The sequence below is a fragment of the Hafnia sp. genome (genome assembly GCF_036648275.1).
GTDB classification, from domain to species: Bacteria; Pseudomonadota; Gammaproteobacteria; order Enterobacterales; family Enterobacteriaceae; genus Hafnia; species Hafnia alvei.
This window is the reverse complement of record NZ_JAVXIQ010000008.1, coordinates 1-115,343: the sequence shown is the minus strand read 5'-3', so window position 1 is coordinate 115,343 and position 115,343 is coordinate 1. Positions and strand designations below refer to the sequence as shown.

The window sequence follows — 115,343 nt, the reverse complement described above, 5'->3', positions numbered from 1 at the left end:
ATATTCATCACTTAGATCAATTAACGGATGAATATCTAAAGTTTTATTTTATATTGTAATTTAACCTTAAATTACTTTTAACTACCGCTTATTATTGCTAGATTACGCTTCCACAACGCAACAAAAAAACAACATCCATAGGAAGGATAAAAAGCGAAAGATCGCTTATATTTTTAGTTGTGTTATTTAGTTAATGAATAAATTAACGAACCGCGCAATGGAAGGCTAAAAACTCAATAAACTCTATTTGAGGTAATTATGAGCCTATATCGTTCATTTCTTTTTTTAACAACCGCTATTACGTTAATGTTCTCAGCCTATATCAATGCATCTGATGGGGTCATCCATTTTATTGGCAGCGTGGTTGATAGTGATTGTAATATCAGCCAAATACAGTCATCGCTTCAGGCAAGCTGTTACCGAAATGGAAAAGTGTACAGGCAGACTACGACAATTAATGAATCTAATGGAAAGGTACTTTTGCCTGAGAATCTTGGCTGGACTCAAATTGAGCCAGTGGGTGAAGAGAAAAATTTAAAACTTCTCACCATTAACTATTATTAAATAACCTCAACAAAAACGCCGTCGAAAATGACGGCGTTTTTTAGTATCAACAAACTGATTTATTCGTCTAACATGACAACCTTGCCGATATAAGGCAGGTGACGATAACGCTGAGCGTAGTCAATGCCAAATCCAACTACGAATTCGTCAGGAATAGCGAAACCAACATATTCAACTGGAACATCAACTTCGCGGCGGCTTGGTTTGTCTAATAAGGTACAAATAGCCAAAGATTTAGGGCCACGCAGGGCAAATAATTCACGCACTTTGCTCAGGGTATTACCTGAATCAATAATGTCTTCAACGATCAATACGTCTTTTCCGCGAATATCTTCATCCAAATCTTTCAGGATTTTTACGTCGCGGGTGCTATTCATGCCGTTGCCATAGCTAGACGCGGTCATGAAATCAACTTCATGCGGAACATCAATCTGGCGGCAAAGATCAGCCATAAACATAAAGGAACCACGTAGCAAACCAACCAGAACCATCTCGCTGCCGCTATCACGGTAATCTGCTGAAATCTGACGGCCTAGTTCAGCAATACGCTGACGCACTTCCTGTTCAGAGATCATTACTTCAACTGTATGTTTCATCGCTATATACCTTTAGACCGAGTCCTGTAAATCGTTCTTTCACCTCTACCAACCCTTCATCATAACGCCAAAATGCGCCGAGTTGCCGCATGCATGCAGACAATATTTAATGATGAGAGGAGGAGTGGAGCGTTTAAGGGCGCAGAGTATAGCAAGGTAATAGAGCGCCGTCATGGGCAGCGCTCTACTCATCACCTACATAAATAATTTTGTTGAGAAATTAAAAACGATCGGTTTTAACAATCTGCTCAAACGGTAACTTACCGATGCGAGGATACGGTTGGCTTACACCTTTACCGATCGCGATCATCAGGCAAATTTCATAGTGTTCTGGCTTATTGATGATTTTCCCAACGGCATCAAAATCGAAACCATCCATAGGGCAGGAGTCGTATCCATGCGCCTTAGCAGCCAGCATCAGGGTTTGGGCAAAGATACCCGCGCTGCGCATAATCTCGTCGCGTTGGGTCTGTGCTTTGCCGCGATAGTAGCTATCCACAGCAGGCACCATATATTGCTGTACAGGCTCGGCGGCTTCTGCCCAAATGTTTTTTACCTGAGATTCCCAGCTAGAGAGATCGCCGCACAGCACGACCAGCATCGACGCATCGGTAACCTGAGCTTGGCCCCATGCCGCTTCACGAATTTTCTCACGCTGGGCGCGGTCTTCAATCAGCAATGGACGCCAATGTTGCAGGTTAAACGCGCTTGGCGCATTTTGCAGTGCAATATTCAGCAGCTCTTTTTTTTCTTCTAAGCTCATGACATAACCAGCATCAAACTGCTTGGTCGCACGGCGTTGTTGGATCACTTCGATAGCATTCATTTCTAATTCCGTCCTCATTATTATTTTCACCAAACTATTGTCATTAAATTAGACCAGTTGTCTAGTGATGCTTTGAGGCTGTTAGATTTTTACGCTTAATAAGCTCAGCTCACCGTAAACGACATCATCATGCCGGTGTCTTCATGCTCTAGCAGATGACAATGTGCCATGTACGCACGTTCTTTCGGTGCTTCGTGATCGAATTTCACCAAGACTTCGCTTCGCCACCCTTCAACACGTACTGTATCTTTCCAACCACTACGATGAGCCGCTGGCGGCTTACCGTTTTCAGAAAGTATACGGAACTGTGTGCCATGGATATGGAATGGATGCAGCATCATGTCGCCCTCACCAGAAATGATCCATTTCTCGTAGGTGCCACGTTTCACATCAAACATCGGTTTGGCCATATCAAACGCAATGCCGTTGATTTTGTTGCCGTGCATGAAATCATAACCCGGAGCCATTTGGTTGCCCTGCTCCATTCCGCCATGATTCATTTTTCCATGCCCCATCTGACCATGAGCCATTTTCCCTTGCATCTGACCGTGGTCCATACCGGCCATATTACCGTGACCTTTCATATCCATGCCTGCCATCGACGCCATGCCATAGCGCTGCATCATCATTTGCATGCCCATCATGTCGAGTTGAGGGTCCATCATCAGCTGTAACCAGCGCGTTTTCACATTATCCGCTGCTGGAACAGCAGGCATATTGACTAAAGCATCAGGCAGTTTTGCCTCATTGCTCTTCAGCGTGGGCTGAATATGCAAAACAGGCAGAGCGCGATCGAAGGGCGGCAGCGTCATCCCCATTTGTTTGACCGGCAAAGTGATAATGTCGAACGCCTTGCCGTCGCGAGTATCCACTAAAACCTCGAAACGCTCGCCCATCAGAATCGGCAGTTCCGTCAATTTAACCGGCTCACCCAGCAATCCACCATCGCTGCCCACCACATACAGTGGGCGCCCATCGCTGGTCGCCAGATTTAATGAACGCGCATTACATCCGTTGAGGAACCGCAGTCGCAGCCATCCACGTGGCGCGAGGTGCTGAGGATAAACCGCACCGTTGGTCAGCATCATATCGCCAAACCATCCTACCGCCGCCGTCATGATATCGAGCTGGTAATCAATATGGCCTTTGGCATTAAGGCGCTTGTCTTGCAGGATCACCGGCACATCGTCAACGCCCCACTCTTTTGGCAACGGCAGCTTGGTGCTTTCTTCATCATCAATAATAATCAGGCCACCTAACCCCATCGCCACCTGACGTCCGGTTAAACCATGCGTATGCGGGTGGAACCATGCGGTTGTTGCGGGTTGATCCACTTTAAATTCAGCCGTCCACATTTTGCCAGCCTCAATCACCGCCTGCGGCCCGCCGTCAGACGTGCCCGGAATTTCCATGCCGTGCCAGTGCATGGTGGTTGCCTCTGGTAGCGCGTTGGTTACATTGATCGCGACGTCCTTACCTCGCTGCAAACGCATAGCAGGCCCTAACAGCGGGCCATTAATGCCCCATGTTGGCGTTTGCATCCCCGCCTTCCATTTCATGCTACCGGTTTGCACATTCAGCGCTATTTTTCCTGCGGCATCTGGCGTGAGTAGCGCAGGGATCGGTAATGCAGGATGATCGGCCGCAAAAGCGGCGCGGCTCCATAAAGGTAAGGCGCTAGATGCACCCAGCATGGCAGTCAGTTTGATAAAGTCGCGGCGAAGCATGTCAGATTCCCTTGTGCGTCAGTGAGTAGACTCGGTTAAACTTAGACGTGTTTAGCTTCATACGTGAAGCTACGAAATGTTTAGCTGCAGTTAACTATTGCCATTTTAGGGTAGACCTTCCAGTAAGGGGAAAGTCAAGCTAGCACTTGATTTAATGGAAAGTAGGTTCCAAAAATTGATTGATGAAATGAGCAAGAAACACTGTAGAAACAGGGCTGAAATATGATACCGTCAAGCTACAACTACATAATGTGCATCTGTTTATGAAAAAAACCTCGCTGGTGCTTTTGCTTTTAGGTTTGCTGAGTTTTACCTCTGCCAGCCAGGCTCTTGATGATATGCAATCCGAAGATTTAGCCGATCTCACCGCTATCTTCGTATTTCTAAAAAATGACTGTGGTTATAACGATTTACCTAATGCGCAAATCAAAAAAGCGATCGTCTTTTTTGCCAATCGTAACGGATGGGATTTATCTAACTACAACACTAAGAAAATGAAAGCGTTGGGTGAAGACAGCTATCACGATCTCAGCCGAATTTCGATGCCCACCGCAACGAAGTGCAAGTATCTCGCCCGAGATTCTCTGAGCCTGCTCGCTTACGCAAACTAATCTATCGCCAAAGCAGCCACTCAAACGGCAGAGCTTATCTGCCGTTTGATATATCAGTAAAAAATAAAATCAGCGTCTCAACTGAACTAGCGGGTCGAAACAATAAAAGCGCGATATTTTTCTAGCGCCAATAAAAAATCTTCTAACCCACAGAATGAGAGGCTTTCTTCATCGTAGTAACTCATCCCCTCTTCCATTTCATCACCTTCCACCGCCATCTGATTAGCGCGAACCATCACTTCTTCACCGTCTAACCACAGGGTGTATTCGTGCCCGGTTAACTGCCACTGGCGTTCGCTGCCTTTCACTTCAGCCGCGGCCTGCTCAACCTGAGTCAGCAAAGCCAAATCGCCTTTAACTTCCTCGTTTAGCCAGTGCCCAACGACCTCGTGCCCCATCGAAAATACGGCGACAACCTGCCCCGTTACATCATGGCGAAATTCATAATCCATCGTTCAGCCCTCCGCGACTTTCCCCGATTTTTTCTGGGGATGACTTACTTATAGTGTAAACATCCATCGCGTAGCTGCACTGTCGAGGCTCGCAAACTGGAAAAATAAAACGGAGGCCATGGCCTCCGTTACGTTATCTGCCCGATTTTCACTGGAAAACCGGCGCGGTATATCAGCAAAAATAGCGTCAAGGGTCAAGCAAGCTCGCGTTTCTTCTCGCTAATATCGTGCTCAATTCCTTGCTTCACATCAGCAGGGATTTTCAGAGACTGCGCTAAAGCATCCAGATAGCTACGCTCCATAAAGTGATCGATATCGATAACTACACAGCTGAGGTAATAAACCTCAAGCGCCTCGTCTTCATTCTTAATATCTTGCGCTAGCAACGCTGGATTTAACGGCTGTGCCAATGCCTCTTGCACCCAATGCTCTGCTTCGGTGCCAAGACCGAGTTCACGCAGGCTATTATCAATGGCCTGACGCTCAGCATCATCCACATGCCCATCGCTTTTTGCCGCAAACACGATAGCCTCAATCAGGCGCTTAGTTCGCGCATCAATCGGCGACGTACGCATGCCAAACTGGGGTTCGTCCTGATGCGTCTCTTTAACTCGTTGTTTATATTTATTCCACAACACCGCACCTACCGCGGCGGAACCGCCAATAATCAGCGCGTTTTTGCCGAACTTACCTGCAATTTTGCGTGTAGATTTGTTGCCTAACAGCACACCGACCAAGCCGCCTAACGCGGCCGGAGCTAATAATTTACTAAACCCTTCAGATCCGCCGATCGACTTGGTTTTATCACCGAGCATAGATTGAATCTGCTGCATCCAACTGTTTTTCATGACACACCCCATAGGCGCAATTTATTGATGTTATTGCATGCAGATTACGGATTTATCTGTCAGTTTACGTATGGGAAGTGAAAACTTGCTTATGGCGTGAGTTGGGGGATAGTCGATAAAAAAGGAGGCCTAAGCCTCCTCGATATTCAATCACATCTGAAAACTAAACCGCGGTCTGGAAAATCACGCCGTCAGCTTTCTCAGTGTACTGTTCCAGCTTGTCAAAGTTCAGGTAACGGTAGGTGTCGACCGCCGTTTTATCCACCTGTTCCATGTATTGCTGATACTCTTCTGGGTTTGGTAAGCGACCTAACAGTGAAGCCACCGCAGCCAACTCGGCCGAGGCCAGATACACATTTGCTCCCGTGCCCAAACGGTTCGGGAAGTTACGCGTTGAAGTCGATACCACCGTTGCGCCGTCGGCCACGCGCGCTTGGTTACCCATGCACAGTGAACAACCAGGGATCTCAACGCGTGCACCACTCTTACCAAAGATGCTGTAGTAGCCTTCTTCGGTCAGTTGAGCCGCATCCATCTTAGTCGGCGGTGCAACCCACAGACGCGTTGGCAGTTGGCCTTTATGCCCATCCAACAGCTTACCCGCGGCACGGAAGTGACCAATGTTGGTCATACACGAACCGATAAAGACCTCGTCGATCTTCTCACCGGCAACGTCAGACAGCAAACGCGCATCGTCGGGATCGTTTGGCGCACACAGAATTGGCTGTTTGATATCAGCCAGATCGATGTCGATCACTGCCGCATATTCTGCATCCGCATCGCCTTCCAGCAGTTGTGGGTCGGCCAGCCATTTCTCCATGCCCTGAATACGGCGCTCAATGGTGCGACGATCGCCGTAGCCTTCTGCGATCATCCATTTCAACAGAACGATGTTGGAGCTCAGGTATTCAGTAATCGGTGCTTTATCGAGTTTGATCGTACAACCCGCGGCAGAACGCTCAGCTGAAGCATCAGCCAGCTCAAACGCCTGCTCAACTTTCAGCTCTGGCAAACCTTCGATTTCCAGAATGCGACCAGAGAAGATATTTTTCTTACCTTTCTTCTCAACCGTCAGTAGGCCCTGCTGAATTGCGTAGTAAGGAATGGCGTGAACCAAATCGCGCAGGGTAATACCCGGCTGCATTTTACCTTTAAAGCGCACCAGCACAGATTCAGGCATATCCAACGGCATTACGCCGGTTGCAGCGGCAAATGCCACCAAACCAGAACCCGCCGGGAAAGAGATCCCGATAGGGAAACGCGTATGGGAGTCACCGCCGGTACCAACGGTATCAGGCAGCAGCATGCGGTTCAGCCATGAGTGAATAATGCCATCGCCCGGACGCAAAGAGACACCGCCGCGGTTCATGATGAAATCAGGCAGAGTATGGTGCGTGGTCACATCTACCGGCTTAGGATAAGCCGCGGTATGACAGAACGACTGCATCACTAAGTCAGCCGAGAAGCCCAGACAAGCCAAATCTTTCAGCTCATCGCGCGTCATTGGCCCCGTGGTATCCTGCGAACCCACGGACGTCATCTTAGGCTCACAATACTGCCCCGGACGAATGCCTTTGGTGCCACAAGCACGCCCAACCATTTTCTGCGCCAGAGAGAAACCTTTGTTACTCGCAGCAACGGGTTTAGCAATACGGAAAACTTCGCTGTGTGGCAGATTCAATGCTTCACGGGCCTTGGTGGTTAAACCACGGCCAATAATCAGTGGAATACGGCCACCGGCACGCACTTCATCCAGAAGCACTTCGGTTTTCAGCTCGAATTTTTCCAGCAGTTCATTCGTTTCGTGATTGCGCACTTCGCCTTTGTACGGGTAGATATCAATCACATCGCCCATATTCAGCTTAGAAACGTCAACTTCGATCGGTAATGCACCCGCATCTTCCATTGTGTTGAAGAAGATCGGTGCGATTTTACCGCCGAGAACCACACCGCCACCGCGCTTGTTTGGCACATGAGGAATGTCGTCCCCCATAAACCACAGCACAGAGTTAGTTGCTGACTTACGCGAAGAACCGGTTCCGACCACGTCGCCAACGTAGGCCAGCGGGAAACCTTTTTTATTCAGTAATTCAATTTGTTTGATCGGACCCACGCTACCTGGCTGATCGGGAACAATGCCGTCGCGTTCGTTTTTCAGCATCGCTAATGCGTGCAGAGGAATATCGGGACGAGACCACGCATCAGGCGCAGGAGACAGATCGTCGGTGTTGGTTTCACCGGTCACTTTAAACACGGTGACCGTGATTTTCTCGGCCAGTTCTGGGCGAGATAAATACCAGTCGGCATCTGCCCACGATTGTAAAACCTGCTGCGCATGCTTGTTGCCTGCTTTGGCTTTCTCTTCCACATCATAGAAGTTATCAAACATCAGCAGCGTATGAGACAGCGCTTTAGCGGCGATAGGCGCCAGTTTGGCATCATCAAGGGCATCAATCAGGGGATGGATATTGTAACCGCCCTGCATGGTACCGAGCAGTTCAACGGCTTTTTCTTGAGAAACCAGAGGAGAGGTCGTTTCGCCTTTAGCAACAGCGGCTAAAAAACCCGCTTTAACATAAGCGGCTTCATCAACACCCGGTGGCACACGATTGATCAGCAAATCTAACAGAAATTCTTCTTCACCAGCGGGCGGCGATTTCAGTAACTCAACCAACCCAGCCATTTGCGTCGCATCCAGTGGTTTAGGAACCACGCCTTCTGCCGCACGTTCAGCGACGTGCTCGCGATATTCTTTTAGCACGACTTTATCCTCGCTCTCATTGTTGGAGTCATTATGTGTGCAGAGGGTGTGTTTCGTAGTACGTTCTCGATTCGGTGTAAAAGCCTACTACGGAACACACCCACCACCGGGTTACGGGTAAGTAAGATGCCTTTAGAACGTTGTCCCACGCTCTGAAAGTACCCCCAAAATAATTCAAGCTGATTGAAGGCGGCAAACCTGTGAGTCCCTAGGAACTTACTCAAGTAAGTGACTAGGGTGAGCGGGTGCAGCCAACGCATAAGCAGCTTGAAGTATGACGGGGATAAAACCTTTCAAGTTACAAGGTCTTCATAAGTAGAGTACCCGGTTATGCCCGTCCAGCATATCAGGATTTAACTCGGTTGTTAAACTGTTCACATAAAAGCAACATAAATAGCGCATAATGCAAATTGGTATCGTTCTGTAACAGTATTAAATGTCGAAAACTGATAAATCTTGATCTGTTCTAGGATCTAAGCGCGGTTTTTTTCGCTATGATCCACTATCACCACGAGTAGATGCAGGATGCGGAATGATACTTAAAAGGAAGTCGAAAAGTTTTTATCTTACAGTGCTACAGATTGCCTCTGTTTTATTGGCCGTCGCAGCGCTGTTCTTCCTGATCGACAATACCCAGTCACAGTATCTGGTACTCAACGGAAACGATCTCGCCCGCACAGACCTCGACAATGGTCCCATGATTTGGGGAATGAATTTCTTCCTGTTTGCGCTTTTGATTGGGGTATTGCTGTTCACCATCGCCTTTTTTATTGGATTTAAAGACGATTAACAGCGTGAGTAGCCGGTGAAAATGACATAAAAAAACGGCTCCCTAGGGAGCCGTTTTGCATCTCTGCTTACTCTGCGAAAAAATTACTTCTTCTTCGCTTTCGGGTTCGGCAGGTCAGTGATGCTACCTTCGTAGATCTCTGCGGCCAAACCAACGGATTCATGCAGCGTTGGGTGAGCATGGATAGTCAGCGCGATATCTTCAGCGTCACAACCCATCTCGATTGCCAGACCGATTTCTCCTAACAGCTCGCCGCCGTTAGTACCGACAATGGCACCACCGATGATGCGGTGAGTTTCTTTGTCGAAGATCAGTTTGGTCATACCGTCTGCACAGTCAGAAGCTATAGCACGGCCTGAAGCAGCCCACGGGAAAGTGGAAGTTTCATAGCTGATGCCTTTTTCTTTCGCTTCTTTCTCGGTCAGACCTACCCAGGCAACTTCTGGCTCAGTATAAGCAATAGAAGGAATAACCTTAGGATCGAAGTAGTGCTTCATGCCCGCGATAACTTCAGCGGCAACGTGACCTTCGTGAACACCTTTGTGTGCCAGCATTGGCTGACCAACGATGTCGCCGATAGCAAAGATGTGCGGTACGTTGGTACGCAGCTGTTTGTCGACGTGGATAAAGCCACGTTCGTCAACTTCCACACCAGCTTTGCCCGCTTCCAGCAGTTTACCGTTTGGTACACGACCGATAGCAACCAGAACCGCGTCGTAACGCTGTGGTTCTGCTGGTGCTTTTTTGCCTTCCATCGTGACGTAGATACCATCTTCTTTGGCTTCTACCGCGGTCACTTTGGTTTCCAACATCAGGTTAAATTGCTTGCTGATACGCTTGGTGAAAACTTTCACCACGTCTTTGTCAGCGGCAGGGATAACCTGATCAAACATTTCAACAACGTCAATCTGAGAACCCAGCGCGTGGTAAACGGTACCCATTTCCAGACCGATAATACCACCGCCCATGACCAGCAGACGTTCTGGAACTGATTTCAGCGCCAGCGCATCGGTTGAATCCCAAACGCGTGGATCTTCATGTGGAATGAACGGCAGCTGAATTGGACGAGAGCCCGCAGCGATAATCGCGTTGTCGAAGTTAATCACGGTCGTGCCGTTTTCGCCTTCAACTTCCAGTGTGTTAGCACCGGTGAATTTGCCCAGACCGTTAACCACTTTCACTTTACGGCCTTTTGCCATCCCAGCCAGACCGCCGGTCAGCTGAGTGATAACTTTTTCTTTCCAGACACGAACTTTATCGATGTCAGTTTTCGGCTCACCGAAAACGATGCCGTGCTCTGCTAAGGCTTTGGCTTCTTCAATCACTTTAGCGACGTGCAGCAAAGCCTTAGAAGGGATACAACCGACGTTTAAACATACGCCACCCAAGGTGGAGTAACGTTCAACGATGATGGTTTCTAGACCTAAATCCGCGCAACGGAAAGCCGCAGAGTAACCTGCAGGGCCCGCCCCAAGTACCACGACCTGAGTTTTAATTTCAGTACTCATCATGACCTCTTTATTGTTTGTCCGGCGGGTGCGACATCATCCACATTGATAACATCACTGCCAACGTCATTGTTTGGCTCACAACCTTTATTTCCAAAGGAAAGAGGAGAGTCATTCATAACGCCCATCTACCACCGGGACGCTCGTACTGCCCATAGTTTACAAAAATGTTAACAATTCTGTAAAGCTTTGATCGGGTGACGAAAGTCTCACTATCCAATGCTGAACCGTATTAGCACCAGCATTGGCGCACTTGAAGAAAAAAGCCGGCCGTTTGGCCGGCTTTTGGGGTTACATCACTAGGCGACGAATGTCTGACAGCATGTTATTGATGATGGTGATAAAGCGAGCACCATCAGCACCGTCAATCACGCGGTGGTCGAAGGAAAGAGAAATCGGCATCATCAGACGCGGCATAAACTCTTTACCATTCCATACCGGCTCAATCGCTGATTTAGAAACACCCAAGATAGCGACTTCAGGCGCGTTAACAATCGGCGCGAAGTGGGTTGTACCCAAGCCACCGATGCTAGAGATGGTGAAGCAACCGCCCTGCATTTCGCCAGCCGTTAGCTTGCCATCACGCGCTTTCTTAGAGATCACCGTCAGTTCACGAGACAGCTCAGTAATGCTCTTCTTGTTAACGTCTTTGAAGACAGGAACAACCAGACCATTTGGCGTATCAACCGCAACACCGATGTTGATGTATTTCTTCAGCGTCAGGCGCTGCGCATCTTCAGACAGAGAGCTGTTGAAACGTGGCATCTGCTCAAGCGCTGCCGCAACGGCTTTCATGATGAAGACCACTGGGGTGAATTTCACGTCCAGTTTACGTTTCTCAGCTTCGGCGTTCTGCTGTTTACGGAACGCTTCCAGATCGGTGATATCGGTCTTGTCGAAGTGAGTAACGTGCGGGATCATCACCCAGTTACGGCTCAGGTTAGCACCAGAGATTTTCTGGATACGACCCAATTCAACTTCTTCGATTTCACCGAACTTGCTGAAGTCAACTTTCGGCCAAGGCAGCATGCCCGGAATACCGCCACCCGCAGCCGCTGCCGGAGCAGATTCAGCGCGTTTAACAGCATCTTTCACATAAGCCTGAACGTCTTCGCGCAGGATACGACCTTTACGGCCAGAACCTTTGACTTTCGCCAGGTTCACACCGAATTCACGCGCTAAGCGACGGATAACCGGCGTTGCGTGAACATAAGCGTCGTTTTCAGCAAACTCGCCCTTCGATTCAGCTTTAGCCGCTGGCGCAGGGGCAGCTTTCTGCTCCTGTTTAGCCGGAGCAGCGTCCTGTTTAGCAGCTGGTGCAGCTGCAGGAGCCGCGCCTTCTACTTCAAAGGTCATGATCAGTGAACCGGTTTTTACTTTGTCGCCGGTCGCGATCTTGATTTCTTTAACCACACCCGCGAACGGAGCTGGGACTTCCATAGAGGCTTTATCGCCTTCTACGGTAATCAGTGATTGTTCAGCGGCAACTTTATCGCCCACTTTTACCATCACTTCAGTCACTTCAACTTCGTCACCGCCGATGTCTGGAACTTCAACATCTTTAACCGCTGCCGCAGCAGCTGGAGCCGCTGACTGTGCTGGTGCAGAAGCGGCAGGCGCAGCGCCAGCCACTTCGAAGACCATGATCAGTGAGCCAGTTTTCACTTTGTCACCGGTCGCAATCTTGATCTCTTTAACCACGCCCGCAAACGGTGCAGGAACTTCCATAGAGGCTTTGTCGCCTTCTACGGTGATCAGAGACTGTTCAGCTTCAACGGTATCGCCCACTTTCACCATCACTTCGGTGACTTCAACTTCGTCGGCGCCGATGTCTGGAACTTCAACATCTTTTGCGGCAGCGGCGGCTGCCGGAGCAGGTGCGGCCGCTGGTTTCTCTTCTGCTTTAGCAGGTGCAGCTGCTGCACCTTCGGCTTCAAAGATCATGATCAGTTTGCCGGTTTCGACTTTGTCGCCCACGGAAACTTTGATTTCTTTAACCACACCGGCCTGCGGCGATGGGACTTCCATGGAAGCCTTGTCACCTTCAACGGTGATCAAAGACTGTTCTGCTTCCACTTTATCGCCCACTTTCACCATCACTTCGGTGACTTCAACTTCATCAGCACCGATGTCCGGTACATTAATTTCGATAGACATTCTTCTGTACCTCTTATGCCAGACGCGGGTTAACTTTTTCTGGGTTGATGTCGAATTTCTTAATTGCATCAGCAACCACAGAAGCTTCGATTTCACCGCGTTTAGCCAGTTCACCCAGTGCAGCAACCACAACGTAAGAAGCATCAACTTCAAAGTGGTGACGCAGGTTTTCGCGGCTGTCTGAACGACCAAAGCCGTCAGTACCCAGTACGCGATAATCGCTGGCTGGAACGTAAGTACGAACCTGTTCTGCGAACAGCTTCATGTAGTCGGTAGACGCAACCGCTGGCGCATCGTTCATCACCTGAGCGATGTACGGTACACGTGGAGTTTCGGTTGGGTGCAGCATGTTCCAACGCTCACAGTCCTGACCATCACGAGCCAACTCGGTGAAGGAAGTTACGCTGTAGGTATCAGAACCCACGCCGTATTCTTCAGCCAGGATCTTAGCCGCTTCACGAACGTGACGCAGGATAGAACCTGAACCCAGCAGCTGAACCTTACCTTTGCTACCTTCCAGAGTTTCCAGTTTGTAGATACCTTTACGGATACCTTCTTCTGCACCCTGCGGCATTGCCGGCATGTGGTAGTTTTCGTTCAGCGTAGTGATGTAGTAGTAAACGTTTTCTTGTGCTTCACCGTACATGCGCTCCAAGCCGTCATGCATGATGACTGCTACTTCGTAAGCGTATGCTGGATCGTAAGAGATACAGTTCGGGATAGTCAGAGACTGAATGTGGCTATGGCCATCTTCGTGCTGCAGACCTTCACCGTTCAAGGTTGTACGACCTGAAGTACCACCGATCAGGAAGCCACGAGCCTGTTGGTCACCCGCTGCCCAGCACAGGTCGCCGATACGCTGGAAACCGAACATGGAGTAGTAGATGTAGAACGGAATCATTGGCAGATCGTTGGTGCTGTAAGACGTTGCCGCCGCCAGCCAAGATGATGCTGCACCCAGTTCGTTGATACCTTCCTGCAGGATCTGACCTTTTTCGTCTTCTTTGTAGTAAGCAACCTGCTCACGGTCCTGCGGGGTGTACTGCTGGCCGTTCGGGCTGTAAATACCGATCTGACGGAACAGACCTTCCATACCGAAAGTACGCGCTTCGTCGGCGATGATCGGCACCAGACGATCTTTGATCGACTTGTTCTTCAGCATCACGTTCAGGGCACGAACGAAAGCGATGGTGGTAGAAATTTCTTTGTTCTGCTCTTCCAACAGAGAACCGAAGTCTGACAGCGCAGGCATTTCCAGTTTCTCGGTGAAGTGAGTCAGACGAGTTGGCAGGTAGCCTTGCAGCGCCTGACGGCGTTCGTGCAGGTACTTGGACTCTTCAGAATCTTTATCAAACGTCACGTATGGCAGTTTTTCGATTTCAGAATCAGCCACAGGTACGTTGAAACGATCACGGAACTGGCGCACGCCGTCCATGTTCATTTTCTTAACCTGGTGAGCGATGTTCTTACCTTCGGCGGTGTCACCCATGCCATAACCTTTAACGGTGTGGGCAAGAATAACGGTCGCTTGGCCTTTGGTATCTTTCGCTTTTTTCAGTGCAGCGTAGACTTTCTTAGGATCGTGGCCGCCACGGTTCAATGCCCAGATTTCGTCATCGCTCATGTCTTTAACCAGAGCGGCGGTTTCAGGGTAACGACCGAAGAAGTGCTCACGAACATAAGCGCCGTCTTTGGATTTGAAGGTCTGGTAGTCGCCGTCCAGCGTTTCGTTCATCAGCTGAATCAGTTTACCGCTGGTATCTTTACGCAGCAGCTCATCCCAACGGCTACCCCAGATAACCTTAATCACGTTCCAGCCAGCGCCTGCGAAGATGCCTTCCAGTTCGTTAACGATTTTGCCGTTACCGGTGACTGGGCCATCCAGACGTTGCAGGTTACAGTTGATGATGAAGCACAGGTTGTCCAGTTTTTCACGCGTTGCGATAGTGATCGCACCTTTAGATTCTGGCTCATCCATCTCACCGTCGCCCAAGAAAGCGTAAACGGTTTGTTCAGAGGTATCTTTCAGGCCACGGTGTTCCAGATATTTCAGGAATTTAGCCTGATAGATTGCACCGATTGGGCCCAGACCCATTGATACAGTTGGGAACTGCCAGAATTCAGGCATCAGTTTAGGATGCGGGTAAGAGGACAGGCCTTTACCGTGAACTTCCTGACGGAAGTTGTTCATCTGTTCTTCGGTCAAACGGCCTTCAAGGAAGGCACGAGCGTAAACGCCCGGAGAAATGTGGCCCTGGAAGTACACCAAGTCGCCGCCGTCTTTCTGGTTACGAGCGCGGAAGAAGTGGTTAAAGCAGACTTCGTATACCGTTGCGGAAGACTGGAAAGAAGCCATGTGGCCACCCAGCTCCAGATCCTTTTTCGATGCACGCAGAACAGTCATGACCGCGTTCCAACGAATCGCTGAACGGATGCGGCGTTCCAGCTCCAGATTACCTGGGTACGCAGGTTCGTCTTCTACCGCGATGGTATTGACGTAGTTGCGGCTGGTCGCTCCGGTAGGCAGATTGACTCCACCTTTACGGGCTTCACCCAATACTTGATCAATCAGGTACTGAGCGCGCTCTACACCTTCTTCACGGATGACCGATTCGATCGCCTGCAGCCAGTCGCGGGTTTCGATCGGGTCCACGTCATTGTTTAAACGTTCTGACATGGTGGTATTCCTTATCTGTCTAATGGTTTGTCAGGAGCCTGTCTTCGTGTGTTTTCTTCATGTCGGGAAAAAACACGAAGACAGGCCCAATCAGGGTTTAGTTGCCTAGTGGTGTTGCAATAAAACGGATTATCAAAGGGCTAAGCTTTCACAATCCGTTTTTAATCCTTGCGTTGCTGGAGTCTGCGCAGCGACCGCTCACGGCGGCTATGCTCACGATTGAGTTCCAACAAGATATCCTCAATAAATGCCAGATGGCGGTGCGATGCTTCACGAGCTTTCTCTGGCTCGCGTGCCACAATCGCCTCAAAAATGCTGGCACGATGGTCGTTTACCTTGGCCAACATTTCACGGCGCGAGTAAAGCAACTCAAAGTTCTGTTTCACGTTTTGCTCCAGCATCGGCGCCATGCAGCGCAACAAATGCAGAAGAACCACGTTATGTGCAGCTTCGGTCACCGCGACCTGATACTGCATAACCGCATCCGCTTCAGCGTCTAAATCGCCGCTTTCCTGCGCCTCTTGGATAACCAGATGGCAGGTGCGAATACGGGTTAAATCTTCGTCTGTGCCACGCAGTGCTGCGTAATAAGCAGCAATACCTTCAAGCGCATGACGGGTTTCAAGCAAATCGAATTGTGATTCTGGATGGTCTGCCAGCAGTTCAGCCAAGGGATCGCTAAAACTTTGCCAGAGGTTGGTTTGAACGAAAGTACCGCCTCCCTGACGACGCAACAGCAATCCTTTTGCTTCTAGCCGCTGTATCGCTTCTCTTAAAGAAGGTCGAGACACATCAAACTGTTTCGCCAGCTCACGCTCGGGAAGAAGTTTTTCTCCTGGGCGCAGCGTGCCTTCCAGAATCAGATATTCCAGTTGCTGTTCGATGACATCTGATAGTTTCGGTTGACGAATTTTGCTGTAGGCCATGTCGCTCTTTTCTTCTCTGCGAGTGCTTCTTCTTATTAACGTTATTTTGTTCGCGAGCCGCTTAAAATCTCTGCGAGTGGCGCAAAGTCAATTGGTAATACCAATTTCAAAAACGTGACGCTAAAGTAACAAAGTATTCACCTGCTGTCCATACAGGCTTTGATTGAAATCATGAAAGCGAGCATTTTTTAACAAAGTCACTCAAACAACACAGCAATACTATAACTGTAACGTGGTAATACCATTTACGAGGCGAGAAAGTATTTTAACTTTATTGAAACTAAAAGGCACTCAAGCTGAAGCGTGAAAGCAGTGCGAAATTCGCATAATAATGCAAATTAGTGAATAATTATTTAATCGCTAGATGTATTAACAATGCTAATTGCTTGAAGATAAATATGTTACGTGCGGTAGGTAAAATTAGGTAAAGAAGTAACGGCTATACGGTGTTTATCAAACCCGCTCGCTCAGCCAGAATGAAATTTGTCCAATCGACAATTCTCCTCGTCCTCCAAAAGAAGTACCTCCACCGACGGCGCTTCATTTTGTAAAATTTTGCTTTTTTTTCGTCTCTTTCGCCAATTTCGCTCAAAGCGTCTATTTTATAAACAATGCTCATTTTCTCTGAATGAATGAGCAAAAAATCATTGAGCTCTCTCTGTGATCTATATCGGTATTTAACATTATAAATGTGGTGCAATTTCTTTCACTTATCATTATTCTCAAGTCATTGGTAGCCAATAAAACAAATCAAATTGGCATTCCATGTAAACAATAAATTACGCATTTCGTATTTTTATAATTACAAATGACAGTAACTGTGAGCCAGAGGCCGTTTTCGGCCGGCGTATTTAGAGGATGAAAGACATGAGTGATCAGCAGCATCGCGCTCAGCCTCACGGTGACCAATTGAAAAGGGGATTGAAAAATCGCCATATTCAGCTGATTGCTCTGGGTGGTGCCATCGGCACCGGACTGTTTTTAGGTATTGCACAAACCATCAAAATGGCGGGCCCTTCCGTTATTTTGGGCTACGCAATTGGTGGTTTTATAGCGTTCCTGATAATGCGTCAATTGGGTGAAATGGTGGTTGAAGAGCCTGTAGCAGGGTCTTTTAGCCACTTTGCCTTTAAATACTGGGGGAACTTTGCAGGTTTTGCTTCGGGCTGGAACTATTGGGTTCTTTACGTGCTCGTGGCGATGGCAGAGCTCACCGCCGTCGGCATTTATGTTCAGTACTGGTTCCCTGATATCCCTACATGGGTTTCTGCGGCCGTCTTCTTCCTTGCGATTAACGCCATAAACCTAGCGAACGTCAAAGTCTACGGTGAAATGGAATTTTGGTTTGCCATTATCAAAGTCGTCGCCATTATCGGCATGATTGTGTTCGGCGCATGGCTCTTACTGAGCGGACACGCAGGGCCAGAAGCCAGCGTGACGAATCTGTGGGAGCAAGGTGGATTCTTCCCTAACGGCACGATGGGTCTGGTGATGGCAATGGCCGTTATCATGTTCTCATTCGGTGGGTTAGAACTGGTTGGCATTACCGCAGCCGAAGCCGATAACCCAGAGAAAAGCATTCCTAAAGCCACAAATCAGGTTATTTACCGTATCCTGCTTTTCTATATTGGCTCTCTGTCCATCCTGCTGTCACTTTATCCGTGGGGCAAAGTAGTGGAAGGCGGCAGTCCATTCGTGATGATTTTCCACGAATTAGACAGCAACGTTGTCGCCACCATCCTGAATATCGTGGTGTTGACCGCTGCGCTATCGGTTTATAACAGCTGCGTGTATTGCAACAGCCGTATGTTGTTTGGTTTAGCTAAGCAGGGCAACGGGCCGAAAGCGTTACTGAAAGTTGATGGGCGCGGTGTTCCCGTCGTAGCGATTGGGCTATCGGCAGCCGCCACTCTGCTGTGCGTGCTGATTAACTACGTCATGCCTGGCAAAGCCTTTGAGCTGCTGATGGCGCTGGTCGTTTCTGCCTTGGTGATCAACTGGGCGATGATTAGCTTAGCGCATCTGCGTTTCCGTGCGGCTAAAAATCGAGAAGGCGTGGTACCTAAGTTTCAGGCGTTTTGGTATCCGTTCGGCAACTATCTGTGCTTAGCATTCCTGTGCGGGATCTTAGTCATCATGTACTTTACGCCGGGTATTCAGATTTCAGTGCTGCTGATACCGGTATGGCTGATTATTCTCGGTATTGGCTACGCCATAAAACAGCGGAACCAACGCAATACGAATAGCGTATCCAGCCACTCGTAAGCGATTTTCGTTAATATTCTTAAAGCCTCCGCATATCGGAGGCTTTATTTTTATGATGCGCTTTCTTTACGAAAGCGAAAATTGTTACCCCGTTCACAGTTCCAAGTCAGTAGCACATTTATCCATCTCGCCAGCTAAACCTTTACCCATAGAATCAAGGTATTCGAGCACATAATCCTCATCAAGATAGCTAAATAATTTCTATGTGAGGATGTTAGCCATGAATGAAAACAAGCTCTCGGTAAAAGAAAAGATCGGGTATGGAATGGGAGATGCTGGTTGCAACATGATCGGCGGTGCCATCATGATGTTCCTGAGCTATTTCTACACCGATATCTTTGGTTTAGCTCCCGCATTAGTTGGCGTGTTGCTCCTCTCGGTGCGTGTTTTGGATGCCGTTACCGACCCGATTATGGGCGCCATTGCCGACCGCACTCAAACCCGCTGGGGGCGTTTTCGGCCTTATCTGCTCTGGGTATCATTCCCTTACGTCATTTTCAGCGTATTGATGTTTACCACGCCAGAATGGACCTATAACAGCAAAGTTATCTATGCGTTCGTGACCTACTTCCTGATGTCACTGACCTACACCGCCATCAATATTCCTTATTGCTCGCTAGGCGGCGTTATCACCGCCGATCCTAAAGAGCGCGTTTCCTGCCAGTCTTACCGTTTCATCATGGTTGGGATCGCCACCTTGATTTTGTCTTCTACCCTTCTGCCGATGGCGGATTGGTTTGGCGGCGAAGATAAAGCGAAAGGCTATCAGATGGCGATGGGCGTACTGGCGCTGATCGGCCTCTTCATGTTTCTGTTCTGCTTTGCCACCGTTCGCGAGCGTATAAAACCTGCTGTTCCGAGTAATGATGCGCTGAAGCAGGATTTACGCGACGTATGGAAAAACGATCAATGGGTACGCATTCTGCTACTCACGTTCTGCAACGTCTGCCCTGGCTTTATTCGCATGGCCGCAACCATGTATTACGTGGTGTGGGTAATGGAAAAAAGCACGCATTTCGCCACCCTGTTTATCAGCTTAGGCGTGATTGGCATGATGTTCGGCAGTGCGTTGGCGAAGCCGTTAACCGATCGCTACTGCAAACTTAAGGTCTTCTTCTGGACCAATATCGTGCTCGCACTCTTCTCCTGTGGCTTCTATTGGGTAAATCCACATGCGACCACTCTGGTTCTAGTGCTCTATTTCTTGCTCAATATTCTGCACCAGCTCCCTTCCCCGCTACATTGGTCGCTGATGGCCGACGTTGACGACTACGGCGAATGGAAAACCGGTAAGCGCAGCACTGGGATCAGCTTCTCAGGCAACCTGTTCTTCCTCAAAGTTGGCTTAGCCGTGGCAGGTGCGATGGTGGGATTCTTACTTTCAGCTTACGGCTACGACGCTGGTGCTGCACGCCAGAGCGACAGCGCAGTGGGCGGCATTATTCTGCTTTTCACCATTATTCCAGGGATTGGCTATTTGATTACCGCAGGCGTTGTGCGCCTATTGAAAGTTGATCGCAATATGATGATTCAAATTCAGAGCGATCTGGCTAAACGCCGTGAAAACTATCAAGAGCTCAATGCGCTTATCGATGCCAAACAGGCGAAGCCACATACCGTTTAATCCATGAGATATCAGGGAGCTATAAATGATCGTTTTTCCTAACCCGCTGATTGAACAGCGCGCCGATCCCTATATTCATTTGCATCAGGATGGTTGGTATTACTTCATCGCTTCGGTGCCCGAATACGATCGCTTAGAGCTACGTCGTGCCCAAACGCTAGAGCAGTTGACCGACGCGAAACCCGTGACTGTTTGGCGCAAGCCCGAAAATGGCCCAATGAGCCACCTGATTTGGGCACCAGAGCTGCATTTCTTCAATGGGCAATGGGTGATTTATTTTGCCGCCGCGCATGCTCCGGAGATTAAAGAAGGCTTATTCCAACACCGTATGTTCGCCCTAACCTGCGATTCCGCCGATCCGCTAAGCGGAAACTGGGTTGAGCGCGGCAGAGTCATCACGCCGCTGGATACGTTCTCACTCGACGCCACCAGCTTCGAATATCAAGGTAAGCGCTATTACCTTTGGGCGCAAAAAGATCCTGAGGTTTACGGCAACTCTAATCTTTACCTCGCTGAACTTGAAAACGCATGGACGATAAAAGGCCAACCAGTGATGCTGAGCAAACCTGAACTGGAATGGGAAACGCGCGGTTTTTGGGTCAACGAAGGGCCTGCGGTCATTCGTCGTGGGGGAAGAATTTTTATCACTTACTCCGCCAGCGCCACCGATGAAAACTATTGTATGGGGCTGCTATGGGCGAAAGACGGCGCCGATATTCTAGACGCCTCTCAATGGCATAAAATGCAAAATCCCGTATTTGGTACGGCACGCCATAACCGCCAATTTGGTCCGGGGCATAACAGTTTTACGCAAACCAAAGAGGGGGACGACGTACTGGTTTACCACGCCCGTAATTACACTGAAATCGAAGGCGATCCGCTGTATGACCCCAACCGCCACACGCGTATCAAAATCTTTGAGTGGGATGAGCAAGGGATGCCGGTGTTTGGGGAGCCGTTAGGGGATAATAGGTAGGAGGGTATCTGGGGGGGGCGATTCAAGTGAAATTACAGTGAAAGGTTTCGTCTGCCAGTACTGTATGTGTATATATTAGAACTGTGAAAGGTTTCGTACGCCAAATACACCGAGTTTTACATAGACATTGTGCAGGCGTCCGAGCAAGGCGGCTCAATCGCCGCCGCCTTGCATCCGGGCTTGGCACCGTTCTCCAGCCCGCTACGCGGGTTCCTTCATTGCGTCATTCCGGCTTTAACGGAACGAACGACAATCGGCATCCATGCCTCCGTCGTTCTTTTGCCGACGTCCAGTCGGCAAATCCTAGCCTACATTCCTCCATTCAGCTGAAGAACAACGTGCCGGAAAACACCAAAAGACAAAAGACAAAAGACAAAAGACAAAAGACAAAACTCTATCTGATTTCTTGTTTAAGTTTAGGCAGTGAGAGCAGTGGAAACAGGATGTTTCCACTAGGGGAGGAGGCGCCAAGGATGGCGCATGCCGACCCGGCGCGGAGATGGCGTCTCGGATAAAAGCGCGCGAGTTGAGAGCCCCCGCGCAATGGGGCTCTCATCGGACGCCTACGCCATTAGTTTCATGGAAATGCTCATGTTCACTGGCGGACGAAACCTTTCACAGACCTAACATAGAATGGCGCACGAAGTCCCACTCCACCTACATTAACGCCCCATAAATCGTCAGCAGCGCCACAACCACCAGCAACACCATAGTGATCTTTCGCGCTAACGTTACCGCCGCACGCGGCGTTTTAATCGGATCGAGATGTGGATCGCGCGCTAATGAGAACTGTGCCAAATTGGTCAGCACTTTATATTGCGACGTGTGAACATCACCCAGCGAAGCAAGCCATGCTGGCAGCGCCCTTTCACCATGGCCTAGCAGCGCATAGGTCACACCGGCTAAACGCACGGGGATCCAATCAAGCCAGTTCAGTATCAAATCCACGCCCGATTGTGCGCGCAATAGCGGCGAACACTGACGTGTTAGCCATGTTTGGTATGCACGCAGCATCGCATAACCCGCTAATGCAACGGGGCCATACGGGCCTGCCACCACAAACCAAAATAGCGGCGCGAGATAGAAACGAAAGTTAATCCAAACCAACGCATTTTGCAGTTCACGCAGACGAACGTCAGCCGTGCAATCCGTCGGTAAACCATGAATTAAGGCCAGCTCAGTCGCCATCTGATCGGTGGCATGTTCATCACCTTTGCGCGCAGCAGCCAGATAGGCTCGATAGTGCTTGCGGATCTCACCGGCACCAATACAAAACAGCGCAATGATAATCCACAGCGCCAATGACAGCACACCGAAGAACATGCCGTGTGCAGCCCACAAAGCGGCAAACACCACCGCCATCCAAACAATCGCCATCAGCAATGTTTTGGGCAACGATGCCCCCGAACCCATGCGAAATACCGGCTCAAAACGGTGATCGATTTGCCAATGGTGGCCCAGCTTAAACAAACGCTCCCACGCTAATACCAGTAACAACGAAAACAGAGTCATGCTTCTTAACTCCCTACTTTTTATTTATTTTTTATGTAACGACTTAAAATCTGGCGATATTCATCCCAGAAAAACATCGGGCCTGGATCGGTTTTTCGACCTGGCGCAATATCGCTATGTCCAGTCACTCGCTGAGGCGTTATCGGGTATTCATCCATCAGCAATGCGTTAATCTCTGCCAGCTTGCGATACTGTGCGGGCTCAAACGCTTGGGTATCCGTGCCCTCTAACTCAATTCCAATCGAAAAATCATTGCAGCGTTCGCGCCCTTCAAAACAGGAGGCTCCCGCGTGCCACGCTCGGCGATTAAAAGGCACATACTGAATCACAGTTCCATCACGGCGTATCAGGCAGTGTGCAGAAACGCGTAAATGCTGGATTTCAGCAAAAAAAGGATGTTCATCGGCACGTAATGTACCGGTAAAAAGCTGGCTAATATACGGCCCGCCAAACTCACCCGGCGGTAAGCTAATATTATGAACCACCAGCAATGATGGCTCTTCACCATCTGGGCGATCGTCAAAATGAGGCGAAGGCACGCGCTCAACGCCAACAATCCAGCCGTCTTCTAATTGCATTTCTTACTGCTACTCCTGACCGAATGAGTGTTGTCTATAGCCAACATAATTGCAGTTGCAGCCAACGCCGAGGCAACCTCAAGTATGACGGCTATATATGGTACTTATAGCGGCAACAGAGTAGCATGATTATTCTTAATACTTGGACCTATATCAACAGTCTAGGTTTATGACCTAAAGGTCATCACCTGCTACTTTCGGAGTTTTTATTATGCCGACACGCCGCTACAGCGCCGATACGCGCCGAGCCGAGCTGTTAGAACGTATTGAAAACGACATCCCTTACGCGGTGTCTCTGGCTCTACGAGAAGATTTGGGCGGCGAAGTAGACGCTGACCGTGACATCTCTGCGCAACTATTGCCAAACGATAGGGAAGCCACCGCCACCATCATCACCCGTGAAGCAGGCGTTTTTTGCGGCGTTCGCTGGTTAGAAGAAGTTTTTCTGCAACTAGGGCGGAAAGTCACTATCGAGTGGCAAGTGAAAGATGGTGACACGCTGGTTCCAAATCAATGCCTGTGTAAGCTGACCGGCCCTGCCCGCATCCTGCTGACCGGCGAAAGAACCGCGCTGAACTTTTTACAAACGCTCAGTGGTGTATCGACTACGGTCAGTCACTATGTGAAGATTTTAGCCGGAACAAAAACGCAGCTGCTCGACACGCGGAAAACTATTCCCGGTATGCGTACCGCGCTGAAGTATGCGGTATTGTGCGGCGGCGGGAGCAACCACCGCCTTGGGCTTTCTGACGCTTTCCTGATTAAAGAAAACCACATCATCGCCGCCGGTTCGATAAAAAAAGCCGTCGAACAAGCATTTTGGATGCATACCGATGTGCCTGTTGAAGTGGAAGTCGAGTCCATCGACGAGCTTAGAGAAGCGCTGGATGCCGGAGCCGATATTATCATGCTGGATAATTTCACCACCGATATGATGCGTGAAGCGGTGGCGCTGACTGGCGATCTTGCCCAGCTAGAGGTATCTGGCAATGTGACCGATGAAACGCTGCGCGAGTTTGCGGAGACCGGCGTTGATTTCATTTCGGTCGGTGCACTCACCAAACATATTAAAGCGCTCGATCTCTCCATGCGCTTTCAGTAGAACCTGATTAAAGCGATAAGCATTCCCCTACGCCATATTGCGGCACTGTTCGCAATATGGCGTGGAAACCTGCAACAGGTTTGAATTTCTCGTCAATCTCCTTTCCAGTCTTATCCTTCGGCACTTGGCTGCCACGATCGCTCATTGCATGCTGCGCTGCACAACACAGCGGAGACTCATCATGCAGCAAACAATAGTTCCTCACCTGATAGCCCATCGTCAAAGTGGCTTTACCCTCATTGAACTGATGGTCGTGATCGCCATCATCGCCATTCTTAGCGCCGCAGGCATTCCGGCGTACCAAAGCTATATCCAAAAAGCGGCGATGACCGACATGTTGCAAACCATGATGCCCTATAAAACGGCGATTGAACTGTGCGCACTGGAACAAGGCAGCCTCTCTGAATGCAATATCGGGGCGAGTGGTATCCCTCAAAACAAAAGTACAACGTATGTCAGCAGCCTCAACGTGTCTCAAGGCGTTATCACTGCGGTAGGGCAACAGGCGTTAAAAGGATTAACCGCATCGCTCACACCACAATTAGACAGCAACAGCGGCGATCTCAGTTGGCAAAAAAACTGTCAGGCACCTGGTGAAAACAGCGCGCTTATCACCGCCTGCGAGCAGGTTCTGCGCTTCCCATCCGCAGGAGGCTCTCAGTGAACCAACTGCGTATTGAACAGCTATGCCACCAGTTTGGCTGCCATATGATTGAAGAGGATAGCCACGCCATTCAGGTCGCAGGATCTCACGCTGTGGCTCCGAACAAACTCGTCGACGCAATAAAATTCGCCAGCGGAAAATCCGTCGTTTGGCATATGTGGGGCGCAGCCCAGCTAGAGTCAGCCCAACAACATCATGCAACAGCGTTAACCCCGCCAGACGGCACCGGCGATGATGTAAAAACCAAGCAGTTGCTTGAATATATTATTCAGCAAGCGCTCAAGCGAAGAGCTTCAGATATCCACCTTGAACCGAAACTAAACAGCTTAAGCGTTCGCCTGCGCATCGATGGTGTATTACAGCCACTGCCAATCCCGAACGGCAGCGAAACTCTACGCATTGTTCCTCGGCTAAAAGTGATGGCCGAACTTGATATCGCTGAACGCCGTATTCCACAGGATGGGCAACTTAACATCGCGCTAAGCTCCCAAAGCGCCACCTTCCGCATTTCAACCCTGCCCACTCGGCTCGGTGAAAAAGTGGTATTGCGTCAGGTACAAGATGGGACCCAGCCTTTTGAGCTCGACGACTTAGGGTTCGAACCCCAAATGCTTAGCACGTTTAAATCAGCATTAAACAAACCTCAGGGGCTGATTTTAGTTACAGGGCCAACGGGGAGTGGAAAAACAGCCACGCTTTATAGCAGTCTTAATTATTTGCACTCGCCAGAGAGAAACATTTGTAGCGTAGAAGATCCGGTTGAGTCGCCGCTAGAAGGCATCAATCAAACCGCAATCAATACCAAAGCCGCGCTCGGGTTTACCACCGTCTTACGCGCGCTGCTACGCCAAGATCCTGATATCATTATGATTGGTGAAATCCGCGATGCTGAAACGGCGGAGATTGCTGTTAATGCAGCCCAAACTGGGCACCTAGTGCTATCCACGCTGCATACAAATTCCGCTAGCGAAACGCTGGTGCGTTTATCTCAGCTAAATGTTAAGCCTTACCTTATCGCCGCCAGTCTGAGCCTCGTTATAGCACAGCGGCTGGTGCGCAAGCTTTGTCAGCATTGTCGCAAACGCGAGCATACCGCTCAAAAACTCACACCCAGCCAATGGCAAGGCGATGAGTTTCATCACTGGATAGCCGCTGGCTGCGAACACTGCTTCAACGGTTACTATGGCCGAAAAGCGGTTTACGAAATCTTGCCGATTTCCCGTGAAATCCAACTCGCTCTGCTCGCTCATGCATCCGCTCTAGACATTCACACGCTTTCACAGCAACAAGGCGTTGTGTCGCTATGGCAGGCGGGCCTTCAGCTCGCCCATCGAGGAGAAACCTCGCTGGCAGAAGTCGTGCGTGTCTTGGGTAGTCATTATGCTGACAACGCACGGTGAAAATAGATGACTTATGTGCTCTTCACGTGGTTAGCGATAGACTCCGCGCAGCAATTGCAAACGGGCGTCTGTCTCGCAAAACAAAAAGAACAGGCGTTTTCCCAGCTACAGATACAGGGATTCACGCCACTGAAAATGCAGCGACAATATAGCCTGCGTCCTTTAGCGTGGAAGAATGCAGATTGCATTCACACTATCGAACAGCTCGCCGCGCTGCTGCATGCGGGATTGCCTTTGGCTAAATGCCTATTGATGCTGTCAGAAGATCACCCGCATAGCCATTGGCGGTGCTTGCTTCAACGGCTTGCACAGCAGGTGAGTATGGGCGTTCCTCTTTCTGAGGCGATGGTCGCTTTCCCAGACATATTTCCTCCGGTGTATAGCAAAACCATTGCCACGGCAGAATTGACAGGAAGGCTGGATCAAAGCTGTGTTGCGCTAGCGGAACAACAGAAGCGCCAAGCCGAACTCAGAACTAAGATCGGCAAAGCGTTGCGCTACCCCGCTCTCTTACTCAGCGTCACGCTGATCGTGATTGTCATTATGCTGGTTTGGGTATTGCCGCAATTTTCCGATCTCTACCGAAGTTTTAATGCGCCCTTGCCAGCGTTCACGCGTGCATTGATGGCTTGCTCTCAGGTACTGATTCAGCATGCGCCATTGATTATTGGGATTAATATTTCGGCAGTGCTTCTGATGTTATGGCGCTATCAGCGCTCTCCATCATTCAGAAAACAAACCCAGCGAATGTTATTACGGCTGCCCATCATCGGTCGTTTGATATTAACGGCAAATCTTAGCCAGCTTTTTTTCAGCCTCGCCATGACCCAACAGGCAGGACTGCCACTGTTAAAAGGTTTAGATAACGCGGCTCAGGCGCAGCAAAATCCTATTTTTCGGCTGGCGGTCGAAAATGTGAGCCATAATTTACGGCAGGGAGATACCCTAAGCTTCGCCATAAAACAGCAGCTTGTATTTCCAACGCTATGTTTTCAACTGATACGAGTTGGTGAGGAATCTGGCGGGCTTGACCACATGATGTCGCGCTTGGCACAGCATTATCAACATCAGGCTAATAGCCTGAGCGATGCGCTGGCGCAGATGGTAGAACCCATCATGATGGTGATTATGGGTATTGTTGTTGGCGGCTTAGTGCTTGCAATGTATCTCCCTATTTTTCAGTTAGGCAGCATATTGCAATAAGAAATGATGACGGGCAAAGAAGGCATAAAACAAAACAGCCACCCTGTATCAACAGAATGGCTGCATTGAGAGTGCTAACTTAGTTAGAACCGTAAACGCGGTTTTCCTGCTCCGCAACGCGGATAAAGGTCGTGCGTTTGGTCAGCTCTTTTAAACGCTCTGCGCCCACGTAGGTACAAGCTGAACGTAGGCCACCCAAGATATCACGAACGGTGTTATCTACCGGTCCACGCAGCGGGAGGCGCACGGTTTTGCCTTCAGCGGCACGATAGCCAGCAACACCGCCAACGTGGCGATTCATGGCAGATTCAGAGCTCATACCATAGAACAGCATGAATTTATCACCGCTTTCGTCTTCAACGATACGGCCTTCACATTCATCATGCCCAGCCAGCATACCACCCAGCATCACGAAATCAGCGCCGCCGCCGAATGCTTTAGCCACATCACCCGGAACGGTGCAACCACCGTCGGATACAATTTGCCCACCCAGACCATGCGCAGCATCGGCACATTCAATCACGGCGGACAGCTGCGGATAGCCAACGCCGGTTTTCACACGAGTGGTACAAACGGAACCTGGGCCAATACCGACTTTTACGATATCTGCGCCAGACAAAATCAGCTCTTCGACCATTTCACCGGTAACAACGTTACCCGCACAGATCACTTTATCTGGGCATGCTTCGCGCGCTTTACGCAGGAATGCCACAAAGTGCTCTGAATAACCATTAGCAACGTCGATACAGATAAATTTCAGCGATGGGGATAAAGCCAGAATCTGCTTCATCTTCACGAAGTCAGCTTCAGAGGTACCGGTAGAAACCATAACATGACGCAGTACGCTTTCAGACGAACGCTGAACGAACTGCTGCCACTGTTCTACGGTGTAATGTTTGTGAACGGCGGTCAGAACATCGAAAGAAGCGAGCGCTTCTGCCATGCGGAAAGTGCCTACCGTGTCCATATTGGCTGCGATAACCGGAACGCCGGACCACTTCCATCCTGAATGCTTAAAGGTGTACTCACGCTCCAGCTCAACTTCAGAACGGCTTTTTAAGGTTGAACGCTTAGGGCGGATCAGGACATCTTTAAAGCCTAACTTCAGATCTTCTTCAATACGCATGTGTTTGGTTTCCTGGTTAACGGCGACGATTCGCAGGGAATGCAATCATACAAACGATTGGCTGTTGCATGACGCCAGTTCCAGTGACGTTATCATACGCAAGAATTCCACCTCGACAAGACTGCTTTTTCATCAAAATTTAGGTTACACTCCCATAAATTTACTTCAGCCAGCCAACCCCTTCCATATCACATTTTTCTGCATCAAAAAGCGCAAACCTTACAATTGTGCCTGTTTTTTTCTCAAAATAGTCGAGCCAATAAGATCCTTGCTTGCACTTGGCGCTAGGACCATTATGATTCGCATGGCATTTATTTCTCGCACCCATTGTGGGTTGATTAAGGTGTTAGCCAGCAAACAGTGATGCGCTAATTTGCTATGAAAAGGTGGCTTGATGACCTACATCGTTGCATTAACCGGTGGGATCGGCAGTGGTAAAAGCACTGTCGCGGATGCGTTCAGCCAGTTGGGCGTTCCCGTTGTTGATGCCGACGTCATTGCCAGACAGGTCGTAGCCGTTGGCGCTCCCGCGCTGCAAAAAATTGCCGCACATTTCGGTCAGAAGATATTGCTGGGTGATGGCTCATTAAATCGGGCATTACTGCGAGAAATTATTTTTAATCAGCCGCAGGAAAAAAAGTGGCTCAACAGCCTGCTGCATCCCATGATTCATCAAGAGACGCAGCGTCAACTCGCCACTATTGATGCCCCTTACGCGTTATGGGTGGTTCCTCTGCTGATTGAAAACGGATTAACTCAGCGAGCACAGCGCGTGTTGGTGGTTGACGTTGATCCTGAAGTACAGCTTCAGCGGACAATGGCTCGCGACGGTGTTTCTCGCGAACAAGCCGCAAACATTTTGGCAGCTCAGGCCACACGTTCACAACGTTTAGCCTATGCTGATGATATTATTGAGAACAGCGGTAGCCCTGAAACCATCGCGCCGCGCGTTGCCTCACTGCATCGTCACTATCTAGATCTGGCGGCAGCGACCCAACAGGATCCACACCATGAGTGATACATCTACGACTGTTTTGTTTGAACATCCGCTAAATGAAAAGATGCGTACGTGGCTACGAATTGATTTTCTACTTCAGCAATTACAGCAACATAGACATCTACAAGATATCACTGGCGCCCTTGCCTTTTTTCGTACCACGGCCGATCTGCTTGATGTTCTAGAGCGCGGCGAAGTGCGCACCGAGCTGTTAAAAGAGCTTGAGCGCCAGCAGCGAAAACTTCTGCAATGGACTGAAGTTCCCGGCGTCGATCAGGAGATGATCCGCCAATTACGTAGCCAGCTGAAAAATCAGGCCGCCACATTGATGGCTGCACCGCGTATTGGCCAACAGCTGCGTGAAGATCGTCTTATCGCCTTGGTTCGTCAGCGTTTGGGTATCCCCGGTGGTTGCTGTAGTTTTGACCTGCCGACGCTGCACATTTGGCTGCATCAGCCGCAAGAGATTCGTGACGAACTCGTCGACTCTTGGCTCATCTCCCTTGAACCATTATCCGCAACGCTAACGTTAATTCTAAACTTAATCCGTAACTCTGGCGTGTTCAAACCGATGATCAGCCTCAACGGTTTTTATCAGGATAATGCGGAAGATGCCGATCTGCTGCGAATGAATATTGCGTTGAATTTGCAGGTATATCCTCAGGTTTCTGGACACAAAACCCGTTTTGCGATCCGCTTCTTACCGCTTGATAGCGAGCAGGGTATTGTTCCAGAACGTTTGCAGTTTGAACTGGCCTGCTGCTAAAAATGCACTAAAGGCTCACGATGCTGAGGCGTTCTCAAAACGTGAGCACGAAAGGAAATAGAAAATGACAGATGAAACTATGACGGTAAATTGCCCTATCTGCGGCAAATCCGTAATTTGGGGCGAGCAAAGCCCTTATCGCCCTTTCTGCTGCAAACGCTGCCAGCTGATTGACCTTGGTGAATGGGCCGATGAAGAGAAACGCATTCCGAGCAATTCAGATCTTTCAGAAAGCGATGACTGGAGTGAAGAGCAGTAATGCACTCACAGGCGTAGGTTTTGCCTACGCCATTTGAGCTATGTTTTGAACAGCACTATGCCTTGTTAAGCTGTTCGATAACGGGCTTGTTAGGTTCAGGAAACTCTTCGGCTTTCAGTTGATGCTGATGCACCCAACGTATTGGCTGACCTTCTCGCCCGTATGGCGTTTTATTCCAACGCTTAACCAAATAAAAATAGAGCGTAACGATACGGTCGCTAAAACGATGATCCAACTGGTACAGCAATTCACTGTCTAAGACTTCGATCCCCGTTTCTTCTAATAATTCGCGCTGCAATCCCTGAACCGGACTCTCATTAACCTCAATTTTCCCGCCAGGAAACTCCCACAGGCCGGATAAATGCGAGTCGCCACCACGCTGAGTAATGAAAATCTCCCCTTCGTCATTGCGAATAATACCTACTGCAATGTGCAAATGTTTCAGGCTCATAGCTTATTCCTTCTGATGATATTCCTACCCTAGAAGGTAAGAAAAAGGGATACGCCAAAGCGTATCCCTTGATAACGATGATGTTCACAGCGTTAAGTGGTTAGCCTTGCAGGCGACCATGACACTGTTTGTATTTCTTACCAGAACCGCAAGGGCATGGATCGTTACGGCCAACTTTGCGCTCACCGGTCTGAGAAGCCAGATCCTGTGCAACCAAAGTCGCGTCATCGACGTGGCTAAGCTGCTGTTGGCGCGCCAAACGCTCAGCTTCTTCACGGCGCTGTTGTTCCATTGCCTCAACTTCTTCTGGCATACGCACCTGCACTTTGCTCAGCACGCTGATCACTTCGTATTTCAGCGATTCTAGCATGGCGGCGAACATCGCGAAGGATTCACGCTTATATTCTTGCTTAGGATCTTTCTGCGCATAGCCACGTAGATGGATGCCCTGACGCAGGTAGTCCATGGCAGCCAAGTGCTCTTTCCACAGGGAGTCCAGCGTTTGCAGCATTACGCCTTTCTCAAAGTTGCGCATCATTTCAACGCCCACAACTTCTTCTTTACGCTGATAAACTTCAACGGCCTGCTGGAAAATACGTTCGCGCAGGGTTTCTTCATGCAATTCTGGCTCTTTATCCAGCCACTCTTTGATTGGCATTTCCAAATCAAAGTCATTCTTCAGACGCTCTTGCAGACCTTCGATATCCCACATTTCTTCCAGCGACTGCGGTGGAATATAGGTATCAAGCACGGTTTTAAAGACGTCTTCACGGATGCTGGTAATAGTTTCGCTAACGTCGCTTACGTCCAGCAGTTCGTTACGCTGGGTGTAGATCGCACGGCGTTGGTCATTGGCCACATCATCATATTCCAGCAGCTGCTTACGAATATCAAAGTTACGGCTTTCAACTTTACGCTGCGCATTGGCAATGGCTTTAGTGACCCAAGGATGCTCGATGGCTTCGCCTGGTTTCATCCCCAGTTTACGCATCATGCCGGTAACGCGGTCAGAAGCGAAGATACGCATCAGGGCATCTTCCATAGACAGGTAGAAGCGAGAAGAACCAGCATCACCCTGACGGCCCGCACGGCCACGCAGCTGGTTATCGATACGGCGTGATTCATGACGCTCGGTACCAATGATGTGTAAACCGCCCGCTGCCAGAACTGCGTCATGGCGAATTTTCCATGCAGCTTTGATTTCTTCAATCTGTTCGTCGGTAGGCTCAACCAGCTCAGCGACTTCAGTCTGCCAGCTGCCGCCCAACACGATGTCAGTACCACGGCCTGCCATGTTGGTTGCGATAGTTACCGCACCTGGCTGACCGGCGTTGGCAACGATATCCGCTTCTTTCGCATGGAACTTGGCGTTCAATACGTTGTGTTTGATACCCGCTTTAGTCAGTTCCTGAGAAACCACTTCTGATTTTTCAATCGAGATAGTACCTACCAGCACCGGCTGTCCGCGTTTAGTACATTCACGGATATCTTCAATAATCGCACCGATTTTTTCCATTTCAGTCATGTAGACCAAATCAGGCATATCGTTACGGATCATTGGGCGGTTGGTTGGAACAACGATGGTATCCAGTTTGTAGATAGAACTGAATTCGAATGCTTCGGTATCAGCAGTACCGGTCATACCGGCTAATTTTTCATACAGACGGAAGTAGTTCTGGAAGGTGATAGAAGCCAGCGTTTGGTTTTCGTTTTGAATCTCAACGCCTTCTTTCGCTTCAACCGCCTGATGCAGACCATCAGACCAGCGACGACCTTGCATGGTACGGCCGGTGTGTTCATCGACGATGATAACTTCGCCATCTTTAACGATGTAGTCAACGTCACGCGTAAACAGCACATGTGCGCGCAATGCCGCGGTAACGTGATGCATCAGCATAATGTTAGCCGGAGAGTACAGAGACTCACCTTCTTCCATGATGCCCGCTTCAACCAGCATCTCTTCAATCAGGATCAGACCACGTTCGGTCAGGTTAACCTGACGGCTTTTCTCATCAACGGAGAAGTGACCTTCACCTTGGAAGGTATCCGAGTCTTCTTTTTCCTGGCGGATCAGTTTAGGAATAAGCTTGTTCACGCGGATGTACATCTCGGAGCTGTCTTCAGCAGGACCAGAGATGATCAGCGGCGTACGCGCTTCATCGATCAGAATGGAGTCAACCTCATCCACCAGCGCATAGTGCAGTTTGCGCTGAACACGTTCTTCAGGGCTAAACGCCATGTTGTCGCGCAGGTAGTCAAAACCGTATTCGTTGTTAGTACCGTAGGTGATATCGGCGGCGTAAGCGGCGCGTTTCGCTGGTGCGGTCATACCAGGCAGGTTGATACCCACAGACAGGCCGAGGAATTCGAACAGTGGACGGTTGTTTTCGGCGTCACGCTGGGCCAAGTAGTCGTTCACGGTAACAACGTGCACGCCTTTGCCGCTCAGCGCATTCAGATAAGCCGGCAGGGTTGCGGTCAGGGTCTTACCTTCACCAGTACGCATTTCTGCGATACAGCGGTCATTCAGAACCATACCGCCTAACAGCTGAACGTCGAAGTGACGCATACCAAACACGCGCTTACTCGCTTCACGAACGGTCGCAAAGGCTTCTGGCAACAGGCTTTCTACCGTTACGCCTTTGGCCAAACGCTCACGGAATTCATTGGTTTTTGCTTTCAGCTCGTCGTCGGAGAGTTTTTCCATCTCCGGTTCCATCTGATTAATCAGCGCTACAGCTTTGCGCATACGGCGCAGAGTACGATCGTTACGGCTACCAAAAACCTTGGTCAATAATTTGATTAACATAATTCTTAATATCTCTTAAGGAGCGATGCTTGACGATCGCCCAAATTTTATAGTGATGAGATGGTATAAAAACGATTAGATATGGCGCAGTTGGGGTCCGGCACGAATGCCCTGAACCTGAGCAACCCAGAGTGCTGGCGTATGCGCGATAGGCGCAGTATCCGACTCAGGCATCAATAAAACGGGGGTAGAAGGCGTGATAGCTGGCTGTAGCGTTAACAGCGAGCTTAAAGAACTGAGTAACACCAATTGCTGAGCATGTAGCTCATCAACCTTGATATCATTGACGGGTTCACTCGCCGCTGCCTGTGGCGTCATGCGATAGCTTAAATGCCTAATCGCCGTGCGCAGCGCGTGCTGATGCCAATAATCCACAGATTGGAAACTACCGCGGCGTTTGCTGGCCTGAAGCCACGCGAATTCATTTGTGTTGTGGGCGTTGATTAAACGCTGCAAGCTGGCGGAAGGATCGGCAACTTTAGTTTGTTCGGTATTCGCTAATGCAGTAGGCACACCAAGCGTAGCCGCGACCATCCCCCATAGGAGATGCGGCCAAAAATAGCGTCTGCCAAATTGTCGCCAACGATTGAGAATACCAATCACATCAGATTTCCGTGTTTCCACTTACACATAGGCTGCAGATTTTACCATTATTATCATCAATCCACATCAGGATTCATCAATACCAACCGATAGAAATAATAATAATGATGCGTTTACATCACAGTAGTTTGATTATGAAGAATTAAAGCAGGGAATAAAGCACTAACAGAAGATTTAAGCAGGGGTAAAAATTAGAACGACTGGCTTCATTAGCCGGAGAGAGTACTAACTCCGCCAGTCGTGATCAGAAACAGTAGGCGTTAAGCCAAAACTGTTGTTGGTGCGCGGAATGCGATTGGCATTTCGGCATCATCTTCAAACGTTACGTATTCCCAAGCTTCCTGCTTAGCCAATACTGCTTGTAACAGTTTGTTGTTCAATGCATGACCTGATTTGAATGCGGTGAATGCACCAATGATGTTATGTCCACACATGAACAAGTCACCAATCGCATCCAGCATTTTGTGACGAACGAATTCGTCTTCAAAACGCAGGCCATCTTCGTTAAGAACGCGGTAATCGTCCACAACGATGGCACAATCGAAGCTACCGCCCAGGCACAAACCACGGGACTGTAAATATTCGATATCGCGCATAAAACCAAAAGTACGCGCACGGCTAATTTGGCGCACAAACGATTCGGCGGAGAAATCCATCCGGTAACGCTGTGAGCTGGAATCAATCGCTGGATGATTGAAGTCGATAGTAAAGTCTAAGCTGAAACCGTTATACGGAGACAGTTCGGCCCACTTATCGCCATCTTCAACACGCACAGTCTGCTTCAGGCGAAGGAATTTCTTCGCACAGTTCAGCTCTTCGATACCCGCTTCTAACAGCAGATAAACGAAAGGACTGGCGCTGCCATCCATGATAGGAATTTCTGCCGCATCAACTTCAATAATTAAGTTGTCGATACCTAAACCTGCCAGAGCAGCGTTTAAATGTTCTACGGTAGAAATACGTACGTCATGCTCATTAACCAGGCAAGTACAGAGCATGGTATCACGCACGGATTTTGCATCAGCCGGAAAATCAACCGGTGGATTCAAGTCAGTGCGACGATAGATGACCCCGGTGTTAGCCGCGGCTGGGCGCATAGTCAGTGTGACCTTTTTGCCGGTATGAAGACCGACACCAGTCGCCTGAATAATACGTTTTAATGTCCGTTGTTTGATCATCGTTTTATCTCGCAGTGTTTATCCATCCAACCACCTTTAGCAAAGTTAACTTTATACTAAGGGCGGCGGGACAGTTTAGCACAAAGAGCGGAGATGCCAAATATCTGAGTAAATTAGTCAGCTTGCTTACGCAAGAAGGCTGGAATATCCAGATAATCTGGTTCTTTATTGCTCCCCTGAGCAGTTTGGTCGTTAACGACTTTAGCCGCTGCAGGTTTGTTTTCTTGTGGTAACGGAGACAAGCCGTGCTGCTGATAGCGCTGGTCAATAACCGGCTGTGGAGCCTGTTTGCTCGTTACCAGTGTAATTTCAGGACGCTTATCCATGCCGATGCCGGTCGCAACAACGGTAACGCGCAGTTCATCGTTCATCTCTGGATCCAGAGAAGTACCGATAACCACGGTTGCATTGTCAGAAGCAAATGCACGAATAGTGTTACCAACGGTTTCGAACTCATCTAAACGCAGGTCGAAGCCCGCAGTGATGTTAACCAGCACGCCGCGCGCACCAGACAGATCGATGTCTTCCAACAGTGGAGAAGAGATAGCCATTTCAGCCGCTTCTTCTGCACGGTCTTCACCGCAGGCAATGCCTGAACCCATCATGGCATAACCCATTTCAGACATAACGGTACGCACGTCCGCGAAGTCGACGTTCATCAGACCTGGGCGTGTAATCAGTTCCGCAATACCCTGTACCGCACCTTTCAGTACGTCGTTAGCTGCGCCGAAAGCATCTAACAGTGAAATACCACGACCCAGAACTTTCAACAGCTTATCGTTCGGGATAGTGATCAGGGAGTCCACGTGCTTGGACAGTTCAGCGATACCCTGCTCTGCAAACGCCATGCGCTTTTTGCCTTCAAAGTTGAAAGGCTTAGTCACCACGGCAACAGTCAGAATACCTAAATCTTTGGCTACTTCAGCCACAACTGGCGCAGCACCCGTACCAGTACCACCGCCCATACCGGCCGCGATGAATACCATGTCAGCGCCTTCCAATGCAGCGCGCAGACCTTCACGGTCTTCTTCTGCAGAGTTACGGCCGACTTCTGGGTTTGCACCCGCCCCCAAACCTTTAGTGATACCACTACCGATCTGAATGGTTTGGCCGACAGCTGTTTTACGCAACGCCTGAGCATCCGTGTTAACGGCGAAGAACTCTACGCCCTCGATACGCTCACGCACCATGTGCTCTACGGCATTGCCACCGCCGCCGCCGACGCCGATGACTTTAATCACCGCGTCATTGGTTAATTCCATTGGTTCAAACATAGTTTCTCTCCGTTTTGTGCCTGTCGCTTCGAGATCATTAACGCGTAAGGATGATCTCTTTTTTTAAACATTAAAACTCTTTTCTCAGCCAGCCGTTGATTTTCTTGAACCAATTGCCCACCGAAGCTCTTTTTTCTACTTCAGCCTCACCGCTAAGGTGCGACTCTTTTCCGTAATGCAGCAACCCAATCGCCGTTGAGTAGTAAGGTTCCTGCGCATAATCTGTCAGGCCAGTGATATTCAGAGGCTGTCCAATACGCACCTGCGTATGGAAAACCTGTTGCGCACACGCTGCCAATCCATCGATCTGCGCGGCACCACCGGTCAACACGATCCCTGCTGCCAGATGATGTTTGACACCCTGCTGGCGAAGCTGTTCCTGCAACTGCAGAATTTCATCATTCACCAGATTTAACAGTTCGGTATAACGAGGTTCGATAACCTCAGCCAGCGTCTGACGCTGCAAGCTACGTGGCGGACGTCCACCTACGCTAGGTACTTCAACGCTTTCGTCTTTGCTGACCAACGTCCCCATCGCACATCCGTAACGAACTTTGATCGCTTCGGCGTCAGTAGGAGGTGTGCCAAATGCATAGGCGATATCGCTCGTTACCACGTTACCTGCATACGGGATAACCTTGGTATGACGCAGTGCTCCACCGGTATAGACTGCCATATCCATGGTGCCACCGCCGATATCTACCACACAAACGCCCAGTTCGCGCTCATCTTCGGTCAATACAGCATAACTCGCTGCAAGTCCGGCAAAAATCAGTTGATCAACCTTAAGCCCACAGCGCTCAACTGCTTTGACAATATTCTTTGCCATATCATTATGGCAGGTAATCAGATGAACCTTAGCTTGCATACGCACGCCAGATAGGCCAACCGGATTCTTGATGCCTTCTTGATAGTCGATGGCATATTCCTGCGGGATAACATGCAGAACACGGTGTTCATCACGCACACGAACAGACTTCGCGGTATGAACCACATTCTCTACATCTTCCAGTGTCACTTCTTCTTCGGAAATAGGAACCATCCCTATTTCGTTCTGGCAGCTGATATGTTTGCCAGAAAGCGCCAAATAGACTGAAGAAATTTGGCAATCTGCCATCAGCTCGGCTTGATCAATAGCGCGTTGGACGCATTTAACGACGGATTCCAGATCGTTAACACCGCCCTTATCCATGCCACGGGATGGGCAACTACCCACACCGATGATATTGACCATGCCATCGGGCAGAACTTCCCCTACCAGAGCGGCTACTTTCGCCGTTCCGATCTCCAGTCCAACTACCAGTTTTCTGTCCGTCGACTTGATCATTGTTGTTTAACCTGTGCCTGATTCTGTTGCTGATTAGCGTGTTGCTGTGTCTGCGTGTCAATCGGCGCTGGAGCCCATCCCACGGCTGCGCCGGTGTCATAGCGCAGATCAACGTAGCTAATACGTTGATTGGTTGCCTGCGCTTGCTGCTGTAACGCGGGATAAAGTTCCTCAAACCGCGCTAGTCGTCCAGAAGGATCATCACGTCCCAGCTCAAGACGAATGTCGTTATCCAGACCTAGCTGCCATGAGTGACGTGCACTCATTGACACCATTTTCAGCTTAAAATTGTTCTTCGCCAGTTCCTGACTCATCGAGTGGTAGCCTTCCAACACATCATTTTCGCTACCTTCAGGACCATACAGCAGCGGCATTTTCTGCTGCACTGTACGCTCTGCTGGCACGCTGAACGATTTGCCTTCGGCATCGACCAAACGTAAGTCATTCCAACGCGCGACCGGAACGTACTCAACTAAATGAATCTTGAGTTCGTTAGGCCACTGCTTACGCACGCTGGCCTGCTTAATCCACGGTAAACGCTCAATCTGTTGCTGGATAACATCAACGTTTTGCGTCATGAACGTGCCCGGAGCACCCAGCGATAAAATCGCCTGGCGAATATCGTCATTCTTCGTGAAATGACGCTCACCGGTCACTACCAGCTTGGAAAGTGGCATGCGGCTGGCATCTTTCATCCAGCTCACCACCATCCAACCACTAACCACTATTGAACCCAGTATGATCAGTAAAAAAATCATACCAAACAAACGAATACCATTACTGCGACGCAGACCTGCACCACTACGGCGTTGGCCAGAACCAGTCGGTTCACGGTCGCGAGTGTTCAGGGCTGCCTGCGACATATCAGTTAGCCAGCTCCAAGATGCGGGCAACTAGCTGAGAGAAGCTCAACCCATACTGGCGCGCCGCCATTGGAACCAGACTATGGCTGGTCATCCCCGGTGCCGTATTCACTTCCAGCAAATAGAACTCTCCGTCGGCATCCATCATAACGTCTACGCGTCCCCAGCCACTGCAATCCAGCGATTTATAGGCTTTACGCGCCAGCTCAGCCAGCTCACGTTCGCGCTCTTCGCTCAAACCGCTAGGGCAGAAGTATTCAGTCTTATCCGACAAGTACTTAGCTTCATAATCATAGAAGACTCCCGGCGCTTGTATACGAATTGACGGTAAAATCTCTTCGCCTAAGAAAGCCACGGTGTATTCAGGACCGCTTAACCACTTCTCAACCAACACGTCATCGTCATGGCGGAAAGCTTCAACTAGCGCATCATCGAACTCGCTAGCATCGCTGACTTTACTCATTCCGACGCTTGAACCTTCACGGCTCGGCTTAACGATCAGCGGTAAACCTAACGCATTCAGCTCAACCAACATTTCTTGGGTTAAGCCTTCATCGAACTGGTCACGGCTGATTGCGACAAAAGGCGATACCGGTAAGCCAGATGCCTGCCAAACCAGCTTGGTACGCAGTTTATCCATCGTCAGCGCCGAAGCCATTACGCCGCTGCCGGTATAAGGCAGTTGCAGAAACTCCAGAACTCCTTGCAGAGTTCCATCTTCACCACCACGGCCATGCAGAGCGATAAAGACCTTATCAAAGCCCGCGTCTTTTAATTGTGTCGCGGGGAAGTCTTTTATATCCACCGGATGCGCGTCAATACCCGCCTCTTTCAGACCATTCAGAACCGCTTGGCCTGACTGTAAAGAGACTTCACGCTCTGCGGAGGTACCACCCAGTAATACAGCAACTTTCTCAGCCATGATGTTTTTCATCCGTACTTGTTCTGTCAACGTTAATCGGCTGCAATTTCTGCTCAGCCAAAGTCCGCGCCACTTTGCCAATATTTCCGGCGCCCTGAGTCAAAATCAGATCGTCATTTTCTAAAAACTGAGCCAGCGTCGCTGGCAATGTTGCAGCGTCAGACACCAGTACCGGATCTAACTTGCCACGGCCACGAATGGTGCGGCACAGAGAGCGGCTATCGGCTCCCGGAATTGGCGTTTCACCGGCGGAGTACACATCCAGCATCAATAAAACGTCAACCTGACACAACACATTCGCAAAATCATCATACAGGTCACGCGTACGCGTGAAACGATGCGGCTGGAATACCATCACAAGACGACGATCTGGCCATCCCGCGCGAGCAGCTTTAATCGTGGCGTCCACTTCCGTTGGGTGATGACCATAGTCATCCACCAGCATAGCTTTACCTTCTTTGCCGTTCACATTCTCCAGCGAGTACTCGCCAAGGAAATCAAAGCGACGTCCGGTGCCTTGGAAGCCTTCTAGAGCGCGTAGAATGTCTTCATCCGCAATCCCCTCTTCGGTAGCAACCGAAACGGCTGCTGCCGCGTTCAGGGCGTTGTGGCGACCTGGTGCATTTAGCGTTACCGCTAAACGAGGCTTATCCTGACGACAGATGAAGAAAGTGCCTTGCGCCCCATTTTGCTGATAGGACTCGATACGCACATCCGCATCTTCGCTAAAACCGTAAGTAGTGATATGACGTCCTACGCGCGGTAATAACTCACGCACCACAGGATCATCAATGCACATCACCGCACGGCCATAGAACGGCAGGTTGTGCAGAAAATTAATAAACGTCTGCTTCAGGTTCTCGAAGTCGCCATGGTAGGTATCCATATGATCGGCTTCGATATTAGTGACCACGGCAACCATCGGCTGTAGATGCAGGAAAGAAGCATCACTTTCGTCTGCTTCAGCAATCAGATAGCGGCTTGAGCCTAAACGCGCATGCGTGCCTGCCGCTTTCACCAAACCACCGTTTACAAACGTTGGATCCAAACCAGCTTCCGCATAAATGCTAGAAACCATCGCCGTTGTGGTTGTTTTGCCATGGGTGCCTGCAATCGCAATACCATGACGAAAACGCATCAGTTCAGCCAGCATTTCAGCACGGCGAATAACGGGAATACGAGCTTCACGCGCCGCAACGATCTCTGGGTTATCCGCAGAAATCGCCGTCGAAACCACAACCACGCTCGCGTCTTTAACATTTTCAGGGCGATGGTTGAAATAAATCTGTGCGCCCAGTTCGGTTAACTGCTGCGTGACGGGGTTTGGCGCTAAATCAGAACCGCTAATTTGATAGCCTTCATTAGCCAACACTTCGGCAATACCGCCCATGCCAGCACCGCCGATGCCGACAAAGTGAATGTGCCGGACGCGACGCATCTCAGGCACCATGGTACGCAGTTTCGCGAGTTGTTGAGTATTTACGTTCTTATTCACTGTTTCTCAGTTCTGTCATTTTGGCCGGTGCTAACAACTAGCGACCCGCTCAGCGGTAAATTATTTCGCAACTTCACAAATCACGGCGGCTACACGTTCAGTCGCATCGGGAATTGCAGCAGCGCGAGCTTTCTCTGCCATTTCTAACAGGGTTTGGCGATCCCATCCTGCTAACGTCGCCGTCACTGACTCCACGGTCAACTGTGGTTGTTCAATGATTTTTGCAGCGCCTGCTTTTTCTAGCGGCAACGCATTCCAATACTGTTGGCGATCTTTGTGCATGAACGGTACGAACAATGCGGGCAGTCCAGCAGCCGCAATTTCGCTCACCGTCAGAGCGCCTGAGCGACATACCACGACGTCTGCCCAGTCATAGGCCGCCGCCATGTCATCGATAAACTCGGTCACTTTGTGCTGTGTTTGACCGACTTTTTCATAGTCGGCTAATACCGTTGGCAAAGCGCCCTTCCCTACCTGATGCCACAGCGTAATTCTGCTGCCCAGTTGCTCAGCAACTTTCGGCATGGTTTGGTTCAGGATACGAGCCCCTTGGCTTCCGCCAACCACCAGCACCCGAATCGGTCCCATGCGTCCAGCTAAACGCTGCTGTGGAGCCGGCAGCGCCAACACGTCTTCACGCACGGGGTTACCCACCACTGGCGCATTCGGAAATGCCCCCGGAAAAGCCTGCAATACGCGCTTAGCAATCTTAGACAGCCAGCGGTTGGTTAAACCTGCAATCCCATTTTGTTCATGTAGCACAACCGGAACACCGCACAGCCACGCAGCCAAACCACCGGGGCCGGAAACATATCCGCCCATGCCTAAAACAGCGTCTGGCTTATAGGCCTTCATAATGGCTTTAGCTTGGCGAACCGCGCGAAAAATGCGGATTGGCGCGCCTAGCTGTGCCTTCAATCCTTTACCACGCAGGCCAGAAATCTGAATAAAATCAATTTCTATACCGTGCTGTGGGACCAACTGGGCTTCCATTCGATCGGCGGTGCCTAACCAACGCACCTGCCATCCTTGGGCCTGCAAATAATGCGCGACGGCTAAACCAGGGAACACATGCCCACCGGTGCCACCCGCCATTACCATCAGGCGTTTATTCTGTTGATGATCAGCGTTGCTACTCATCGGGAACCCCTTACTACCGCCTGTGCTTTTTCCAGACGAGTTTCATAATCAATGCGCAACAGTAATACCAATGCGGTCGACATAATCAGCAAGCTGGAACCACCGTAACTAATGAGCGGCAGCGTCAGACCTTTCGTCGGCAACATCCCTGCGGCAGCCCCAACGTTAACCAGTGCCTGAAAACTAAACCAAATACCGATGGCGCAGGCTAAAAAACCAGAAAAACGCTGATCTGCCTCTAACGCACGACGTCCAATGGACATAGCACGAAAAGCGACGAAGAATACCATTAACAAAGCAAGAACCACACCGAAATACCCAAGTTCCTCGCCTAAAATTGAGAAAATAAAGTCGGTATGCGCTTCAGGTAAATACTCCAGTTTTTGCACCGAGTTACCCAAGCCCTGCCCCCAGAATTCACCGCGGCCAAAAGCCATCAGCGATTGCGTTAGCTGGTAACCACTGCCGAAAGGATCGGCCCATGGATTCCAGAACGACGTCACGCGGCGCATACGATACGGTTCTGCAATAATCAGTAACACAACGGCAAAAATACCGGAGCCGATAATGGCTAGGAATTGCCACATTTTGGCACCGGCCAAAAACAGCAAACCTAGCGTGGTAACAAACAGCACCACCACCGTACCCAAGTCAGGCTGAGCCAGCAGCAGAACCGCTAATACCACCATCACGCCCATAGGTTTACAGAAGCCCCAGAAGTTCGAGCGAACCTCTTCAACTTTGCGCACCAGATAGCTGGAGAGATAGCAAAACAGCGCCAGCTTAGAGATCTCTGCGGGCTGAATACGTAGCGGACCAAACGCAATCCAACGCGAAGCACCGTTCACCGAGCTCCCGACTACGAGAACAATCAGCAGCATCGCAACGGCCATCAGTAATAACGCGTTGCTATAGCGCTGCCAGATTTCCATCGGCACACGCAGCGTTACCATCGCCAATCCAAACGCCAATGCCAGATACAGCGCATCACGTTTCGCAAACAGGAAAGGATCGTCAGCCAAACGTTGACCAATTGGCATGGATGCCGATGTCACCATCACAAAGCCAATCGCCGCCAAACCAAAGGTCAGCCAGAGCAAAGTGCGATCGTACAACACCACCATCGCCGCATCGCTCTCGCCCGCCCCCATCACCCACTCACGCAAACGCGTGATTAAGCCAAAATGTGGCAACGAGAATTTAGGGCGCGGTAACCGCGGGAGTCGCAGACGCATCAGCCAAGCTCCTTGGCTAAACGGCTGAATTCGTCGCCGCGTTGTTCAAAGTTTTTAAACTGGTCAAGGCTAGCGCAGGCCGGAGATAACAGAACCATATCGCCGGTTTTCACTTTGGCAGCAATCATTCGCATCGCTTGTTCCATGGTCTCTGTCTGCTCGGCTATCTCAGGGCGCAAAGCAGCGAGCTGCGCGCCATCCCGACCAAAGCAGTACAGACGCACGTTATCGCCCTGCAGGTATTGCGCCAAGGCGCTGAAGTCTGCTGATTTACCATCGCCGCCGAGCAACAGATGCAAAGTGCCGTCAACGTGTAAGCCATTAAGCGCAGCTTCAGTGCTGCCAACGTTGGTGGCTTTGGAATCATTAATCCAACGCACGCCGTTATGTTCCAATGACAGCTGGAAGCGATGTGCCAAACCAGTGAAGGTCGTTAGTGCTTTTAAGCTTGAAGCACGTGGAATACCAACGACATCCGCCAGCGCTAACGCAGCCAATGCGTTAGTGAAGTTATGTTTGCCGGTGACTTTCATTTCACGCGTATTGAGAACTTTTTCACCACGCACGCGCAGCCAAATCTCACCCTGCTGGCGATTCAAATGGTAATCGCCCACGTCGGCACCAAAACTCACACAGCGGGAATCCGCACCGCGAATCGGCATCGTGAGTGCGTCGTCGGAGTTAACCACGCAAACTTTGGCATTCTCATACACGCGCAGCTTGGCAGCGCGATATTGCTGCAACCCAAGCGGGTAGCGATCCATGTGATCTTCGGTGACATTCAGGATCGTGGCCGCAGCCGCCCGCAGGCTATTGGTGGTTTCTAACTGGAAGCTAGAGAGTTCAAGCACGTAAAGGTCGCACTCTTGCTTAAGCAGCATCAGCGCAGGCAAACCGATATTGCCCCCCACGCCAACGCTCCAACCCGCAGACTTGGCCATTTCGCCGACTAACGTTGTCACGGTGCTTTTACCGTTAGACCCCGTGATAGCCACAATGGGAGCCTGCGCTTCGCGACAAAACAGCTCGATATCACCCACGATTTCAACACCGGCCTCTGCCGCCACGCTGAGCGCAGGGGAAGCAAGGGCAATTCCGGGACTTGCAACGATGAGGTCGGCATCCAGCAGCCACTCTTGGTTCATATCGCCCAAGTGACGCTCGACGTTTTCCGGCAGCTTATCCAGCCCCGGTGGAGAAATACGGGTATCGATAACACGCGGCGTTACGCCACGTGCCAAGAAGAAATCAACGCATGACAGGCCCGTAAGCCCGAGGCCAATGATGACGACTTTCTTACCCTGATAGTCCACCATATTAACGCACCTTCAAGGTTGCTAGGCCAATCAGCACCAGCATCAGAGAGATAATCCAGAAGCGCACGATAACGCGAGGTTCTGGCCAGCCTTTCAGTTCATAGTGGTGATGGATTGGCGCCATACGGAAAATTCGCTGACCGCGCAGTTTGAAGCTGCCCACCTGCAAAATAACCGAGAGGGTTTCCATCACAAATACGCCGCCCATAATCACCAGCAGGAATTCCTGACGCAGCAGCACCGCAATCGTACCCAGCGCACCACCCAAAGCCAAAGAGCCGACATCGCCCATAAAGACCTGAGCTGGATAGGTGTTAAACCATAAGAATCCAAGCCCCGCACCGACAATGGCCGTGCAGACAATCACCAGTTCACCGGCGTGACGCAGATAAGGAATATGCAGGTAAGCAGCAAAGTTCATGTTACCGGTCGCCCAAGCCACCAGCCCCATCCCCGCAGCAACGAAAACGGTAGGCATAATAGCCAATCCGTCTAAACCATCGGTGAGGTTAACGGCGTTACTGGTACCCACAATTACAAAGTAGCTCAGCAGGATATACAGAAGACCCAGCTGCGGCATAACATCCTTGAAGAAGGGAACCACCAGCTCGGTTGCCGGAGTTCCTTTACCGATGGCGTACATGGCAAAAGAAACTACCAGCGCAATCACCGACTGCCAGAAGTACTTCCAGCGTGCAATCAAGCCCTTGGTATTTTTACGTACCACTTTGCGATAATCATCAACAAAGCCGACAACGCCATAGCCGAGCAATACAAACAGCACGCACCAGACGTAAGGGTTAGACGGGTATGCCCACATCAACACGGAAATGGTGATGGAGGTCAGGATCATCAGTCCGCCCATCGTTGGCGTACCGCGCTTGCTGAAATGCGATTCAGGGCCGTCGTTACGAACAACCTGACCGAAAGACATTTTTTGCAGGCGAGCAATCATTCGCGGCCCAATCCACAGCGACAGGAACAGCGCCGTCAACAAGCTGACAATGGCGCGGAACGTCAGGTAGGAAAAGACGTTGAAGCCGGAATAGTATTTGACCAAGTGTTCGGCCAGCCAGACTAACATGATTGATTCTCCTGCATTTCCTGCACAGATAAGCCTCGTACTACCTGCTCCATAGCGGCACTACGTGAACCTTTAACTAAAATGGTGATCGCCGCATGTTCGCATAACAGGTTTTTAAGGCGCTCAATCAGAGCCGTTTTGTCCGTGAAATGTTCACCACAACCACTGGTCTCGCTGATGAGATGGCTTAAACGGCCAACGCTCAGCACTTTATCAATCCCCGCCTCGCGAGCCGCAATGCCCACCTGACGATGACAATCTTCTTCTTCAGCGCCCAACTCGCCCATATCGCCCACCACCATAACGCGATAGCCAGGCATTGAGCCCAACACCTGCGCAGCCGCGGTCATAGAGCCTACGTTGGCGTTATAGGTATCATCGAGAATCAGCTGTTCTGCGTTCAAACGGATCGGGAATAAGCGTCCGGGAACCGCTTTGAGTTCGCTTAATCCATTGCGCACATTCTCAAGCGTTGCACCCACCGACATCGTCAGCGCAGCCGCCGCGAGCGCATTCGCAATATTATGGCGGCCCGGCAACGGTAGAACCACCGGCGCAGTACCAAACGGCGTGTGCAGCTCAAATTCGGTGCCTTGATGTGTCACGCGGACATCGCTGGCAAAGAAATCCACGGACTCAGCGGCCTGCGGAGAGAAGCGCCATACACGCTGGTTGGCGATCTTTTCTTGCCAATGCGGCCAGTCGTTATTATCGGCATTGATAATGGCAGTGCCGTTGGCGGCCAAACCATCAAAAATCTCACCTTTGGCTTTGGCGACCCCGGCTAAGGAGCCAAAACCTTCCAAATGTGCAGCAGCCAGATTATTAACTAAGGCACTTTCTGGCTTAACCAGATCTACCGTATAGGCAATTTCGCCCACGTGGTTGGCGCCCAGCTCAATCACCGCATATTCATGCTGTGGTTCAAGGCGTAATAACGTCAGCGGCACGCCGATGTCATTATTAAAATTACCCGAGGTATACAGCACGTTGCCGCACTGGCGCAGAATCTCCGCGCTCATCTCCTTCACCGACGTTTTGCCCGATGAACCGGTAAGCGCGATAACGCGAGCTGGCATTTGCTGACGAACCCATGCGCCTAGCAATCCCAGCGCAATACGCGTATCAGCAACCACAATCTGCGGAGCATCAATCGGTAAGTGTTTACTTACTAGCAAAGCGCCAGCGCCCTGACTAACGGCATCGGCCGCAAAATCATGAGCATCAAACTTTTCGCCTTTTAACGCGATAAATAAGCAGCCGTCGGTTAACTTGCGCGTATCGGTTACAACATCAGTAATTTGTCTATCAGCACCGATCAACTGACCGTTAACCGCCTCGGCGATAGCCTGCAAAGAAACTGGGATCATGCTATCACCCCCAGCAGACGTGCTACGGTCACGCGATCTGAATAATCTAAACGACGATTGCCGACCAGTTGATAATCTTCATGGCCTTTGCCTGCCACGAGAATCACATCATCAGGCTTAGCCTGCATGATGGCACCGGTGACAGCTTCAGCACGGCCAGAAACGGCCTGTGCGCGGCCTGCATCAAGCATACCGTTCAGAATATCAGCCATGATGGCACGAGGCTCTTCACTACGCGGGTTATCGTCAGTCACAACAACGCGATCAGCATATTGCTCGGCAATCGCTCCCATAAGTGGGCGCTTACCTTTATCGCGATCGCCACCGCAGCCAAATACGCACCACAGCTGGCCTTTGCAGTGCAAACGTGCTGCTTCAAGCGCTTTCTCTAAGGCATCCGGCGTATGCGCGTAGTCGACAACGACGGTTGGCTTGCTTGGCGCAGCAAACACTTCCATACGGCCACACACGGGCTGCAACTGAGCCGAACTTTTGCACAGTGCTTCTAATGGATAACCAAGAGCCAACATGGTAGCGGCAGCAACCAGCAAATTGCTGACGTTAAACGCTCCCATCAAGCGGCTTTCCAGCAAGCCTCTACCCCATGAAGAGTCAAAGCTGATGCTTGCGCCACCATCGTGGTAATCAACGTCGGTCGCTGAAACCCAGCGCCCAGACCAATTTTCTGGCAAGCGCTGTTCCATGGTTACCGCAACGGCATCTGGAGACTTAGCCAACCAGCGCTGACCGACTTCATCGTCAGCGTTAATAATTTTTTCACCGCTGTGGTGAGTGGAGAACAGCAGCCATTTGGCCTGTTCGTAATGCGCCATGTCACCATGGTAATCCAGATGATCGCGGCTCAGGTTGGTGAATACCGATGCGGCAAACGGCAGAGCGGCAACGCGATCTTGCACCAAACCATGGGAAGAAACTTCCATCGCCGCCAGCGTGGCGCCTTGAGACACCAAGCTGCGCAGCAAATGCTGCACATCAACCGCAGAACCGGTCGTGTTTTCACTTGGATGAACTTGCCCCAACAGGCCATTGCCCACCGTTCCCATAACCGCACTGGTTTCGCCTAAAAGCTGGCCCCACTGTGCCAACAATTGGGTAATGGTCGTTTTGCCGTTGGTTCCTGTTACGCCGATTAAGCGCAAATCAGCACCCGGCTGATGGTAAAAGCGTCCTGCCAACGCAGATAAGCGCTGGTTTAACTGACTCAGGTAGATAACGGGAACGCCGTGGCTCTCGCGAACAGTGCCATCTTCTGCTTCCCCATCTGCCTCAGCGATGACTGCAGCAACGCCTTGCGCTATCGCTTGCGGAATATAACGGCGACCATCTGCCGCGTGGCCAACGATCGCCACAAACAGATCACCCGCAGCCGCAACGCGGCTGTCTAATGTCATCTCTCGCAAAACGCGCTCCGGAGCATCTGCTACCCAAGGAGCCAAAAGCGCGCGCAAATTACGATCTGCCACCTGAACCCTCTTTTTTATTGTTCACTAATTCGTTTTTATCACCCGTGGGCAACGCATCCGGCTCAACGTTCATGGTGCGCAGAACGCCGCCCATGATAGCGCCAAAGATCGGAGCGGATACCGCACCACCGTAATACTTCCCTGCCTGCGGATCGTTAATCACCACAACCAGAGCAAATCGAGGATTACTTGCTGGCGCAACGCCGGCGGTATAAGCAATGTATTTGTCTACATAACGGCCATCTGGACCGACTTTTTTCGCGGTCCCTGTTTTAATCGCGATGCGATAGCCTTTGATTGCTGCTTTCGTCCCGCCACCGCCCGGCAGCGCAACGCTTTCCATCATGTGCACAACCGTACGAACGATGGGCTCAGGGAATACGCGTTCGCCGGGAACCGGTGGATCGACTTTGGTAATCGACAGCGGACGATAAATCCCGAGGCTGCCAATCGTTGCATAGACACGTGCTAGCTGTAACGGCGTTACCATTAGCCCATATCCGAAAGAAAAGGTGGCCCTCTCTATGTCAGACCACCGTTGTTTTTTTGGGTACATGCCACTGCTTTCTCCGACCAGCCCCAAATTGGTCGCCTTACCCAATCCAAAGTGCGAGTAAGTTTCTACCAGCGCAGAGGACGGCATCGCTAACGCCAGCTTTGACACACCGACGTTACTCGACTTCTGTAGAATCCCCGTAATGGAGAGTTCAGAGTAACGGGCCACGTCTTTAATCTGGTGCCCGTTAACAAAATAAGGGAGCGTATTCAGTACGCTATTCTCTTTCACCACGTTGTGTTGTAACGCGGTCATCACCACCATCGGCTTCACCGTGGAACCCGGTTCGAAGATGTCGGTAATGGCGCGGTTACGCATGGTTTCTTTTGGCGTATCGGCCAAGTTATTTGGGTTATACGATGGGCTGTTTGCCATCGCCAACACTTCGCCGGTATTCACGTCAACCAGCACGGCAGTACCCGATTCCGCTTTGTTAAACGCCACCGCGTTATTTAGCTCACGGTAGACCAACGCCTGTAGACGTTCATCGATGCTGAGCGCCAAGTTATGTGCAGCTTGGCTATCCACCGAGGAAATATCTTCAATCACGCGGCCAAAGCGGTCTTTACGGACGGTACGTTCACCCGGCTGACCCGTTAGCCAGCGGTCAAAGCTCTTTTCAACGCCTTCGATCCCCTGACCATCAATGTTGGTCACACCAATGATGTGAGCGGTTACTTGCCCTGCAGGGTAATAACGACGGGATTCTTGCTTGAGGAAAATACCTGGAAGTTTCAGCTTATGGATGTAATCAGCCATCGCCGGATTCACCTGACGAGCGAGGTAGACAAATCGCCCTTTCGGGTTGGCATTGATACGCGCAGCCATTTTATCCAGCGGCATTTCCAATGCATCGGCCAGCGCCTTCCAACGTGAATCCAGCGTGATACCACCGCGTTCATTCACTTCTTTCGGATCGGCCCAAATGGCATTAACAGGCACGCTCACGGCCAACGGACGACCTGCACGATCGCTAATCATCCCACGCGAAGTCAGAATAGGTTGTGTGCGCAATGAACGCGCATCGCCTTCACGTACTAAACGATCGGGATTAATCACCTGCAAATAGGCCACACGGCCTAGCAAACCTATCAAGGCAATAAATATGCACCCACAGAGCAACGCAAAACGCCAGCTGACAAAGCTGGCCTGATCTTCCTGACGCTTTAACTTTCCGGGTCGCACTGCTTTCATTGATTACACATTTACCTACGTCGAAGGTGGTCTGTTGAAAGCACTGTTAAATCATTGCTTAACAACAATGTTTTCTTGAGATGGATCTACGTGCTGCATCTGCAGCTTCTCGGTGGCGATACGCTCGACACGGCTGTGATCGCCTAACGCATTCTCTTCCAGAATCAGGTTACGCCACTCGATATCCAGAGCATCGCGTTCAAGTACCAGTTGCTCACGCTGTGCGGTCAGCAAGCGTGTTTTATGCGTGGTCGTCACCACGAGCACCGCAGATACCAAAACACCGATAAACAAGATCAGAGGCAGTTTACCGTGGCGGAGAATATCTCCGCCGATAACGGCAACTAACGTATGGCGCTCATTGCCGATCATTCTGTCGTCCTTTCCGCAAAGCGCAGCACCGAGCTACGAGCACGAGGATTAACGTTAACTTCCTCACCGCTCGGTTTCATTTTACCCAACGCTTTCAGCTTACGTCCGCCCTGACTGCGCAGCTGCGCCTCTGTCAGAGGAATACCCGCAGGGACCTGTGGTCCACGGCTATGATGACGAATAAACTGTTTTACAATGCGGTCTTCCAGCGAATGGAAACTGATAACTGACAGGCGACCTTCTGGGGCAAGAATTTCCAGCGCGCCGTTCAGTGCACGTTCGATCTCTTCCAGTTCGCTGTTGATATAAATACGAATCGCTTGGAAGCTGCGCGTTGCCGGATGCTTGTGTTTTTCACGGAATGGGCTGGCGTTTGCAATCAGCGCGGCCAGTTCATGCGTGCGGGTCATTGGCTCAAGGCGATTACGCTCCACGATGGCGCGTGCAATACGTTTGGCAAAACGTTCTTCACCAAAGGTTTTCAACACCCAAGCAATATCCTCTTCTTCCGCTTTCATCAGCCACTCAGCCGCGGACAAACCACGCGTTGGGTCCATACGCATATCCAGCGGTCCATCTCGCATGAAAGAGAAGCCGCGTTCGGCGTCATCGAGCTGCGGAGAGGAAACGCCCAAATCGAGGAGAACGCCGTTGATTTGGCCTTCTAGGCCGAGTTCACGTACATAGCTCGCCATATCGGAAAACGGGCCATGAACGATAGAGAAACGTGGATCGGTGATTTCTGCTGCGGCGGCAATAGCCTGCGGGTCACGATCGATAGCCACTAAGCGTCCTTCTGGCCCAAGCTGGGACAAAATAAGACGTGAATGACCACCGCGACCAAAAGTGCCATCAATGTAAATGCCGTTACTGCGCAGATTGAGGCCATTAACAGCCTCATCCAGCAACACGGTCTTATGTTGGTAATTTTCTTCTGACATGACTATAACGACAAATCCTGTAGCCGCTCGGATAAAGGCTCCGCTGCGGTCTGTTGTGCGTCAATATCTTCCTTGACCTGTTGATACCAGTTTTCTTCATCCCACAGTTCAAACTTGTTGAACTGCCCAACTAGCATCACTTGTTTTGTAAGCCCAGCATGCTGACGCAACGTACTTGCTATCAGCAATCGACCGGCGCTATCCATCTGGCATTCGCTGGCATGACCTAGCAGCAGACGCTGAATGCGACGCTCGACAGGATTCATACTCGAAAGACGCGATAGTTTTTGTTCAATCACTTCCCACTGCGGAAGTGTGTAAAGCAACAGGCATGGCTGGTGGAGATCGATGGTGCAAACCATTTGACCTTGCGATTCCTCAAGCAGTAATTCGCGATAGCGCATTGGAACCGCTAAGCGTCCTTTACCGTCAAGGTTGATGGTTGTTGCGCCACGAAACATACCTAAATTACCCCTCGTTGCCCCATCTCACCACTTTACACCACAAATTCCCACATAAGGAAGTTTACGGAGGGTAGGAAAACCTTGTCAAGCCAGAGCGGATGCGGTTTGGGATTATTTTTGCCGGAAGTGAAATTAAAACCATTCACTACGAAAACTCTGAAAGAGAAATAATAAAATTAACATCATGATAAATTAAGGGAAATTCTTGGAAGGGAGTGTTACTAACGAGAAACACAAAACTTTTACCAAAAATTAAAATTTAACCAGACTTTGCAATATAGCTCTCATTTTGAACATGTCTTGTATAATTTACATACGCTTTACAGTAGTAAATAGAAAGCTAATTCAAACTAAGCTAATCGCCGTCAGGAAATTAAAAATACCTTTAAAAATCAATAAAATAATTTAATTACTATTCAACATAATTTTTCTGATAACCATTTTATCTCACTTTATCCCGAGATAATAATCGGTTTGAAGATTAATTATCTAACTGCCTTTTTTCAAAAGTAATTGAGTGTTTCGTTCTCTCAATCCTTTCCACCTCAGATAGTTCTCAAATATTCATTTTTATTTTATTCAGACCATTATTAGAACAACCCAAACCATTCATTTTCCTTCCCTGTACGATTTCCATCCAACAAATTGAATAAGAACATAAAAATTAACAGCATGGTGAGAAATCATGCATTTTGCCCATTCTTGTCATTCGCGCAGATTTTTGTAGCAAATCCGTCTTTAAATAATAATTTTTCACTAGTTAAAAAACACACGGCAAACATGTATGCTATTCATACAAAAATAAGCAGCTCATAAAACCATTAAGAGCGATAAAATTCAGTATTAATGACTAGTTTCAACATGGAGTTAGCCGTTATGTTTTCATCCGATTCCCGTGCTCGTAGTGCAGCCGCCGATATTTTTGCACTGGTGGTTTATTCTTTCATTGTCGGTATGGCGATTGAAGTCTTTCTCTCTGGAATGAGCTTTAGCCAATCACTGTCATCTCGCCTACTTTCCATTCCGGTCAATATTCTTATTGCGTGGCCGTATGGAATATATCGTGATTGGTTTATTCGTCAGTCACAGCGCTGTAGCCCAACCGGAGCTGCAAAAATCGTGGCCGACCTGCTTGCCTATGTATCTTTTCAGTCGCCGGTATACGCCATTATTTTGTGGTCTGTGGGTGCCGACGGTGCGCAAATTATCGCTGCGGTCACCAGTAACGCCGTGGTATCTATGGCAATGGGCGTCGCCTACGGTTATTTTTTAGATTATTGCCGCAGGCTGTTTAAAGTGTCTGCCCATGCTAATAAAGTTCAGGTCAATAAAGTGCAGGCGTAAAAAAAGCGCCGGTTAACACCGGCGCCTTCACTTCATAATTCTACCTTTGACTTAATTCTTTCGGCGTTACATTCGGTTAAGACGGCCACGTTTAAGCAGCACACGACGCATTCGGCTTAAACCCGCTTTCGGCTTCTTCGGCTCATCCAAACTCGCCAACACTAATTCCAGTACGCGTTCCGCAATATCGCGATGACGCTGCCCTACCGATAAAACAGGGCAATCGAGGAAATCCAGTAGCTCATTATCGCCAAAGGTCGCAATCGCAAGATCGGTTGGTAAATGCCCATGATGCTTCAGCGTGACATCCAGAACCCCCTGCAAAAGCGGGAATGACGTGGTGAACAAAGCCTGTGGCATTTCATTATCTTTAAGCCAATTTGAGAACGCTACGCCTGCAGCATCACGTTCGTAGCTATTGGTGTAAAGATATTGTACTTCACGCGGATCATCACGCCATGCGTCTCTGAATCCCTGCTCGCGCAAGAAACTTACCGACAGCTCAGGCAAAGCACCGAGATACAGAACCGATTTAGCGGGGAATTTGCGTAATTCTTCCGCCAACATCTCAGAATCCTCACGGTCAGCGCCCACAACGCTAATAAAGTTTTCAGGGTCTAACGCACGATCCAGCGCAATGATCGGCAAAGGATCGTTGACCCAACGCTGATAGAACGGGTGTTCTGGCGGCAGCGCCGTCGAAACAATAATGGCATCAACCTGACGCTGTAATAGGTGCTCGATGCACCGCATTTCGTTGTCTGGCTGATCTTCTGAACAGGCGATCAACAGCTGATAGCCTCTTTGGCGTGCCTGACGCTCCAGATAGTTTGCAATGCGGGTGTAGCTGGTGTTTTCCAAATCAGGAATAACCAGCCCAATAGAACGGGTGCGGCCAGCACGTAAACCTGCAGCCACGGCGTTTGGATGATAGTTATGCTCACGTACCACAGCCATCACTTTTTCAACCGTTTTATCACTCACACGGTACTGTTTGGCCTTACCGTTAATGACATAACTGGCCGTCGTCCGCGAAACTCCAGCAAGACGCGCGATTTCATCCAACTTCACGTTATCCCCTTATGCATCAAATTAATTAAGAAGACCGAATGGTCGTCGATACAAATGATCTAACCGCATAAAGAAGAAAGGAGCAACCGCTTTTGCTGAATGGCATCAGCAAATAAGAAAAAGTAAGAGGCCCAGCACAAAGCTGAGCCTCTAAATAGCACTATTACGCAGAAAATTGACCTGTGTTAACGCATTATTTTGTCACCACGAGATACCCCGACAACGCCTGAGCGAGCTACTTCAACAATTTCAGCAACCTCTCGTACGGCGCTTAGGAAGGCATCGAGCTTGTCACTGGTGCCAACTAGCTGAACTGTGTAAAGCGCCGCGGTAACATCCACGATCTGCCCACGGAAAATATCGGTGCTACGCTTCACTTCTTCACGCCCATAACCCGTTGCCTGCAGCTTCACTAGCATGATCTCACGCTCAACATGAGAACCCTGTACCAATTCGCTCACACGCAAAACATCTACCAGTTTGTGGAGCTGCTTTTCAATTTGCTCAAGCACTTTCGCATCACCGACGGTTTGGATCGTCATGCGCGAAAGCGTGGGATCGTCCGTAGGTGCAACAGTCAAACTTTCAATGTTATAGCCACGCTGAGAGAACAGGCCGACCACGCGGGACAGTGCGCCTGATTCGTTTTCCAGTAATACAGATAAAATCCGGCGCATTATTAAGTCCTCTCCGTTTTGCTTAACCACATTTCGTCCATTGATCCGCCGCGGATTTGCATCGGATAAACGTGCTCAGTTTCATCAATGGTAACGTCGACAAACACTAAACGATTCTTCACCGCTAGTGCCTGCTCCAGCTTGCTTTCCAGTTCATCAGGCGTGCGGATAGAGATCCCAACATGCCCGTAAGCCTCAGCCAGCTTCACAAAATCCGGCAATGATTCCATGTAAGACTGTGAATGACGCCCGGCATAAATCATGTCTTGCCACTGCTTAACCATGCCAAGGAAACGGTTGTTCAGATTCACCACAACAACAGGCAAATCATATTGCAGCGCCGTTGACAGCTCTTGGATGTTCATCTGGATACTGCCGTCGCCGGTGACACAAATCACCGTTTCTTCCGGCAAGGCTAATTTGATCCCCAGTGCCGCAGGCAAGCCAAAGCCCATAGTACCTAGGCCTCCCGAATTCACCCAGCGGCGCGGTTTATCAAAACCGTAGTACAAGGCGGCAAACATCTGATGCTGGCCCACGTCCGACGCAACGTATGCTTCACCTTTCGTTAATCGGTGGAGAGTTTCAATAACCTGCTGCGGTTTAATGCGGCCACTGGTCGTGTCATAGCTCAGGCATTTACGGGCACGCCATTGAGCAATGTTTTGCCACCAATCACGCAGACCATCAAAATCTTGCTTGGCTTCTTTCTGCCCTAGCAGCTCCAAGAAAGTCGCAAGCGCCTCTTTAGCATCACCCACGATCGGAATATCAGCATCAACGGTTTTGGAGATCGAGGTAGGATCGATGTCGATATGTAGCACTGTCGCATTAGGACAGTATTTAGCCAGATTGTTAGTGGTACGATCGTCGAAACGCACACCGACGGCAAAAATAACGTCGGCGTTGTGCATCGCCATATTAGCTTCGTAAGTGCCGTGCATACCCAGCATGCCTAGGCTTTGAGCGTGAGATGCGGGGAAGCCTCCCAAGCCCATCAGCGACGTTGTCACTGGAATATTCAAGCGTTCGGCTAGCTGACGCAGCTCCTCATGACAGCCAGAGCTAATCACACCGCCACCGGCATAGATAATCGGCTGTTTCGCCGCCAGCAACGTTTGCAGCGCGCGCTTAATCTGGCCACGATGCCCTTGTAAGGTTGGGCTGTACGAACGCATTTTGACGTTTTCAGGATAGGAATACGGCAGTTTAATCGCCGGATTCATGATGTCTTTGGGCAAATCAACGACGACGGGGCCCGGGCGTCCTGTCGAAGCCAAATAGAATGCTTTTTTGATAATGGTTGGAATGTCTTCAGTATGCTTCACTAAAAAGCTGTGCTTCACCACAGGTCGTGAAATCCCGACCATGTCGCACTCCTGAAAGGCATCATTACCAATCAGAGACGTGGCGACCTGACCTGAAATAACCACCATCGGAACCGAGTCCATATAAGCGGTCGCAATACCGGTAATGGCATTTGTTGCACCTGGGCCTGAAGTCACAAGCACTACGCCCACTTCTCCGGTTGCACGCGCAAAACCGTCGGCCATGTGCACTGCGCCTTGCTCGTGGCGTACGAGGACGTGTTCAATTCCTCCAACCGTGTGCAGGGCGTCGTAAATATCAAGAACGGCCCCGCCCGGATAACCGAATACATGCTTCACGCCCTGATCGATTAACGATCGAACGACCATCTCGGCTCCTGACAACATCTCCATGGGTTTGCCTCCAGGCTGACTTTGCGTAGGTATAATATTCAGGGTGGATCCCTGTTTTTTTGTGTGTTGTGTTTGATTCATTACCTTAACGTGGGAATAACAAGTGCGCAAACGACAAACCGATGGGGAAAAGAGGGGAAGTGATAACCTTGCTGCATTCAGCCATTTTTTAGGAATAAAACGCTGAAAGTCACGGAATTAGCTCCGCGCTTATCGCTGCCGCCAGCGAAATTACAGAACTAAATCATTCTCTCACGACAAAATATGCGAGTGCCGTTTGAGAAAAGAAAACGGCCAGTAAAAATACTGGCCGTTGAGCAAAATCCGTTTAACGCTATCGTTCCAAATACATGGATTCAATTTCCAGCTGGTAACGAGAATTAATGATCTTGCGACGCAGCTTGAGCGTTGGTGTCAGCTCGCCCTGCTCCATTGAAAAGGCCTCAGGCAGCAGAGTAAACCGTTTAACCTGCTCAAACTTGGCTAAGCCTTTCTGCATTTCACGCAGGCGTAAATCAAACATCTCAACGATATGACTATGGCGCAGCAGATCTAAGCGATCGTGATATTTCAGGTTGATCGACTTAGCGTACTCTTCCAAAGATTCAAAACACGGAACGATCAGCGCAGACACAAATTTACGCGCGTCGGCGATAACCGCCACCTGCTCGATAAAACGATCCTGCGCTAAGGTGCCTTCAACCATCTGCGGCGCAATGTATTTACCGTTAGAGGTTTTCATCAAATCTTTCAGACGTTCGGTAATAAACAAATTACCGTTCTCATCTAATGCCCCTGCGTCACCGGTTTTTAACCAGCCATCTTCAGTAAAGGTCGCGGCGGTTTCCAATGGTTTATTAAAATAGCCACACATGACGATAGGGCCACGTACCTGAATTTCATTTTCATGACCGATACGGACTTCAACGTCAGGCAATGGTTTACCGATAGAACCAAAGCGAAAATCGTTCTCTTCCCAGCAAGACACCGTGGCGCAGGTTTCTGTCATGCCATAACCGTATTTAATATTGGCACCCAGCGCTTGGAAAAACAGGATGACATTATCATCCAGCTTTGCACCAGCGGCTGGCAGAAAACGCACTCGCCCACCTAAAATTCCACGCAGTTTGCTGAGAACCAGCTTGTCGGCCAGCTTATGCATCGCGGCTAGCGCAGGACTTGGTTTGCGCCCAGTACGCTCGGTCAGGAAACATTTTTCTCCCACCCAAATAGCCCACTTGAACATGGCACGCTTATGCCACTTAGCCTGAGCCACTTTTTCATGGATGGCGCTGAAGATTTTCTCGTAAAAGCGCGGAACTGCACACATAACGGTAGGCTTCACCGATTGCATCGCCTCGCGCACCTGATTGGTATCGCCAAGGTAAACATTCTGTGCGCCAGAGTGCATCACATAGAAACTCCACGCACGCTCAAATACGTGAGAAAGCGGTAGGAAGCAGAGAGAAACATCATCGGCAGTGACGGTTAAACGCTCATCATGCAGGCGGAGTTGCGCCCCCATATTGGTGTAATTCAGCATCACACCTTTTGGCTCGCCGGTGGTACCGGAGGTATAAATTAGCGTGAACAGATCGCTCATATCAGCCTGAGCAATACGTTCGGCCAACTGCGGCAAATAAGACTCTTGCGCGCTAGCGGCAAAATCGTCAAGCGTGCAGGCGATTTCACAGCCCTGCATGTCAATGCTGTCCGACATAACAATAATGCGTTCTAGCTGCGGGCAAACACCGCGCAGCGCTAGTGCCGCATTATATTGAGATTGACCATCGACAAACAGGATGCGCACGTCAGCATCATTAAGCACAAAGGCGGTCTGTCCTGCGGTATTTGTGGAGTACACCGGAACGGTGATCGCGCGCAGATGTAAAATAGCCAGATCGACCAAGGTCCAAGAAACTGAGTTGTGAGCAAAGATAGCCACGCGATCCTGCACATCCACGCCTAAAGCGCACAATGCTAGCGCGAGTTTCTCAACCCGACGCCCTACTTGTTGCCAAGTAAATGAAGTTTCGCCTTGAGCAGACCACTCACGTAGCGCAACACGCTGCGGTATGGTTTTGATCTGCTGCTGAATTCGTTCAACTAGATGGTATTTATTTAACTCATTGATCATAGAAGAAGTTCATTGAATTTATCGGAATGGATGTCGCAGTAAGATATGAGTGAAAAATCTTATTCAGCTTACAGCTGTGCGCTCTTTTCGCCGAAGTCTACCTGTTCTAGCTGAAGGGTCAACGATTATTAAACGCAAAAATGTGAGTAAAGATGGGTTTCTTGAATAATTATCCATCAAACTATGGCGAAGGATAATGTAAATATTGAGCCCCTTCGCCACGAATGAAAAGAATTTTAAATAATATAAAAAACCAATAAAACAGCCGATAGCCTCTATAAAACACTAGTACAGCAACTAATCCCAGATAACCCTGGATATAAAAAAGAGAGCTTAATGCTCTCTCTTTATTAACTTAATTTTTTAAGCGTGCAGTTTAAAACTTACTGCCGAAATCGCTCAGTACAGCTTTCATCCATTGATGACCGCTATCACGCTCTGCGGCATGGTGCCAGCTGAGGTAACAGGTACGTTCTCTTTCCAAATCACTGAGTAACACAACAGAAAGGTTTAAGTGTTCTGCATAGTCCTCAACCAGCCAGCGCGGGGCAATAGCTACCATTTCAGTTTTAGATACCACGCTTAATACGCTGTTCATATCAGTACCTTGATATGCAACGCAACGGGCTAACTCACTCGCTTCATAATAACTACGGCTCAGCGATGAGAATAAATTCAAACCAACAACAGCATGTTGCTCAACCAAGAGCTGCTGATAGCTGACCATATTATTAATTCTTGGATGGTCCTTGGATACGGCTAAAACGAATTCATCTTTAAACAGAGGTTCGCAAGAGTATTCTTCACTTTCAAAATGACTGTAGCTAATCAAGAAATCTTTTTCTTGGTAGCGTAATTTGCGCTCAATATTTTCATTTACTGATGAGTTTAAATGTAACTGAACGTGTGATGCGCTCTCTTTAATTTGATTAAATAGCTTTGCTGTTAGTCGAATATCTAATGGGCTACAAATCGCCACATTAAATACGCGCTCACTTACCAGCGGGTTAAAGCCAGCGCCAGGGAGTTCATTCTGAACAATCTGCAATGCTTGACGGATCGAACCAAACAACTGATATGCCCGATGCGTTGGCTGGATACCACGGCCATAGCGCATGAAGAGTTCGTCGTTGAACATAATTTTCAGTCGTGCAACGGCATTACTTACCGCAGGCTGAGACATGCCTAAAGCATGGGCCGCACGCGTGATATTTTGCACCTGCATAACCGCATCAAAGACAGTCAGCAAATTAAGGTCAACGTTTCTGAGTTGAACCAGTTCTGTGCTTCCATTTTCGGCCAAAGACATAGCTTCGTTTTGTACTGACATACATCACCTAATATAAATTATATTTCAGCATCGCTGATTAGAAAATATAATCGCGAATTAATTAAGATATGAAAACAGCCGAAAACCCAAATACCAATCAGCCGTCCAGTCTGGGAGTTTTTAAACGCTATCCCTAGCTATAAAAATAAGTTCAGTAATAAATGAAACGATAAAAACAAATTGTTTTATTTAGAATTAAAATGACACAGAAGGCTGCCAATCACTCATTAACCTGTCATTCATTCAATACCAATGTATTCTAGTGATTAATGATTTAGTTGTACTTAAAATTCAAGGAAGCAATAGTTAACTAACAAAGAATAATAAGTATGTATATTTTAAAAAATAAGCTTCCTATCCAATTAGTTACCGTCAAAACAAACCAAGTTATAGGACAACCCCATCGTAATTAGCACGCTAATGTTTGATTAAAATTTCAGAGACACTTCACAATCCTGTATTGCTCGATAAGAAGAACATTTATCACTACGCTCATCTGATGTGAGTTTTTTTCACCTACTGAAATTCCCGTTGACAAGGCTTTGGCTATCCAGTATCACTTTAAGCATTGAAATTATTCATCCAGATTAAGAGCGGAATCACATGATCCAGACTACTCGTCTCCTCAGCCTCCTCCTTCTCGCATCCAGCATGCGCGGTGAGCCTGTGGGCGGTAATCAAAACTGATTCCAACCAAACACAAGAAAGCCCGCGCAAATGCGCGGGCTTTTTTTTACACCAAAAGCAGCGCAACGCGACAAATAAGAACGATTGAGGAGCAACCTGCATGAGCCAACAAGTGATTATTTTCGACACCACGCTGCGCGATGGTGAGCAAGCATTACAGGCGAGTCTGAGCGTCAAAGAAAAGATGCAAATCGCTATGGCATTAGAGCGTATGGGCGTTGACGTAATGGAAGTTGGCTTCCCAGTGTCTTCTCCTGGTGACTTTGAATCAGTTCAAACCATTGCGCGTAATATCAAAAACAGCCGAGTCTGTGGTTTGGCACGCTGTGTAGATAAAGATATCGACGTCGCCGCTGAAGCGCTGCGTGTCGCTGAAGCTTTCCGTATTCATGTCTTTTTGGCCACCTCAACGCTGCATGTTGAATCAAAGTTGAAAAAATCTTTCGAGGATGTCGTTGCAATGGCGGTGCATTCTGTGAAGCGTGCGCGTAACTATACGGATGACGTTGAGTTTTCCTGCGAAGATGCGGGCCGTACCCCGTTAGACAATCTGTGCCGCATCGTTGAAGCTGCCATCAAGGCCGGTGCCACCACCATTAATATTCCCGACACCGTCGGTTACACCACGCCTTATCAATTTGGTGGCATCATCACCAATCTGTACGAACGCGTACCCAACATCGATAAAGCCATTATTTCCGTGCACTGTCATGACGATTTAGGCATGTCGGTCGCCAACTCCATTACCGCAGTTCAGGCCGGTGCACGTCAGGTCGAAGGAACCATCAACGGCATTGGCGAACGAGCGGGCAACTGCGCATTGGAAGAAGTGATCATGGCCATCCGTACGCGTTCCGAAATGCTGGGTGTGCATACCAATATTCGCCACCAAGAAATTTACCGTACCAGCCAGTTCATCAGCCAAATGTGCAATATGCCAATCCCAAGTAATAAAGCCATTGTCGGCTCCAATGCTTTTGCGCACTCATCTGGCATCCACCAAGACGGCGTACTGAAAAACCGCGAAAACTACGAAATCATGACCCCTGAATCGATTGGTTTGAATCAAATACAGTTGAATCTGACCTCTCGCTCTGGCCGCGCTGCCGTGAAGCATCACATGGAAGAGATGGGTTATCAGGAAGGTACCGACTTTAATCTGGACACCTTATACGATGCCTTCCTGAAACTGGCTGACAAAAAAGGACAGGTATTCGACTACGACTTAGAAGCACTGGCCTTCATTAATAAACAGCAGGAAGAGCCCGAGCACTTCAGCTTGGATTACTTCAGCGTCCAGTCGGGTACCAGCGTGATGGCAACTGCATCAGTTAAATTAAACATCGGTGGAGAAATCAGCGCTGAAGCCGCCACCGGCAATGGTCCTGTCGACGCCGTTTATCAAGCGATTAACCGCATCGCTGGCTATGACATTGATATTGTTAAATATCAGCTGTCAGCGAAAGGCCAAGGTAAAGACGCACTGGGTCAGGTTGATATCGTCGCGAATTACAACGGCCGCCGCTTCCACGGCGTCGGCATTACGACTGACATAGTAGAATCTTCCGCTCAGGCGTTGATTAACGTTCTGAATAACATCTGGCGTGCGCAGCAGGTCGAAAAAGAAAAACAGCGCATCCATCAAACACAAACATCACCTTCTCATTCTAATCAGGAAGCGATCTAATTATGAGCCAAACACATCACATTGCCGTTTTACCCGGAGACGGCATCGGTCCAGAAATTATGGCGCAGGCATACAAAGTCATCGACGCCGTGCGCCAGCGCTTTGGTCTGAGAATTTCTACCAGCGAATATGACGTCGGTGGCGCAGCCATCGACAAGCACGGCACGCCTTTGCCCGCAGCCACCATTGCAGGCTGTGAACAAGCCAGCGCGATTTTGTTTGGCTCCGTCGGTGGCCCAAAATGGGAAAACCTGCCGCCTGCACAGCAGCCTGAGCGCGGCGCATTATTGCCATTGCGTAAGCATTTCAAACTGTTCAGCAATCTGCGTCCAGCGCGGTTATATGAAGGATTAGAAGAATTTTGCCCGCTGCGTAGCGATATCGCGGCTCGCGGCTTCGATATTCTGTGCGTACGTGAATTAACCGGCGGGATCTACTTCGGCCAGCCGAAAGGCCGTGAAGGCCAAGGCATGCATGAACGTGCTTTTGACACCGAGGTTTATCACCGTTTTGAAATCGAGCGTATCGCACGCATCGCCTTCGAAGCCGCACGCAAGCGTCGTGGCAAAGTCACCTCCATTGATAAAGCGAACGTGCTGCAAAGCTCTATTTTGTGGCGCGAAATTGCTACTGAGATCGGTAAAGACTACCCAGACGTCGCGCTGAATCACATGTATATCGATAACGCGACCATGCAGCTGATTAAAGATCCTTCGCAGTTTGACGTCATGCTGTGCTCCAACATCTTCGGCGATATTTTGTCTGACGAGTGCGCCATGATCACCGGCTCGATGGGCATGCTGCCTTCCGCCAGCCTGAATGAACAAGGTTTCGGTCTGTATGAACCTGCGGGTGGCTCTGCGCCAGATATCGCGGGCAAAAACATTGCCAACCCTATTGCTCAAATTCTGTCATTTGCCCTGCTGCTGCGCTACAGCCTGAATGCAGACGACGCGGCTAACGCCGTTGAGCAGGCCGTTAATAAAGCATTAGAGCAAGGCTTCCGCACCAGCGATTTAGCGGGTGATGGTAAAGCGATTTCAACCTCAGAGATGGGCGATGCGATTGCCCGCTTTATCGCACAGGAGGCCTGATCATGGCGAAAACCTTATATCAAAAATTGTTTGATGCTCACGTTGTTTACGAAGCTGAAAACGAAACGCCGTTGCTGTATATCGACCGCCACTTGGTGCACGAAGTCACGTCACCGCAGGCGTTTGATGGGCTGCGTGCGATGGGCCGCCCTGTTCGCCAAACCAGCAAAACCTTTGCCACGATGGATCACAACGTTTCTACGCAGACCAAAGATATTAACGCCTGCGGCGATATGGCACGTATCCAGATGCAAGAACTGATGAAAAACTGCAAAGAATTTGGCGTGCAGTTATACGATCTGAATCATCCCTTCCAAGGCATCGTTCACGTTATCGGTCCAGAACAAGGCATGACATTACCGGGTAACACCATTGTTTGCGGCGATTCTCACACCGCAACCCATGGCGCATTCGGCGCATTGGCCTTTGGCATCGGCACTTCCGAAGTCGAACATGTTTTAGCGACTCAAACGCTGAAGCAAGGCCGTGCAAAAACCATGAAAATTGAAATTGCTGGCGATGCCGCCGAAGGCATCACGGCTAAAGATATTGTGCTGGCCGTGATTGGCAAAATCGGTCACGCCGGTGGCACCGGACACGTGGTGGAATTCTGCGGTAAAGCCGTAGAAGCCCTGTCGATGGAAGGCCGAATGACACTGTGCAATATGGCCATCGAAATGGGCGCAAAAGCGGGTTTAGTGGCACCAGACGAAACTACTTTTGCCTATCTGAAAGGTCGTCAGTTTGCGCCAAAAGACGAAAACTGGACCAAAGCCGTGGAATATTGGCGTACGCTGAAGTCTGATGAGGGAGCACAGTTTGACGCCACCGTCACGCTGAACGCCAGCGACATCGCCCCTCAGGTTACTTGGGGAACTAATCCAGGTCAGGTTATTGCTATCAACCAGCCAATCCCAGCACCTGAATCATTTAGCGATCCAATGGAACGTGCCTCAGCAGAAAAAGCGCTGGCGTATATGAATTTGGCAGCCGGCGTTAAGCTGACCGACGTTGCCATCGATAAGGTCTTTATCGGTTCATGCACCAACTCACGCATCGAAGATTTACGTGCCGCGGCGGCTATTGCCAAAGGGCGTAAAGTTGCGAACGGCGTGCAGGCCATTGTAGTTCCGGGCTCGGGCCCTGTGAAAGCACAGGCTGAATCCGAAGGTTTGGATAAAATTTTCATCGAAGCCGGTTTTGAATGGCGTTTACCAGGTTGCTCAATGTGCTTGGCGATGAACAACGATCGTCTGAATCCAGGCGAGCGCTGCGCATCCACCAGCAACCGTAACTTTGAAGGCCGTCAAGGCCGCGGTGGCCGCACACATTTGGTCAGCCCAGCAATGGCCGCAGCCGCAGCCGTGAGCGGGCACTTTGCCGATATTCGTGAATTAGCGACCGCACCGGTCTGATAAGGAGCACTACCCATGGCTAAATTTATTCAGCACAGCGGCATCGTTGTTCCTTTAGACGCCGCGAACGTCGACACCGATGCGATCATTCCTAAGCAGTTTTTACAGAAAGTTACCCGCACCGGTTTTGGTCAGCACCTGTTTAACGACTGGCGTTTTTTAGACGATGCAGGCCAGCAACCTAACCCTGATTTCATCCTGAACCAGCCTGCATTCAAAGGCGCAAGCATCTTACTGACACGCGAAAACTTCGGCTGTGGCTCATCGCGCGAACACGCGCCGTGGGCGTTAACCGATTACGGCTTTAAAGTGGTGATTGCACCCAGCTTCGCAGACATTTTCTACGGCAACTCATTTAACAATCAGCTGTTGCCCGTCACGCTAAGCGAATCCGAAGTCGATGAATTGTTTGAACAGGTCAAAGCCAACCCCGGAATATCGTTTACCGTCGATCTGGAAACGCAAACCGTTCATGCGGGAAACAAAACCTATAAGTTTGAGCTAGACAGCTTCCGTCGCCATTGCATGATGAATGGCTTGGATAGCATTGGACTGACGCTACAACACGAAGCGGCTATATCCGCTTATGAGGAAAAATTGCCGGAGTTTTTGCGCTAATTTAGTTCTTATACTTACCCCATCCATCGCCCTCTTTCCAGAGGGAGGATTGGATCGAGATAACATCACGAAACGGTTCCCTCCCCTGCGAAGGGGAGGGGTAGGGTGGGGTGCTGTAGGGGTACTAAAATTCACTCATCACCAATATCCCAACCATTTCCACCACAAGCTCCCGATCACAATCCAAATCAGCAGGTTCACAACGCTGAGAATAAATCCGGTTTTCCACCACTCGCCCAAAGTTACATAGCCCGAACCGAAGATAATCGGCGCAGTGCCCGTACCATAGTGCGTCAATGACATCATCAATGATGAAGAGAACGCCAGCACTAAGCCTAATAAGGCAGGCGGCGCGCCCAGCGCCAAACCCGCAGCGAAGAATGCGGCGAACATTGCGGTGATATGCGCCGTGGTGCTAGCAAAAAAGTAGTGCGAATAGACATAAACCAGCGTCAGCAGGATCATCCCGCCCACCCATCCCATACCGAGATGAGAAATAGCATTACCAACGCTTTGTGAAAGCCAACTGATTAAACCCAGCTTGCCTAAATAGGTCGCCATCATCACCAGTGCGGCAAACCATACCACCGTGTCCCACGCGCCTTTGTGTTTTAGCACGTCGTCCCAGCTCAAAACACCGGTCGCCAAGAGGATTGCCAGCCCGATAAACGCCGCCGTTGTTGGGTTAACCGCCCACTCGCTGCCGAAAAGAAATGCAGGTATCCCCGCCCAAAGGCACAGCAATAACGCAAATACCCCCAGCGTGATTTTTTCTGCCAACGAAATATTTCCCAGCTCAGCTAACTTGTCTTTGGCAAAGCGCGGCGCATTGGGCGTTCGTTTGATGGTTGGCGGATAAAGCCAGTAAACAATCAACGGCATCACTAACAGAGAAATGATCCCAGGTACCAAAGCGGCAATCGCCCACATTGACCATGTGAGCTCAAAGGTTGAGCCAGTACCTTTCAGCAATAAATTCACAATCAATGGGTTTGGCGCCGTGGCGGTAATAAACATCGCCGATGTAACCGGGTTAATGTTGTAGTTCACCAGCGCCAGATATCGACCAATTTTCTGCGTGGAGCCCGGCTCTGGCTTCGAGCCAAAACTGTCGGCAATAGACTTCATAATAGGGTGAATAATGCCGCCGCCGCGCGCGGTGTTACTTGGCGTCACCGGCGCTAAGGTAGTTTCAGCCAATGCCAACGCATAGGCAATGCCCAGCGTTTTCTTACCAAATAACGAAATGAAATAGTAACCGATACGCGCCCCAAGCCCGGTTTTATTCAGGCTGAGCGATATCATGATGGAAATCCCAATTAACCAGATCAGCTGGTTGGAAAAGCCACTCAGCGCATCATCCAAAGCCGCGGTGGGTTTGCCCGGATTGGTCACCTGCGTCAGCGCAACTAAGGCAATAGCAATTATCGATACCGCACCAATCGGCATCGCTTTACCGATAATAGCAGCGATGGTGCCCACAAATAGCGCGAGCAAATGCCATGCATTGGGGCTAACGCCTTCAGGCACGGGAATGACAAACCAGATAATCAGGGCGATTGCGATGGAAATTAGAGAAGGTATAGGCTTAAGCGGTGTTAATTTACCCATATTATTATCAACTCTTCCTAGGTGAGTCGGCATCTCCGTACCCGTGGAGATAAATAAAAGCAGAGGAGTTTAGTGCGCAGGCAAGGTGAATTGAAATGTTTTGTTTGCAGGTAACGCCTAAGCACTTGTATTAACGCTATCTGAATAGTTCGGCTAAGGCGTTGCGCGGTATCAAAAAACGACAAATTGATTATTTTCTTAGCAGTTAAATCGGGGCGCCCCCAGATCTCACACTAAGCCTCTCGCACCCGAGAGCACAGAATTAGGGCCACAATCGCCAACGCCGCCGCCAGCCAATAAACCGCATGATGTCCCACGGTTTCAGCTAATGCGCCTTGCAGAACGCCCGCCATAATCACGCCGGTTGAAATACTGTTGGTAAATAACGTGGTCGCGCTGCCCGCCCTACCCGGCATCAAATCTTGGAAATAGAGCATGCCGATACCGGCAATAATGCCAATGAAAACGGCGTTAAATAGCTGTAATACCATCAGCGCTAGCTTAAATTTAAACAGCACCAACCCCGCATAAAACAAGATACCAGCCGCCACCGCAAACAGCATCATGTTACGTTTACCAAAGCGTTTCACGTAGTAGCCCGCCAGAATCATGGCGGGGATCTCTAGACCCGCAGCGGTGCCCATCAGCAAACCAGCCAAATTCTCAGGAAGACCGAGATCTTGCGTGATATACAGCGGCATATCAATAATATACATGGTGTTGCAGGTCCACATCAGCATGGAGGATATGAACAGTAAAACCACATTCTTGTCACCAAACGCGTTGGTCGGGATAACAACCGCTTCGCCCACGCTTTCGGTTCGCGGCATTGAGGGCAACATCAACGCCACCAGCACAATTGCCAACACAAATACGCCTGCGGCAATCAGATACATAAACGTAAAGCCGTAGTTCAGCGCCAGCATAAACGACAGCGGCGGGCCGATAACCCAAGCTAAAGAAAGCTGCGCGCGCATCACCGAACTAAACATCACCACTTCACTCGCCGAGCGATCGGCATATTCACGCGCCAAGGCAAAAATCTGCGGCATTCCCGTATTCGCCAGCGCGGCTAAAAATACGCCAGCGGAAATCAGCAGCAAATAACTGCGACAAAAAGCGAATAGCAGACAGTTTCCAACCGCCATAGCACAGCAAAACATAATCAGTTTACGTCGATCGCCCTGACGATCGGATCGTTTCGCCAGCAGGAAGCTCACCGCGATCCCCACGATCGCATTGACGGTATAAAACAGCCCAACCCACAGCGGGCGAACCTTAACCTCTGTCGTCAAAAATAGGCTAAGCGTGGGGGCCTGAAGCGCGCCCGCAATCCCCGTCAGAAAGGCAACGATAAGAAACGCGGCGTAGATAGGGTTAATTCGACGGCGGGCAGTCAACAAAGAGGTCATCCTGATTTCCTAAGCTGGCATGAGCAAATACGACGTGTCGTACGATAACAGAACACGGATATAAAAAAACCAGCAGGCAAACCTGCTGGTCGGTGAAAAGCACCATTACTCAGAAACACTCTTTGATGTCGGAGAGACAAATGATTACTCACCTCTTTCTCTTTCATCTGCTGAAATTATCTGCGTAATATAGGGAAAGAAAAATTGATAGCTTTACCTAAAAAGGTTCCTCTTTTATGGCGACATCGCGATTACAACATCAGTTCATACGTTTATGGCAAAGCTTCAAAGGCCAGTCCGCGGAAACCACGCTGGGCGAGCTTGCAGAAACGCTAAGTTGTTCACGTCGTCATGTCAGAACCTTATTAAACTCAATGCAACAACAGGGTTGGCTGCATTGGCAAGCCGAGTCTGGCCGAGGAAAACGCTCAACGCTAACGTTCCAGTCAACCGGCCTTCAGGTACAGCAGCTACGCGCTGAGGAGTTGCTGGAGCAGGATCACATTGAGCAGTTGGTTCAACTGGTGGGCGACCGCAGCTCAGTACGCCAAATGCTACTCTCCCAGCTAGGCCGTAGCTTCCGTCAGGGTAAGCATATTCTGCGTATTCTTTACTATCGTCCGCTGTTTAACCTGCTTCCCGGTACGCCAATGCGCCGCTCTGAAACCCATTTGGCGCGGCAAATCTTCAGCGGGCTGACTCAGCTAAATGAGGAAAATGGGGAACTAGAGTCCGATTTGGCCCATCACTGGCAGGCGATTACGCCCCTGCACTGGCGTTTCTATCTACGTCCCGCGATCCGTTTCCACCATGGACGTGAACTCGAAATGATCGACGTAATCCAATCGCTCGAGCGTTTGCGCGATCAGCCGTTATTTTCACATCTAAAAACGATCACTTCCCCCAACCCTTACGTCATCGATATCCATTTGAGCACGCCCGATGCGTGGCTACCTTGGCTACTGGGCAGCGTTAGCGCCATGATCCTGCCACACGAATGGCAATCGCTCCCCAACTTCACGCGCTCGCCTATCGGCACCGGCCCTTATCAGGTGGTACGCAACACGCAGACGCAGCTGAAAATCCGTGCTTACGACGACTACTTTGGTTTCCGCGCGCTGATTGACGAGGTTAACATCTGGGTTCTGCCTGAAATATCAGAAGAGCTAGTGCACGCAGGCGTGCAGCTACAATCCGATGATACGGGGAAAGATGAGCTTGAAAGCCGTTTGGAAGAAGGCTGCTACTTTATGCTGTTCGACCAACGTTCGCCGTTGACCTCCGATCCCGCAGTGCGCGAATGGCTCTGTCAGGTCATGACGCCAATTGCCCTGCTTAATAAAGCAGGAAAAATTCATCAGCGTTACTGGTCTCCGGCCTACGGTATCCTGCCGCGCTGGCACCATAATTTATTGATCAGTGAAAATAAAAAACCGGAGCATCTCACTCATTTAACATTAACGGTCTACACCAAACATTCCGAATTCCACGCTATCTATTTAGCGCTCAAGCCGTTGCTGGCCGAATATGGCGTTGAGCTCACCATGCAGGAGATCAGCTACAGTCGCTGGCATGAAGGCGATGCGCAAAGCGATCTCTGGGTCGGCAGTGCCAACTTCTATTTGCCGTTAGAGTTTTCTGTTTTTTCAATGCTCTATGAGCTTCCCTTACTCCAGCACTGCCTCAGCGGTGATCTACAGCAAGACGCCAGCCGATGGCGCAACAATGCTCTGCCCATGGCCGAATGGTGCCAACGCTTGGTGCAAGAACATCAGCTCCACCCCTTGTTCCATCACTGGTTAAAACTACACGGACAGCACAGCATGCGCGGCGTGCGGATGAATACGCTCGGCTGGTTCGATTTCAAGTCCGCGTGGTTCTCCCCGCCGGAGCTCCCCACCGACAGTCATGTGCATGAATTAACCGTTTCAACCGGTTGTGAAAAACCTCGGTAACGTTATTAATCCTTTCTAATAACAGATGCTCTCTTTACAATAGCGCCCTGTTCTCAACGGGGTGCAAAAAAATAGACCGGCAATTTCCATCGCCGATCTAAAAACGTCGCGAGCTGCGTTCAGCTGGTGTCGGCCAGCGCGGAAGAACCGGAGCATACACAAAGTATGTGAGGATTCTGAGCACTGCCCGACATCAGATCAACGCCTGCGCAGCACGTTTTTGCTGAGAGAAACCCGTCGAACCTGATCCGGCTAACACCGGCGGAGGGATTTGAGAGTGTACCCACGCTTGCTCAAAGACCTTTGCGACCTGACTTAACTCACGGAGTGCAAAGTGTTGAAACGATTGATTCCTGCCTTAATGCTGATCGCCGCACCTATGTTGGCTCACAGCGCTGATAAACCTGTTCTCACTGTTTATACCTACGATTCTTTTGCCGCTGAATGGGGCCCTGGCCCGAAGGTTAAAGCCGCGTTTGAAAAAGAGTGTGGCTGCGAGCTGAAGTTTGTGGCGCTGGAAGACGGCGTTTCGGTACTTAACCGAGTCCGTATGGAAGGCAAAAAAAGCAGCGCCGATGTGGTGTTGGGGTTGGACAATAATTTGGTGCAAGCCGCCGAGAAAACCGGCCTGTTTGTGCCTAGCGAAGTCGATACTCAGTCGCTCACCGTTCCTGGGGGCTGGCAGAATAAAACCTTTGTGCCTTATGACTACGGCTACTTCGCTTTCGTTTATAACAAGAACACGCTGAAAAACCCGCCGACCAGTCTGAAACAGCTGGTCGATGGTCCTGAAAAATGGAAAGTGATCTATCAAGATCCGCGCACCAGCACGCCAGGACTTGGCTTAATGCTTTGGATGCAAAAAGTTTACGGCCACGAAGCTCCGCAGGCATGGCAAAAACTGGCGAAGAAAACCGTGACGGTGACCAAGGGGTGGAGTGAAGCCTACGGCCTGTTCTTGAAAGGCGAAGCGGATTTGGTACTCAGCTATACCACGTCGCCGGCGTATCACATTATCGAAGAGAAAAAAGAGAACTACGCAGCCGCCGAATTTAGCGAAGGCCACTACTTACAGGTGGAAGTTGCGGCTCAGCTCGCCGGTAGCAAGCAGCCACAGCTAGCACAGAAATTTATGCAGTTTATTACCACTCCGGCTTTCCAGAACGAAATGCCAACCGGCAACTGGATGTATCCGGTGATTAAAACCACGCTGCCTGCGGGTTTTGAACAGCTGAAGGTTCCAGCAAAAGCCTTAGAATTTACGCCTGCCGAAGTGGCTCAAAACCGCGCAACATGGATCCGCTCATGGCAAGCCGCCGTCAGCCGTTAATTCCTTTCTGGTTAATCCCTGGATTGTTCGCTGCAATGGTAATTATTGCTATCGCAGCGGCATCATTTGGTTCACTCTGGCGCCATGCGCCAGAGTCGGATTGGCGTAGCCTGTGGCAAGACGATTATCTGTGGCACGTTATTCGTTTTACCTTCTGGCAGGCGTTTCTCTCCGCCGTTTGCTCGGTTCTACCGGCTATTTTGCTGGCTCGGGCACTGTTTCGCCGTCGCTTTTTAGGTCGTCAGCTATTGCTACGCCTGTGCGCCATGACGCTGGTATTGCCCGTGCTGGTCGCGGTCTTTGGGATCCTCAGCGTGTACGGCAGACAGGGCTGGCTGGCACAAATTTGTCAGCTCCTCGGCCTTGATTACACTTTCTCGCCCTATGGGTTACAGGGCATTTTGCTGGCGCATATTTTCTTTAATCTGCCGCTTGCAGCGCGTTTGTTACTTCAAGCCTTAGAGAATATCCCGACCGAACAGCGCCAACTGGCTGCCCAGCTTGGCATGAGCAGTTGGCAGCAGTTTCGTTTTGTCGAATGGCCTTACCTACGCCGCCAAATTCTGCCCGCCGGTGCGCTGATATTTATGTTGTGCTTTGCCAGCTTTGCCACCGTGCTTTCTCTCGGCGGCGGCCCGCAGGCAACCACCATCGAGCTCGCAATCTATCAGGCTTTAAGCTACGACTACGATCTCAGCCGCGCCGCGCTGCTGGCTATACTGCAACTGCTGTGCTGTTTAGGCTTAGTTTTGCTGAGTCAAAAACTTAGCGGTATTCTGCCTGTCGGCCATACGCGAGCGTTGAAATGGCGTAATCCGGTCGATAATTTGGCTGCGCGATTGCTGGATGGCGGCGTGATTTTCTGTGCGCTGTTGCTTATCCTTCCCCCGCTGCTCGCGGTGATAGCAGACGGCGCGAATCATGCGTTTGCCAGTGTACTGACTCAGCCCGTACTATGGCAGGCCACATTCACCTCGCTCAAAATTGCGTTAGGCGCAGGCCTGCTGGCCGTAACGCTGACGATGATGTTGCTATGGAGCAGCCGTGAACTTCTGCTACGCCAGCGTCGCTGGCTAGGACAAGGCATGGAACTGACCGGAATGCTGATATTAGCCATGCCCGGTATCGTGCTCGCAACAGGCTTCTTTTTACTATTAACCGATACCATTGGTATTCCACAATCAGCCTACGGACTGGTGATTTTAACCAACGCGCTAATGGCCATTCCTTACGCGCTCAAAGTGTTAGAAAACCCCATGCGCGATTTGGCCGAACGCTACAATCCGCTCTGCCTATCGCTAAGAATTCAGGGGCTCAATCGATTAAGGCTGATAGAACTGCGTGCGCTTAAACGCCCGCTCTCTCAAGCCATGGCGTTTGCCTGTGTGTTGTCATTAGGGGATTTTGGCGTGGTTGCCCTGTTTGGCAACGAGCAATTCCGCACGCTGCCGTTCTACCTGTATCAGCAAATCGGGGCCTACCGTAGCCAAGACGGTGCGGTCACCGCACTGTTATTACTGATCCTGTGTTTCTTACTTTTCACTCTGCTGGAACGTCTTCCGGGGCGAGATAAATCATGATTACGCTGAACGATCTCACTTATACCTATGAGCATCAGCCGATGCGTTTTTCACTTAGCATCTCTGCCGGAGAACGCGTGGCCATTTTGGGTCCAAGCGGTGCGGGCAAAAGTACGCTGCTTGCCTTGATTGCTGGTTTTTTGATGGCGGATAAAGGCGTGGTCAAGTTAGCTGGCGTGAATCATACCCATACTCCGCCGTCCAAACGTCCGGTATCGATGCTGTTCCAAGAGAACAATTTGTTCTCTCATCTCAGCATTGAGCAAAATCTAGGGTTAGGATTAGATGCGGGATTACGCCTAAATGGCGCGCAGAAAAAGCGCCTAAATGAAATCGCCCAGCAGGTGGGCATTCTTGATTGCCTACCTCGATTGCCGTCGCAGCTTTCCGGCGGTCAGCGCCAACGCGCCGCGCTGGCTCGCTGTCTGTTACGCGACCAGCCTATTTTACTGCTCGACGAGCCTTTTTCCGCACTCGATCCCGCGCTGAGAGGAGAAATGTTACAGCTATTAGATCAGGTTTGTTCAGAGCAAAATCTCACCCTGCTGATGGTGTCACATAATCTCGATGACGCCGCACGCATCGCTACGCGAACTCTGTTGGTTGCCGATGGACGCATTGCCTATGATGGCACCACTCAAGATCTATTGGATGGAAAAGATCCGGCGGCTGCGGCGTTGTTGGGGCGGTAGCACCGTCTTAAAACTGAATCACCTTCCACAGCAGCGAACGATAGATTGGCATCAGCGGATGGTTATGCATAAGCACAAAGCTAACTACGGCGGCAATCCACATGGCGACGGTTGCAATACGCAGGCGTAACGGTGTAAGCCACTGAGACAGTTTATCCGCCGAGCGTTTTCCCTCTCGCCACCAGCGCCAACTCAGCCACGCCGCAATCCAAATCGAAACCACCACCAGCGCCAGCAACACTTTAAATAACGTGCTGCCACTGCCCGCCGGTATATCAATCGCGACACCGGCTAAAATCCCTGGTAGGAAATAAATCGGCGGCCACGTGATACAGCCAATAATATTAGGGGGAATAAATTTCCGTGGAGGCAGCGCCAGCATGCCCGCCACCATCGGTACAACCGGCCGCGTTGGGCCAACAAAGCGGCCAATCAGCACCGTCATCATGCTATGACGATGGAGAGCGTGTTCGGTTCTATCGAGCAGCGCTTTGTTCTTCTTGATAAATGACCATCGATGGAGCGGATCTTTGAAAGCGCGGCCAATAAAGTAGGAGATCCAGTCACCGGCAAAACACGCCAGAATCCCCACGCCCCACGCATAGTAGAAATTCACCTGTCCGCTGCCAATTAATGCGCCCAGCGTTGCCATCATCACCGTACCTGGTAAAAGCAGCCCGACCAATGCTAAAGACTCTAAAAACGCCACTAAAAACACGGCGATCAAAGAGTAGGTTACCGATTGGGTCACCAAGTGTTGCAGGTACGCTTCCATAATTCTTCCACCGGAAATAATGAGCCAGCGATTTTGCGGAGCCGACCGTTTGCCGTCAACCTATCATTGCGGGGATAAACGTTTATTTACAAATGAGTAACTTAATGAGTATAGGTAATGGTGGGGATTTTGGGGGCAGCGCTTCAATTTGCTCTACGGTGTAAGGTTCCGTCCGCCGATTAATACCGAACTCCATTGATACATCAATGAAGGCGTCCGATGAGGGGCGCCAGCGCGCGCCCCTTCAATCCTCGCGCTTTTATCCGAGATGCCATTTCCGCTACGGTTTGGTATCGCCCATCCAGGGCGCCCCAAACTCCGCCGGTACATCCCTGTACCGGCGGCTCTATCTACCAAAACTTAAACTAAAAACCCGAAGCAATCTTTGTTTTGACGTTGACCTTTTCCGGCACGTTGTTCTTCGGCCGAGTGAAGGAATGGAGGTTAGGATTCGCCGACAAGGATGTCGGCGAAAGAACGGAGGAGCCAGGATGGCGATTGCCGTTCGTTCCGCCAAAACCGAAATGACAAAACGAGGGAACCTGCGAAGCAGGCCAAAGAACGGTGCCAAGCCGAGGCGTCGGAGGGCGGCGATTGAGCCCTCCGACACGGACGCCTGCACGGTTTAAATGTGGAGTTCAGTGTTTTAGGCGGACGTAACTTACCCCAAACTTAAAACGCCCATAAAATGCATCGCCCACCATCATAGACAACCACTGTATAAATACTCATACTAGCTATGTTCCCAACAACCTAATCGGTAAAAATCACCACGATGGTAAATCCCCCACAGCAAGGCTTCGTCCTCACCCGTCATTGGCGGGATACACCGGCTAGCGTGTCGGTGGAGCTGTGGTTAGCAACCGATAATGGCCCGCAGAAAGTCTCTATTGCGCCGCAGCAGGCCGTCGCATTTTTACCTGCGGAACAGCTGCCACAGGCAGAAACAGTGCTGAAAAATGAGCGCAATATTGAGATAAAACCGCTGCCGATGAAGGATTTTCATCAGCGCCCCGTCGTGGGGATTTATTGCCGTAGCTATCGTCAATTAATGAACCTTGAGAAAACCCTCAAGGAACAAGGCATGACGCTGTATGAAGCGGATATCCGTCCGCCGGATCGCTATTTGATGGAGCGTTTTATCTGCGCGCCGGTGTGGTTTTCAGGCCAGCAGGATACACAAGGCGTTTGGCGCAATACGCAGCTAAAACCGAATCCTAGCTACCGCCCGACGCTTAAGCTGGTATCGCTGGATATCGAAACCACTATGCACGGCGAGCTTTATTCCATCGGTCTGCATGGCTGCGGCCAGCGCGTGGTGTATATGTTAGGCCCCGAAAATGGAGATGCCAGCCAGCTCGATTTCGATCTGGTTTACGTAAACAGTCGCCCCCTGTTGCTCGAAGCCTTAAACCAGTGGATGGCACAGCACGATCCTGATGCGATTATTGGCTGGAACCTTATCCAGTTTGATCTCCGCGTACTGCAAAAACACGCCGAGCGTTACGGTGTTCCCTTGCGTTTAGGCCGCGGCGGCGATGCGCTGGAGTGGCGTGAGCATGGCTTTAAACAAGGACATTTTTTCGCTGCGGCCACCGGACGCCTGATTATCGACGGCATCGAAGCCCTCAAAAGTGCGTTTTGGAATTTTCCCTCTTTCAGCTTAGAAAATGTGTCTCAAACGCTGTTGGGCGAAGGTAAGGCGATGGACGATCCCTACAGCCGAATGTCTGAAATCGATCGACGATTCCGTGAAGATAAACCCGCACTGGCGCACTACAACCTGAAAGACTGTGAGCTCGTTACCCGCATATTTGAACATACCCATCTGATGACGTTTCTTCTCGAGCGCGCCACGGTCACAGGCTTAAATGCCGATCGCAACGGCGGCTCGGTTGCCGCGTTCACGCATCTTTATTTACCACGCATGCACCGCGTCGGTTTTGTGGCTCCGAATCAAGGCGATTTACCGGAAGAGGCTAGCCCTGGTGGCTTCGTGATGGATTCACGTCCTGGCTTGTATGATTCGGTACTGGTGCTGGATTATAAAAGCCTGTATCCCTCGATTATTCGTACTTTCTTAATTGATCCCGTTGGGCTTATCGAAGGCCTCCGTCAGCCTGACGATGAACACTCCGTCGCCGGTTTTCGCGGCGCGCGATTTGCCCGTGAACAGCACTGTTTGCCGGATATCGTGAGCCAAATATGGCAAGGCCGCGAGGCCGCTAAACGCGAAAAAAACGCCCCGCTTTCCCAAGCGCTCAAGATTATTATGAATGCGTTTTACGGCGTACTGGGATCGAGCGGATGCCGCTTTTTCGATCCACGCCTCGCATCATCCATAACGATGCGTGGCCATGAGATTATGCGCCGCACGCGAGAATTGATTGAAGCAGAAGGCTATCCCGTGATCTACGGCGATACGGATTCAACCTTTGTGTGGCTCAATCATGCGCACGATGAAAAACAGGCTGAAGTTATCGGACAACGCCTGATCGCCCTGATAAACCAATGGTGGAAAGATCACCTGCAAGCCGAATATGGCTTAGACAGCGCGTTAGAATTGGAATATGAATGCCACTATCGGCGCTTTTTAATGCCGACCATTCGCGGTGCCGAGCTTGGCAGTAAAAAGCGCTATGCGGGTTTGAAAGGCGACGAAATGGTGTACAAAGGCATGGAAACCGTGCGTAGTGACTGGACGCCGCTGGCGCAGCAATTTCAACAAGAGCTGTATGCGCGCATATTTAAAAACCAGCCTTACCAAGAGTTTATCCGCGATTACACCCAACGCCTGTTAGCGGGAGAATTTGACGACCGCTTGGTTTACCGTAAACGGCTAAGACGCAAGCTGAGTGAATATCAGCGCAATGTTCCCCCCCATGCTCGCGCGGCGAAAATTGCCGATGACTATAATCGTGAGCTTAATCGTCCGTTGCAGTATCAAAACGGCGGTTGGATTAGCTATGTCATTACCACCGCAGGCCCTGAGCCGTTAGAGCGCCAACGTGCGCCTATCGACTACGATCACTACCTTTCACGTCAGCTACAACCGGTTGCCGATGCCATTCTGCCGTTCATGCAGGATGACTTCACCACGCTGGTCGCAGGCCAGCTTGGGTTATTTTAGTTAAGACAATTCCATGTTTGGGGGGTGACGAAAGCGCCTTCATCCTTTAACATAGCGCCCTTCCCTCAGTTAAAACATTTACTTCATTGCTTGATTCAAGCAACGAAGCGGCCCGCTATCGCTAATAATGTAGGCCAAGTGAAAATCACTTACCCACGGCAGCGCCTGCTGCCCATGCAGTAGTTGTTCAATCATCAGTGTTCAATACATAAAAGTTGAGTCGATAATCTATGCCATTTACCTTAGGTCAACGCTGGATCAGCGATACGGAAAGCGAATTAGGATTAGGAACCGTTGTGGCGATCGATGCCCGCATGGTGACATTGCTTTTCCCTGCGACCGGCGAAAACCGCCTTTACTCACGTAATGACTCCCCAATTACCCGCGTCATGTTTAATCCGGGTGACACTATCACCAGCCACGATGGCTGGCAGTTAAAGATAGATGAAGTCAAAGAGGAAAATGGTCTGCTGACGTATATCGGCACCCGATTGGATACTGAAGAAGCTAACGTTGTGATGCGCGAAGTATTGCTCGATAGCAAACTGACCTTCAGCAAACCTCAAGACCGCCTGTTTGCCGGGCAAATCGACCGTATGGATCGCTTTGCGCTGCGTTTCCGTGCGCGTAAATATCAAAGCGAACAGTTCCGTCTTCCGTGGAGCGGCCTGCGCGGTATGCGCGCCAGCCTGATCCCGCATCAGTTGCACATTGCTTATGAAGTGGGTCAGCGCCACGCGCCTCGCGTTCTGCTCGCCGATGAAGTGGGTTTGGGTAAAACCATTGAAGCAGGGATGATTATCCACCAGCAACTGCTGGCGGGTCGCGCTGAGCGTATCCTGATTGTGGTTCCAGAAACGCTGCAACATCAGTGGCTGGTGGAAATGCTGCGTCGCTTCAATCTACGCTTCTCGCTGTTTGACGATGCTCGTTACGCCGAAGCCATGCAGGATGCAACTAACCCGTTCGAAACCGAACAGATGGTAATTTGCTCGCTGGACTTTGTGCGCCGCAACCGCCAGCGCTTAGAACAAATGGCAGATGCCGCATGGGATCTGTTAGTCGTCGATGAAGCACATCATTTGGCGTGGAGCGAAAATGCCCCAAGCCGCGAATACCAAGTGATCGAGCAACTGGCCGAGCATATTCCCGGCGTGCTGCTGTTAACCGCTACCCCAGAGCAATTAGGCCAAGAGAGCCACTTTGCCCGTCTGCGCCTGCTCGATCCAAACCGTTTCCATGACTATCAAGAGTTTGTCAGCGAACAGCAAAAATATCGTCCGGTCGCCGACGCGGTGACGTTGTTGCTTAACGATGGTCATCTGACCAACGAAGAGCTCAATATGCTGAGCGAAATGATCGCCGAGCAAGATATTGAGCCATTGCTGAAAGCGGCTAACGCTGGCGGCACCGGCAGCGTTGACGCCCGTAACGAGCTGGTCAAAATGCTGATGGATCGCCACGGCACCAGCCGCGTGCTGTTCCGTAACACCCGTCAGGGCGTGAAAGGCTTCCCACAGCGCGAACTGCATCAGATTACGTTGCCATTGCCTTCGCAATATCAAACCGCGATTAAAGTGTCCGGCATTATGGGCAGCAAAAAAACGGTTGAAGCGCGCGCCAACGATATGCTGTATCCAGAGCGTATTTATCAAGAATTCGAAGGCGAAAATGCCACGTGGTGGAACTTCGATCCACGCGTTGAATGGCTGATGAATTTCTTAACGTCGCATCGCGATGAGAAAGTGCTGGTGATTTGTGCTCAGGCGGCATCAGCGGTCAATCTGGAACAGGTACTGCGCGAGCGCGAAGCGATTCGCGGTGCGGTATTCCACGAAGGCATGACCATTATTGAACGCGACCGTGCGGCGGCCTATTTTGCTTCTCAGGAAGATGGCGCGCAGGTATTGCTGTGTTCTGAAATCGGCTCTGAAGGACGTAACTTCCAGTTTGCTCACCATTTGGTGATGTTCGATCTGCCGTTCAACCCTGATCTGCTGGAACAGCGTATTGGCCGTCTGGATCGTATTGGCCAGAATCACGACATCAAGATTTTCGTTCCTTGCCTAGAAAACACCGCGCAGTCGGTCTTGGTTCGCTGGTATCACGAAGGTCTGGATGCCTTTGAACATACTTGCCCGACCGGACGCACCATCTATGACAGCAGCTATCAAACGCTGTTGGGCTATTTGGCTGCACCGTCTCAGTTGGAAGGCTTTGATGATTTCATCAAAGAGTGCCGCGCTCAGCACGATACTCTGAAAGTTCAACTGGAACAGGGCCGCGATCGCCTGTTAGAAATGCATTCAAACGGCGGCGAAGCCGCACAAGAACTGGCTGAAGCGATTGCCGATCAGGATAACGACGTTGGCTTGGTTAACTTTGCGCTGAACCTGTTTGATATCGTGGGCATCAATCAGGACGATCAGAGCGACAACATGATCATCCTGACGCCGTCCGAGCACATGCTGGTACCTGATTTCCCTGGCCTGCCGCAGGATGGCTGTACCGTCACCTTCGACCGTGAACAGGCGCTGTCACGCGAAGATGCACAGTTTATTAGCTGGGAACATCCGATTATTCGCAACGGCTTGGATCTGATCCTGTCTGGCGATACCGGTAGCTGTGCGGTTTCTTTGCTGAAAAACAAGGCGTTGCCGGTTGGCACGCTGCTGTTAGAAGCCATTTACGTGGTGGAAGCTCAGGCACCAAAACATCTGCAACTGACCCGTTTCTTGCCACCAACGCCGGTACGTATGCTGTTGGATGCGAAAGGCACCAACTTAGCCGCTCAGGTTGAGTTTGAGAGCTTTAACCGCCAATTGAACTCCATCAACCGCCACACCTCGAGCAAGCTGGTTAACGCCGTTCAGCCGAACGTCCACGCCATGCTGCAAGCAGGCGAGGCACTGATTGGCGAGCAGGCGACTGCGCTCATCAACGAAGCGAAACGTGAAGCCGATGAAAAGCTTAGCGCTGAGCTGGCACGCTTGGAATCCTTGAAAGCCGTTAACCCGAACATTCGTGATGACGAGCTGGAAACGCTGGAATTCAACCGCCGTCAGGTGTTAGAGAACTTGGATCAAGCGGGCTGGCGTTTGGATGCGATTCGCCTCATCGTGGTGTCTCATCAATAATGACGACTCCCGTGCTCCATAATATCCTGATCAATCCGGTCGCCGGCGGCGTAGATCCTGCGCTGTCGGGGGGAACGCCGCCGCTGGGGGAGTACCATCCCCCACGCGAGCCTTGGCTGCATGTTTTATATCAAGATGAACATATCATCGTGGTTAATAAGCCAAGTGGATTGCTGTCTGTTCCGGGGCGTGCTGAAGAGCACCGAGACAGCGTGATGACCCGCGTTCAGGCTAATTTTCCTATAGCAGAATCAGTGCATCGGCTAGATATGGCAACCAGCGGCGTTATTGTCGTTGCGTTAACAAAAGCTGCCGAGCGCGAGCTTAAGCGTCAGTTCCGCGAGCGCGAGCCGAAGAAAAGCTATATTGCTCGCATTTGGGGTCATATGGAGCATGACGAAGGCCTGATTGATTTGCCTTTGATCTGCGATTGGCCAAATCGGCCTAAGCAGAAAGTCTGCTTTGAGCACGGAAAATCGGCGCAAACCGGTTATCTGGTGCTGAGCCGCGATGCCGATGGTTCCACGCGAGTGAAACTCACGCCCATCACCGGTCGCTCACACCAGCTACGCGTACACATGCTGGCGCTGGGCCACCCTATTCTCGGCGATAAGTTTTACGCACATCCCGAAGCTAAAGCGATGGCTCCACGCCTTCAGCTGCACGCTCAAGAACTGCGCATCACCCACCCTGAGTTTGGCACCGCGATGCATTTTAGCTGCGAGCCTGATTTCTAACACCTTTCCCAATAAAGGTGGCTCTGTGAGCCACCTCCTATAACCATTATCTTCTTAAGGTTATAGTCCCCTGCGATCGTTTAGTTTTTCTACGGTACATCGTGACCGTAAGTTTTCTGTCTAAACCCTAAATCATCGTTCGCCCGGGTCCGGGGAAGGAATAGCCATGTCACTCATCAATGAATTGCCCGCCATTTTCGATAGTTTTTCCGACGCACGCCGTCAGGGATTCCTCACCGTTTTAGAGCTCAAAGAACAAAACATCCCGCTGGTGGGTACCTACTGCACCTTTATGCCGCAAGAAATTGCCTTGGCCGCGGGCGCGGTGGTGGTGTCACTTTGCTCAACCAGTGATGAAACCATTGAAGAAGCGGAGAAAGATCTGCCACGCAACCTTTGTCCACTCATCAAGAGCAGCTACGGATTTGGCAAAACGGATAAATGTCCCTATTTCTATTTTTCAGATCTGGTTGTGGGAGAAACTACCTGCGACGGAAAGAAAAAAATGTATGAGTACATGGCTGAGTTCAAACCGGTACATGTGATGCAACTGCCTAACAGCGCCAGCGATGACGCCTCACGTGCACTATGGCGAGCTGAGATTTTGCGGTTGCAGGCCACGCTTGAACAGCAGTTTGGCCGTAAAATTAGCGAACACGATCTGCGTGCAGCTATTGCGCTAAAAAACCAAGAGCGTGAAGCGTTGTCCTCTTTTTATCGTTTGGGGCAGCTAAATCCTCCTGCTCTATCCGGGGTTGAAATCCTTAAAGTCGTGTACGGCGCCACCTTTAAATTCGACAAAAATGCGCTGATCGACGAACTCAATGCCTTAACGACAAAAGTGCGGCAAGAATACGAACAAGGCAAACGTCTTGAACCTCGACCCCGCATTTTGATTACCGGCTGTCCAATCGGCGGCGCGGCGGAAAAAGTGGTTCGTGCCATTGAAGAAAACGGTGGTTGGGTAGTGGGTTACGAAAACTGCACCGGTGCGAAAGCCACTGAGATGCAGGTTAGCGAAGAAGGCGACGTGTACGACGCATTAACCGACAAGTATCTGGCGATTGGCTGCTCCTGCATTTCCCCCAATACCCAGCGCCTGAATCTGCTTAGCCAGATGATTGACGAGTATCAGGCCGACGGCGTTATCGACGTTATTCTTCAGGCCTGCCATACCTACGCGGTGGAGTCTCTCGCCATCAAACGGCATGTGCGCCAGCAGCATGATATTCCTTACATGGCGATCGAAACGGACTACTCCAACTCCGATATTGGCCAACTTAATACTCGCGTGAGTGCGTTTATCGAGATGATGTAAGGAGCTGCGCGTGAGTTTAAGTATTGGCATAGACTCTGGATCTACGGCCACCAAAGGGATCTTAATGAGCCACGCTAACAGCGGTGAGATCCTGCGTCGTTTTCTCGGGCCCACGTCGTTTCGCCCGCAGGACACCATTGATGAGGCGTGGTCACAGCTGAGTGCAGATCTGAGTGAGCGTCCCATGCTCACGCTCACCGGCTATGGACGTGCCTTGGTGGACTACGCCGATAAGCAGGTGACAGAAATTACCTGCCATGGCATAGGCGCGCGGTTTTTGTGTCCCAGCGCACATACGGTTATCGATATTGGCGGACAAGACAGCAAAGTGATTCATCTGGATACGGATGGAAGCCTTACGGACTTTCTGATGAACGATAAGTGTGCCGCAGGAACCGGACGCTTTCTCGAAGTGATATCTCGCACGCTGGGTACCGAGGTCAGCCTGTTGGATAAACTGGTTGCTGGCGTAGCTCCGCATCCAATTTCCAGCATGTGTACGGTTTTCGCTGAGTCAGAAGTTATCAGCCTGCGCTCTGCAGGCGTGGCGCCTGAGGCTATTTTGTCCGGCATCGTTTATGCCATGGCACGCCGCAGCGCCAACTTTATTGGCCGACTCGGCGTGCGCCCGACGATCTTATTTACCGGCGGCGTAAGCCATTGTGACGCGTTTCGCCTGCATCTTAGTCAGGCGCTAGACACCGAGGTAAAAACGCATCCTGATGCTCAGTTTGCGGGGGCACTCGGAGCGGCGCTGGTCGGCGGCCGCCAGAAAAAGAGAGGCCTGCATGGAGGATGAATACCTTTTTTTGTTCCACAGTACGCTAGGGGTGGTGCGTTTGAAAAAACGGCTACAGGCACAAAACGTGGTATTTAAGGTCGCTGATATTCCACGCCAGCTGAGCAGCGGCTGCGGATTGAGTATCCGGCTATGCTGTCCCAAGCCTGAATTGTCACAATGGTGGGTTGACGGTGAAACATCGGCGATTTTTCGCTGCGAGGGTGAGGCGTATCATGCTGTTTCGCTAGACGCGTAAATCGACATAAAAAAGCCCGCAATAAATAATGCGGGCTTTTTCTCGGACAAAGGATTACTTGAACCCTTTTTCCTTCTTAATTAAATCGTAAGCAGCCTGAATTTCTTGCGCTTTCTGTTTGGCCATTTCCATCATTTCCGGTGGTAAACCTTTCGCCACCAGCTTATCTGGATGGTGCTCGCTCATCAGCTTGCGGTACGCACGTTTGATCGTCGTGGCGTCGTCGTTCGGCTTAACACCTAACACTTTGCAAGCATCAGCCAGCGTCGGCCCACTTTGACGCTGATAGCCGCCGTATCCGCCTTGCTGCTGATACTGTCCTTGCTGTTGGTAGCCGCCGCCAAACTGGCGTCCGCCCTCCATCATGCTGAGGAACTGATCAAACTGAATACGCGAGAAACCAAGCTCTTCAGCGATCACATACAGCACCGCACGCTCATTCGGATGCAACGAACCATCGGCAAATGCGGCCTGTAGCTGGATCTCCAAGAACATACGGATGAGATCGACACGCCCAAAGCAGATGCTGCGCAACTCCCGCAGCTTCTCACGCAGGGGAAAATCAGCCTGCTTGCCTTCGCGAAACGCCTGCTGCGCCGCCGTTCTTGCCGCACCGTGCAGCTGCATTCTTTCCATCAGCGCACTGGCAACGTGAATATCTGCTTCGGTTACACGCCCTTTCGACTTGGTTAAATGCCCCATAACCTGAAACGTCGTGCTAAAAAAGAGAGACTGTCGCTGCGCTTGGTTAGAAAAGTAGCCACTGCTTCTCACCTGACGCGACTTATCTATCATGTGGCCAATAAGTAGCCCTAACACGACGCCCCAAAAGCCCGTTCCTGACATTAGACCAAGAACTAATCCGATTAATTTACCCCAATACTGCATATCGTCCTCAATTCATCATGCCGTGGGACATAATTTGCTTTATCATACCTGTCATTTATTCTGACGCCTAACGACAGCAACCAAGAATGCGTCAATTTAACACTAGCGCAACGCTTAGGGGTGATATAGTCTCTGAGCGTTCGCTGCTCGACGCCTCTGATGACGGAACTTCTGAAACCGCGTATGAAAAAAAGTATTCCAACACTGGTTGCCACCTTGGTTTGGTCGGCACTCTATAGCCAGAACGCTCTGGCCGATCTTGCTGAGCAATGCTTGCTCGGCGTGCCTATGTATAACAAACCACTGGTATCCGGCAATCCAAATGATTTACCGGTGCATATTCAAGCCGATAAAAGCGACGCAAATTATCCAGATAATGCGGTGTTCAGCGGAAACGTGAACATTGAGCAGGGTAATAGCACGCTGACAGCCGATCAGGTTCAGCTCGATCAGAAGTTTCTTAAAGATAAGCCCGATCCGCTGCGCACGGTCACTGCAACCGGCAACGTTAACTATTCAGATAATCAGGTCAAACTGAAAGGCCCGAACGCGTGGTCAAATCTGAATAACAAAGACACTAACGTGTGGCAGGGTGATTATCAGTTCGTAGGCCGCCAAGGTCGAGGCACCGCGGATTTAATGAAAACCCGCGCTGAGAACCGTTACACCATTTTAGAAAACGGGACCTTTACGTCCTGTTTGCCTGGCGATAATAGCTGGAGCGTTGCAGGTTCTGAAATCATTCAGGATCGGCAGGAAGAAGTGGCAGAGATTTGGAACGCGCGCTTTAAAATTGGCGGAGTTCCGGTTTTCTATAGCCCTTACCTGCAGCTCCCTATCGGTGACAAACGCCGTTCCGGCTTCTTGCTACCTGATTTTAAATATTCCAGCAGCGATGGCGTTGAATTTAGCCTGCCATGGTATTGGAACATCGCCCCTCAGGTCGATGCCACCATTACGCCACACTACATGGAAAACCGTGGTCTGCAATTGCAGAACGAGTTCCGCTATCTGACCGTCGCGGGTACCGGTTTGATGGAGCTGGACTGGTTAAACAAAGACAAACAGTACGCAGACGATCGTCTGGATAAAAACAATATCTCTGACGCGGAAAAAGACAAAAAACGCTGGTTGTTCTACTGGCAGCACAACGGCGTGATGGATCAGGTGTGGCGATTTAACGTCGACTACACCAAAGTGAGCGATCCTTACTACTTTAACGATCTGGATTCAACCCACGGCTCCAGCACCGATGGCTACGCAACGCAAAAATTCAGCGTGGGCTACGCCGAGCAAAACTGGAACGCAACGTTATCCACCACGCAGTTCCAAGTGTTTGCTGACGCCGGTAATACAAACGCATACCGCGCTGAGCCACAGCTAGATTTGAATTACTATAAAAACGATATCGGCCCGTTTGACCTGCATTTGTATGGTCAAGCCGTTAAATTTACCAACGAAAGCGATACTCAGCCTGAAGCCGATCGTTATCACTTCGAACCGACCCTTGATCTTCCTTGGTCAAACGGCTGGGCCAGTGTGAATACCGAAACTAAGCTGTTGGCAACGCACTACCAACAAACTCTGCCGGATAACAACAGCAACTTTAGCGATCTTAAAGACTCGGTAAACCGCGTTATGCCAGAGTTCAAAGTCGACGGTAAAGTCACCTTCGATCGCAATATGGACTGGGCTGAAGGCTACACCCAAACGCTGGAGCCACGCGCTCAGTACCTGTATATCCCTTACCGCGATCAAAGCGATATCGGCATTTATGACTCAACGCTGCTGCAGATGGACTATACAGGTCTGTTCCGTGACCGTATCTATAGTGGTCTAGACCGTATTGCCTCCGCCAACCAGATGTCGACCGGCTTGACTACGCGTATCTATGACGATGCACTGGTAGAGCGCTTTAACGCGTCTCTGGGGCAGATTTACTACTTCGAACGCTCTCGTACCGGTGATGAAACGCTGTCTACCGATAAAGATAAAGATACCGGTAGCCTCGTTTGGGCTGGCGATTCTTACTGGAAAATTACCGACCATTGGGGCATCCGTGGCGGCTTACAGTATGATACCCGTTTAAACAGCGTCGCGCTGGGTGATGCGGTGATGGAATATCGTAAGGATGCCGAAACGATGGTTCAGTTGAACTACCGTTACGCTAGCCCTGAATATGTCACAGCGATGATCCCACAATACGCCAAAAACGATCTGTATAACCAAGGGATCAGCCAAGTGGGCGCAACGGGAAGTATTCCTGTCGCCGATCGCTGGGCGTTAGTGGCGGCGTACTACTACGATACCAACGCGAATCAAACCGCGGATTCTCTGGTTGGCCTACAGTACAACACCTGTTGTTGGTCTGTTGGTGTAAACTACGAGCGTAAAATCACCTCTTGGGATTCTACCGCCTCTCAGCCAAACAGTAAGTACGACAACAAGTTCTCGTTCACCTTCGCACTACGTGGATTGGGCACGAATTACAGCTTGGGTACGGCAGACATGCTGCAAAAAGGTATCTTGCCTTACCAGCGTGCTTTCTAACATTTTGCGATTTTTGTGGTCTAATCACTACCTAGTTGTAGCTTGATTAGTAAAAGCAGAGTTTTGACATTAACCCGCAGCGATGCGGATTGGACAAATGGAAAAGGTATGAAGAACTGGAGAACGCTGATCCTCGGTGTGGCATTCTGTGCCAACACTGCGTTTGCAGCCCCTCAAGTCGTTGATAAAGTAGCCGCTGTGGTTGATAACGGTGTGGTGCTGGAAAGTGACGTCGATGGTCTGATGCAATCCGTAAAACTGAACGCGCGTGAAGCTGGTCAGCAACTGCCTGATGATGCCACGTTGCGTCACCAGATCCTCGAGCGTCTGATCATGGATAACATCCAGCTGCAGATGGCGAAAAAGATGGGCATCAATATGACCGATGCTGACGTCGATCGTGCGATTGGTAACATTGCTCAGCAAAACAACATGTCGATGGATCAGATGCGTAGCCGTTTGGCCGCTGATGGGATTAACTATAAAACCTATCGCGAGCAGATCCGCAAAGAGATGCTGATTTCTGAAGTGCGTAACAATGAAGTTCGCCGCCGCGTGACGATTCTTCCGCAAGAAGTTGAAGCTTTGGCTAAACAAGTGGGATCGCAGAACGGTGCTGATACCGAGCTTAATCTCAGCCACATCCTGATTGCTCTGCCGGAGAACCCGTCTCAGCAGCAGGTTGACGACGCAGAACAACAGGCTCGTCAGTTGACTGACCAACTGAACAAGGGTGCTGATTTTGGCAAGATGGCGGTAAGTTATTCCGCAGACTCTCAGGCGCTGAAAGGCGGCCAAATGGGCTGGGGAAAAATTCAGGAACTGCCTTCACTGTTTGCGGCTGCACTGCAAACGGCTAAAAAAGGTGACATCATTGGCCCAATCCGCTCCGGCGTTGGTTTCCATATCCTAAAAGTGAATGACGTTCGTGGCGGTCAGGCTAATGTGTCTGTTACCGAAGTTCACGCTCGCCATATTTTGCTGCGTCCTTCTCCGGTGATGACCGACGATCAGGCTCGTGCAAAACTGCAGGAAGTTGCCCAGCAGATTAAGAATAAGCAGATCACCTTTGATGAAGCCGCTCGCGCTATTTCTCAGGATCCAGGTTCCGCACTGAAAGGCGGCGATCTCGGTTGGGCAGTTCCAACCATGTACGATCCTGCTTTCCGCGATGCGTTAATGAAGCTGCAAAAAGGCGAATTAAGCGCACCGGTTCACTCTTCATTTGGCTGGCATTTGATTCAACTGATGGATACGCGCCAAGTCGACCGCACCGATGATGCACAGAAAGATCGCGCATATCGCATGCTGTTCAACCGCAAGTTTGCGGAAGAAGCACAGACTTGGATGCAGGAAGAGCGTGCCAGCGCTTATGTAAAAATTATTGATGGTAGCAATGCCCAGTAATCATACACATGACACGTTTCGTGTCGTTATAACCCCCGGTGAACCTGCCGGGGTGGGGCCAGATTTGGTTATCGCTCTTGCTCAACAGGCTTGGCCTGCTGAGTTGGTAGTGTGCGCCGATCCGGCTTTGTTGCTTGAACGTGCCGCATTATTGCAACTGCCGCTTACGCTGCGAGAATATCAGCCTGATATCCCCGCCCAGCCGCAAGCAGAAAAAACGCTGACCATTCTGCCAATCAAGCTGCACAGCAAAGCTTTGCCTGGGCAGCTTGACGTCAATAATGGTGCCTACGTGGTGGAAACGCTGGCGCGAGCGTGCGATGGCTGCCTGCGCGGTGAATTCGCAGCGCTCATCACCGGCCCCGTTCACAAAGGCATTATTAATGACGCAGGTGTGCCTTTCACTGGCCACACCGAGTTCTTCGCCGAACGTAGCCATCGCGATCGCGTGGTGATGATGCTGGCGACGGAAGAGTTGCGTGTAGCATTAGCCACCACCCATCTTCCACTGCTTGATGTGCCGGCGGCGATTACGCCACAAACGCTCACTGAAGTTATCACGATCCTAAATCATGATTTACGTACCAAATTTGGTATCGATGAACCGCAAATTTACGTCTGTGGCCTAAACCCCCACGCGGGTGAAGGCGGTCATATGGGACGTGAAGAAATTGATGTGATTATTCCGACGCTTGAGTCGCTGCGTCAACAGGGTATTCACCTGATTGGCCCCCTGCCCGCTGATACACTATTCCAGCCTAAATATCTGGAGCACGCCGATGCCGTTTTGGCGATGTATCACGATCAAGGCCTACCGGTGCTAAAATACCAAGGCTTCGGCCGCGCTGTGAATATTACGTTGGGGCTGCCGTTCATCCGCACCTCCGTCGATCACGGCACCGCGCTGGATCTGGCTGCTACTGGCATCGCTGATGTGGGTAGTTTCAGAACAGCATTAAATCTCGCTATTAAAATGATAAATAACAGTAATGAATAACAGAGTTCACCAAGGCCATCTGGCTCGTAAACGTTTTGGACAAAACTTCCTGACCGATCAGTATGTGATCGACAGCATTGTGTCCGCTATCCATCCAATGCCAGGCCAAGCCGTGGTTGAAATCGGCCCCGGTTTGGGCGCACTGACCGAGCCTGTTGCCGACCGCATGGACAAAATGACGGTTATCGAACTCGACCGCGATTTAGCCGCACGACTAGCAACTCATCCGTTTATCAGCAGCAAACTTAACATTCGTCAGCAAGATGCGATGACCGTTGATTTTGGCGAGCTATCACGCGAGTTGGGCCAACCGATACGCGTATTTGGTAATCTGCCTTACAACATTTCAACGCCGTTGATGTTCCACCTGTTCACCTATACTGGAGCTATCAGCGACATGCATTTCATGTTGCAAAAAGAAGTGGTGAACCGTTTGGTTGCCGGGCCGAACAGTAAAGCCTATGGCCGTTTGACCGTTATGGCGCAATACTACTGTCAGGTTATTCCTGTACTGGAAGTTCCGCCAACGGCGTTCCGTCCAGCACCAAAAGTTGACTCAGCCGTGGTTCGTCTGATCCCACATGCGACTATTCCGCATCCGGTCAAAGACATCCGCGTGCTTAGCCGTATCACCACAGAAGCTTTTAATCAGCGTCGCAAAACCGTGCGCAATAGTTTGGGCCATCTGTTCACCCCAGAACAATTGACCGAGCTGGGTATCGATCCTACTCAGCGCGCAGAGAATATCTCTGTTGAGAACTATTGCAAACTCGCCAACTGGCTGTGTGAGAAATCAGCAGAATAGTTGTGCAATATACCCTCTCGGTTTGCCGGTGAGGGTATAGGTCTCGCTGACAACGTCATAACGGGAGTCGTACATCATGATTGATTCACCTCGTGTGTGTATTCAGGTACAAAGTGCCTATGCAGAAACCCAGTCTCTTCCCGATGAAGAGCGTTTTGTTTTCGCGTATACCATCACCATTAGGAATCTTGGACGATTCAATGTACAGCTCCTGCGACGTTACTGGCTGATTACCAACGGTAACGGGCGTCAGACTGAAGTTCAGGGCGAAGGCGTGATTGGCGAACAGCCGCTCATTCTGCCTAATAATGAGTTCCAATATACCAGTGGAGCTATTATTGAAACGCCTTGTGGCACCATGGAAGGACATTATGAAATGATCGATCATGCTGGTCAGGAGTTTCGTATTGCCATACCCGTATTTCGTTTAGCTATCCCGACACTCATTAACTGAGCAAAACTGACTCATCTATGTCTACATTATTGATTGGCGATGTCCACGGTTGCTATGAAGAGCTTCGTTCTTTATTGGCGCAGGTTGATTTTGATCCGGCTAAAGATACGCTGTGGCTAACCGGAGATCTGGTTGCTCGCGGCCCAGATTCGGTGGAAGTTCTTCGCTATGTGCAGTCGTTAGGCGATAGCGTTCGGATGGTGCTAGGTAATCACGATCTGCATCTTCTTGCCGTGTACGCAGGTATTAGCCGCAACAAGCCGAAAGATAAGATTACCCCACTGCTCGACGCCCCTGATGCAGATAGCCTGATTAACTGGCTACGTCGCCAACCCGTTCTTCAGGTCGATAACGAGCTTAAGCTGGTAATGGCGCACGCGGGTATCAGCCCTCAGTGGGATATTGAGACTGCGCAACTTTGTGCGCGTGAAGTCGAAGCCGTGCTCAGCAGTGACAGCTATCCGCTGTTTTTAAACGCGATGTATGGCGATATGCCAAACAGCTGGGTTGATGGCCTCACCGGATTGCAGCGCCTGCGTTTTTCAACCAACGCCTTAACGCGCATGCGTTACTGTTTCCCTGGTGGCGAGCTGGATATGATCTGCAAAGATGCGCCAGGCGAAGCACCTTCACCGCTAAAACCATGGTTTAATTTGCCTAGCAAAGTATTGGATGAAGGTTACTCAATCGCTTTCGGGCATTGGGCATCACTGGAAGGAAAAGGCACTCCGCCGCAGGTCTATGCGCTGGATACCGGATGCTGCTGGGGTGGTGATTTAACTATGCTTCGCTGGGAAGACAAACAGTATTTCACCCAGCCCTCTCTACGACCAAAATCGATAGAAGAGTCTGCGTAATTAGCGTTCAATGATTTCAAAACAAAAAAGCCCGCAGTCATATGCGGGCTTTTTTTATCAGGCTGTCACTTAACGCTTATGCAAGATCTCAAAGCAGTAGCCGTGGGAGTTTGCGCTATCCGCATCGTGAAACTCGCTAAATGAGGTTTCCCACTCATCAGGTTCATAGTCTGGGAAGTAGGTATCTCCGCCCACTTCCGCGTCAACGTGTGTTAAATACATCCGTTGGGCCAGCGGCAGGAACTGGGAATAAATACTGCCACCGCCGATAACCATCACCTCTTCAACATCACCGGCAGCGGCAATTGCGGCCTCGGGTGAAGCAACCCATGTCACGCGTTCATCATTGCCAGGCTGGCTGCTTAATACGATATTGTGACGCCCTGGCAGAGGTCGGCCAATGGATTCAAACGTCTTGCGTCCCATAATAACGGGCTTATCTAAAGTATTACGCTTAAACCACGCGAGATCGGCCGGTAAATGCCACGGCATCGCGTTTTCCATACCAATAACACGATCTGCTGCAAGCGCAGCAATTAGGCTGATATACATGTTGGTCGATCCTATCAAGTAGAAAAATTGCGCACACTATAAGTAAAGGGTTAGCGGGTGTCGATAGCCAGATGGCCTCATTTACATCCACTTAAACTAACCCTCAGATAAAACAGCATTTCTACTTCAATTTTTCGCTTCTCAGACTCACACGAACTAGACGCTTGGGCGTTTGCGGTATAACCACAGTCCCGGAAGAGATAGGCCGATAGAAAGCGCTCCCACAATAAACGACGCTTTTAGAAAATTGGTGACCATGGTTTCAAACAGGGCATCGCTAAAGCCAAGGTGCGAAATTTTTACCACGGAAATCATCGCCGTGTAGGCATAGATCCCAGGGAACATAGGGATAACTGCGGCGACGGTAAACACCTTAGGATGAGCAAGTAGCCTACGCGACCATTGAATTCCCAGCACACCGATCAATATCGCAGCCCCTAAGGTTGCCCACTCGATATTTATCCCAAAGTGCATCATCAACATGCGTGAACCATGCCCGATGGCACCCAATAACGCACAGTAGCGCAGCGCACGGACGGGAACATTAAATACCAGCGCAAAACCCACGGCGGGCACGGCGGCTAAAACCATGTCCTGCAACAATGCGAACAATAAATCGATTATATCCATCCTCTGAGCCCCCATAGCGACATTGCCATCACCACGCCAATGCAGGTCGCGAGCGTCAGCAGCGACGCCATTGCCCAGCGAGCCAAACCGGTATTTACATGTCCTTTGAACATATCCGCCACCGCATTAATCAAAGGGAAACCTGGCACCAACAGCAAAACACTCGCCGCCATAGCGATGGTGGATGTTTCTCTAAATGGGTCATATTGGATAAGCACCCCCGATACCGAGGTGGCAACAAAAGCGGTGATACAGAAATTAATCTGCGGGTGCATTTGGCGCTGAGTGAGTACTTGTCTCACATACATCGCCACGGCGCTGGCAATAAATGCCACCAAAGATCCATCCCAACCGCCACCGTTGAGTTTGCAGAAACAGCCACAGGACAGTCCAACCATCAAAACCAGTAACCAGCGCGGATAACGTAGCGGCTTGATGTGCTCAAAACGTCGGTGCACATCTTTGATCTCTAACAAATGATGCTCAGCCATAATCACAATGTGCTGAACCTCGGTCACAACGTGCATATTGATCCCGCGATCCACATTTTTGCGCGTGGACGTCATGCAGTGGCCATCAATAATCGTCGTCAACACCACCGCATTTGCCGAGATTGAGCTTTCAACACTTTCAGCCCCAAGCGCAACGCCTAACCGAGATGAAAGCTGCTCGACCAGCATGCTTTCAGCACCGTGCTGCAACAAAAAAAGGGCACATTGTATACAGAGCCGGGTTATTTCCCTCTGCTTATGAGAATCCACATCCATGGTTTTTCCTGATTTTTTTGGTTGTTATGCGTTCATTTTTCGATTAGAAATAGTACTTTCATATTCTTATCATATTGCTTCAATAACCCCAATAGAGGTGATGTACTTGCCTCATAGAGGCGTTATTATTTTCTCTCACCACGGATCTCATCATGTTTGAAACCACGCTGTTTGTTGCGTCTATCGCAACGCTAGGAATGTTATCGCCCGGCCCCGATTTCTTCTTAGTGATCAAAAATGCTGCGCGATACCGGCGTCAGGCCGGCATGATGACCGCACTTGGCGTGATCGGCGGCGTGGCAACCCATATGTCATATTGTGTAGCCGGTCTGGCCGTGGTGATCACCACCACGCCGTGGCTGTTTAATATTCTAAAATATGCCGGTGCCGCCTATTTAGTCTGGATTGGCATTCATGCCCTCTTTTCACGTGGCGGCAGCAAGATAAATGTCGATAACCAAACGCCTCAGGACGTCAGTCTCAAAAGCGCATTTTTACAAGGCTATTTATGTAACTTGCTCAATCCTAAGGCGACACTATTCTTTCTGGCGGTATTCACTCAGGTATTAGAGGTTAACTCAGGCGTGGGTGAAAAACTGTGGTATGCGGGGATAATTTTGGGTTTATCTTTCATTTGGTGGCCAATGCTGGTTGTGCTAATTCAAAGCGCCCCTGTTCGTCTGGCGCTGGCAAAAGCACAAAAGATTATCGACCGCCTTTTAGGTGTAATGCTGATTGGATTAGGCTTGAAAGTAGCCTTGAGTTAAGGCTAAACGCCCTCTTCCCGTGCATGAAAGAGGGCGAAAACGTTATGCGTCTTTTTGCAGTTCTGGCACATCCTCTTCGTGGATCGTAACCATCGGGTCAAGATCGGGAGATTTGCCGTCAATACTTCCGCGCCAGCCGCTTTGCTGAGCGATGGTTAAACGCGCCTTATCCTGCTCAATCGCCTGACTCAGCATTTCTTTAGCCCGTTGCAAACTGGCAAGACGGAATTCGGCGTCCTCGTAATTTGGCACCGTTTCTTCCAGCATACGTAGGTTATAGCGACGGAAAATATCTGCCTTTTCGCGAGCTTCGTAAGCCCCACAGCCCAAGTGCTCCAGCACATTGCGCCCGACACGTAGCGATCCTTCAAACAGCTCACGTTCAACGAACTCCACACCGCGCTGCCGCAGTTGATAGTAGTGATCGACATCGCGCGCGCGCGCAACAATTTTCAAATGCGGAAAATGTTCCTGTGCCAGCTCGGTCAATTGCAGATTGGCATCCACGTCATCAATGGCGTTAATCAATACTTTTGCCTTGGCGGCACCCGCCGACTCCAGCAAATCCACACGGGTTGCATCGCCATAAAACACTTTCATGCCAAATTTACGCAGCGTTTCGACATGGTCGGGATCGTGATCTAGCACGACGGTATGCACGTCATTGGCTAATAGCAAACGACCCGCAATCTGCCCAAATCTGCCGAAACCAGCGATAATCACGCTGGCATTATCATCATCAATAATGTCCTGCGGGCGTTCATCCTGTTTAACGTTTTTCTCCATGCGTGTGTATATCACCAGCAGGATCGGCGTTACCGCCATGGAAAGCGCAACCGCCAGCGTCAATGATTTTGCCCACTCACCGGGCAAAACGCCGGCCATTTGAGCCGCGCCAAACACCACGAATGCAAATTCACTCCCCTGCCCTAGCAATACCGCAAACAGCGTTCTCTGCTTACGCGGTACGCCTAAAATCGGCGCGACCAGCCACAGTAAAGCCGCTTTTAGGATTAAGAACCCGAACAGCAGCGTCGCAATCAGCAACGGATGGCTGAACAAGGTGCCAAAATCAATCGACATTCCCACACCGATAAAGAACAGCCCCAGCAACAGGCCTTTAAACGGCTGAATATCGCTTTCCAGCGCGTGTCGATACTCGGAGCTTGCCAGCAACACACCGGCTAAAAATGCGCCCATCGCCATCGACATGCCGGCCATTTCTAGCAGCACGCCAAATCCAAACACCAGGAACAACGCCACGGCGCTGAACACTTCACGCATGCCTGAACGCGCGACAAAATGCAGCAGTGGGCGAGTCACGTAACGGCCGAGCAAAATAACAATAGCCAAAGCGCCAACCACTTTCGCCGCCGACAGCGCAAATGCGCCCATCGTGGTGGTTGCTCCGCTGCTTGCCAGCAGAGGGATCATCGCCACCAGCGGTATCGCGGCAATATCTTGGAATAACAGAACGGCAAAGGAGGAACGGCCAATCGGCGACGGAGTCAAATTGCGCTCATTCATCGCCTGCATCGCAATTGCGGTAGAAGAAAGAGCCAGCGTTAAGCCAATCAAGATAGCCACTTGCCAACTCAGCCCCAGCAAATAGCAGAACAGGCTAAGCACTAGCCCACAGCCGACCATTTGAATACTACCACCGCCGAATACCGAGGCTCGTAGCGTCCAAAGGCGCTTAGGATCAAGCTCAAGGCCTATCACAAACAGCATCAACACCACGCCAATTTCAGCAAAAGTCAGAATAGACTCCGCATCAGAAACCAGCTTTAGTCCCCACGGGCCAATAATGCAGCCGGCAATCAAATACCCCAGCACCGAACCCAAACCAAGGCGCACCGCAATCGGTACAAACAGCGCCGCAGAGCCGAGATAAATCAGCCCTTCAATCATCATGCCGTGATTATCCATGTGCAGGCTCCTCAACGTCTGATGCCGGTAATTCTGCCTGCGGATGAAGCGCAATATAATTGATCAAACGCCGACGATAGCTTTCACTGGCTCGAGCCAACGCCGCTTCGTCGCATGAAAACGTATTATGTTCAGCAAAATATGGTAGCCAGTTCATGCCGCAATAAACTGCCGTTGCCTGAATCGGCTGAGAAAGAATCGGGAAGCCCGGATGGTCACCTAAATCAAAATGATGATCGTTGCCACCGGTGGTCACCGCCCACATAAAGTCTTTTCCTTCTAGCGCCTTGCCGTTATGTCCATATGCCCAACCGTGTTCCAGAACTTTATCGATCCACAGCTTCAACAGCGGAGGCATGCTGTACCACTGCATCGGATGTTGCAGGATAATGAGATCGGCCTGACTCAACGCCTGCTGCTCGGCAGCAACGTTAATATTGAAATCAGGATAGAGCTCATACAGTGAGCGAACTTCAACCTCAGGAATATCGATAACGGCGTCTAACAAACGCTTATTGGCATGGGAATGCCGAGGATAAGGATGGGCGTATATAATCAGGATCATGCGTTTCTCGTTGTGCGAAAGCCTTAATTTATCTTAGACCCAAATATTGATGTCATGGCAGCAATGCAAGCGGTGCTAACAGGAATATTAATCGGTTAAGGCATCAAAAAACTTAGGGAATTTTCTACGACATAGCATGACAGTTTTAAAAACAAACAAAATCCGAAAATTTTTAACAAGTTGCTCAAGTTTTTGGAATGAAGAACAAATTAGCAAAAAAAAGCCTGACCGAAGTCAGGCTTAGCATTTCAACTCAGAAATTTCTGGCGCCGATATTATCCTTTCAAGCGCGCATGCATTTCTTGCACCGACGTTACCTGCTCGGTTGGGTCGGAATTCAACGCCATCGCAGTCGCAAAACCCCCGTTCAGCGTGGTGTCATAATGCACTTTGTATTGCAGCGCGCTGCGGCGAATCAGCTTGGAGTCTTCAATCGCCTGACGACCTGCGGTGGTGTTCACAATATAGGAATACTCACCGTTTTTGATACGGTCTTGAATGTGAGGACGCCCTTCATGCACCTTGTTCACCAAGCGTGGATTAATGCCTGCTTCGCCCAGCACGATTGCGGTACCGTGGGTCGCATCCAGCTCAAAGCCTTGTTTCAGTAGTTTTGCCGCCAAATCAACTACGCGGTGTTTGTCGCCTTCACGTACAGACAACAGCGCACGCCCCGGCGTTTTCACCTTAGACTGGCTGCCGAGCATCGCTTTTGAGAAAGCTTCTGCAAAGGTGCGTCCAACGCCCATCACTTCACCGGTAGAGCGCATCTCAGGCCCTAAGATTGGGTCAACGCCTGGGAATTTATTGAACGGTAACACCACTTCTTTCACCGAGTAGTACGGCGGGATAACTTCTTTCGTCACGCCCTGCTGTGCCAGCGTTTGGCCAGCCATCACACGCGCCGCGACTTTCGCCAGTGGAACACCCGTCGCTTTAGACACGAAAGGTACAGTACGTGCCGCACGCGGGTTCACTTCAATCAGATACACTTCGTTATCTTTAACTGCGAACTGCACGTTCATCAAACCACGAACGCCGAGCTCCATCGCCAGTTTTTCTGCCTGTACACGCATCACGTCTTGAATTTCTTGGCTCAGCGTATAAGCCGGCAGTGAACATGCCGAGTCGCCGGAGTGAACGCCCGCCTGCTCAATGTGCTCCATAATGCCGCCGATTAATACGCGCTCACCGTCACAGATAGCATCAACGTCAACTTCAACCGCATCATCAAGGAAGTGATCCAGCAATACCGGAGCATCGTTAGACACGCTCACCGCATTTTGGAAGTAACGGCGCAGGTCGATTTCGTCATACACGATTTCCATCGCGCGGCCACCCAGCACGTAGGATGGGCGAACTACCAGCGGATAACCGATGACAGCGCCCTTCTCAATGGCCTGCTCGATGGTTGAAACCGTGGCGTTAGCTGGCTGTTTTAAGCCCAAGCGCACAACGGCCTGCTGGAAACGTTCACGGTCTTCAGCGCGGTCAATCGCATCTGGGCTAGTACCGATAACTGGCACACCAGCGGCTTCCAATGCACGAGCCAATTTCAGCGGCGTCTGACCGCCGTACTGTACGATAACGCCCTGTGGTTTTTCTACCGCCACAATCTCCAGCACGTCTTCTAGCGTAACCGGCTCAAAGTACAGACGGTCAGAGGTATCGTAGTCGGTTGAAACGGTTTCAGGGTTACAGTTCACCATGATGGTTTCGTAGCCGTCTTCACGCAGCGCAAGGGACGCATGCACACAGCAGTAGTCGAACTCAATACCTTGGCCGATACGGTTTGGACCGCCGCCCAGCACCATAATTTTAGGTCGGTCGCTGTTTGGATTCGACTCGCACTCTTCTTCATAAGTGGAGTACATGTAGGCCGTATCGGTGGCAAATTCCGCCGCACAGGTATCCACACGCTTATAAACTGGGTGCAGATTATACTTGTGGCGCAGTTTGCGAATTTCAGTTTCTGCCACGCCAGCCAGCTTCGCTAAACGAGCGTCAGCAAAACCTTTGCGTTTCAGTTGGCGCAAGAACGCGTGGCTCAGACCATTGATGCCCACTTCGGCAACCTGCTCTTCCAAGCGCACCAATTCTTCGATTTGTACCAAGAACCAGCGGTCGATGTTGGTCAGGTTGAACACGCCGTCAACGGACAGGCCGGCACGGAAAGCGTCGGCGATGTACCAAATGCGCTCAGCGCCAGCGTCTTTAAGCTCACGACGGATTTTGGTTAGCGCTTCAGGGTCATCGAGGCTCACTTTAGGATCGAAGCCCGCAGCGCCGACTTCCAGACCACGCAGGGCTTTCTGTAGAGATTCTTGCTGAGTGCGGCCAATCGCCATCACTTCGCCGACGGATTTCATCTGCGTAGTCAGACGGTCGTTCGCGCCCGCAAATTTCTCGAAGTTGAAGCGAGGAATTTTGGTCACAACGTAGTCGATAGACGGTTCAAACGAAGCCGGAGTACGGCCGCCTGTGATGTCGTTCATCAGTTCGTCGAGGGTATAACCCACCGCCAGTTTGGCTGCGACTTTCGCAATCGGGAAACCGGTCGCTTTGGACGCCAGCGCCGAGGAGCGGGAAACGCGCGGGTTCATTTCAATGACGATCAGGCGGCCATTTTTCGGGTTCACCGCAAACTGCACGTTAGAACCACCGGTTTCTACGCCGATTTCACGCAGCACCGCCATCGAGGCGTTACGCATGATTTGATATTCTTTGTCGGTCAGCGTCTGGGCTGGCGCAACGGTGATGGAGTCACCGGTATGGATGCCCATCGCGTCGAAGTTTTCGATCGAGCAGACGATGATGCAGTTGTCGTTTTTATCACGCACCACTTCCATCTCGTACTCTTTCCAACCAATCAGCGACTCATCAATCAACAACTCTTTGGTTGGGGAGAGATCCAGACCGCGCTCGCAAATCTCTTCGAACTCTTCACGGTTATACGCTATACCGCCACCGGTGCCGCCCATAGTGAATGAAGGGCGAATTATGCATGGGAAACCAACGTCAGCCGCGACGGCTAAGGCTTCGTCCATGGTGTGAGCGATGCCTGAACGTGCGGTGTCGAGGCCAATTTTCTTCATCGCGATATCAAAACGGCGGCGATCTTCGGCTTTATCAATGGCGTCGGCGGTCGCACCAATCATGGTTACACCAAACTCTTCCAGTACTCCTTCACGCTCTAGCTCAAGCGCACAGTTCAGCGCGGTCTGTCCACCCATGGTAGGCAGAACGGCATCAGGGCGCTCTTTTTCGATGATTTTGCGCACCACTTCCCAGTGAATCGGCTCGATATAGGTCGCATCGGCCATTTCTGGGTCAGTCATGATGGTAGCAGGGTTCGAGTTCACCAGAATGACGCGGTAACCTTCTTCACGCAGCGCTTTACACGCTTGAGCACCCGAGTAGTCAAATTCACATGCTTGGCCGATAACAATCGGGCCCGCGCCCAGAATCAGGATGCTTTTTATATCAGTACGTTTTGGCATTTTATTTATTGCTCCTGATTATTTGGCTGTTCTTGTCATAGTGTCGCGGTGGGTCTGAATCAAATCGATAAAGTGGTCAAACAGCGGCGCAGCATCGTGCGGTCCAGGACTTGCCTCTGGATGGCCTTGGAAGCTAAACGCTGCTTTATCTGTGCGGTGAATCCCTTGAACCGTGTGGTCAAACAAAGACTTGTGCGTCACGCGCAGCGTATCTGGCAGATTATCGCCATCAACGGCAAAACCGTGGTTTTGAGCGGTAATCATCACGATGTCTTTATCGAGGTCTTTCACTGGATGGTTGCCGCCGTGATGGCCAAGCTTCATCTTGATGGTTTTGGCTCCGCTGGCCAGCGCCAAAAGTTGGTGGCCCAAGCAGATACCAAATACTGGAATCTCAGTATCTAAGAAGGTTTTAATGGCACGAATCGCGTAATCACACGGTTCTGGGTCACCAGGGCCATTGGATAGGAAAATGCCATCGGGATTGAGCTTCAACACATCTTCCGCTGGCGTTTGCGCCGGAACCACGGTCAGACGGCAACCTCTATCAACCAGCATGCGCAGGATGTTACGTTTCACGCCATAGTCATAGGCAACAACGTGGAATGGCAGCTCTGACTCTTCTTTCGCCGCGGGTAAATCGCCCATCAGCGTCCAGCTGCCTTGCGTCCAAGAATAAGATTCCCGAGTAGTAACTTCTTTCGCCAGATCCATGCCTTTTAAGCCTGGGAATGCTTTCGCTTTCTCCAGCGCCACTTGAACGTCTGGCTGAGTACCGTCAATGTTACCGGTGATGATGCAGCCATTCTGAGCACCTTTCTCACGCAGTAAACGCGTCAGTTTGCGAGTATCGATATCGGCGATAGCCACAACATTGTGACGTTTGAGGTAATCAGAGAGGCATTCGGTGCTGCGGTAGTTGCTAGCAATCAGAGGCAAATCGCGAATTATCAGGCCTTGAGCATGAACAGCGGAGGATTCTTCATCAGAGGCGTTAGTGCCGACGTTGCCGATATGAGGATAAGTAAGAGTGACTAGTTGGCGGGAATAGGAAGGATCAGTAAGGATTTCTTGATAACCGGTCATTGACGTATTGAAGACCACCTCGCCCACTGCCGATCCATCTGCACCAATCGACCGACCGTGAAACTGGGTTCCGTCTTCCAGAACCAATATAGCTGACTTAATCAAAACACCCTCCAAAGAATATTCAGTCACATTATTTGCATATTAATGCAGATCATTCGATCTAAATCAATGCAAAAAACTGCCTTCTTGACTAATTTCCGGCAAATTGCGCGCATTCTAAAGACGTGGTGAATGCTTGTCTACCTGAAAAGATGATTTTTTTGTATTTTTTAAGGCTTAGGAGTGTTTTTTAAAGCGAAGGCACTAAAAATAGATATTAACTGGAAATAGAAAACGGTTGCCAGTGTCGTGGATTAGCGGCAATACGTTTATGATGCAATTTTCCTCTGCAAAGGTCAATCACAGTTTCCCATCAGGTTAATAAAAAGTAAAATAAAGCAATTAACAACCAACTCACAATGAAAAACACACCAACATCATTTTAAAACAATAAAAAATGGATAACACATTGTTATCCATTTAATTTTTAATCTTAAAAAATAGATTAAAAGTAGATTTTTTACTGGTTTTATCTAGAGTTCATTGAGAGAAAGAACATCACGCATATCGTAAAGACCAATAGGCTGACTGCCTACCCATGCAGCAGCGCGCACAGCACCGCTGGCAAACGTCATACGGCTTGATGCCTTGTGAGTAATCTCGATTCTTTCCCCTACATCGGCAAACATCGCGGTGTGCTCACCAACGATATCGCCCGCGCGAATAGTAGCAAAGCCGATACTCTTAGGATCGCGCTCTCCGGTGTATCCCTCACGGGCATATACCGCACACTCTTTTAGATCGCGCCCTAACGCTTGAGCAATGGTTTCTCCCATGGCTAAAGCCGTGCCTGACGGTGCATCAACTTTATGGCGATGATGAGCTTCAATGATCTCAATATCCGTATAATCGCCCATCACTTTTGCCGCTTTCTCCAGCAGTTTGAGCATCACATTAACCCCAACGCTAAAGTTGGCAGCGAACACAATACCAATAGATTCAGCCGCTTTGCTGATTGCAGATTTGCCCGCATCATCAAAGCCAGTGGTACCAATCACCATATTTTTGCGTTGAGATACGCAGAATGCTAAGTGCACTAGCGTGCCTTCTGGGCGCGTAAAGTCGATTAAAACATCAAAGCTATCGGCGGCATCCTGTAGGCTTGAGCTGACTTTTATGCCTGTTTGGCCAATACCCGCTAATTCACCAGCATCTACACCTAGCAATGAAGAACCTTCACGTTCAAAAGCAGCACCGAGCACCACGCCTTCAACGTTTGCCACCGCAGCAATTAATTGTCTTCCCATGCGGCCACCAGCGCCGGCGATAGCAACACGGATATGAGAATTAGACATCTTCCCTCTCTTAATTATTTAATTTCACTCAGCAAGATAGCCAAAGGCTTTCAATGTTAGTTTCAGGTTAACGACTCTTCCCTCTCACTGCCAGAGTAAATACACGGTAATTAGAAATTTGCGATTAACGCCGATTATCATCAGTTTTACGCACTGAAAAAAACGCGTCGATGCACGTTAAGAACAAAAAAGCAGCTTACGCATAATCATGCAAAACCAATCAGTTAGCATAGCTACACCAAGCATTTCATTACGATAACTTCACTCTCAATTTGATACTAACATTCCCATTTTGATAGTTATCCACTCCCCATCGCCGTCATCCGACCTTCAGCCATCACATTCTGTAATTCGTCTAAGAAAAAACGCTCGATCCCCTTCACGTTTCCACCAATCACCTCACGGCTCAACGCCCTATGGCGTGCATCTTGCTGCTTTATCGCTGATTTATAAATTTCGATTATTCATTTCACTCAAATTAAAAATCCCACGCTCCTCTAAGGAGAAAGCTATGTCGTTAGGATCCCCACTCAAGCGGGTGGACGCTGAAGCTAAGGTTACCGGCCACGCTCGCTATACCGACGATCATCAAATGCATGGTATGCGTTACGCCAAATATGTACGTAGCCCTCTCGCCCATGCTTATGTCACGGCCATTGATACTTACGCCGCACTGGCTTTACCCGGCGTTGAAGCCGTATTTACTTATCAAGATGTGCCTGAATTACGATTCCCCACAGCGGGGCATGCTTGGTCACTGGAACCCGCTAAACGAGACGTTGCCGATCGTCAGCTACTCACCCAACATGTGCGGCATTATGGCGACGGTGTCGCGATTGTGGTCGCGCGTGATGCGCTAACCGCAGAACGTGCCGCAGCGCTGGTCGAAGTGGTATATCAAGAGCTGCCGGTGATAACCACCGCGCAGGGCGCGTTAGCGCAAGACGCACCGCTAATTCATCCGGAAGGCAATACGCTGAAAAAAAGTGATATCAGCGCGAATCAGCCTAAAGAAGCAATCTCATCGGCTGATTTTCAACTCTCTGCGCATTTTCAAACGCCGGTGATCCAGCACTGCCATATGGAAGGCGTGACCTGTTTTGCCTATATGGAACAGCCAGATCATATTGTGATTGTCTCCAGCACCCAGATCCCGCAGATCGTGCGCCGTACCGTCGCTCAGGCGCTGGGTATGCCGTGGTCAAACATACGCGTAATCAAACCTTATATTGGTGGTGGATTCGGCAATAAACAGGACGTACTCGAAGAGCCGATGGCCGCATTTCTCACTCAAAAGATGGGTGGCATTCCGGTGAAGGTCGAACTCAGCCGTGAAGAGTGTTTTTTTGCTTCCCGCACTCGTCATGCCTTTAGTATCGACGCGGAATTGGGACTTAATCACGACGGTATATTAACGGGCTATCAGTTGGACGTGCTGTCGAACACGGGCGCTTATGCTTCGCACGGGCATTCCATCGCTTCCGCCGGTGCCAACAAAATCAGCTATCTCTATCCTCGTAGCGCCTTCGGCTATTCTGCTCTCACGCACTATTCGAACTATCCCGCCGCAGGCGCCATGCGTGGCTATGGCGCACCGCAGGTGGCTTTTGCGCTTGAATGTTTATTAGATGACGCGGCAGAAAAAATGTCGCTCGACGCCGTCGATGTGCGTTTGCTGAATGCGGCACGCAGCGGTGATATCAATCCGGTTAACCACAAAAAGATTTATAGCGCAGGACTCGTTGAATGCCTTGAGAAAGGACGCGAACTGTTTGAATGGAACGCCCGTAAGGCCGCCTGTAAAAATCAAACTGGCGATCTGCGCCGTGGCGTCGGCGTCGCGTGTTTTAGCTACGGTTCCAATACTTACCCCGTTGGCGTTGAAATTGCGGGAGCTCGCATGTTGCTCAATCAAGACGGCACGGTAAATCTGCAAATTGGCGCCACAGAGATTGGGCAGGGTTCAGATACCGTTTTCGCCCAGATGGCCGCCGAAACGCTAGGTATTCCCTTTGAACATATTCGTGTGATATCCACCCAAGATACCGACATCACGGCCTACGACCCCGGCGCATTTGCGTCTCGTCAAAGCTATGTTGCCGCACCTGCGGTGATGCAGGCAGCAAGTGAATTGCGCAGTAAAATACTGGCTCATGCTGAATTAATTAGCCACCAGCCGCAGTGGGGACTCACCTTACTCAACGGAAATGTGGTGATGGCGGCCCAGCCTGAAATGGTGCTCATGAGCGTGGCGGAGATTTCGATGCATGCTTATTACCATCAGGAAATCGGAGCCCAGCTGCTGGCTGAAATATCCCATAAAACCACCACTAACCCACCGGCTTTTGGCTGCACGTTTGTCGATCTCAGCGTCGATATTCCTCTATGCAAAGTCACCATCAATAAGATTATCAACCTGCATGATTCAGGCCGAATTCTTAACCCACAGCTCGCCGAAGGCCAAGTGCATGGAGGAATGGGCATGGGGATCGGCTGGGCTTTGTTTGAAGAGATGATCATTGATGAAAAAACCGGCGTAGTTCGAAATCCAAACCTGCTGGATTACAAATTCCCTACCATTATGGATCTGCCCGATCTGGACTGCGCATTTATTGAAACCTATGAGCCTCAGTCAGCCTACGGGCACAAGGCGCTCGGTGAACCGCCGATTATCTCGCCAGCTCCCGCGATTAGGAACGCTATTCGTATGGCAACCGGCATCTCCATCAACACACTGCCAATCACGCCTAAAACGCTGTTTGCTGAATTTGTTCAGGCCGGACTCATCAGGGAGTAATCATGTACGATATCGAAAACTACAACCGTGCTCGCAGCGTACAGCATGCCTGTGAGCTACTCACCGAATATCCACAAGCGCGGCTTTTAGCCGGCGGTACCGATGTGCTGATCCAGCTTCATCACCTAAATCCCAAATACCGCCACATCGTTGATATTCATGATTTACCCGACTTAAAGGGGATCGCTATCGATCGCCATCATCATTTACGCATCGGTTCAGCCACCACCTTTACCGAGCTTATTGAACATCCGCTCATTCAGCAGCATCTTCCTTTGCTTGCCGAGGCAGCGGCAACAATAGCGGGCCCTCAGGTACGTAACGTTGCAACCTATGGCGGCAATATCTGCAACGGTGCAACAAGCGCAGACTCAGCCTCCCCCACGTTGGCGCTGAAAGCAGAGCTAGAAATTGCGACCGCCCACGGTTGCTATCGGCGCTCTATCGAAGGTTTCCACACTGGCCCCGGAAAGGTCGCGCTACAACAAGGAGAAATAGTGGTTGCCTTCCATTTTGCGCCTGAGTATTACCAAGATATTGGCAGTAGCTACATTAAATACGCCATGCGCGGCGCAATGGATATCGCCACGATTGGTTGTTCTGCGGTATGCCGCATCGCTCAAGGGCGCTTCACCGATCTACGTCTCACCTATGGTGTTGCAGCACCAACACCGATTCGCTGCCCGCATGCCGAACAAAGCGCCGTTGGCCAACCGCTGAGTCAACAAACGTTATCGGCTATCAGTGAAGCCGTGGCTCAGGATGTTTCCCCGCGCTCCTCATGGCGCGCAGAAAAATCATTTCGCCTGCATCTCATTCGCACCTTAGCTCAACGCGCTATTTCACTCGCGGTTGAACGTGCTGGAGGAAAAATCGCATGAATCGTAAGCATTGGGTTGATATTGAATGTGAAATTAATGGAAAGCGTTATCCCTTTACAATTTCTCCCGCGCTGTCGTTGATGGAGCTTCTCAGAGATGAAGGGCTAACGAGCGTGAAACAGGGCTGTGGCGTAGGAGAATGCGGCGCCTGCACCGTGCTTATCGACGACGTCGCAACCGATAGCTGTTTATATCTCGCCGTATGGGCCGATGGAAAACGCATCCGCACCGCCGAAGGTGAGGTGAAAAATGGCCGGCTCTCTCAGGTACAACAAGCTTACGTTGATGCCGGTGCCGTACAGTGTGGTTTCTGCACGCCGGGTCTGGTGATGGCAACCACGGCGCTCCTCGCCAAGCATCCGTCCCGCCCGTTAACTCATGAAGAAATTCGCCGCGGATTAGCTGGAAACCTATGCCGCTGCACGGGCTATCAAATGGTGATCCGTGCGGTAGAGGCATGCAGTGATAGTTAACACCTGATCGCCGGCAGCTGTCGGATATAAAAAATGGGATACCCTTCGGTATCCCATCTCATTTTCGTTTGATACAGCCAAGCAATCAGTCGATTTGCTTCACATCCACACGCAATTCTTTAGGCACTTCAAAAACGATGTTTTCTTCACGCCCTTGCATCTCAACGGCACCTTCGCCACCTAACGCTTGAAGGCGTTTAATGACATCTTGAACCAAGATATCAGGGGCTGAAGCACCTGCGGTGACGCCGATACGCTTCACATCTTTCAGCCACTCTTCGCGAATATCTTCCGCAGAGTCGATCAAAAATGCGGGGATACCTGCACGCTGGGCCAGTTCTGCCAAGCGGTTAGAGTTTGATGAGTTTTTCGATCCAACCACCAGCACCACTTCAGCCTCACTAGCAAGGTTGCGCACGGCTTCCTGACGGTTGGTGGTGGCATAGCAAATATCATCTTTACGCGGGCCAACAATCTTAGGGAATCGCTCACGCAAAGCATCAATGATGTCTGAAGTGTCATCAACGGAAAGCGTGGTCTGGGTCATAAAGCACAGGTTATTTTCATTTTTCACCTGTAGCTTCCAAACGTCTTCCGGCGACTCAACCAAATACATCCCACCTTCGGGATTGTTGTACTGGCCCATCGTGCCTTCAACTTCTGGGTGCCCCGCATGACCAATCAAAATGGCCTCGGTTCCTTTACGGCTCGCTCGCGCAACTTCCATATGTACTTTAGTCACCAGTGGACAGGTCGCATCATACAACATGGTGAGATTACGAGCTTTAGCCTCAGCGCGAACGGCTTGAGAAACGCCATGAGCCGAGAAAATCAGAATCGTGTTATCGGGCACTTCACTGATTTCTTCAATGAACACGGCCCCGCGCTCGCGCAGGCTGTTGACCACATAGCGGTTATGTACCACTTCATGACGAACATAAATCGGCGCGCCGTAAATCTCCAGCGCGCGTTCTACGATACTAATGGCTCGGTCGACACCCGCGCAGAAACCGCGCGGATTAGCCAGCAGGATTTGCATCAACGTCTCCCTGCTGCGGGTCAATCTCCAGCACCTCTACGTCAAAGGCGACCGGATGTCCCGCAAGCGGATGGTTAAAATCAACGGTCACTGAATCACAGGCAACTTCACGCACGATACCCGGCATTTCGCTGCCGTCTCGGCCAGTGAACATCATAATGGTTCCGGCTTCCGGCACGCCAACGTCGGCGAAATCACGGCGAGTAAAGAACTGAACCAGATCGGGACTATTTTCACCAAACGCGTCTTGCGGCTGCAAGGTGAACTGAAACTTATCGCCCGCCTGATGTCCCAGCAAGTGCTCTTCCAGCGCATCGGATAAACTGCCATCGCCCAAACGGAACAGCGCTGGTTTACCGCTGCTACGCGTTGACTCGGCCTGCGTGCCATCCTCTAGCTGCAAGGTAAAATGCACTAACACTGCGCTGTTGCTTTGCACTTGCTGAGTCATACCTGCTATCCCTTTTTCTTCGCGGGAAGGAAACCTTCCAAAACAATGAATGCTGCGCCAATACAGATTGCCGAGTCAGCTAGGTTGAAGGTGGCAAAATGCCAATCTCCCACGTAGAAGTCGATCATATCGACAACAAAACCATGCCACAGACGATCAAATAGATTGCCCAGTGCTCCGCCGATGATCAGCGCATAGGCGATGTTATTGAGTTTTTGCGTCGCACGAGAACGATACATCATCACTAACAACGCCACGCAGATAGCGATGGCGATACCGGCAAAGAACCAGCGCTGCCAGCCACCGCTGTCAGCTAAGAAGCTGAAAGCGGCGCCGTAGTTGCGTGCATAGTGCAGATTTAGCGATGGCAGCAGTGCTTTGGTTTCGCCTAAGGCGAAGTCCTGTAAAATTAAATACTTGCTGCCTAAATCAATCACTAACACGACAAGCACCAGCCAAAGCCAGCGCAGTCCCGTAGACATTATTGGTCGTTTCATCGCATCAGCCATTATGCAAACTTACGTTTTTCGCCGTGACCGGCAACGTTCGTAATACAACGAGGGCACAGATCTGGATGCTCAGCATTCTGACCAATCTCGGTAGAGAAGTGCCAGCAGCGAGGACATTTCTGACCATCAGCCTTGCTCAACGCAACTTTCAGACCTTTCAGCACATCGCTCTGCACGGCATCTGCCGGTGCGTTTGCCAATGGTTCAACCTGAGCCGCAGAGGTGATCAGCACGAAGCGCAGTTCATCTTCTAGGCTGTTCAGTTTGGCGATCAAATCGTCATCCGCATACAGCGTTACGCTGGCTTCCAAAGAGCCGCCTACGCGTTTGTCGTTACGTGCCTGCTCGATGACTTTATTCACTTCACCACGAACTTTCAGCAGCTCAGCCCAGAACTCGTTGTTCATAGACTCTGCGTTGCCTAAGCCGAACAGACCTTGATACCACTCTTCAGTGAAAACATACTCAGCACGGTCGCCCGGCAAGTAGCCCCACAGTTCATCGGCAGTGAAGGACATGATCGGTGCCATCCAGCGAACCAGTGCTTCTGCAATGTGGAACAGCGCAGTCTGGCAGCTACGACGCGCAACGCTGTCGGCTTTGGTGGTGTACTGACGGTCTTTGATAATATCCAGATAGAAGGAACCCATCTCAACCGAGCAGAACTGCATCAGACGTTGAACCACTTCGTGGAAATCATAGTTTTCATAGGAAACCAGAATCTCTTTCTGTGCTTCCATCGCACGCTCTACCGCCCAGCGATCCAGAACCACCATATCTTCAGGTTTCACCATGTGCTGTTTCGGATCGAAACCGTTCAGGTTAGCCAGTAAGAAACGTGCGGTGTTACGGATACGGCGATAAGAGTCGGCGGAACGCTTCAGAATTTCGTCTGAAACCGCGATTTCACCGGTGTAGTCGGTAGAAGCTACCCACAGACGCAGGATATCGCCACCCAGTTTGTTCATCACATCCTGAGGGCTCACGGTGTTACCGATAGATTTGGACATTTTGCGTCCCTGACCATCAACGGTGAAGCCGTGAGTCAGTACCTGACGGTAAGGCGCTTTGCCCTTCATCGCGGTAGAAATCATCAGAGAAGACATAAACCAACCACGGTGCTGGTCAGAGCCTTCCAAATACATGTCTGCGGTGTTGCCATGGAATTCAGGGCGTGCATCAACCACGGAGAAGCTGGTTGAACCGGAGTCAAACCATACGTCCAAGGTATCTGGCACTTTTTCATACTGGTCAGCGTCTGCGCCCAAAATATCTTTTGGATCCAGATCCCACCAAGCTTGAATGCCGTCTTTCTCAACGCGCTTCGCCACTTCCTCCATCAATTCGATGGTGCGTGGATGCAGTTCCTGAGTGTCTTTATGCACAAACATCGACATTGGCACACCCCACGTACGCTGACGAGAGATACACCAGTCAGGACGGTTTGCCACCATCGATTCGATACGCGCTTTACCCCATGCAGGGATCCAGCCACTCAGACCTTTTTCTTTCAGGCCAACCTGTTCAATTTCGTCGATCTCAGCCAGAGACTGTTTACGCAGCCCTTTCTGATCCATGCTGATGAACCACTGTGGGGTCGCACGGAAAATGATCGGCGTTTTATGACGCCAGCAGCATGGATAGCTGTGATTCATTTTTTCAACGTGCAGTAAAGCGCCATGCTCTTTCAGCAGTTCAACCACTACGTCATTAGCTTTGAATACAAACAAACCATCCAGACCTGGGAAGGTGCCTTTCAAATAGCAACCGTTCGGGCCGACTGGGTTAGCCGTTTCCAAACCATATTTTTGACCGATGACATAGTCATCTGGGCCATGACCCGGCGCGGTATGTACAGCACCTGTACCGGCTTCAAGCGTAACGTGCTCGCCCAGAACGATAGGCACATCAAAGCCCATGAATGGGTGTTGGAAACGCATCAGTTCCAGATCGGCACCTTTGCAGCTTCCCAGCACGGTCCAAGAGGTAATACCGGCGCGTTTCATGACGCTTTCAACCAGATCGGCTGCCAAGATCAGGCACTCGCCATCAACTTGAACCAACTGGTATTCGAATTCAGGGTGCAATGAAACCGCGCGGTTAGCGGGCATTGTCCACGGAGTTGTGGTCCAGATAACGACAGAAACGTTGCCTTCGGCTTCTTTAACGCCAAATTTAGCCAACACTTCATTCTTATTGACCGCAGCAAAGCGCACGTCAATAGACGGGGAAGTTTTGTCGTAGTACTCAACTTCAGCTTCAGCCAGTGAAGAACCACAGTCTGGGCACCAGTGAACCGGCTTAGCACCTTTCATCAGATGGCCGTTATCAACGATTTTAGCCAGTGCACGGATGATGTTAGCTTCGGTGTCAAACGCCATCGTCAAGTACGGATGATCCCAATCGCCCAGCACGCCCAGACGTTTGAAGTCAGCTTTTTGGCCTTCAACCTGCTCGGCGGCATACTCACGGCATTTAGCACGGAACTCAGCGGCGCTGAATTTCTCGCCTGGTTTACCAATCAGCTGTTCAACTTTCAGCTCAATAGGCAGACCGTGGCAGTCCCAGCCAGGAATGTACGGTGAGTCAAAACCGCTCAGGCCTTTGGACTTAATAATAATGTCTTTAAGAATCTTGTTTACTGAGTGACCAATATGAATACTGCCGTTCGCATAAGGAGGGCCATCGTGCAAAATGAAGGTTTTCTTGCCTTTTTTCGCGTTACGGATAATCCCGTACAGATCCTGCTCATACCAACGTTGCAGCATGCCAGGCTCGCGCTTGGCGAGATCGCCGCGCATCGGGAACCCTGTTTCCGGCAAGTTCAGGGTATTCTTATAATCACTCATTCGATTCTCGGTTCCGTTTTCGGCTATCCCCTTGGCTCAATAAGCTACTCATGCAGCTTTTATGACTTTGGGCATATGTATATAGATTAAACCGGTGTCGCCAGCCCAAAGAACTCTCGGGCCGTCACCACATCATTGGCGATTTGTTGCTTAAGTGCATCAAGCGAAGCAAAACGCTGTTCATTGCGCAGTTTTGCGCGGAGCACCACATCAATGTGGCGTCCATAAAGATCCATCGTGGTATCCAGCAGATGAACTTCTAACTGCTGACGTATGCCAGCGACTGTTGGGCGGGTACCAATATTCGCCACACCGGGCAACGGTGTCGCTCCCAACCCATAAACATCAACGGCGTATACGCCTTTTACCGGTGCAACCAACCGTTTAAGCGGGAGGTTGGCGGTTGGAAAACCGATAGTTCGCCCAACTTCATCACCGTGCACAACGCGCCCAGAAATGCTGTATGGATGGCCTAAAAGGCTTTCCGCGAGTTCAAGCTTATCTTCCTGCAATGCCTGTCGAACGGCGGTGCTGCTAATGCGCTTATTTCCTTCGCAAAAGCTATCAGAGTTTGTCACAGTAAAGCCGAACTGTTCTCCGGCCTGTTTCAATAACTCATAGTCGCCCTGACGCCCTGCGCCAAAACGAAAATCATCACCAACCATCAGATATTTTACGCCGAGCTTTTCAACGAGTAACTTTTTCACAAAGTCATGAGCTGAATTCGCCGCAAAATCACGGTTAAAACGTACGCACAGGAGATAATCAACTCCTGCTTCTGCCAGATAGTGACATTTATCGCGTAACCGAGTCAGGCGAGCTGGCGCTTTATCAGCGCTGAACAGCTCTAACGGTTGGGGCTCAAAGATCATGACCATGACGGGCAGCCCCAAGCGCTTCCCTTCCTGCTTCAAACGGGCCAGCAAGGCCTGATGACCGCGGTGCACACCATCGAAGTTACCGATCGTCAGCACGCAGCCATGGTGGCGCGCCCGTAGATTGTGAATGCCGCGAATTAGCTCCATATCAGGCTCAAAACAGTGGAAATCGGCGGATTATACCTTGTACAGAGACTAAGGTTAACCAGCGATTAGAGAGTTTAAAGGGATTCTGCCACCATACCGGAGATAAGCCGCCGGTTAAATACATTACGCATGATTTCTACCACTCTATTTGTCTTTCGATAAAATCATATCCGTTACTCACCCCATCGCCTTTCAAGATGCTGGGGTATAAACCTGCGCTTTTATTGCAAACGCTGATATAATCAGCAACCGCACAGGAAAAAACTCTCGAAAGGGTGTATTCCAAGGGACAAAGCTGGTAAAATCCCGCGCCATCACAACGCGAAAGTGTCGTTCGTACAAGCGACGCTTATTTGCACAAATCCATTGACAACAGAGGGCTAAAAAGGCATATTTCTCGGCCTTTGAATTGTCCTCATAGAATATTTTGGGAGTTGGACCTTGGCTAATATCAAATCAGCTAAGAAACGCGCCGTACAATCTGAGAAGCGCCGCAAGCACAACGCTAGCCGTCGCTCCATGATGCGTACTTTCCTTAAGAAAGTATACGCGGCGATTGCAACCGGCGATAAAGCCGCTGCACAAAACGCATTTAACGAAATGCAACCAATCGTGGATCGCCAGGCTTGTAAAGGCCTGATCCACAAAAACAAAGCTGCACGCCATAAGTCAAACTTGGT

Annotated in this window: 93 protein-coding genes and 1 other RNA gene; 39 read left to right on the top strand and 55 right to left on the bottom strand. The window is 50.3% G+C overall.

Annotated elements, in window-relative coordinates:
• Positions 1-258 precede the first annotated feature (258 nt).
• Positions 259-564 (top strand): hypothetical protein, encoded by a 306-nt coding sequence (locus RSC70_RS09965; protein ID WP_332542328.1) that lies wholly within the window; start codon positions 259-261, stop codon positions 562-564.
• A gap of 59 nt (positions 565-623) precedes the next feature.
• Here the strand turns inward: RSC70_RS09965 and hpt are convergent, their stop codons facing one another.
• The 3 genes from hpt to cueO all read right to left on the bottom strand — a co-directional run bounded on the left by hpt (position 624) and on the right by cueO (position 3,713).
• Entirely contained in the window at positions 624-1,160 is a 537-nt protein-coding gene (gene hpt / locus RSC70_RS09960; protein ID WP_025800295.1) for a hypoxanthine phosphoribosyltransferase, read from the bottom strand.
• A gap of 220 nt (positions 1,161-1,380) precedes the next feature.
• On the bottom strand, positions 1,381-1,986 hold the full coding sequence (locus RSC70_RS09955) for a nitroreductase family protein (RefSeq protein ID WP_040045363.1): 606 nt from the start codon (positions 1,984-1,986) through the stop codon (positions 1,381-1,383).
• A gap of 104 nt (positions 1,987-2,090) precedes the next feature.
• Positions 2,091-3,713, bottom strand: a complete 1,623-nt coding sequence (gene cueO / locus RSC70_RS09950) for a multicopper oxidase CueO (RefSeq protein ID WP_332542327.1) — start codon at positions 3,711-3,713, stop codon at positions 2,091-2,093.
• Between the two features lie 263 nt (positions 3,714-3,976).
• On the opposite strand from cueO, the gene RSC70_RS09945 reads away from it, so the two are divergent.
• Positions 3,977-4,324 (top strand): YacC family pilotin-like protein, encoded by a 348-nt coding sequence (locus RSC70_RS09945; protein ID WP_025800331.1) that lies wholly within the window; start codon positions 3,977-3,979, stop codon positions 4,322-4,324.
• A gap of 86 nt (positions 4,325-4,410) precedes the next feature.
• Here the strand turns inward: RSC70_RS09945 and yacL are convergent, their stop codons facing one another.
• From yacL to acnB, 3 genes are all read right to left on the bottom strand, one after another.
• Positions 4,411-4,776, bottom strand: coding sequence for a protein YacL (yacL, locus tag RSC70_RS09940; protein ID WP_025800332.1), 366 nt, complete (start codon positions 4,774-4,776; stop codon positions 4,411-4,413).
• Positions 4,777-4,970: 194 nt separating this feature from the next.
• Positions 4,971-5,624: a tellurite resistance TerB family protein gene (locus RSC70_RS09935; protein WP_332542326.1), complete on the bottom strand. Its 654-nt coding sequence runs from the start codon at positions 5,622-5,624 to the stop codon at positions 4,971-4,973.
• Between the two features lie 163 nt (positions 5,625-5,787).
• Positions 5,788-8,385, bottom strand: coding sequence for a bifunctional aconitate hydratase 2/2-methylisocitrate dehydratase (gene acnB, locus RSC70_RS09930; protein WP_025800333.1), 2,598 nt, complete (start codon positions 8,383-8,385; stop codon positions 5,788-5,790).
• Positions 8,386-8,917: 532 nt separating this feature from the next.
• On the opposite strand from acnB, the gene RSC70_RS09925 reads away from it, so the two are divergent.
• Entirely contained in the window at positions 8,918-9,175 is a 258-nt protein-coding gene (locus tag RSC70_RS09925; RefSeq protein ID WP_025800334.1) for a hypothetical protein, read from the top strand.
• Positions 9,176-9,258: 83 nt separating this feature from the next.
• Here the strand turns inward: RSC70_RS09925 and lpdA are convergent, their stop codons facing one another.
• From lpdA to pdhR, 4 genes are all read right to left on the bottom strand, one after another.
• On the bottom strand, positions 9,259-10,683 hold the full coding sequence (gene lpdA, locus RSC70_RS09920) for a dihydrolipoyl dehydrogenase (RefSeq protein WP_025800335.1): 1,425 nt from the start codon (positions 10,681-10,683) through the stop codon (positions 9,259-9,261).
• A 291-nt stretch (positions 10,684-10,974) separates the two neighbouring features.
• The gene (gene aceF / locus RSC70_RS09915) at positions 10,975-12,840 is read right to left on the bottom strand and encodes a pyruvate dehydrogenase complex dihydrolipoyllysine-residue acetyltransferase (RefSeq protein ID WP_332542325.1); all 1,866 of its coding nucleotides are present in this window, start codon (positions 12,838-12,840) and stop codon (positions 10,975-10,977) included.
• Positions 12,841-12,853: 13 nt separating this feature from the next.
• Positions 12,854-15,517, bottom strand: a complete 2,664-nt coding sequence (gene aceE, locus RSC70_RS09910; RefSeq protein WP_025800337.1) for a pyruvate dehydrogenase (acetyl-transferring), homodimeric type — start codon at positions 15,515-15,517, stop codon at positions 12,854-12,856.
• Positions 15,518-15,678: 161 nt separating this feature from the next.
• The gene (gene pdhR, locus RSC70_RS09905) at positions 15,679-16,443 is read right to left on the bottom strand and encodes a pyruvate dehydrogenase complex transcriptional repressor PdhR (protein WP_025800338.1); all 765 of its coding nucleotides are present in this window, start codon (positions 16,441-16,443) and stop codon (positions 15,679-15,681) included.
• Positions 16,444-17,310: 867 nt separating this feature from the next.
• On the opposite strand from pdhR, the gene RSC70_RS09900 reads away from it, so the two are divergent.
• The 3 genes from RSC70_RS09900 to RSC70_RS09890 all read left to right on the top strand — a co-directional run bounded on the left by RSC70_RS09900 (position 17,311) and on the right by RSC70_RS09890 (position 21,308).
• The gene (locus RSC70_RS09900; protein ID WP_063586490.1) at positions 17,311-18,708 is read left to right on the top strand and encodes an amino acid permease; all 1,398 of its coding nucleotides are present in this window, start codon (positions 17,311-17,313) and stop codon (positions 18,706-18,708) included.
• 220 nt (positions 18,709-18,928) lie between these two features.
• Positions 18,929-20,332 (top strand): glycoside-pentoside-hexuronide (GPH):cation symporter, encoded by a 1,404-nt coding sequence (locus tag RSC70_RS09895; protein WP_040045369.1) that lies wholly within the window; start codon positions 18,929-18,931, stop codon positions 20,330-20,332.
• A 25-nt stretch (positions 20,333-20,357) separates the two neighbouring features.
• A complete protein-coding gene (locus tag RSC70_RS09890) occupies positions 20,358-21,308 on the top strand; it encodes a glycoside hydrolase family 43 protein (protein ID WP_332542324.1) in 951 nt (316 codons plus the stop codon).
• A 657-nt stretch (positions 21,309-21,965) separates the two neighbouring features.
• On the opposite strand, the gene ampE is transcribed toward RSC70_RS09890, so the two are convergent.
• On the bottom strand, positions 21,966-22,820 hold the full coding sequence (gene ampE, locus RSC70_RS09885; RefSeq protein WP_234618726.1) for a beta-lactamase regulator AmpE: 855 nt from the start codon (positions 22,818-22,820) through the stop codon (positions 21,966-21,968).
• 20 nt (positions 22,821-22,840) lie between these two features.
• Entirely contained in the window at positions 22,841-23,398 is a 558-nt protein-coding gene (gene ampD, locus RSC70_RS09880) for a 1,6-anhydro-N-acetylmuramyl-L-alanine amidase AmpD (protein WP_332542323.1), read from the bottom strand.
• Between the two features lie 211 nt (positions 23,399-23,609).
• Here ampD and nadC point away from each other — a divergent pair, with 211 nt between their 5' ends.
• From nadC to hofC, 4 genes are all read left to right on the top strand, one after another.
• Positions 23,610-24,500 (top strand): carboxylating nicotinate-nucleotide diphosphorylase, encoded by an 891-nt coding sequence (nadC, locus tag RSC70_RS09875; protein ID WP_025800345.1) that lies wholly within the window; start codon positions 23,610-23,612, stop codon positions 24,498-24,500.
• A gap of 181 nt (positions 24,501-24,681) precedes the next feature.
• Positions 24,682-25,164: a prepilin peptidase-dependent pilin gene (gene ppdD, locus RSC70_RS09870; RefSeq protein ID WP_332542322.1), complete on the top strand. Its 483-nt coding sequence runs from the start codon at positions 24,682-24,684 to the stop codon at positions 25,162-25,164.
• Positions 25,161-26,564, top strand: a complete 1,404-nt coding sequence (gene gspE / locus RSC70_RS09865; RefSeq protein WP_332542321.1) for a type II secretion system protein GspE — start codon at positions 25,161-25,163, stop codon at positions 26,562-26,564. The genes ppdD and gspE overlap by 4 nt, the downstream gene beginning before the upstream one ends.
• Positions 26,565-26,570: 6 nt before the next feature.
• Complete coding sequence (gene hofC / locus RSC70_RS09860; RefSeq protein ID WP_332542320.1) at positions 26,571-27,767, top strand: protein transport protein HofC; 1,197 nt, start codon at positions 26,571-26,573, stop codon at positions 27,765-27,767.
• A 79-nt stretch (positions 27,768-27,846) separates the two neighbouring features.
• Here the strand turns inward: hofC and RSC70_RS09855 are convergent, their stop codons facing one another.
• On the bottom strand, positions 27,847-28,893 hold the full coding sequence (locus RSC70_RS09855; protein ID WP_025800349.1) for a GMP reductase: 1,047 nt from the start codon (positions 28,891-28,893) through the stop codon (positions 27,847-27,849).
• A 394-nt stretch (positions 28,894-29,287) separates the two neighbouring features.
• Here RSC70_RS09855 and coaE point away from each other — a divergent pair, with 394 nt between their 5' ends.
• The 3 genes from coaE (at position 29,288) to yacG (ending at position 30,915) form a co-directional block, all read left to right on the top strand.
• The gene (gene coaE, locus RSC70_RS09850; protein WP_234618730.1) at positions 29,288-29,911 is read left to right on the top strand and encodes a dephospho-CoA kinase; all 624 of its coding nucleotides are present in this window, start codon (positions 29,288-29,290) and stop codon (positions 29,909-29,911) included.
• A complete protein-coding gene (zapD, locus tag RSC70_RS09845) occupies positions 29,904-30,656 on the top strand; it encodes a cell division protein ZapD (protein ID WP_040045375.1) in 753 nt (250 codons plus the stop codon). The genes coaE and zapD overlap by 8 nt, the downstream gene beginning before the upstream one ends.
• Before the next feature lie 64 nt (positions 30,657-30,720).
• Entirely contained in the window at positions 30,721-30,915 is a 195-nt protein-coding gene (yacG, locus tag RSC70_RS09840; protein ID WP_040045376.1) for a DNA gyrase inhibitor YacG, read from the top strand.
• A gap of 55 nt (positions 30,916-30,970) precedes the next feature.
• Here the strand turns inward: yacG and mutT are convergent, their stop codons facing one another.
• From mutT to mraZ, 19 genes are all read right to left on the bottom strand, one after another.
• Positions 30,971-31,360, bottom strand: a complete 390-nt coding sequence (gene mutT, locus RSC70_RS09835) for an 8-oxo-dGTP diphosphatase MutT (protein WP_332542345.1) — start codon at positions 31,358-31,360, stop codon at positions 30,971-30,973.
• Positions 31,361-31,466: 106 nt separating this feature from the next.
• Complete coding sequence (secA, locus tag RSC70_RS09830) at positions 31,467-34,175, bottom strand: preprotein translocase subunit SecA (protein WP_332542319.1); 2,709 nt, start codon at positions 34,173-34,175, stop codon at positions 31,467-31,469.
• Between the two features lie 75 nt (positions 34,176-34,250).
• On the bottom strand, positions 34,251-34,778 hold the full coding sequence (gene secM / locus RSC70_RS09825; protein WP_025800355.1) for a secA translation cis-regulator SecM: 528 nt from the start codon (positions 34,776-34,778) through the stop codon (positions 34,251-34,253).
• 260 nt (positions 34,779-35,038) lie between these two features.
• On the bottom strand, positions 35,039-35,956 hold the full coding sequence (gene lpxC / locus RSC70_RS09820) for a UDP-3-O-acyl-N-acetylglucosamine deacetylase (protein ID WP_025800356.1): 918 nt from the start codon (positions 35,954-35,956) through the stop codon (positions 35,039-35,041).
• A 113-nt stretch (positions 35,957-36,069) separates the two neighbouring features.
• Positions 36,070-37,230 (bottom strand): cell division protein FtsZ, encoded by a 1,161-nt coding sequence (gene ftsZ, locus RSC70_RS09815; protein WP_025800357.1) that lies wholly within the window; start codon positions 37,228-37,230, stop codon positions 36,070-36,072.
• Positions 37,231-37,300: 70 nt separating this feature from the next.
• Positions 37,301-38,557 carry a cell division protein FtsA gene (gene ftsA / locus RSC70_RS09810; protein WP_025800358.1) on the bottom strand — a complete coding sequence of 419 codons (1,257 nt, stop codon included), beginning with the start codon at positions 38,555-38,557 and terminating at the stop codon, positions 37,301-37,303.
• Positions 38,554-39,420, bottom strand: a complete 867-nt coding sequence (ftsQ, locus tag RSC70_RS09805; protein WP_332542318.1) for a cell division protein FtsQ — start codon at positions 39,418-39,420, stop codon at positions 38,554-38,556. The genes ftsA and ftsQ overlap by 4 nt, the downstream gene beginning before the upstream one ends.
• A 1-nt stretch (position 39,421) precedes the next feature.
• The gene (locus RSC70_RS09800; RefSeq protein WP_025800360.1) at positions 39,422-40,342 is read right to left on the bottom strand and encodes a D-alanine--D-alanine ligase; all 921 of its coding nucleotides are present in this window, start codon (positions 40,340-40,342) and stop codon (positions 39,422-39,424) included.
• A complete protein-coding gene (gene murC, locus RSC70_RS09795) occupies positions 40,335-41,792 on the bottom strand; it encodes a UDP-N-acetylmuramate--L-alanine ligase (RefSeq protein WP_040045448.1) in 1,458 nt (485 codons plus the stop codon). The genes RSC70_RS09800 and murC overlap by 8 nt, the downstream gene beginning before the upstream one ends.
• A 105-nt stretch (positions 41,793-41,897) precedes the next feature.
• Positions 41,898-42,977, bottom strand: coding sequence for an undecaprenyldiphospho-muramoylpentapeptide beta-N-acetylglucosaminyltransferase (gene murG, locus RSC70_RS09790; protein ID WP_025800362.1), 1,080 nt, complete (start codon positions 42,975-42,977; stop codon positions 41,898-41,900).
• Complete coding sequence (ftsW, locus tag RSC70_RS09785) at positions 42,974-44,128, bottom strand: cell division protein FtsW (protein WP_230676541.1); 1,155 nt, start codon at positions 44,126-44,128, stop codon at positions 42,974-42,976. Before ftsW ends, murG begins: the two co-directional genes overlap by 4 nt.
• An 83-nt stretch (positions 44,129-44,211) precedes the next feature.
• Positions 44,212-45,528 carry a UDP-N-acetylmuramoyl-L-alanine--D-glutamate ligase gene (gene murD, locus RSC70_RS09780; protein ID WP_332542317.1) on the bottom strand — a complete coding sequence of 439 codons (1,317 nt, stop codon included), beginning with the start codon at positions 45,526-45,528 and terminating at the stop codon, positions 44,212-44,214.
• Position 45,529: 1 nt separating this feature from the next.
• Entirely contained in the window at positions 45,530-46,612 is a 1,083-nt protein-coding gene (mraY, locus tag RSC70_RS09775) for a phospho-N-acetylmuramoyl-pentapeptide-transferase (protein ID WP_130984532.1), read from the bottom strand.
• Positions 46,606-47,982: a UDP-N-acetylmuramoyl-tripeptide--D-alanyl-D-alanine ligase gene (murF, locus tag RSC70_RS09770; RefSeq protein WP_332542316.1), complete on the bottom strand. Its 1,377-nt coding sequence runs from the start codon at positions 47,980-47,982 to the stop codon at positions 46,606-46,608. The genes mraY and murF overlap by 7 nt, the downstream gene beginning before the upstream one ends.
• The gene (murE, locus tag RSC70_RS09765; protein WP_130998709.1) at positions 47,979-49,466 is read right to left on the bottom strand and encodes a UDP-N-acetylmuramoyl-L-alanyl-D-glutamate--2,6-diaminopimelate ligase; all 1,488 of its coding nucleotides are present in this window, start codon (positions 49,464-49,466) and stop codon (positions 47,979-47,981) included. The genes murF and murE overlap by 4 nt, the downstream gene beginning before the upstream one ends.
• A complete protein-coding gene (locus tag RSC70_RS09760; protein WP_130998708.1) occupies positions 49,453-51,216 on the bottom strand; it encodes a peptidoglycan glycosyltransferase FtsI in 1,764 nt (587 codons plus the stop codon). The genes murE and RSC70_RS09760 overlap by 14 nt, the downstream gene beginning before the upstream one ends.
• 51 nt (positions 51,217-51,267) lie before the next feature.
• Positions 51,268-51,588, bottom strand: coding sequence for a cell division protein FtsL (ftsL, locus tag RSC70_RS09755; RefSeq protein ID WP_004094561.1), 321 nt, complete (start codon positions 51,586-51,588; stop codon positions 51,268-51,270).
• Positions 51,585-52,529, bottom strand: coding sequence for a 16S rRNA (cytosine(1402)-N(4))-methyltransferase RsmH (gene rsmH, locus RSC70_RS09750; RefSeq protein WP_130998707.1), 945 nt, complete (start codon positions 52,527-52,529; stop codon positions 51,585-51,587). The genes ftsL and rsmH overlap by 4 nt, the downstream gene beginning before the upstream one ends.
• A 2-nt stretch (positions 52,530-52,531) precedes the next feature.
• Positions 52,532-52,990 carry a division/cell wall cluster transcriptional repressor MraZ gene (mraZ, locus tag RSC70_RS09745; protein WP_025800370.1) on the bottom strand — a complete coding sequence of 153 codons (459 nt, stop codon included), beginning with the start codon at positions 52,988-52,990 and terminating at the stop codon, positions 52,532-52,534.
• 879 nt (positions 52,991-53,869) lie between these two features.
• Here mraZ and RSC70_RS09740 point away from each other — a divergent pair.
• Positions 53,870-54,337 carry an L-alanine exporter AlaE gene (locus RSC70_RS09740; protein WP_040045385.1) on the top strand — a complete coding sequence of 156 codons (468 nt, stop codon included), beginning with the start codon at positions 53,870-53,872 and terminating at the stop codon, positions 54,335-54,337.
• Between the two features lie 66 nt (positions 54,338-54,403).
• On the opposite strand, the gene cra is transcribed toward RSC70_RS09740, so the two are convergent.
• The 5 genes from cra to leuO all read right to left on the bottom strand — a co-directional run bounded on the left by cra (position 54,404) and on the right by leuO (position 61,273).
• Positions 54,404-55,408, bottom strand: coding sequence for a catabolite repressor/activator (cra, locus tag RSC70_RS09735; protein WP_025800372.1), 1,005 nt, complete (start codon positions 55,406-55,408; stop codon positions 54,404-54,406).
• Positions 55,409-55,593: 185 nt separating this feature from the next.
• Positions 55,594-56,085 (bottom strand): acetolactate synthase small subunit, encoded by a 492-nt coding sequence (gene ilvN / locus RSC70_RS09730; protein WP_025800373.1) that lies wholly within the window; start codon positions 56,083-56,085, stop codon positions 55,594-55,596.
• A gap of 2 nt (positions 56,086-56,087) precedes the next feature.
• Positions 56,088-57,806 (bottom strand): acetolactate synthase 3 large subunit, encoded by a 1,719-nt coding sequence (ilvI, locus tag RSC70_RS09725; RefSeq protein WP_040045386.1) that lies wholly within the window; start codon positions 57,804-57,806, stop codon positions 56,088-56,090.
• Between the two features lie 334 nt (positions 57,807-58,140).
• The gene (locus RSC70_RS09720) at positions 58,141-59,943 is read right to left on the bottom strand and encodes an AMP-dependent synthetase/ligase (protein ID WP_063586477.1); all 1,803 of its coding nucleotides are present in this window, start codon (positions 59,941-59,943) and stop codon (positions 58,141-58,143) included.
• A gap of 376 nt (positions 59,944-60,319) precedes the next feature.
• Complete coding sequence (leuO, locus tag RSC70_RS09715) at positions 60,320-61,273, bottom strand: transcriptional regulator LeuO (protein ID WP_130987240.1); 954 nt, start codon at positions 61,271-61,273, stop codon at positions 60,320-60,322.
• Positions 61,274-62,060: 787 nt separating this feature from the next.
• Between leuO and leuA the strand changes: the two genes are divergently transcribed.
• Genes leuA through leuD form a run of 4 tightly spaced genes read left to right on the top strand, consistent with a single transcriptional unit; the run spans position 62,061 to position 66,774 of the window.
• Entirely contained in the window at positions 62,061-63,647 is a 1,587-nt protein-coding gene (gene leuA / locus RSC70_RS09710) for a 2-isopropylmalate synthase (RefSeq protein ID WP_040045389.1), read from the top strand.
• A 2-nt stretch (positions 63,648-63,649) separates the two neighbouring features.
• Entirely contained in the window at positions 63,650-64,741 is a 1,092-nt protein-coding gene (leuB, locus tag RSC70_RS09705; RefSeq protein WP_025800378.1) for a 3-isopropylmalate dehydrogenase, read from the top strand.
• Positions 64,742-64,743: 2 nt separating this feature from the next.
• Positions 64,744-66,156, top strand: coding sequence for a 3-isopropylmalate dehydratase large subunit (gene leuC, locus RSC70_RS09700; RefSeq protein ID WP_282807946.1), 1,413 nt, complete (start codon positions 64,744-64,746; stop codon positions 66,154-66,156).
• A 15-nt stretch (positions 66,157-66,171) separates the two neighbouring features.
• The gene (gene leuD, locus RSC70_RS09695) at positions 66,172-66,774 is read left to right on the top strand and encodes a 3-isopropylmalate dehydratase small subunit (RefSeq protein WP_063586475.1); all 603 of its coding nucleotides are present in this window, start codon (positions 66,172-66,174) and stop codon (positions 66,772-66,774) included.
• A 138-nt stretch (positions 66,775-66,912) separates the two neighbouring features.
• Here the strand turns inward: leuD and RSC70_RS09690 are convergent, their stop codons facing one another.
• Together RSC70_RS09690 and RSC70_RS09685 are read right to left on the bottom strand one after the other, a co-directional pair.
• Positions 66,913-68,385 carry a DASS family sodium-coupled anion symporter gene (locus tag RSC70_RS09690; protein WP_040045393.1) on the bottom strand — a complete coding sequence of 491 codons (1,473 nt, stop codon included), beginning with the start codon at positions 68,383-68,385 and terminating at the stop codon, positions 66,913-66,915.
• A 233-nt stretch (positions 68,386-68,618) separates the two neighbouring features.
• Positions 68,619-69,797 carry a sugar efflux transporter gene (locus RSC70_RS09685; protein WP_040045394.1) on the bottom strand — a complete coding sequence of 393 codons (1,179 nt, stop codon included), beginning with the start codon at positions 69,795-69,797 and terminating at the stop codon, positions 68,619-68,621.
• A 236-nt stretch (positions 69,798-70,033) separates the two neighbouring features.
• On the opposite strand from RSC70_RS09685, the gene sgrR reads away from it, so the two are divergent.
• Complete coding sequence (gene sgrR / locus RSC70_RS09680) at positions 70,034-71,752, top strand: HTH-type transcriptional regulator SgrR (protein WP_332542315.1); 1,719 nt, start codon at positions 70,034-70,036, stop codon at positions 71,750-71,752.
• Between the two features lie 93 nt (positions 71,753-71,845).
• Here the strand turns inward: sgrR and RSC70_RS09675 are convergent.
• Positions 71,846-71,921: non-coding RNA, sX9 sRNA (locus RSC70_RS09675), on the bottom strand.
• Between the two features lie 192 nt (positions 71,922-72,113).
• On the opposite strand from RSC70_RS09675, the gene thiB reads away from it, so the two are divergent.
• From thiB to thiQ, 3 genes are read left to right on the top strand one after another with little or no spacing between them, the layout of a single operon-like run.
• A complete protein-coding gene (gene thiB / locus RSC70_RS09670; protein WP_442904280.1) occupies positions 72,114-73,082 on the top strand; it encodes a thiamine ABC transporter substrate binding subunit in 969 nt (322 codons plus the stop codon).
• Positions 73,058-74,662 (top strand): thiamine/thiamine pyrophosphate ABC transporter permease ThiP, encoded by a 1,605-nt coding sequence (thiP, locus tag RSC70_RS09665; protein WP_332542313.1) that lies wholly within the window; start codon positions 73,058-73,060, stop codon positions 74,660-74,662. The genes thiB and thiP overlap by 25 nt, the downstream gene beginning before the upstream one ends.
• Entirely contained in the window at positions 74,659-75,354 is a 696-nt protein-coding gene (gene thiQ, locus RSC70_RS09660; RefSeq protein WP_332542312.1) for a thiamine ABC transporter ATP-binding protein ThiQ, read from the top strand. Before thiP ends, thiQ begins: the two co-directional genes overlap by 4 nt.
• A gap of 7 nt (positions 75,355-75,361) precedes the next feature.
• Here thiQ and RSC70_RS09655 read toward each other — a convergent pair whose 3' ends face one another.
• Entirely contained in the window at positions 75,362-76,129 is a 768-nt protein-coding gene (locus RSC70_RS09655) for a DedA family protein (protein WP_332542311.1), read from the bottom strand.
• 775 nt (positions 76,130-76,904) lie between these two features.
• Between RSC70_RS09655 and RSC70_RS09650 the strand changes: the two genes are divergently transcribed.
• From RSC70_RS09650 to RSC70_RS09625, 6 genes are all read left to right on the top strand, one after another.
• Positions 76,905-79,259, top strand: a complete 2,355-nt coding sequence (locus RSC70_RS09650; RefSeq protein ID WP_130998697.1) for a DNA polymerase II — start codon at positions 76,905-76,907, stop codon at positions 79,257-79,259.
• 230 nt (positions 79,260-79,489) lie between these two features.
• Positions 79,490-82,396 carry an RNA polymerase-associated protein RapA gene (rapA, locus tag RSC70_RS09645; RefSeq protein ID WP_040045401.1) on the top strand — a complete coding sequence of 969 codons (2,907 nt, stop codon included), beginning with the start codon at positions 79,490-79,492 and terminating at the stop codon, positions 82,394-82,396.
• A gap of 83 nt (positions 82,397-82,479) precedes the next feature.
• A complete protein-coding gene (gene rluA / locus RSC70_RS09640; RefSeq protein ID WP_282814610.1) occupies positions 82,480-83,133 on the top strand; it encodes a bifunctional tRNA pseudouridine(32) synthase/23S rRNA pseudouridine(746) synthase RluA in 654 nt (217 codons plus the stop codon).
• A gap of 166 nt (positions 83,134-83,299) precedes the next feature.
• Positions 83,300-84,451 (top strand): double-cubane-cluster-containing anaerobic reductase, encoded by a 1,152-nt coding sequence (locus RSC70_RS09635; protein ID WP_063586468.1) that lies wholly within the window; start codon positions 83,300-83,302, stop codon positions 84,449-84,451.
• A gap of 10 nt (positions 84,452-84,461) precedes the next feature.
• Positions 84,462-85,250 carry an acyl-CoA dehydratase activase gene (locus RSC70_RS09630; RefSeq protein ID WP_332542310.1) on the top strand — a complete coding sequence of 263 codons (789 nt, stop codon included), beginning with the start codon at positions 84,462-84,464 and terminating at the stop codon, positions 85,248-85,250.
• The gene (locus RSC70_RS09625) at positions 85,240-85,488 is read left to right on the top strand and encodes a DUF3343 domain-containing protein (protein WP_130998694.1); all 249 of its coding nucleotides are present in this window, start codon (positions 85,240-85,242) and stop codon (positions 85,486-85,488) included. Before RSC70_RS09630 ends, RSC70_RS09625 begins: the two co-directional genes overlap by 11 nt.
• 54 nt (positions 85,489-85,542) lie before the next feature.
• On the opposite strand, the gene djlA is transcribed toward RSC70_RS09625, so the two are convergent.
• Positions 85,543-86,376, bottom strand: a complete 834-nt coding sequence (djlA, locus tag RSC70_RS09620) for a co-chaperone DjlA (protein WP_332542309.1) — start codon at positions 86,374-86,376, stop codon at positions 85,543-85,545.
• A 159-nt stretch (positions 86,377-86,535) separates the two neighbouring features.
• Between djlA and lptD the strand changes: the two genes are divergently transcribed.
• From lptD to apaH, 6 genes are all read left to right on the top strand, one after another.
• On the top strand, positions 86,536-88,926 hold the full coding sequence (gene lptD / locus RSC70_RS09615) for an LPS assembly protein LptD (protein WP_332542308.1): 2,391 nt from the start codon (positions 86,536-86,538) through the stop codon (positions 88,924-88,926).
• Positions 88,927-89,034: 108 nt separating this feature from the next.
• On the top strand, positions 89,035-90,333 hold the full coding sequence (gene surA, locus RSC70_RS09610; RefSeq protein WP_046359699.1) for a peptidylprolyl isomerase SurA: 1,299 nt from the start codon (positions 89,035-89,037) through the stop codon (positions 90,331-90,333).
• The gene (gene pdxA, locus RSC70_RS09605) at positions 90,323-91,330 is read left to right on the top strand and encodes a 4-hydroxythreonine-4-phosphate dehydrogenase PdxA (protein ID WP_130998692.1); all 1,008 of its coding nucleotides are present in this window, start codon (positions 90,323-90,325) and stop codon (positions 91,328-91,330) included. Before surA ends, pdxA begins: the two co-directional genes overlap by 11 nt.
• Complete coding sequence (gene rsmA, locus RSC70_RS09600; RefSeq protein WP_040045408.1) at positions 91,323-92,135, top strand: 16S rRNA (adenine(1518)-N(6)/adenine(1519)-N(6))-dimethyltransferase RsmA; 813 nt, start codon at positions 91,323-91,325, stop codon at positions 92,133-92,135. The genes pdxA and rsmA overlap by 8 nt, the downstream gene beginning before the upstream one ends.
• A gap of 76 nt (positions 92,136-92,211) precedes the next feature.
• Complete coding sequence (gene apaG, locus RSC70_RS09595; RefSeq protein WP_025801435.1) at positions 92,212-92,589, top strand: Co2+/Mg2+ efflux protein ApaG; 378 nt, start codon at positions 92,212-92,214, stop codon at positions 92,587-92,589.
• Positions 92,590-92,606: 17 nt separating this feature from the next.
• Positions 92,607-93,446, top strand: coding sequence for a bis(5'-nucleosyl)-tetraphosphatase (symmetrical) ApaH (gene apaH / locus RSC70_RS09590; RefSeq protein WP_025801434.1), 840 nt, complete (start codon positions 92,607-92,609; stop codon positions 93,444-93,446).
• A gap of 69 nt (positions 93,447-93,515) precedes the next feature.
• On the opposite strand, the gene folA is transcribed toward apaH, so the two are convergent.
• The 3 genes from folA to RSC70_RS09575 all read right to left on the bottom strand — a co-directional run bounded on the left by folA (position 93,516) and on the right by RSC70_RS09575 (position 95,395).
• Positions 93,516-93,998: a type 3 dihydrofolate reductase gene (gene folA, locus RSC70_RS09585; RefSeq protein ID WP_130998691.1), complete on the bottom strand. Its 483-nt coding sequence runs from the start codon at positions 93,996-93,998 to the stop codon at positions 93,516-93,518.
• A 156-nt stretch (positions 93,999-94,154) separates the two neighbouring features.
• Complete coding sequence (locus tag RSC70_RS09580) at positions 94,155-94,619, bottom strand: threonine/serine exporter (protein ID WP_181875443.1); 465 nt, start codon at positions 94,617-94,619, stop codon at positions 94,155-94,157.
• Positions 94,619-95,395: a threonine/serine ThrE exporter family protein gene (locus RSC70_RS09575; protein ID WP_040045411.1), complete on the bottom strand. Its 777-nt coding sequence runs from the start codon at positions 95,393-95,395 to the stop codon at positions 94,619-94,621. Before RSC70_RS09575 ends, RSC70_RS09580 begins: the two co-directional genes overlap by 1 nt.
• Positions 95,396-95,547: 152 nt before the next feature.
• Between RSC70_RS09575 and RSC70_RS09570 the strand changes: the two genes are divergently transcribed.
• Complete coding sequence (locus tag RSC70_RS09570) at positions 95,548-96,162, top strand: LysE family translocator (RefSeq protein WP_040045412.1); 615 nt, start codon at positions 95,548-95,550, stop codon at positions 96,160-96,162.
• Between the two features lie 42 nt (positions 96,163-96,204).
• Here RSC70_RS09570 and kefC read toward each other — a convergent pair whose 3' ends face one another.
• From kefC to dapB, 5 genes are all read right to left on the bottom strand, one after another.
• Positions 96,205-98,091 carry a glutathione-regulated potassium-efflux system protein KefC gene (kefC, locus tag RSC70_RS09565; protein WP_043495419.1) on the bottom strand — a complete coding sequence of 629 codons (1,887 nt, stop codon included), beginning with the start codon at positions 98,089-98,091 and terminating at the stop codon, positions 96,205-96,207.
• Entirely contained in the window at positions 98,084-98,656 is a 573-nt protein-coding gene (gene kefF, locus RSC70_RS09560; protein WP_025801428.1) for a glutathione-regulated potassium-efflux system oxidoreductase KefF, read from the bottom strand. The genes kefC and kefF overlap by 8 nt, the downstream gene beginning before the upstream one ends.
• Before the next feature lie 275 nt (positions 98,657-98,931).
• Positions 98,932-102,156, bottom strand: a complete 3,225-nt coding sequence (carB, locus tag RSC70_RS09555) for a carbamoyl-phosphate synthase large subunit (protein ID WP_040045415.1) — start codon at positions 102,154-102,156, stop codon at positions 98,932-98,934.
• An 18-nt stretch (positions 102,157-102,174) separates the two neighbouring features.
• A complete protein-coding gene (carA, locus tag RSC70_RS09550) occupies positions 102,175-103,347 on the bottom strand; it encodes a glutamine-hydrolyzing carbamoyl-phosphate synthase small subunit (protein WP_172722448.1) in 1,173 nt (390 codons plus the stop codon).
• Positions 103,348-103,817: 470 nt separating this feature from the next.
• Entirely contained in the window at positions 103,818-104,639 is an 822-nt protein-coding gene (dapB, locus tag RSC70_RS09545; protein WP_332542307.1) for a 4-hydroxy-tetrahydrodipicolinate reductase, read from the bottom strand.
• Between the two features lie 511 nt (positions 104,640-105,150).
• Here dapB and xdhA point away from each other — a divergent pair.
• From xdhA to xdhC, 3 genes are read left to right on the top strand one after another with little or no spacing between them, the layout of a single operon-like run.
• Positions 105,151-107,436 (top strand): xanthine dehydrogenase molybdenum-binding subunit XdhA, encoded by a 2,286-nt coding sequence (xdhA, locus tag RSC70_RS09540; protein WP_332542306.1) that lies wholly within the window; start codon positions 105,151-105,153, stop codon positions 107,434-107,436.
• Positions 107,437-107,438: 2 nt separating this feature from the next.
• Positions 107,439-108,317: a xanthine dehydrogenase FAD-binding subunit XdhB gene (gene xdhB, locus RSC70_RS09535; protein ID WP_332542305.1), complete on the top strand. Its 879-nt coding sequence runs from the start codon at positions 107,439-107,441 to the stop codon at positions 108,315-108,317.
• Complete coding sequence (gene xdhC / locus RSC70_RS09530; protein WP_115104647.1) at positions 108,314-108,790, top strand: xanthine dehydrogenase iron sulfur-binding subunit XdhC; 477 nt, start codon at positions 108,314-108,316, stop codon at positions 108,788-108,790. The genes xdhB and xdhC overlap by 4 nt, the downstream gene beginning before the upstream one ends.
• 85 nt (positions 108,791-108,875) lie before the next feature.
• On the opposite strand, the gene ispH is transcribed toward xdhC, so the two are convergent.
• The 5 genes from ispH to ribF all read right to left on the bottom strand — a co-directional run bounded on the left by ispH (position 108,876) and on the right by ribF (position 114,663).
• Positions 108,876-109,829, bottom strand: coding sequence for a 4-hydroxy-3-methylbut-2-enyl diphosphate reductase (gene ispH / locus RSC70_RS09525; RefSeq protein WP_025801421.1), 954 nt, complete (start codon positions 109,827-109,829; stop codon positions 108,876-108,878).
• A complete protein-coding gene (gene fkpB / locus RSC70_RS09520; RefSeq protein WP_332542304.1) occupies positions 109,810-110,280 on the bottom strand; it encodes an FKBP-type peptidyl-prolyl cis-trans isomerase in 471 nt (156 codons plus the stop codon). Before fkpB ends, ispH begins: the two co-directional genes overlap by 20 nt.
• A 5-nt stretch (positions 110,281-110,285) precedes the next feature.
• Entirely contained in the window at positions 110,286-110,777 is a 492-nt protein-coding gene (gene lspA / locus RSC70_RS09515) for a signal peptidase II (protein ID WP_025801419.1), read from the bottom strand.
• A gap of 11 nt (positions 110,778-110,788) precedes the next feature.
• Positions 110,789-113,638 (bottom strand): isoleucine--tRNA ligase, encoded by a 2,850-nt coding sequence (ileS, locus tag RSC70_RS09510; protein ID WP_282814583.1) that lies wholly within the window; start codon positions 113,636-113,638, stop codon positions 110,789-110,791.
• An 86-nt stretch (positions 113,639-113,724) separates the two neighbouring features.
• Entirely contained in the window at positions 113,725-114,663 is a 939-nt protein-coding gene (gene ribF, locus RSC70_RS09505) for a bifunctional riboflavin kinase/FAD synthetase (protein ID WP_025801417.1), read from the bottom strand.
• Between the two features lie 441 nt (positions 114,664-115,104).
• Here ribF and rpsT point away from each other — a divergent pair.
• A partial coding sequence (rpsT, locus tag RSC70_RS09500; protein ID WP_332542303.1) for a 30S ribosomal protein S20 occupies positions 115,105-115,343 on the top strand: 239 nt, incomplete at its 3' end.

What these genes read in the sequence shown, in the direction of transcription:
- RSC70_RS09965 (WP_332542328.1), top strand. Translation starts at nt 259, where the DNA reads ATGAGCCTATATCGTTCATTTCTTTTTTTAACAACCGCTATTACGTTA.
- hpt (WP_025800295.1), bottom strand. Translation starts at nt 1,160, where the DNA reads ATGAAACATACAGTTGAAGTAATGATCTCTGAACAGGAAGTGCGTCAG.
- RSC70_RS09955 (WP_040045363.1), bottom strand. Translation starts at nt 1,986, where the DNA reads ATGAATGCTATCGAAGTGATCCAACAACGCCGTGCGACCAAGCAGTTT.
- cueO (WP_332542327.1), bottom strand. Translation starts at nt 3,713, where the DNA reads ATGCTTCGCCGCGACTTTATCAAACTGACTGCCATGCTGGGTGCATCT.
- RSC70_RS09945 (WP_025800331.1), top strand. Translation starts at nt 3,977, where the DNA reads ATGAAAAAAACCTCGCTGGTGCTTTTGCTTTTAGGTTTGCTGAGTTTT.
- yacL (WP_025800332.1), bottom strand. Translation starts at nt 4,776, where the DNA reads ATGGATTATGAATTTCGCCATGATGTAACGGGGCAGGTTGTCGCCGTA.
- RSC70_RS09935 (WP_332542326.1), bottom strand. Translation starts at nt 5,624, where the DNA reads ATGAAAAACAGTTGGATGCAGCAGATTCAATCTATGCTCGGTGATAAA.
- RSC70_RS09925 (WP_025800334.1), top strand. Translation starts at nt 8,918, where the DNA reads ATGATACTTAAAAGGAAGTCGAAAAGTTTTTATCTTACAGTGCTACAG.
- lpdA (WP_025800335.1), bottom strand. Translation starts at nt 10,683, where the DNA reads ATGAGTACTGAAATTAAAACTCAGGTCGTGGTACTTGGGGCGGGCCCT.
- aceF (WP_332542325.1), bottom strand. Translation starts at nt 12,840, where the DNA reads ATGTCTATCGAAATTAATGTACCGGACATCGGTGCTGATGAAGTTGAA.
- aceE (WP_025800337.1), bottom strand. Translation starts at nt 15,517, where the DNA reads ATGTCAGAACGTTTAAACAATGACGTGGACCCGATCGAAACCCGCGAC.
- pdhR (WP_025800338.1), bottom strand. Translation starts at nt 16,443, where the DNA reads ATGGCCTACAGCAAAATTCGTCAACCGAAACTATCAGATGTCATCGAA.
- RSC70_RS09900 (WP_063586490.1), top strand. Translation starts at nt 17,311, where the DNA reads ATGAGTGATCAGCAGCATCGCGCTCAGCCTCACGGTGACCAATTGAAA.
- RSC70_RS09895 (WP_040045369.1), top strand. Translation starts at nt 18,929, where the DNA reads ATGAATGAAAACAAGCTCTCGGTAAAAGAAAAGATCGGGTATGGAATG.
- RSC70_RS09890 (WP_332542324.1), top strand. Translation starts at nt 20,358, where the DNA reads ATGATCGTTTTTCCTAACCCGCTGATTGAACAGCGCGCCGATCCCTAT.
- ampE (WP_234618726.1), bottom strand. Translation starts at nt 22,820, where the DNA reads ATGACTCTGTTTTCGTTGTTACTGGTATTAGCGTGGGAGCGTTTGTTT.
- ampD (WP_332542323.1), bottom strand. Translation starts at nt 23,398, where the DNA reads ATGCAATTAGAAGACGGCTGGATTGTTGGCGTTGAGCGCGTGCCTTCG.
- nadC (WP_025800345.1), top strand. Translation starts at nt 23,610, where the DNA reads ATGCCGACACGCCGCTACAGCGCCGATACGCGCCGAGCCGAGCTGTTA.
- ppdD (WP_332542322.1), top strand. Translation starts at nt 24,682, where the DNA reads ATGCAGCAAACAATAGTTCCTCACCTGATAGCCCATCGTCAAAGTGGC.
- hofC (WP_332542320.1), top strand. Translation starts at nt 26,571, where the DNA reads ATGACTTATGTGCTCTTCACGTGGTTAGCGATAGACTCCGCGCAGCAA.
- RSC70_RS09855 (WP_025800349.1), bottom strand. Translation starts at nt 28,893, where the DNA reads ATGCGTATTGAAGAAGATCTGAAGTTAGGCTTTAAAGATGTCCTGATC.
- coaE (WP_234618730.1), top strand. Translation starts at nt 29,288, where the DNA reads ATGACCTACATCGTTGCATTAACCGGTGGGATCGGCAGTGGTAAAAGC.
- zapD (WP_040045375.1), top strand. Translation starts at nt 29,904, where the DNA reads ATGAGTGATACATCTACGACTGTTTTGTTTGAACATCCGCTAAATGAA.
- yacG (WP_040045376.1), top strand. Translation starts at nt 30,721, where the DNA reads ATGACAGATGAAACTATGACGGTAAATTGCCCTATCTGCGGCAAATCC.
- secA (WP_332542319.1), bottom strand. Translation starts at nt 34,175, where the DNA reads ATGTTAATCAAATTATTGACCAAGGTTTTTGGTAGCCGTAACGATCGT.
- lpxC (WP_025800356.1), bottom strand. Translation starts at nt 35,956, where the DNA reads ATGATCAAACAACGGACATTAAAACGTATTATTCAGGCGACTGGTGTC.
- ftsZ (WP_025800357.1), bottom strand. Translation starts at nt 37,230, where the DNA reads ATGTTTGAACCAATGGAATTAACCAATGACGCGGTGATTAAAGTCATC.
- ftsA (WP_025800358.1), bottom strand. Translation starts at nt 38,557, where the DNA reads ATGATCAAGTCGACGGACAGAAAACTGGTAGTTGGACTGGAGATCGGA.
- ftsQ (WP_332542318.1), bottom strand. Translation starts at nt 39,420, where the DNA reads ATGTCGCAGGCAGCCCTGAACACTCGCGACCGTGAACCGACTGGTTCT.
- RSC70_RS09800 (WP_025800360.1), bottom strand. Translation starts at nt 40,342, where the DNA reads ATGGCTGAGAAAGTTGCTGTATTACTGGGTGGTACCTCCGCAGAGCGT.
- murC (WP_040045448.1), bottom strand. Translation starts at nt 41,792, where the DNA reads ATGGTGCCTGAGATGCGTCGCGTCCGGCACATTCACTTTGTCGGCATC.
- murG (WP_025800362.1), bottom strand. Translation starts at nt 42,977, where the DNA reads ATGAGTAGCAACGCTGATCATCAACAGAATAAACGCCTGATGGTAATG.
- ftsW (WP_230676541.1), bottom strand. Translation starts at nt 44,128, where the DNA reads ATGGGGGCGGGCGAGAGCGATGCGGCGATGGTGGTGTTGTACGATCGC.
- murD (WP_332542317.1), bottom strand. Translation starts at nt 45,528, where the DNA reads ATGGTGGACTATCAGGGTAAGAAAGTCGTCATCATTGGCCTCGGGCTT.
- mraY (WP_130984532.1), bottom strand. Translation starts at nt 46,612, where the DNA reads ATGTTAGTCTGGCTGGCCGAACACTTGGTCAAATACTATTCCGGCTTC.
- murF (WP_332542316.1), bottom strand. Translation starts at nt 47,982, where the DNA reads ATGATCCCAGTTTCTTTGCAGGCTATCGCCGAGGCGGTTAACGGTCAG.
- RSC70_RS09760 (WP_130998708.1), bottom strand. Translation starts at nt 51,216, where the DNA reads ATGAAAGCAGTGCGACCCGGAAAGTTAAAGCGTCAGGAAGATCAGGCC.
- ftsL (WP_004094561.1), bottom strand. Translation starts at nt 51,588, where the DNA reads ATGATCGGCAATGAGCGCCATACGTTAGTTGCCGTTATCGGCGGAGAT.
- rsmH (WP_130998707.1), bottom strand. Translation starts at nt 52,529, where the DNA reads ATGTCAGAAGAAAATTACCAACATAAGACCGTGTTGCTGGATGAGGCT.
- mraZ (WP_025800370.1), bottom strand. Translation starts at nt 52,990, where the DNA reads ATGTTTCGTGGCGCAACAACCATCAACCTTGACGGTAAAGGACGCTTA.
- RSC70_RS09740 (WP_040045385.1), top strand. Translation starts at nt 53,870, where the DNA reads ATGTTTTCATCCGATTCCCGTGCTCGTAGTGCAGCCGCCGATATTTTT.
- ilvN (WP_025800373.1), bottom strand. Translation starts at nt 56,085, where the DNA reads ATGCGCCGGATTTTATCTGTATTACTGGAAAACGAATCAGGCGCACTG.
- ilvI (WP_040045386.1), bottom strand. Translation starts at nt 57,806, where the DNA reads ATGGAGATGTTGTCAGGAGCCGAGATGGTCGTTCGATCGTTAATCGAT.
- RSC70_RS09720 (WP_063586477.1), bottom strand. Translation starts at nt 59,943, where the DNA reads ATGATCAATGAGTTAAATAAATACCATCTAGTTGAACGAATTCAGCAG.
- leuO (WP_130987240.1), bottom strand. Translation starts at nt 61,273, where the DNA reads ATGTCAGTACAAAACGAAGCTATGTCTTTGGCCGAAAATGGAAGCACA.
- leuA (WP_040045389.1), top strand. Translation starts at nt 62,061, where the DNA reads ATGAGCCAACAAGTGATTATTTTCGACACCACGCTGCGCGATGGTGAG.
- leuB (WP_025800378.1), top strand. Translation starts at nt 63,650, where the DNA reads ATGAGCCAAACACATCACATTGCCGTTTTACCCGGAGACGGCATCGGT.
- leuC (WP_282807946.1), top strand. Translation starts at nt 64,744, where the DNA reads ATGGCGAAAACCTTATATCAAAAATTGTTTGATGCTCACGTTGTTTAC.
- leuD (WP_063586475.1), top strand. Translation starts at nt 66,172, where the DNA reads ATGGCTAAATTTATTCAGCACAGCGGCATCGTTGTTCCTTTAGACGCC.
- RSC70_RS09690 (WP_040045393.1), bottom strand. Translation starts at nt 68,385, where the DNA reads ATGGGTAAATTAACACCGCTTAAGCCTATACCTTCTCTAATTTCCATC.
- RSC70_RS09685 (WP_040045394.1), bottom strand. Translation starts at nt 69,797, where the DNA reads ATGACCTCTTTGTTGACTGCCCGCCGTCGAATTAACCCTATCTACGCC.
- sgrR (WP_332542315.1), top strand. Translation starts at nt 70,034, where the DNA reads ATGGCGACATCGCGATTACAACATCAGTTCATACGTTTATGGCAAAGC.
- thiB (WP_442904280.1), top strand. Translation starts at nt 72,114, where the DNA reads ATGCTGATCGCCGCACCTATGTTGGCTCACAGCGCTGATAAACCTGTT.
- thiP (WP_332542313.1), top strand. Translation starts at nt 73,058, where the DNA reads ATGGCAAGCCGCCGTCAGCCGTTAATTCCTTTCTGGTTAATCCCTGGA.
- thiQ (WP_332542312.1), top strand. Translation starts at nt 74,659, where the DNA reads ATGATTACGCTGAACGATCTCACTTATACCTATGAGCATCAGCCGATG.
- RSC70_RS09655 (WP_332542311.1), bottom strand. Translation starts at nt 76,129, where the DNA reads ATGGAAGCGTACCTGCAACACTTGGTGACCCAATCGGTAACCTACTCT.
- RSC70_RS09650 (WP_130998697.1), top strand. Translation starts at nt 76,905, where the DNA reads ATGGTAAATCCCCCACAGCAAGGCTTCGTCCTCACCCGTCATTGGCGG.
- rapA (WP_040045401.1), top strand. Translation starts at nt 79,490, where the DNA reads ATGCCATTTACCTTAGGTCAACGCTGGATCAGCGATACGGAAAGCGAA.
- RSC70_RS09635 (WP_063586468.1), top strand. Translation starts at nt 83,300, where the DNA reads ATGTCACTCATCAATGAATTGCCCGCCATTTTCGATAGTTTTTCCGAC.
- RSC70_RS09625 (WP_130998694.1), top strand. Translation starts at nt 85,240, where the DNA reads ATGGAGGATGAATACCTTTTTTTGTTCCACAGTACGCTAGGGGTGGTG.
- djlA (WP_332542309.1), bottom strand. Translation starts at nt 86,376, where the DNA reads ATGCAGTATTGGGGTAAATTAATCGGATTAGTTCTTGGTCTAATGTCA.
- lptD (WP_332542308.1), top strand. Translation starts at nt 86,536, where the DNA reads ATGACGGAACTTCTGAAACCGCGTATGAAAAAAAGTATTCCAACACTG.
- surA (WP_046359699.1), top strand. Translation starts at nt 89,035, where the DNA reads ATGAAGAACTGGAGAACGCTGATCCTCGGTGTGGCATTCTGTGCCAAC.
- pdxA (WP_130998692.1), top strand. Translation starts at nt 90,323, where the DNA reads ATGCCCAGTAATCATACACATGACACGTTTCGTGTCGTTATAACCCCC.
- rsmA (WP_040045408.1), top strand. Translation starts at nt 91,323, where the DNA reads ATGAATAACAGAGTTCACCAAGGCCATCTGGCTCGTAAACGTTTTGGA.
- apaG (WP_025801435.1), top strand. Translation starts at nt 92,212, where the DNA reads ATGATTGATTCACCTCGTGTGTGTATTCAGGTACAAAGTGCCTATGCA.
- apaH (WP_025801434.1), top strand. Translation starts at nt 92,607, where the DNA reads ATGTCTACATTATTGATTGGCGATGTCCACGGTTGCTATGAAGAGCTT.
- folA (WP_130998691.1), bottom strand. Translation starts at nt 93,998, where the DNA reads ATGTATATCAGCCTAATTGCTGCGCTTGCAGCAGATCGTGTTATTGGT.
- RSC70_RS09575 (WP_040045411.1), bottom strand. Translation starts at nt 95,395, where the DNA reads ATGGATGTGGATTCTCATAAGCAGAGGGAAATAACCCGGCTCTGTATA.
- RSC70_RS09570 (WP_040045412.1), top strand. Translation starts at nt 95,548, where the DNA reads ATGTTTGAAACCACGCTGTTTGTTGCGTCTATCGCAACGCTAGGAATG.
- kefC (WP_043495419.1), bottom strand. Translation starts at nt 98,091, where the DNA reads ATGGATAATCACGGCATGATGATTGAAGGGCTGATTTATCTCGGCTCT.
- kefF (WP_025801428.1), bottom strand. Translation starts at nt 98,656, where the DNA reads ATGATCCTGATTATATACGCCCATCCTTATCCTCGGCATTCCCATGCC.
- carB (WP_040045415.1), bottom strand. Translation starts at nt 102,156, where the DNA reads ATGCCAAAACGTACTGATATAAAAAGCATCCTGATTCTGGGCGCGGGC.
- dapB (WP_332542307.1), bottom strand. Translation starts at nt 104,639, where the DNA reads ATGTCTAATTCTCATATCCGTGTTGCTATCGCCGGCGCTGGTGGCCGC.
- xdhA (WP_332542306.1), top strand. Translation starts at nt 105,151, where the DNA reads ATGTCGTTAGGATCCCCACTCAAGCGGGTGGACGCTGAAGCTAAGGTT.
- xdhB (WP_332542305.1), top strand. Translation starts at nt 107,439, where the DNA reads ATGTACGATATCGAAAACTACAACCGTGCTCGCAGCGTACAGCATGCC.
- xdhC (WP_115104647.1), top strand. Translation starts at nt 108,314, where the DNA reads ATGAATCGTAAGCATTGGGTTGATATTGAATGTGAAATTAATGGAAAG.
- ispH (WP_025801421.1), bottom strand. Translation starts at nt 109,829, where the DNA reads ATGCAAATCCTGCTGGCTAATCCGCGCGGTTTCTGCGCGGGTGTCGAC.
- fkpB (WP_332542304.1), bottom strand. Translation starts at nt 110,280, where the DNA reads ATGACTCAGCAAGTGCAAAGCAACAGCGCAGTGTTAGTGCATTTTACC.
- lspA (WP_025801419.1), bottom strand. Translation starts at nt 110,777, where the DNA reads ATGAAACGACCAATAATGTCTACGGGACTGCGCTGGCTTTGGCTGGTG.
- ileS (WP_282814583.1), bottom strand. Translation starts at nt 113,638, where the DNA reads ATGAGTGATTATAAGAATACCCTGAACTTGCCGGAAACAGGGTTCCCG.
- ribF (WP_025801417.1), bottom strand. Translation starts at nt 114,663, where the DNA reads ATGGAGCTAATTCGCGGCATTCACAATCTACGGGCGCGCCACCATGGC.